General features: G+C 37.0%; 59 protein-coding genes, 2 tRNA genes and 2 pseudogenes. 24 read left to right on the top strand and 39 right to left on the bottom strand.

The window, feature by feature from the left end; genetic code table 11:
* Positions 1-120: 120 nt before the first annotated feature.
* The 3 genes from J3U42_RS10485 to J3U42_RS10475 form a co-directional block, all read right to left on the bottom strand.
* Positions 121-969, bottom strand: coding sequence for a tetratricopeptide repeat protein (locus J3U42_RS10485; RefSeq protein ID WP_267336419.1), 849 nt, complete (start codon positions 967-969; stop codon positions 121-123).
* Positions 970-1,301: 332 nt separating this feature from the next.
* On the bottom strand, positions 1,302-1,865 hold the full coding sequence (locus J3U42_RS10480; RefSeq protein WP_267336418.1) for a tetratricopeptide repeat protein: 564 nt from the start codon (positions 1,863-1,865) through the stop codon (positions 1,302-1,304).
* 26 nt (positions 1,866-1,891) lie between these two features.
* On the bottom strand, positions 1,892-2,494 hold the full coding sequence (locus tag J3U42_RS10475) for a tetratricopeptide repeat protein (RefSeq protein ID WP_267336417.1): 603 nt from the start codon (positions 2,492-2,494) through the stop codon (positions 1,892-1,894).
* A gap of 547 nt (positions 2,495-3,041) precedes the next feature.
* Here J3U42_RS10475 and J3U42_RS10470 point away from each other — a divergent pair.
* On the top strand, positions 3,042-4,403 hold the full coding sequence (locus tag J3U42_RS10470) for an APC family permease (RefSeq protein ID WP_267336416.1): 1,362 nt from the start codon (positions 3,042-3,044) through the stop codon (positions 4,401-4,403).
* Between the two features lie 108 nt (positions 4,404-4,511).
* Here J3U42_RS10470 and J3U42_RS10465 read toward each other — a convergent pair whose 3' ends face one another.
* The 9 genes from J3U42_RS10465 to J3U42_RS10425 form a co-directional block, all read right to left on the bottom strand.
* Positions 4,512-4,775 (bottom strand): HPr family phosphocarrier protein, encoded by a 264-nt coding sequence (locus J3U42_RS10465; protein WP_220219483.1) that lies wholly within the window; start codon positions 4,773-4,775, stop codon positions 4,512-4,514.
* A gap of 146 nt (positions 4,776-4,921) precedes the next feature.
* Positions 4,922-5,860, bottom strand: coding sequence for a phosphatidate cytidylyltransferase (locus tag J3U42_RS10460; RefSeq protein ID WP_220219482.1), 939 nt, complete (start codon positions 5,858-5,860; stop codon positions 4,922-4,924).
* A 65-nt stretch (positions 5,861-5,925) separates the two neighbouring features.
* On the bottom strand, positions 5,926-6,384 hold the full coding sequence (locus J3U42_RS10455) for a hypothetical protein (protein WP_267336415.1): 459 nt from the start codon (positions 6,382-6,384) through the stop codon (positions 5,926-5,928).
* 7 nt (positions 6,385-6,391) lie between these two features.
* Positions 6,392-7,720 (bottom strand): phosphatase PAP2/dual specificity phosphatase family protein, encoded by a 1,329-nt coding sequence (locus J3U42_RS10450; protein ID WP_267336414.1) that lies wholly within the window; start codon positions 7,718-7,720, stop codon positions 6,392-6,394.
* Positions 7,721-7,723: 3 nt separating this feature from the next.
* Positions 7,724-9,475 (bottom strand): bifunctional alpha/beta hydrolase/class I SAM-dependent methyltransferase, encoded by a 1,752-nt coding sequence (locus J3U42_RS10445; protein WP_267336413.1) that lies wholly within the window; start codon positions 9,473-9,475, stop codon positions 7,724-7,726.
* Positions 9,445-10,095 (bottom strand): CDP-alcohol phosphatidyltransferase family protein, encoded by a 651-nt coding sequence (locus J3U42_RS10440; protein WP_267336412.1) that lies wholly within the window; start codon positions 10,093-10,095, stop codon positions 9,445-9,447. Before J3U42_RS10440 ends, J3U42_RS10445 begins: the two co-directional genes overlap by 31 nt.
* Before the next feature lie 73 nt (positions 10,096-10,168).
* Entirely contained in the window at positions 10,169-14,443 is a 4,275-nt protein-coding gene (locus tag J3U42_RS10435) for an acyl-CoA dehydratase activase-related protein (protein ID WP_267336411.1), read from the bottom strand.
* A 214-nt stretch (positions 14,444-14,657) separates the two neighbouring features.
* Entirely contained in the window at positions 14,658-15,383 is a 726-nt protein-coding gene (locus J3U42_RS10430) for an epoxyqueuosine reductase QueH (protein WP_220219476.1), read from the bottom strand.
* A gap of 271 nt (positions 15,384-15,654) precedes the next feature.
* Positions 15,655-16,146 (bottom strand): hypothetical protein, encoded by a 492-nt coding sequence (locus tag J3U42_RS10425; protein WP_267336410.1) that lies wholly within the window; start codon positions 16,144-16,146, stop codon positions 15,655-15,657.
* 254 nt (positions 16,147-16,400) lie between these two features.
* Here J3U42_RS10425 and J3U42_RS10420 point away from each other — a divergent pair, with 254 nt between their 5' ends.
* The 3 genes from J3U42_RS10420 to J3U42_RS10410 all read left to right on the top strand — a co-directional run bounded on the left by J3U42_RS10420 (position 16,401) and on the right by J3U42_RS10410 (position 22,194).
* On the top strand, positions 16,401-17,813 hold the full coding sequence (locus J3U42_RS10420) for an EmmdR/YeeO family multidrug/toxin efflux MATE transporter (protein WP_255556214.1): 1,413 nt from the start codon (positions 16,401-16,403) through the stop codon (positions 17,811-17,813).
* Between the two features lie 1,424 nt (positions 17,814-19,237).
* Positions 19,238-20,620, top strand: coding sequence for a glycoside-pentoside-hexuronide (GPH):cation symporter (locus J3U42_RS10415; protein WP_267336409.1), 1,383 nt, complete (start codon positions 19,238-19,240; stop codon positions 20,618-20,620).
* Positions 20,621-20,664: 44 nt separating this feature from the next.
* Positions 20,665-22,194, top strand: a complete 1,530-nt coding sequence (locus J3U42_RS10410) for a glycoside hydrolase 43 family protein (RefSeq protein ID WP_267336408.1) — start codon at positions 20,665-20,667, stop codon at positions 22,192-22,194.
* A gap of 265 nt (positions 22,195-22,459) precedes the next feature.
* On the opposite strand, the gene J3U42_RS10405 is transcribed toward J3U42_RS10410, so the two are convergent.
* The 7 genes from J3U42_RS10405 to J3U42_RS10375 all read right to left on the bottom strand — a co-directional run bounded on the left by J3U42_RS10405 (position 22,460) and on the right by J3U42_RS10375 (position 32,655).
* Positions 22,460-25,318: a valine--tRNA ligase gene (locus J3U42_RS10405; RefSeq protein WP_267336407.1), complete on the bottom strand. Its 2,859-nt coding sequence runs from the start codon at positions 25,316-25,318 to the stop codon at positions 22,460-22,462.
* A gap of 198 nt (positions 25,319-25,516) precedes the next feature.
* Positions 25,517-26,365: a pantoate--beta-alanine ligase gene (panC, locus tag J3U42_RS10400; RefSeq protein WP_267336406.1), complete on the bottom strand. Its 849-nt coding sequence runs from the start codon at positions 26,363-26,365 to the stop codon at positions 25,517-25,519.
* 4 nt (positions 26,366-26,369) lie between these two features.
* Positions 26,370-27,224: a 3-methyl-2-oxobutanoate hydroxymethyltransferase gene (gene panB, locus J3U42_RS10395; protein ID WP_267336405.1), complete on the bottom strand. Its 855-nt coding sequence runs from the start codon at positions 27,222-27,224 to the stop codon at positions 26,370-26,372.
* Positions 27,225-27,226: 2 nt separating this feature from the next.
* On the bottom strand, positions 27,227-28,066 hold the full coding sequence (locus J3U42_RS10390) for a Rossmann-like and DUF2520 domain-containing protein (RefSeq protein ID WP_267336404.1): 840 nt from the start codon (positions 28,064-28,066) through the stop codon (positions 27,227-27,229).
* Between the two features lie 891 nt (positions 28,067-28,957).
* The gene (locus J3U42_RS10385) at positions 28,958-30,409 is read right to left on the bottom strand and encodes a hypothetical protein (protein WP_267328516.1); all 1,452 of its coding nucleotides are present in this window, start codon (positions 30,407-30,409) and stop codon (positions 28,958-28,960) included.
* A gap of 291 nt (positions 30,410-30,700) precedes the next feature.
* Positions 30,701-31,156 (bottom strand): DNA polymerase III subunit chi, encoded by a 456-nt coding sequence (locus J3U42_RS10380; protein WP_267336403.1) that lies wholly within the window; start codon positions 31,154-31,156, stop codon positions 30,701-30,703.
* 17 nt (positions 31,157-31,173) lie between these two features.
* Positions 31,174-32,655 carry a leucyl aminopeptidase gene (locus J3U42_RS10375; protein WP_267336402.1) on the bottom strand — a complete coding sequence of 494 codons (1,482 nt, stop codon included), beginning with the start codon at positions 32,653-32,655 and terminating at the stop codon, positions 31,174-31,176.
* A 140-nt stretch (positions 32,656-32,795) separates the two neighbouring features.
* Between J3U42_RS10375 and lptF the strand changes: the two genes are divergently transcribed.
* On the top strand, positions 32,796-33,899 hold the full coding sequence (gene lptF, locus J3U42_RS10370; protein ID WP_220219465.1) for an LPS export ABC transporter permease LptF: 1,104 nt from the start codon (positions 32,796-32,798) through the stop codon (positions 33,897-33,899).
* A 12-nt stretch (positions 33,900-33,911) separates the two neighbouring features.
* On the top strand, positions 33,912-34,976 hold the full coding sequence (gene lptG / locus J3U42_RS10365) for an LPS export ABC transporter permease LptG (protein WP_220219464.1): 1,065 nt from the start codon (positions 33,912-33,914) through the stop codon (positions 34,974-34,976).
* Positions 34,977-35,087: 111 nt separating this feature from the next.
* Here the strand turns inward: lptG and msrB are convergent, their stop codons facing one another.
* The 3 genes from msrB to msrA are packed head-to-tail and all read right to left on the bottom strand — an operon-like array spanning position 35,088 to position 36,654.
* Positions 35,088-35,525 carry a peptide-methionine (R)-S-oxide reductase MsrB gene (msrB, locus tag J3U42_RS10360; RefSeq protein ID WP_294833120.1) on the bottom strand — a complete coding sequence of 146 codons (438 nt, stop codon included), beginning with the start codon at positions 35,523-35,525 and terminating at the stop codon, positions 35,088-35,090.
* Between the two features lie 58 nt (positions 35,526-35,583).
* Positions 35,584-36,102, bottom strand: a complete 519-nt coding sequence (locus J3U42_RS10355; protein ID WP_220219462.1) for a cytochrome b — start codon at positions 36,100-36,102, stop codon at positions 35,584-35,586.
* 15 nt (positions 36,103-36,117) lie between these two features.
* Positions 36,118-36,654: a peptide-methionine (S)-S-oxide reductase MsrA gene (gene msrA, locus J3U42_RS10350; protein ID WP_267336401.1), complete on the bottom strand. Its 537-nt coding sequence runs from the start codon at positions 36,652-36,654 to the stop codon at positions 36,118-36,120.
* Between the two features lie 156 nt (positions 36,655-36,810).
* Between msrA and J3U42_RS10345 the strand changes: the two genes are divergently transcribed.
* A complete protein-coding gene (locus tag J3U42_RS10345; RefSeq protein WP_220219460.1) occupies positions 36,811-37,083 on the top strand; it encodes a DksA/TraR family C4-type zinc finger protein in 273 nt (90 codons plus the stop codon).
* A 69-nt stretch (positions 37,084-37,152) separates the two neighbouring features.
* Here J3U42_RS10345 and J3U42_RS10340 read toward each other — a convergent pair whose 3' ends face one another.
* The gene (locus tag J3U42_RS10340; protein WP_220219459.1) at positions 37,153-37,809 is read right to left on the bottom strand and encodes a DUF421 domain-containing protein; all 657 of its coding nucleotides are present in this window, start codon (positions 37,807-37,809) and stop codon (positions 37,153-37,155) included.
* Between the two features lie 602 nt (positions 37,810-38,411).
* Between J3U42_RS10340 and J3U42_RS10335 the strand changes: the two genes are divergently transcribed.
* Entirely contained in the window at positions 38,412-38,777 is a 366-nt protein-coding gene (locus J3U42_RS10335) for an ester cyclase (protein ID WP_220219458.1), read from the top strand.
* 401 nt (positions 38,778-39,178) lie between these two features.
* Here the strand turns inward: J3U42_RS10335 and J3U42_RS10330 are convergent, their stop codons facing one another.
* The 5 genes from J3U42_RS10330 to erpA form a co-directional block, all read right to left on the bottom strand.
* On the bottom strand, positions 39,179-40,348 hold the full coding sequence (locus J3U42_RS10330) for a DUF3829 domain-containing protein (protein WP_220219457.1): 1,170 nt from the start codon (positions 40,346-40,348) through the stop codon (positions 39,179-39,181).
* A 237-nt stretch (positions 40,349-40,585) separates the two neighbouring features.
* Positions 40,586-40,661: transfer RNA gene (locus J3U42_RS10325), tRNA-Gly, on the bottom strand.
* Positions 40,662-40,679: 18 nt separating this feature from the next.
* Positions 40,680-40,767 (bottom strand) — tRNA-Leu (locus J3U42_RS10320).
* A gap of 142 nt (positions 40,768-40,909) precedes the next feature.
* Complete coding sequence (locus J3U42_RS10315) at positions 40,910-41,809, bottom strand: AraC family transcriptional regulator (protein WP_267336400.1); 900 nt, start codon at positions 41,807-41,809, stop codon at positions 40,910-40,912.
* Between the two features lie 413 nt (positions 41,810-42,222).
* Positions 42,223-42,561 carry an iron-sulfur cluster insertion protein ErpA gene (gene erpA / locus J3U42_RS10310; RefSeq protein WP_220219455.1) on the bottom strand — a complete coding sequence of 113 codons (339 nt, stop codon included), beginning with the start codon at positions 42,559-42,561 and terminating at the stop codon, positions 42,223-42,225.
* 158 nt (positions 42,562-42,719) lie between these two features.
* Between erpA and hemL the strand changes: the two genes are divergently transcribed.
* A complete protein-coding gene (hemL, locus tag J3U42_RS10305) occupies positions 42,720-44,012 on the top strand; it encodes a glutamate-1-semialdehyde 2,1-aminomutase (protein WP_267336399.1) in 1,293 nt (430 codons plus the stop codon).
* Positions 44,013-44,082: 70 nt separating this feature from the next.
* Complete coding sequence (gene bcp / locus J3U42_RS10300) at positions 44,083-44,559, top strand: thioredoxin-dependent thiol peroxidase (protein WP_220219453.1); 477 nt, start codon at positions 44,083-44,085, stop codon at positions 44,557-44,559.
* Positions 44,560-44,598: 39 nt separating this feature from the next.
* Here the strand turns inward: bcp and J3U42_RS10295 are convergent, their stop codons facing one another.
* Positions 44,599-45,684 (bottom strand): AI-2E family transporter, encoded by a 1,086-nt coding sequence (locus tag J3U42_RS10295; protein WP_220219452.1) that lies wholly within the window; start codon positions 45,682-45,684, stop codon positions 44,599-44,601.
* Positions 45,685-45,732: 48 nt separating this feature from the next.
* Positions 45,733-47,259, bottom strand: a complete 1,527-nt coding sequence (locus J3U42_RS10290; RefSeq protein ID WP_267336398.1) for a helicase HerA-like C-terminal domain-containing protein — start codon at positions 47,257-47,259, stop codon at positions 45,733-45,735.
* Positions 47,260-47,368: 109 nt separating this feature from the next.
* Here J3U42_RS10290 and J3U42_RS10285 point away from each other — a divergent pair, with 109 nt between their 5' ends.
* Positions 47,369-47,584: a YdcH family protein gene (locus J3U42_RS10285; RefSeq protein ID WP_220219450.1), complete on the top strand. Its 216-nt coding sequence runs from the start codon at positions 47,369-47,371 to the stop codon at positions 47,582-47,584.
* Between the two features lie 453 nt (positions 47,585-48,037).
* Here J3U42_RS10285 and mgtA read toward each other — a convergent pair whose 3' ends face one another.
* Positions 48,038-50,746, bottom strand: coding sequence for a magnesium-translocating P-type ATPase (gene mgtA, locus J3U42_RS10280; RefSeq protein WP_267336397.1), 2,709 nt, complete (start codon positions 50,744-50,746; stop codon positions 48,038-48,040).
* Positions 50,747-51,446: 700 nt separating this feature from the next.
* On the opposite strand from mgtA, the gene J3U42_RS10275 reads away from it, so the two are divergent.
* A complete protein-coding gene (locus J3U42_RS10275; RefSeq protein WP_267336396.1) occupies positions 51,447-52,202 on the top strand; it encodes a hypothetical protein in 756 nt (251 codons plus the stop codon).
* Between the two features lie 105 nt (positions 52,203-52,307).
* Here J3U42_RS10275 and J3U42_RS10270 read toward each other — a convergent pair whose 3' ends face one another.
* The 7 genes and pseudogenes from J3U42_RS10270 to hutW all read right to left on the bottom strand — a co-directional run.
* Positions 52,308-54,200 carry a DNA topoisomerase III gene (locus J3U42_RS10270; RefSeq protein WP_267336395.1) on the bottom strand — a complete coding sequence of 631 codons (1,893 nt, stop codon included), beginning with the start codon at positions 54,198-54,200 and terminating at the stop codon, positions 52,308-52,310.
* Positions 54,201-54,824: 624 nt separating this feature from the next.
* Complete coding sequence (gene zntB / locus J3U42_RS10265) at positions 54,825-55,826, bottom strand: zinc transporter ZntB (RefSeq protein ID WP_267328530.1); 1,002 nt, start codon at positions 55,824-55,826, stop codon at positions 54,825-54,827.
* A 90-nt stretch (positions 55,827-55,916) separates the two neighbouring features.
* Positions 55,917-56,702, bottom strand: a complete 786-nt coding sequence (locus J3U42_RS10260; RefSeq protein WP_220219445.1) for a heme ABC transporter ATP-binding protein — start codon at positions 56,700-56,702, stop codon at positions 55,917-55,919.
* Positions 56,703-56,705: 3 nt separating this feature from the next.
* Positions 56,706-57,668 (bottom strand): FecCD family ABC transporter permease, encoded by a 963-nt coding sequence (locus J3U42_RS10255; RefSeq protein WP_220219631.1) that lies wholly within the window; start codon positions 57,666-57,668, stop codon positions 56,706-56,708.
* A 65-nt stretch (positions 57,669-57,733) separates the two neighbouring features.
* Positions 57,734-58,372, bottom strand: a complete 639-nt coding sequence (locus J3U42_RS10250; RefSeq protein ID WP_267336394.1) for an NAD(P)H-binding protein — start codon at positions 58,370-58,372, stop codon at positions 57,734-57,736.
* Between the two features lie 14 nt (positions 58,373-58,386).
* A complete protein-coding gene (gene hutX, locus J3U42_RS10245; RefSeq protein WP_220219443.1) occupies positions 58,387-58,887 on the bottom strand; it encodes a heme utilization cystosolic carrier protein HutX in 501 nt (166 codons plus the stop codon).
* A gap of 125 nt (positions 58,888-59,012) precedes the next feature.
* Positions 59,013-60,317, bottom strand: a pseudogene (hutW, locus tag J3U42_RS10240) (heme anaerobic degradation radical SAM methyltransferase ChuW/HutW); the annotation flags it as partial.
* Between the two features lie 259 nt (positions 60,318-60,576).
* Here hutW and J3U42_RS10235 point away from each other — a divergent pair.
* The 11 genes from J3U42_RS10235 (at position 60,577) to J3U42_RS10185 (ending at position 80,537) form a co-directional block, all read left to right on the top strand.
* Positions 60,577-61,434 carry a heme/hemin ABC transporter substrate-binding protein gene (locus tag J3U42_RS10235; RefSeq protein ID WP_267336392.1) on the top strand — a complete coding sequence of 286 codons (858 nt, stop codon included), beginning with the start codon at positions 60,577-60,579 and terminating at the stop codon, positions 61,432-61,434.
* Between the two features lie 92 nt (positions 61,435-61,526).
* Positions 61,527-63,830 carry a TonB-dependent receptor domain-containing protein gene (locus J3U42_RS10230; RefSeq protein ID WP_220219440.1) on the top strand — a complete coding sequence of 768 codons (2,304 nt, stop codon included), beginning with the start codon at positions 61,527-61,529 and terminating at the stop codon, positions 63,828-63,830.
* Between the two features lie 330 nt (positions 63,831-64,160).
* Entirely contained in the window at positions 64,161-64,799 is a 639-nt protein-coding gene (locus tag J3U42_RS10225; protein ID WP_220219439.1) for a YjfI family protein, read from the top strand.
* 35 nt (positions 64,800-64,834) lie between these two features.
* Positions 64,835-65,527: a PspA/IM30 family protein gene (locus J3U42_RS10220; RefSeq protein WP_267336391.1), complete on the top strand. Its 693-nt coding sequence runs from the start codon at positions 64,835-64,837 to the stop codon at positions 65,525-65,527.
* Positions 65,528-65,636: 109 nt separating this feature from the next.
* Positions 65,637-66,299, top strand: coding sequence for a hypothetical protein (locus J3U42_RS10215; protein ID WP_267336390.1), 663 nt, complete (start codon positions 65,637-65,639; stop codon positions 66,297-66,299).
* Positions 66,300-66,334: 35 nt separating this feature from the next.
* Positions 66,335-68,443 (top strand): hypothetical protein, encoded by a 2,109-nt coding sequence (locus J3U42_RS10210; protein ID WP_366518692.1) that lies wholly within the window; start codon positions 66,335-66,337, stop codon positions 68,441-68,443.
* A 98-nt stretch (positions 68,444-68,541) separates the two neighbouring features.
* A complete protein-coding gene (locus J3U42_RS10205; protein ID WP_267336388.1) occupies positions 68,542-73,533 on the top strand; it encodes a DNA repair ATPase in 4,992 nt (1,663 codons plus the stop codon).
* Positions 73,534-74,546: 1,013 nt separating this feature from the next.
* Positions 74,547-75,890 carry a tetratricopeptide repeat protein gene (locus J3U42_RS10200; protein WP_267336387.1) on the top strand — a complete coding sequence of 448 codons (1,344 nt, stop codon included), beginning with the start codon at positions 74,547-74,549 and terminating at the stop codon, positions 75,888-75,890.
* A gap of 141 nt (positions 75,891-76,031) precedes the next feature.
* Positions 76,032-77,408 (top strand): tetratricopeptide repeat protein, encoded by a 1,377-nt coding sequence (locus tag J3U42_RS10195; protein ID WP_267336386.1) that lies wholly within the window; start codon positions 76,032-76,034, stop codon positions 77,406-77,408.
* A 188-nt stretch (positions 77,409-77,596) separates the two neighbouring features.
* Positions 77,597-78,973 carry a tetratricopeptide repeat protein gene (locus tag J3U42_RS10190; protein WP_267336385.1) on the top strand — a complete coding sequence of 459 codons (1,377 nt, stop codon included), beginning with the start codon at positions 77,597-77,599 and terminating at the stop codon, positions 78,971-78,973.
* A 187-nt stretch (positions 78,974-79,160) separates the two neighbouring features.
* Entirely contained in the window at positions 79,161-80,537 is a 1,377-nt protein-coding gene (locus J3U42_RS10185) for a tetratricopeptide repeat protein (RefSeq protein WP_267336384.1), read from the top strand.
* On the opposite strand, the gene J3U42_RS10180 is transcribed toward J3U42_RS10185, so the two are convergent.
* On the bottom strand, positions 80,538-80,735 hold the full coding sequence (locus tag J3U42_RS10180) for a hypothetical protein (RefSeq protein WP_267336383.1): 198 nt from the start codon (positions 80,733-80,735) through the stop codon (positions 80,538-80,540).
* Positions 80,736-81,573: 838 nt separating this feature from the next.
* On the opposite strand from J3U42_RS10180, the pseudogene J3U42_RS10175 reads away from it, so the two are divergent.
* Positions 81,574-82,515: pseudogene (locus J3U42_RS10175) on the top strand (IS256 family transposase).
* The last annotated feature ends 467 nt before the right edge of the window (positions 82,516-82,982 follow it).

Below are 82,982 nucleotides of genomic sequence, written 5' to 3'. Positions count from 1 at the left end.
TTTTTTCGTCCATTTATATCTACCCATTTTTTACTCGTTAGAGTAGTTCAAAAATAGGCAAATACACAAATTTATTTATAGGGTCACAGATTCCAAATTTGCCTGACTTATGAATAATGTTTATTTGATTCCTTTATGAAGGATATCGCAACTTTCTTTAAATTTTAGCTCACAAGCTTGTTCAAAATACTTTTTAGCTAAATCACTATTTTTTTCAATTCCATCACCTTTATAATACATAACACCTAAATTATGCATTGCTTGAGTGTCACCATTATCTGCTGCTTTTGTGAACCAATATAATGCTTTTCTTTTATCAACTTTGACGCCATCACCTTCAGCATACCTCTTTGCCAAATAATATTGCGCTCCAACAAACCTTTCTTCCACTTCTTGAGCTTGAGAAAACCAATATAACGCTTTTTCCTGATTGGCTTCGACACCATCTCCTTGGTCATACATATATGCTAACTCTAATTCCGAAAAAATATCTCCTTCTTCTGCTGCTTTTGTATACCAATATAATGCTTTCCCGATATCAACTTTGACCCTATTACCTTGGGCATACATACGTGCCAAATCAGATTGTAATTCAACAACCCCTAATTCTTGTCTTTCTCTTTTAGCTTGAGCTCGGGAGTTCCAATATAGTGCTTTCTCTTTATCGACTTCGACTCCCTCACCTTCTTCATACATGCGTGATAAACCATATTGCGCAACAGAAACCCCTTGTTCCGCTGCCTGAGTAAGCCAATATAGCGCTTTTTCAGTATTTTCTTCGACACCGTCGCCGTTGTAATACATAAATGCTAAATTAAACTGAGCATTTTTATCTCCCTGCTCTGCCTCAGTGTTACAAGCAATAAAAGCTTGATCAAAAGCTTTTTGTTCGAAATAGGTCGCGCAATTATTAGCGTAAGCCGTCGTCGATAATAATGCTGTTAATACAACAAATAGTACTTTTTTCATTAGTTTTCCTTAAATTCCTTAAATATAATAATTTTTTTTATTTTGCCTGCTGGCAAGAAAAGATCAAAAATGGGCTTACTATCTATTACTTCTTGACAATGCACTTTTAAATCGCTTATCGGTATCGGGTTATAGAGTTGATAAAATGACTAACACGCTAACCAAATATATTGAGCCGTATTAAAATGTCACTGTTAAGCTAATTTATATCAAAAAAGTGATTGTGTTAATAGAATAAATGACATTTTGTGGCTATATAAAAAAAGAACTGCCTTAATATGTAAGACAGTTCTTTGAACAGATTTTCAATTTGCGTGGCTTATGAATAATGTTTATTTGATTCCTTTATGAAGAATATCGCAACTTTCTTTAAGTTTTTGCTCACAAGCTTGTTCAAAATACTTTTTAGCTAACTCGCTATTTTTTTCAATACCATCACCTTTATAATACATAATGCCTAAATCATGCATTGCTTGAGTGTCACCATAATCTGCTGCTTTTGTGTACCAATATAATGCTTTCCTTTTATCAACTTTGAGCCCCCTATAACCTCCGGCATACTTTCTTGCCAAATCATATTGCTCCAAAGCAAACCCCCTTTCTCCTCCCCTATCTTTTACCCTTTCTTCTCGAGCTAGAGCGTACCAATATGCTGCTTTTTCTTTATTGACTTCGACATCCTCACCTTGATCATACCTATATGCTAACTCTAATAGCTCATCAATACACCCATATGGTTCTTGAGCTATAGAGTACCAATGTCGTGCTTTTTCTTTATTGACTTCGACACCCTCACCTTGGTCATACCTATATGCTAACTCTAATTGCGCATAAATATTCCCTTCTTGCGCTGCTTGAGTGTACAAATAGAGGGCTTTTTCTTTATCCACTTCCACACCCTCTCCTACTTGATACATAACTGCTAAATTATATCGCGCCTCACTAGACCCCTGTTCCATTGCTTTAGTAAACCAATATAGCGCTTTTCTGTATTTTTTTCGACACCGTCACCTCTGTAATAAACAAGTCCTAAATCATTTTCCGCCTTATCAAACCCTTGTTCTGCTGCTTGAGTGAGCCAATATAGCGATTTTTCTTTATTGACTTCAAAACCGGTATCGTCAACATACATAAGTGCTAACTTATATTGCGCCTCAAGAAATCCTTGTTCCGCTGCTTTTGTGAACCAATAGAGTGCTTTATCGTTATCAATGCCGACAAGATGACTGTTGACAACGTACCCCATGTTATACATCAGTGCTAAATAATATTGCGCCTCAACAAGCCCTTGTTCCGCTGCTTTTGTGTACCAATATATCGCTTTTTCTTTATTGCCGACACCTATACGTTGGTAATATATATGTGCTAAATTAAACTGAGCTTCCCTATCTCCATGCTTAGCCTCAGTTTTACAAGCAGTAAAAGCTTGACGAAAATCGTTATGTTCATAATAGGTCGCGCAATTATTAGCGTAAGCCGTCGTCGATAATAATGCTGCTAATACAACAAATAGTGTTTTTTTCATGGTTTTCCTTAGATTCCTAAAATATAGTATTTTTTACTTTGCCTACTAATAATAAAAGAACAAAATAGGCTTGCTTTCTTTTACTCGTTAACAATGTACTTTTAAAGGTTTATGGATATATAGAGTTGAAAAAAATGTTAACACACCACTTATTGGGTCACATAAAAATGTCTCTGTTATTAGAAAAGTATTTAACCACACTATTCCCTTTCCTTCAGCAATTAAAAAAGGAATTTATTTTATGAGTAAATAACCTTAGCATATTCTATTTTCATCCTTTTATACTTATTCATCACTGAACGCTTACCTAAATATCAGTCACTTTCAATGCATTTAAACCATCTATTTTGATTAAGATTTGTTTAGAAATAATTCATCCTAAATGGTCAAATTCGCCGTTTGCATAATTTAATGTCAATATAATAAAAATTAGCTTGCATAATTATAATAATGTGGGAGAATTCCCTGCCGCTTTTAGCGGGTAAAAAGGCAAAACTATACTTAGTAGTTTTTTATTGTTTTTTGGGACAGAGGAGCAAAGTTAGTCATGTCCGCAATAAAAATGAAACGAGTTTTAACCACACCTGCATTGATTGCATTTGGTTTAGCTTATATGGTTCCTTTAGGGATCTTTACCACTTATGGGGAAGTTACCGTTGCCAGTAATGGGCACTTACCTGTAGCTTACATTATCACCTTAGCCATGATCTTTTTTACAGCACTGAGCTATTGCCGTATGGCAAATAAGCTACCGATTGCTGGATCTGCCTACTCTTATGTACAACATACCTTTGGAGGCAAAATTGGATTTTTGGTTGGTTGGGCGCAAATCCTTGATTACCTGTTTTTACCGATATTAAATTATTTGGTTTTGGGTATCTATCTTAATGAAGCATTTCCTGATATTCCGGCATGGGTTTTTGTGTTAGGTTCTTTAATTAGCGTAAGCTTTTTAAATTACTTAGGTATTAAGTTAATTAATTCGGTTAATTTTACTTTGATTATTGTTCAAATGATTTTTATCGGGTTATTTATCTTTTTAACACTGACCAATGTTAATTTAACGCCTGAAGCAATGATGAAACCGTTGTTAGTGAATGCGGGCGATTTTAGCGGGCTACTTTCCGGGGCAGCAATATTATGCTTAGCATTTTTAGGGTTTGATGCTATTGCAACGTTAGCTGAAGAGTCAAATGATGCGCAAAAATCGTTACCTAGAGCGATTATATGTACAGTGCTTATTGCCGGTTGTATCTTTTTGGTGGTCTCTTATTGTGCCCATTTAGCTTATCCTAACTGGATCGATTTTGCTAATAACAAAGATACTGCAAGTTTAGAAGTTGTGCGCCGTGTAGGTGATATTAGCCATTTAGGTGGTGATTTTATGCATAACTTTTTCCAAGCTGCATATTTAACCGGTGTGTTTGCCTCTGCAATGACTGCACAAACCAGTGTTTCACGCATTTTTTATGCTATGGGGCGTGAAGGTGTGTTACCGAAGCAGATCTTCTATAAAATTCATCCACGCTTTAGAACGCCTTATTTATCGATTATCTTTGTAGCTTGTTTTTCATTGCTATCATTAGTATTAGATCTTAGTCTGGTCGTTTCGATGATAAGCTTTGGCGCCTTAGTTGCTTTTACTTTTGTTAACTTATGTGTTATCAAAAGTTATCTTAGCGGTAAAAACACTAAAACGTTAGCAATCCTGTTTAAATATGGATTATTGCCGGCGATTGGCGTGCTACTTTCTTTGTGGTTGTGGACAAGTTTGGATGAAACAGCGATGGTTGTTGGATTGGTCTGGTTAGCAATTGGCTTTTTATATTTGGTCTATTTAACCAAAGGCTTTAGATCTGCATTACCTTCGATCGATCATAAAGAATTAAGTTCGATTATTAAAGATTAAATTATCTGGTCTACTTACAAGTTTTAGTTACTGTCCTTTTAAAACAATTCCGTCGACATGATGTCGACGGAATAATGAAATTTTTTGGTAATGAATAAGTATCGTTAATTACTCACCAAAACCAGTAGCAAATAATTCACGGATTTCATCCATCGCTGCTTGCTCGTCTTCACCGTCACAAATAATTTCGACAGTTGAACCACCTTTAATACCAGCACCAAGCAAACCCATCATACTTTTTAATTTGATCGTTTTATCATTATAAACAAGCTCAATAGATGATTTATAACGACCCGCTAATTTTACCAGTGTCGTTACAGGGCGTGCATGTAAACCAGTTGAATTTTTTACTACCATTTGCTCTTTTAACATATTACAGTCCTTATTTATATCTTAACGTTAATACAATGGCAGTATTTATATCATAAATTGAATAATATTGCTCTTTTTTTGCATGCAAATTTTTGCAAAATAATACGCATCAATGATTTGAAGGATTTTTCAATCTCAGTTTACTTTTATCCCCAGAAATATCGTACAACATGGAAAAAAACCGGCGCAGCAAAACAGATTGAATCAAACCGATCAAGCACACCGCCATGCCCCCCGATTAGTCGCCCCCAATCTTTTACGCCCCGATCTCGCTTAATGGCAGACATAACCAATCCACCAAAAAAACCAAGCAAGGTGATCATTAACGAAATCAGCCCGGCTTGCACAAAGCTAAATGGCGTTATCCAAAACAGGCAAGCACCAATAAAGCTTGCCGATAATACCCCACCGACAAAACCTTCAATGGTTTTTGACGGGGATAAATTTGGACTGATTTTATGCTTGCCCCATAATTTTCCAAACACATATTGTAAAACATCGGATAACTGCACAACCAAGACTAAAAAAGCAATAAGCAGTAAGTTTCGGCCTTGATAATTATCGATTTGTAACGCTAATAATGCCGGCACACAAGAGATGCTGTAAACGGTGATTGTCAGCCCCCATTGTACTTCGGCAGTGCGTTCAAGAAAATTTTGGCTTGAACCGGTAATTGACGACAAAATAGCTAACAATAAAAAACCATAAATCGGTATAAAGATACTGAACATTCCATACCACGAAATGGCAACGAAAATATATTGCAGTGGTAAGGCAACGCCAAAGGCAAAAATTAGCGCATAAAAGTCATAGCGGTTAACGGGGGTTAAGACCAAAAATTCACGCAATGCTAAGCCGGATATAACAAAAAATAGAAAAATGACCGCCAGTTTTCCGATGAAAAATGCCAAACCTATAATTAGCACCATAATCCACCAAGCATTAATGCGGGTGTTTAAATTATCAATCACCGGATTAGGACTTTGCACTCGTCGTTTTAATAACAGACCAATAGTCGATGCGATGACTAAAAACAGACCGATACCTAAAAATAAAAGCAGTGTATCACGTTGGTAATCTGTCATGTCTTTCTCCTGATTGTCTGTTATTGCTCAATGTAGCATTAAGCATTAATGCAGGGTGTGCTTAATTAAAAAAATAACACACCTAACGCCAGAGCTATTAGTAATCCAAGTTGTAAAATAATACAAGCGATCTGTTTTTTGAATAACTTCATTGTGCCGTTTTCACGTTCATGGATTGATCGCACGTTTTGTTGATTCGCTTTAATCAGATTTAATTGCCCTAAAGCATCGTCTAATTCCGTGATTGCTTCGGGCAGACGGTCGCTTTGGCTGGCAAGATATTCAAATAACTTTCTATCAAAGGCGATACGTAGCGCATAATATTTACTGATTAATCCGATAAAAAAAGTGATCAAACACAATATGATTACATATAGATTGCCGATTGACCAACTTGCCAGTAGCCAGAAAAACAGTGCCATTAAGCTCAATGATAACGACAAAATATCTAATCGCTGGCTGATAAGTAAAAAGCTACTGAATGTCACTAACCTCGTTTTCGTTATATTATCGGTTTGAGTCATCTAATCTTTACCCCTTTTTTAATTGTAAAAACCACTCAGTTAAAATTACACGTTGAGCTTTAGAGATCACAATACTGCTACGACAAGCTTTTACTTTGGCAATGGCGTCATCAAGATTTTGCGCTCGATGCGTCCATAATAACCAAGCAATAACCGCCGTTGCGCTACGGGAATAACCTAATGCACAACACACCAGTAATTTGCCTTTTTGATAATACTGATTAATCACTTCTGCGCTCTGCTGGCACTGCGCCGCGGTTAGCGGGGTCATATCTAAGACCGGTATTAAAGTATAATTGCCCTTAAAAGGCGCTATGGGTAATTCAGCGCATAAGTCCAGCACCGAAACAAACTGATAGGCTTTGAGCGTTTTAGTTTCCGCTATGCGACCAAGATAAAGCTTATCTTCGATCATATCGGGGGATGCATGGTTAATGGTCCATAAACGGGAATTGAGCCACATAACAACCCAATAAGGTAAATAAAGTATGGCGATAGCCAACTTAAACCGTCCATTAGGCTGTTTTTGAAAACCTTTAGCACCTAATAGCAAATAATTAATGGCAACTAATACCAGTGCGCCGGCTAACCATAATAACCAAAGTGCCTCATGCTTAAAGTAAACAGCCAAACCATAGGTTATAAGCGCAAAAACACTATAGAGCGTCACCCATTTGCCGTTTTTCAAGCGTGAAGCATTTTTGAATAGTGATTGCCCATTATCCGGCCATAACCAGATACATAAGCAACCAACCCATAATCCGGTCGGTATATCAAAAAAGTGGTGTTGCCATGTGGTTAATACGGAAAGCGCAATCAATAAACACCAAATATTAAGCAGATACTTTGTTGCCACAGATTTAAAATAGCCGGCATAAAATTGCCACAAAATAACCAGTAAGGTGATATGCAGTGACGGGGCTTGATTAAATGGCTTATCAAAGCCCATTAATACCTCAAACAGCCATCCAAAAAAGCCGTCTAAAGCCGGACGTTCATAGCTGAACTTAAGCGGGAAAAGCAAAAAACAGCCGATACAAATTATTTGAGCGGTCAGTAGTCGTAAACAAAGTATTTTAACCGATTGCTTACTGGTTGCTAATAAGATTGCCAAACCATACATCAAATCGATTGACCAATATGGCACAATAGTCCAAGACCAAAGCGGAATTAAGCTTTCCCAGCTAAAAACAATGCTTGTGACATCAGCACGGCTTGCGGTAAATGAGTTGGTTATATTGTAACTGCTAAAGAAAAACAGGCACAATCCAACTAACCATAAGCATTTATAAATGCTTAAATGAGTTGAAGGTGCGGTTGCTGATGTTTTCATCATCGATTAGTGAATGCGCTGTGCTAATGAAACGGTAAAGATGCCCCACTGATCAATGCGCATGGTAATTTTTTTGAAGCCGGCTTGAGCGACAAGCTGATCCATTTCAAGTTGTGTTCGTCTACGCATTATCCAGGGTTGACCGTCTCGATGAGAGGTTAACGCTCTGGCAATAAAGGTTAACTGAGGATGCCAAGGCTGGTTGGTATAAATCAAATAACCGCCAACCGGTATCGCATCGGCTAATCCGGCTAACGAGTTATGGATTAATTGATTATCGCCAAACAGCTCGTAAAGCCCTGAGACAATGGCAAGATTAGGTTTTGGTGATAATTGCGCTAATTGTTGTCGATCAAACGCATCACCCTTTTCAAAACGAACGATATCACTTAAGCCTTTTTGTTCAATTAATGTTTGCCCGTCACGAACATTAATATCGCTATAATCCCTCAATAGCACGTAATCGGGTTTGTGAGCGATTTGAGTAATGGTATCTAAAATATAGCGTCCATGGCCGGCTGCAATATCGACAATATTGACCTTGTCATTTTGTTGCTGTAAACGACTAATCGCCTCTTTTAATAGCTCTTCAAGATTGAGCTTACGTTGTCTAATGCCACGCCAACCAATAGATTGTAAATAGAGATAATCAAAAAATTGCCCTAATTTAGAATTTCCCGCAGGTTCATTCCGATAGACATAATCAAGGGTACTGCCGGAATCAAAGCCAGTTTCTAAACCGAGTTTAATGCCATGAGATATTTTGCCTGCGTACTTTAAGCTTGCCTTAATAAATTTCCAATATAACGGCTTAACTAAACCGGAAGGCGGTAAGGTTAAATTATCGGTTTCTAATCGAGTATAACCTACCCGATCGGCGTTAAGTCGTGACGGCGTATAAGCTGGGCTGGCAAAGCAGCCGAGAATAAAACGCCTTGCTCGTTCAAGAGCGATATGGCGATTTTTTTCACCCAACGTATCATGAAAAAAGCCCGGCAAAATATGACACTCTTTTTGCGGCGTGCCTAGATTGTCATAAAACTGTTGTTGGGGTTTACGCCTAACCACATAATCCGATCCGGAAACCAGTAATTGAGTCGGTACGGTAATTGCGTTAGCATCTTTTATAATTCTGTCTGATACCGAATAGAGATCAAGCAGTAAACGCACTGAAATCGGTCGGGTAATGAGTGGGTCTTGCGTGAATGAGCGGGCACGTTCAGCATCATGAGTTAATAAATTGGGTTTGACATAACTATTAACAAAGAAATTGCCTTTAAAGTTATACAGCAATTTTAGTCCGGGAACGGCAAGCGGCACATAGAGTTTAACGCTAAAAGCGGGTGATGCTAAGACTAAAGCACGAATATTGGGCACATAATCATGCACCCAAGCGCTGGCAATAACTGCGCCTACACTTTGGGCGATAATAGCGATATCTTGTTGGTTGAGTCCGTACTCTTGGGTGATATGTTCAATAAAACATTGCGCATCTTTGACTAAAGTGGCAAAGTTTGGGGCATCTCCTCGCTCCCCTTCTGATTGTCCGTTTCCTCTTGCATCCCATGCAAAGATTTGGAAATCGGGCAGCGCAAGTTCATCAGCCAGATGCGCAACACGTCCGGAATGTTCATGCCCTCGATGAAACAGCACCAACGCTTGATTTGATTGTTGGTCGCTATCCACAGCCGGCCAATAGCGATAAAAAATTTGGCAGCCATCATGACTTATAAAAGATTTTTCTTGTTGTTGTCGCATAAACTGATCCTTAATTCTTTGGACTCATTCAATCCCTTTTTGATCCGATTTACAATGGTATAGATTAGTAAAGCACTTATCAGCCACAGTAAAGGATTAATCCAATCCAATGGGAGTAAATAGCTTGCAATACCTAAACTGATAACACTGAAAACAAATGCGCGATCACTTTTGCCCATAGGTCCGTCATAACGGCGAGTAGCGCCAATCATCAGTCCCAACACGCCACTATATTCAGTCAGAAACGAAAGCAATACCACAAACATAACTAAACTATAGCTAACAGTAGCAACTTGCGTAAATACAGCGATCAGTGCGCAATCAGATATCACATCACAAATTTCATTTAAGTAAGCGCCTAGATTAGATTTTTGGTTAAACTCTCTTGCCAACATACCGTCAATGGCATTGAGCGCCATACGAATAAACATCCATAGCGGGATAAGATAAAAAATCCATTGATATTGCGCTAACAGCCCAACAATTAATGACACAAAAATCGATCCTATACAGGCGGCGATCGTGACCTGATTAGCCGTAATATCGGCATGATAAATTTTATTCGCATAAGGGCGAAGTAGAGATTGGAACCGTGATTTTAGTTGATATATTGACAACACTTGCAATCCTTTTTAGCCATAAATGAAGGGGTTAACCAACAGATTAAGCAACCATTATAGCGCTTTACATATATTAAACAATGCGTTGTAACTGGCTATACTTTAAAGCACTTATCATAAAATGCAAACGATTAAGTACATTTACTTCCCCTGCTCCGTCATCAAAATCAAGATATAATAGATTAAGTTTAGGATTCAGATCTCGCATCCGCTTTTCAACGCCTTTTGATACCACATGATTGGCGATACAACTAAATGGCTGTAAGCTGATAACATTATCTATCCCTTGCTGGGCAAAGGTCATAATACCGGCTGGAATTAACCAACCTTCACCAAATTGGTTGGCTAAATTTAAGATCTCTTGCGCTTTTTGCGCCATATTGCGCAGGTTATGGAAAGGTTGATAGTATTTAAAGTCCGCTAATATCTGGTTGGTTTTATCGATATAAACCTGCGCTATTTTTTCTAGGAATTTAAGTACATAAGACAGGTAACTATTAGCAATCAGATGATTTTTGATATTGCTGTCATAGTTAACAAAACATTGCGCAAAAAATTCAATCATCGGTGGCATCACCGGCTCAATGCCTTGTTCTATCAGCCACTCTACACTATGCTGATTACCAAAATTATTATATTTGACATAGATTTCACCCACAATACCGATCTGCGGGCAGGCTCTATTGTGCGTTTCAATCTGATTAAACTGCGCCACGGCTTGACTTAATAAAGTAAAAATCGCTTTTTTACCCTTGTGTTGGCTAATAAGCTGTTTTAGTTTGTCGGTGTAAAACCGTTTAAGCTCATCAGCTTGCTGTTTCACTTTTGCCCTCGGCGCAATGGCGTAATACATTTTAGCCAGCGAATCGGCAAACAGCATGGCAAAGAAAGTCGTCGGTAGAGTTTTAAGCCAGTTAATTTTAAAGCCCGGTTGCTCAATTTCATTGATATTACCGGTACTAAGCGAAATAATCGGTACATCGGCAAAACCATTACTTATCATCGCTTTTTTAATTAATGATAGATAGCTACTGGCACGACATTGCCCACCGGTTTGGGTAATGCCAATAGCGACTTGATCACGCTGATATTTCCCCGAACGCAGTGCTTTAATAATGTCGCCGACAATGATTGTTGCCGGATAACAGATCTCGTTATTACAATATTTTAAGCCCCACTCAACCGAACGCTTATCCGGCTTAGGCAAAATTTCCAGTTTATAACCGGATAAAGCAAAAATCGGCGGTAACAAAGGCGAATAAAAGTCAGAAATAAACGGCGCTAATATCGTTTTTCGCTGTTTATCGGGTAGCGTAAAAATCGCTGTTTTTTGGCGCTTTTGCAATGTTAATGGTTGGTGATGATTCATCCGGATTGATTCAATAATTGAGCGTAACCGTAATCTAACTGAGCCGGTAGCAGTGATCTCATCAACCCGAATCACGGTGCAGGTTTTACCATGCGACGCTAAGATCGCTTTACACTCATCAGTGACAATCGCATCGGGTCCACAACCAAAAGAGTTTAACTGAACAAATTGAATATTATTTGGCTGCTGAGCTACAAACGACGCAGCGGCGTACAGGCGGTTTGGGTAACTCCACTGCGAGCAGATTTGCAGTTCCGGCGAAAGCGCATCAGTGGCGCCTAATACTGAATCTTCGCAAATCACATCACAACCTAAAGCGTTTAAAATCTCAGGGGTTTTATGGTTGATTAAGCTGTCGCTATGATAAGGACGACCAGCTAAAATAAAGACATAACGCCCAGTTTGCTTCGCCTTATCCAACACGTCAACCGCTTTATCATAGAGCGCTTTTTTGTAGTCACTTTGCGCAATCAAGGCTTGTTTAAACGCCTTATTGGCAACTTGTTTAGTAATGCCTAATGATGTTAGATATGCTATGCAGCCTTTTTTAAGCAATTTAATATCGCTAAAATTGATGACCGGATAATCAAGCGCAATACCATATTTGCTAGCCGGATTGATAGCGCTATTTATCACTTCGGCATAACTACTGACAATCGGACAGTTATAGCTATTGACCGCATTATTAAACTGTGCCGATTCAAATATCACCATAGGCATAAAAATACGATCAACATTGGCGTTAATCAGCGCCATAATATGCCCGTGCACCAGTTTAGCGGGAAAGCAGATGCTATCTGACATTACAGTGCCGGCGCCTTTTTCATAAATTTCATGGGTCGAAAATGGCGAAAGGGTCACATTGATACCGCTGGCGGTGAGCAGTGTATGCCAAAACGGGAAATTTTCATACTGACCTAAAACACGTGGAATACCAATATTGATTGTGGCATTTGGCACTTCACCGTTACAGCGATCAAATAAAAGCGAGTTTTTGAAATCAAACATGTTAAATGCATGTTTATCTTGATAAGGATTATTGCTTAAAAAGCGTTCGCATTTATTGCCCGAATAATAGCGCTGCCCATTGGCAAAACGGTAAATCATAATATCACAATGATTTTCGCATCCTTTACAGCGTGAAGGCTTAGCTTTGTTATCTAGCGCCTTATCCAAATTATCTAAACCGATAAAGGTTGATAAGCTCGGATGCTCAGTGTAATGATGTTTAGCAAACAGCGCTGAGCCATAAGCGCCCATTAGTTCCGGAATATTGGAGCTGGCGATCTGTGCCCCGGTTAACTGTTCCAGCGCCCGAAATACCGCCGGATTTTTAAACGTTCCCCCTTGCACCACAATATGATCGCCTAGTTTTTTTATATCATGCAACTTCAGCACTTTATGAATGGCATTTTTAATTACCGAAAACGCAAGCCCGGCGGATATATCGCCCATGGTGGCGTTTTCACGCAGTGCTTGTTTCACTTTAGAGTTCATAAATACCGTACAACGAGTCCCTAAATCGCAGGGGCTGGTGGATTGACAAGCGGCATTGGCAAACTCGATCGTATTGGAATTAAGCGATTTTGCAAAGGTTTCAATAAATGAACCACAACCCGATGAACACGCTTCATTTAACTCGATATGATTCACCACACCATTAGCAATAAAAATGGCTTTCATATCTTGCCCGCCAATATCCATAATAAAACTGACTTTGGGATCAATATGTTTGGCTGCGGCAAAATGCGCCATGGTTTCAACTAACCCATCATCAATAGCAAATGCCGCCTTTAACAGCTCTTCCCCATAACCGGTCACACCGGTGCGAGCAATATTGATGGTTTTGCCGGATGCGGTAATCTCTTGTTTTAACTGGGTTAAGCCTTTAATTAAGGCACTAATGGAGTGTCCATTGTTGGGGGCATAATAGCTAAAAAGTAGCTGGTTATCTTCACCAATTAAAGTAATTTTGGTGGTGGTTGAACCACTATCAATACCTAAAAAAGCATTTTGCTTTGAATAATCCGATAAGCTTACGCTGGGGATTTGAATATAGTGACGCTGCTTTTGCCAATCTGCAAAAGATAACGACTGACTAAATAGCGGTTTTAAGCGAGTGGGAGAAGCGAGCTGAATTTTATTTGAAGCAGTTAATCTTTGGGTAAAATCATCAATCGAAAGCACTGTTCGGCAACAGCTATCAATAGCGGCGCCCCATGCCGATAATAGCGTCGGGTGCGCCGTTTGCACAACCTCATCAGCGTTCAACTTTAAAATATCGCAAGCAGCTTGTTTTAAGCTTGGAATAAACGAAAACGGCCCGCCAATAAACATCACCTTTGGCACAATATCATAGCCTCGAGCAAGGCTGTTTACCAACTGGATACAAACGGCATGTAATACTGAATAAGCGATATTTTCTTTCGATACATTACGGCTGATAAGATTTTGCACATCGGTTTTGGCAAAAACACCACAGCGGGAGGCAATTGGAAAAATGTTGTCATGATGCTTAGCGAGTTGATCGAATTGTTGTACGGGGGTATTGAGCAAAGTAGCCATTTGATCAATAAAGGCACCTGTTCCACCGGCACAACTGCCATTCATTCGAATATCTGGCGGACGGTCGGGAAAAAAGAAGATCATCTTACTATCTTCACCGCCGATATCAATTAAAGTGCTAACTTGCGGATATTGGCGCTGAACCACTTCAGAAGCCGCAACCACTTCTTGAATAAAGGCAATATTAGCTTTTTCGCATATTCCCATACCGGCCGATCCGGTCACTTTTACCGACAGCTCGATATCATTGTCAATTTTTTGTTTGATTTCGCTTAAAAGGTCAAGCACGGTGGCGATGATATGGGTATTATGACGAACATAATTGCTATAGACAAAATGGTCTTGCTCATCTAACAAGACACATTTCGCAGTAGTCGAACCGACATCCAATCCAAGCCTATATATTTTTGACATAACAAACTCACATTTTGCAAAAAAGGACTTAAAGTATTTAAAGATGCTTATCACAAACTTAGTTTTATCATAATATTTTTAAATAACTTAAGATAGTGTAATTTTTGCAGTTTTTATTTGATGTGTTCAAAATGCACACACTTTATAAGGTGTGTGCTAGCGAAAATATTCAGATATCACTTCACTTTGTGTGGGTTTATCCTTCCCCCCAAAATTAATCTTTTTGGTGTTCAGCTAACCCTTGTTTTGCAGTTGCAATGACATTTTTTAAATCGATGCCCTGCGCTTTGGCGGCAAAAATACAGCCGCAATAACATTGACGATAGACATCGTACTCTTTGCAAATTTCAATCGATCGTTTATAGCCATTATTCTTCTTAAAATCGGAAGGAAGATAGTTAACAGAGAAGATCTCTTGAATTTCAAAACCTAATTGATTGATCTTCTGACTGTTCTTTTTCGGGCTTAAGGTCAAGGCGCTGGCAAAATAGTCATAGCCCAGCTCTTGCGCTTTAATTGCCGCTAAATCTAAACGCATTTTATAGCACAGATGACAACGTTCCCCCCCTTCCGGTGCATCACGCAGATGTTCAACTTGTTTAATAAATTCAGCCGGTTGATATGGCGCTTGTAAAAATTGCACATGGTGACCGGTTTTTTGATTAAAATCGGCAATAAATTTTTGCTGAACAACGCTACGATACTCATATTCAACCCGAGGATGAATATTAGAATTAGCAAAATATATGGTGATATCAGCATATTGCGCTAAATACTCTAGAACATAAGTACTACAAGGAGCGCAACAACTATGGATCAGTAATTTAGGGCGAATCGATTCGCTTTGCCAATCAGCAATGACCTCTTTTAGCACTGAATCGTAATTGACTTTATTATGGGGATTTAATTTATCAAGAATATCTTTGGCATTAATTAACATGTGAGCTCTTTTATTTTTGTTATTTTGCTAACTGAAATTTTTAAGCCGACTATGATATAGCGATAATCGGCACCCTTCAAGTTATCGCTATAAATTTTATGGCCAAAAAGGCCGACTTAAAAAGTCAGTTAAGCTTTTAATATTTAACTTAGCTCAAAGCGCTATATTAATATCACACCCTATTAACAAAAACCTTGTTAACAAAACACCGTGTTAATAATAAACCATGTTAATAAAACATGATATTAACTAAACGATTAACCTTATTCACTTAGATTAATAACCCAACCGCACCGATAATCAGGCATATAACCGGCAGGATAATAAAAATATTGCTGATAATTTTCTTGATACGATCATTGACTAAAAATGTGATAGTGCCAACGGTCATCAGCGTTAAACTCGGATCCATGGCTAACATATCATCAATCGCAACGGCACTAATGCCAATCGTTGCTAAAATGATGCTAAAAAACTCTCGATGTCGGTTTTGAGTGGCAAAGAGAAATAGCATCAAACCCACGCAGATCAAAACAACGCAATAAATGGTATAGTTAGGATTTAACAGCGGATCATGATGTTTGATTGAATACGTTGTTCGAATTAACAAGCCAATCATCACCATAAAAACACTGATGCTTTTGACAACATTATCACTCGCAAAACGCAGAGTGATGCCCAAAATAAATAAACCTAAATAGACCCACCAACAGGTAGTGAGCGTCAATAAAAGTAAGTTCATTGGGGTATTTTCTAAAACCATTTGTCGTTGCCTTACATTTTAACGATAAGCTTAATAGGATTAACTTTAATCGATTATCTTGTGTCAGACAAATTAATATTGTCATTTAAATGAAAAATAATATTATCAATAAGATAATAGCCAACTCATCCGCTAAATCATCGTCCAATTTTTTTGACTATTTTTGATCGCTTTTTTAAAACAGCCATTCATTTTTATTTCATAATGGAGTTATAATTGTGTTTATCTTTTCCTGATGTCAATTAGGCCTGAAATTGGATGTTCAACTCCTTAAACGATTAAAGAATCTGCAATTATATAAAAAACGACACTCGAATAATGTCTTATTGTGGAAAGAGATCTACCCGCTAGCCATTCCAATTTTCATCGAAAATCTATCGGTTATATTAATGGGCATTTTCAGCACTTTTCTGGTCAGTTGGATCGGTAAAGCTGAAATGGCAGCGGTTGGGCTTGCTGAAAGTTTTAATATGATCGTAATGTCCTTTTTTATGGCGGTCGCCCTGGGTACGTCGGTGGTGGTGGCGTTTAGCTTAGGTCGCCATAATCGCAAAAAAGCAGTGGTTGCTGCCCGGCAATCGATTACGCTGTTAGTGATTATATCAATCTTACTATTTCTATTTGTCGAGTTTTCCGGTTATTGGATAGTTGAGATTATTGCCGGAAAAGCCGAAGCAGACGTAAAAGAACTCACGTTAACTTTTCTGCGATTAACGGTGTTAGGCTACCCTGCTTTAGCCTTTATATTGGTTGGTTGTGGGGCATTGCGAGGCGCCGGTAACACTAAATTGCCGATGTACTTAAATATTATTATGAATATCCTCAACTTATCGATAAGTTATATCTTAATTTATGGTATTTTTGGTTGGGGCGGTTTAGGTTTTATTGGTGCCGGAATTGGCTTAACCATTTCACGTTATTGTGGAATGTTCTTTATTTTACTGGTGCTGACCATAAAACCCAGTCGAGCGCTATTTATTCCTTTTCGAAGTTATTTCCATTCATTTAACAGTAAAATCTTGATTGATATTCTTAGCATTGGTATTCCCGCCAGTGTGGAATCGGTGATGTTTAATATCGGTAAACTGCTTACTCAAACATTTGTTGCCGGAATGGGCACATCGACTATTGCCGCAAACTTTATTGCCTTTTCAATAGCTGGCTTGCTCAACTTACCCGGTGGCACACTTGGCGCAACCTCAACGATCATTGTCGGTAAACGTATCGGCATGGGGCAGATCTATCAACCGACCAGACAACTGAAATTTATCTTTCACTTAACTAACTTTTTACTCTGCTTTTTAGCATTTTTATCCATACCTTTTGCCGGCTTTTTAAGTTCGTTATATACCAACGATCAGGAAGTGATCGACATTGCTAAACATCTCCTGTGGTTTAATGCCCTATTTACGCCATTTTGGGCTTCATCATTTGTTCTACCTTATGGCTTTAAAGGTGCTAAAGATGCCAGTTACACCATGTGGGTCGCTATTGGCAGTATGTGGATGTGCCGAATTGTTGTCGGTTATATCTTTGGCGTATACTTTGGCTTTGGCGTGATTGGTGTCTGGTTTGGTATGTTCCTAGATTGGGTGATAAGAAGCCTGTTTTTCTACCACCGATTAGTCAGTGGCAAATGGTTATGGCGACATCGAAAGCGAAACTAATATTTTCTAACGTTTATAATAGCGCAATATTAAATGTTCCATACAACATAGCCGGTAAACTCTTGTCAAGAACTTTCAGAAAACACCTATGTTTTAGTAAAATCAGATTATCTTCAAGATATAAAAAATATTAATCCTAAATATTATTTAGTTACTATTAGCCAACTTAAATCGCTAGTCGCTTGTTAAATAAACATCGTTAGTCATTCTTACGTAAATCAAACCAGTAAAATCATCTCAAGAAGTTTCAGAAAATACCTATGTTTTAGTATAAAACAGATTATCTTTAAGATATTAAAAAAATATTAATCCTGAATGTTCTTTAGCTAATATTAACCAATCTAGACCGCCGGTCGTTTATTAAATAGAAAATCATTGGTTATCTTTACATAAATCAAAGCCGGTAAATTCTTGTCAAGAACTTTCAGAAACCACCTATGTTTTAGTAAAATCAGATTATCTTCAAGATATAAAAAATATTAATCCTAAATATTATATAGTTACTATTAGCCAACTTAAATCGCCAGTCGCTTGTTAAATAAACATCGTTAGTAATTCTTACGTAAATCAAACTAGTAAAATCATGTCAAAAAGTTTCAGAAAATACCTATGTTAAAGTAAAAACATCAGATTATCTTTAAGATATTAAAAAAATATTAATCCTGAATGTTCTTTAGCTAATATTAACCAATCTAAACCACCAGTCGTTTATTAAATAAAAAATCATTAGTAATCCTTACGTAAATCAAAGCCGGTAAGATCTTGTCAAGAAGTTTCAGAAAATACCTGTGTTTAAGCAAAAAAATCAGATTATCTTTAAGATGTTAAAAAGATATTAATCCTAAATATTATTTAGCTAATATTAACCAATCTAAATCGCCAGTCGCTTATTAAATAGAAAATCATTACTAACCCTTACGTGAATCAAACTAGTAAATTATGTCAAGAAGTTTCAGAAAATACCTATGTTTTAGTAAAAACATTAGATTATCTTTAATATATTAAAAAATATTAATCCTAAATATTATTTAGCTAATATTAATCAATCTAAACCGCAGTCGCTTGTTAAATAAACATCGTTGATAATTATTACTCAAATCAAAACTAGTAAACTCTTGCCAAGAAGTTTCAGAAAATACCCATTTTTAAGTATAAAAGCCGAATTTTAACTTTTAAATCGCTTTTCTCTGCAAAACCAAACAGCAAATCTAACCAAATCCCCTTAGTCTTTGCACGATAAAACTGTGATATCAATCACATTAACCATATAACGTAATTACGCTACGTAAAATCGTAATACTGTTTTGAAAACTTATTTTATAAACTCAACTTATGGTTATTGTTTAGCAATAAGTTATCAGCAGTAAACCGTTAATTTATAACGGCTTAATATCGATTGTCATTAGGGTTATAAGGAGATTGTAATGGATAACAAGAAATTATCAGTCATGGAAAAAATAGGATTTGGCATGGGGGATGCGGCATGCGGCATTGTTTACTCGTCGGTCACGATGTTTTTAACCTATTTTTATACTGACATTTATGGTCTTTCAGCTGCGGCGGTTGGGATCATGTTTTTAGCGACACGCATTTTTGATGCGATTATCGACCCAATAACCGGTATGGTGGCTGATCGTACCAAAACCCGTTTTGGTCGATTTCGGCCTTGGCTTGTCTGGTTTGCGATTCCCTATGCCGTGCTTGCCGTGATGACCTATACCACGCCGGATTTTGGTTATTCCGGTAAATTGTTATACGCCTATATCACCTATGCGCTATTAATGCTTTGTTATACTTTTATAAACATTCCTTATTGTGCACTTGGTGGGGTGATTACTCGGGATGAGAAAGATCGTCTGAGCGCCCAATCCTATCGTTTTACCATTTCATCAGCGTCGGGGTTAATGGTATCAGTCGGCACATTATTTTTAGTCGATTGGCTGGGCAAGGAAGATAAGCAACTGGGCTTTCAACTGACCATGGCGATTATGGGCATTATCGCTATTGGCATGTTACTGCTCTGTTTTTTTACCACCAAAGAGCGTGTGACGCCGATTAAAGATGAGCATGTCAGCGTTAAAAAAGATCTTAAATGCCTACTCGCCAATGATCAGTGGTGCATTGTTGCTATTATTACTTTTTTCTCGAGTATGGCGGGCGTGATGCGAAGTTCCGCTACGCTTTATTATGCCACCTATTTAATGTTGGGTGGCATCAGTTCAACAGCCGGCACGGCGATGAAATCGGCCTTTGTTTCTACCTCAGTTGTTGGCACCATACTCGGTGCCATGGCAGCAGGATATTTTGCTAAGCGCTTTAGTGCGATTTCACTGTTTAAAAATATTAACTTAATTCTGTTTGCCATTGGTGTGTTGATGTTTTTTGTGCCGCCGGTTTGGTTACCTGTTGTATTTCCTCTGTACTTTTTAATTGGATTTTTTCATCAAATGTATCAACCGTTTAAATGGAATATGATGGCAAACGCCGCTGACTATGGCGAATGGAAATTTGGCCGACGTGCAACCGGGCTATCATTTTCCGGCAATCTGTTTGCATTAAAATTAGGTATGGCGGTAGCTGGTGCTTTGGTTGGGGTCTGTTTAGGTCTGTTAGGCTATCAAGCTGGCGTCGATGAGCAAACACCACTAGCCACCATGGGCATCATCGGGCTGTTAACCATTGGACCGGCATTTTCCTATCTGTTACTTTGGTGGTTAATGCGCTTTTATAAATTAGATGACAACATGATGAAAAAAATTCAAGATGATCTGCTTGCCAGACAAAAGCAAGCTGATAATCATCAGTAAGATAGTGTTTCGGTGATAAATGGACAAACCAGAAAGGTATTAATATGAGCAGTAACTATTATCATAATCCGATTATTTGCGCCGACTATTCTGATCCGGATATTATCCGAGTTGGCGATGACTTTTTTATGGTCGCATCAAGTTTTAATCATTTACCTGCGCTACCTGTTTTACATTCTAAGGATTTAATCAACTGGCAGATTATTAATCATGTTTTTTCGTCGTTTGAGTTTGGTGATTATGATCAGGTGCAGCCGGGTAAAGGCGTTTGGGCGCCGTCTATCACTTATCATGATGATAAGTTTTGGGTCTTTTTCAGCACTCCCGATGAAGGTATCTTTATGTGTCATAGCACCGATCCTTGGGGCGAATGGAGCAAACCGCATTGTGTTCAGCCAGCGCTAGGTTGGATTGACCCTTGCCCGTTTTGGGATGATGACGGGCGAGCATGGTTAGTACATGCCTTTGCCCAGAGCCGTTGTGGGCTAAAGCATCAATTACAACTGTTTGAGATGAAAACTGACGGTAGCGCATTAATCGGTGAAGGCAAAATCATTTATGACGGCACCGCCGATTTGCCTACGCTTGAAGGTCCCAAACTGTATAAAAGAAACGGTTGGTACTATATTTTTGCGCCAGCCGGCGGCGTCGAAACCGGTTGGCAAACGGTTTTACGATCCGATAAGCTAACCGGCAATTGGACAGCGCGAAATGTGCTTTTTCAAGGTAACACCCCCATTAATGGCCCACATCAAGGCGGTTGGGTGGAGTTAGCCAATTCGCAGTGCTGGTTTGTACACTTTCAAGATGCCAATGTATATGGGCGAATTGTGCACTTACAGCCAATGTATTGGGACGATGATAACTGGCCAAGGATCGGCCAAACGTTAGATGATCATGGTGCCGGACAACCAGTTTTATCTTACCCGAAACCGCTTGTTAATGGTGAGTCTACAGGCGATAAAATACAAACCAGTGATGATTTTGAGCAGGGAAAATTTGGCTTACAGTGGCAATGGCCAGCCAATCCACAACCACACTGGCTGGCTGATAGTGAGGCGGGATTGGTGTTAAATTGTTGCCCGTTACCGATACGTAATGGGCAAGAGACACTCTATTTTGCGCCAAATTTACTGTTACAAAAATTTGCGGCATTTCAGTTTTCAGCGCAAACAGAAATGACCTTTAACCCAACCCAATCGGGCGATTTTGCCGGAATGATTATTTATGGTGAACGCTATGCAGCTTTAGTTGTTTGTTATGATAACGGCGAATATCGTCTTATGTATCGTTATGGTTGGGTTAAAGATTCGGGTGTTGTTGATGAGTATCATCAGCCGATTGCAAAACTCGACTCCGCCTCCTGTCAACTTAAGGTAGAAGTCGGATTAAATGGTATCTGCCAATTTTACTATCGCCAATCGCAAGATAGTTGGATTGCACTGCCCCGTCAATTTGCCGCCGGTAAAGGTAAATGGGTTGGTGCTAAAATCGGTATGGTGGCAGCAACTGACGCTGGACAAAATATGGGCGGCAATTGCCATTTTAAATATTTCAGCGTGGTCGCTAAGTGATAAAAAAAACGCCCACGGTTGTCGTGGGCGGTTTAGATTGTTTGTTATAGGCTTTTAATCGCTAGGTATTGCGCTTGCAAATAAGATTGCACTACCCCGTCAATTTGCCTCGGTAAAGGGAAATGGGGTGGTGCTAAAATCGATATGGTAGCAGCAACTGACGCTGGGCAAACCACAGGCGGTAATTGTCATTTTAAATATTTTAGCGTGGTCGCTAAGTGATAAAAAAACGCCCACGGTTATCGTGGGCGGTTTAGATTGTTTGTTATAGGCTTTTAATCGCTTGGTATTGCTCTTGCAATTTAGCTTTATCATTAATATAGCCTTGTTGTTTTTCTTTCTCTTTCGCCACAACAGCCGCTGGCGCTTTATCGACAAAACTGCTATTGCTAAGTTTTCCGTCGATACGAGCAATTTCGTTATCGATGCGTGCCATCTCTTTTTCCAGTCGAGCTAATTCATCTTCTTTGTTAATTAACCCAGCCATTGGAATAAGTAGTTCAGCACCGTCAACTAACTTAGTGACCGATAATGGCCCGGTTTCACCTTCATCTAACAGCACAATTTCTGCTAATCTTGCCAGCGATTCAATAAAGGTTATATTATCACTGATAATACGATGAACAGCAGGTGAAGCTTGGCGAATCAATAATTGTAATGGTTTGCTCGGTGCAATATTCATTTCAGCTCGAATATTACGCACGGCAATCACCGCCTCTTTGATCCAGTTAATATCGGCAACAGCTTGATCGTCAATATGTTTACTATCAAAAGTCGGCATCGGTTGTAACATAATAGTATCAGCCTTGATACGCATTAGTGGTTTAACACTTTGCCAAATTGCTTCAGTAATAAATGGAATAATTGGATGTGCTAAGCGTAACAATGCTTCCAGTACCGTCACTAAAGTATGACGAGCGGCACGTTGTTCAGATTGTTCACCATTTGCCAGTACTGATTTGGTTAACTCTAGATACCAGTCACAGAACTGATTCCAAGTAAATTCATATAAAATATTAGCGGCTAAATCAAATCGATAATTATCGAACGCTTCTCGATAGGTTTTCACGGTATGATTAAATTCAGCTAATATCCATTTATCGGCTAATGAATAGCCTAAATCACCACCAGTAAAGCCACAATCGTGATCTTGCGTGTTCATAAGTACATAACGGCTGGCATTCCAAAGTTTATTACAGAAGTTGCGGTAACCTTCCAAACGTTTGAGATCCCAATTGATATCACGTCCGGTTGAGGCAAGTGCCGCTAAGGTGAAGCGTAATGCATCGGTACCGTGCGCTTCAATGCCGTTAGGGAACTGTTTTTCAGTACGTTTGGCAATTTTTTCCGCCAGTTGTGGTTGCATCATATTGCCGGTACGTTTTTCCAGTAAATCAGCAAGTGAGATGCCGTCAATCATGTCTAAAGGATCGATAACATTCCCTTTAGATTTCGACATTTTTTGCCCTTCTTCATCACGAATTAAGCCAGTAACATAGACTGTTTTAAACGGAATCTGCGGCTTACCGTCTTTATCTTTGATAAAGTGCATGGTCATCATAATCATTCTAGCGACCCAGAAGAAGATGATATCAAAACCGGTTACCAGTACATTGGTTGGGTGGAAAGTTGCCAAATCATCGGTATTTTCCGGCCAACCCAATGTAGAGAAAGTCCAAAGTGCAGATGAGAACCAGGTATCAAGCACATCTTCATCTTGTGATAACACCACATCATCGGCGATATTGTTTTCCCGACGGACTTCGGCTTCGTCTCGTCCAACATAGACATTGCCTTGCGCATCATACCACGCCGGAATACGGTGACCCCACCATAATTGGCGTGAAATACACCAATCTTGAATATCATTCATCCACGAGAAGTACATGTTCTCGTACTGTTTTGGCACAAATTGGATATCGCCATTTTTAACGGCATCAATAGCAGGCTCGGCCAATACTTTCGCTCGCACATACCATTGGTCAGTTAACATTGGCTCAATCACCACGCCGCCACGATCACCATACGGTATGGTTAAATCATGTGGTTCAATCTTTTCTAAAATGCCTTGCGCTTCACAGGCGGCAACAACCGCTTTACGGGCAGCAAATCGTTCTAAATTTTGCAATTCAGTCGGAATATCTCCCCCATAAACATCACTCGGTTCGCCGTTTGTGTCAAACACTTCGGCTTGTGAGCGGATCTCACCGTCAAAGGTGAAGATGTTGATCATCGGTAATTGATGACGGCGACCAACTTCGTAATCATTAAAGTCATGTGCCGGAGTAATTTTTACGCAACCGGTGCCTTTTGTCATGTCGGCATGTTCATCACCAATAATCGGAATACGACGATTAACCAAAGGTAAAATAACAAATTTGCCGATCAGATCTTGATAGCGAGGATCAGCCGGATTGACCGCTACCCCGGTATCACCTAATAATGTTTCCGGACGCGTTGTGGCGACAACTAAATAATCTTTACCGTCAGCCGTTTTGGCGCCGTCAGCAAGTGGATAACGTAAATGCCACATTGAGCCTTTTACTTCACGATTTTCAACTTCTAAATCAGAAATCGCGGTGCGTAATTTTGGATCCCAGTTGACCAAACGTTTACCACGGTAGATCAAATCTTCCTGATAAAGTCTAACAAATACCTCTTTTACCGCATTTGATAGCCCTTCGTCCATAGTGAAGCGCTCACGATCCCAATCCACCGAATCGCCTAAACGACGCATCTGTTTGGTAATGCTACCGCCTGATTGCGCTTTCCACTCCCAGATTTTTTCGATAAACATTTCACGACCATAATCGTGACGGGTTTTGCCCTCTTCGGCAGCAATTTTACGTTCAACCACCATTTGCGTTGCAATACCGGCATGGTCGGTACCCGATTGCCATAACGTATTGTTACCTTGCATACGATGATAACGTATTAATGCATCCATAATGGTTTGTTGGAATGCGTGCCCCATGTGTAAACTTCCGGTCACATTCGGCGGTGGGATAGCGATGCAGTAGCTTGGCTGTGATTTGTCGCCATTAGGCTTAAAATAGCCACTTTGTTCCCAATGTTGATAAATTGGTTGTTCGATTTCTTGTGGATTATAAGTTGTATTTTTCATAATAAATGCATAAATCCTGATTCAAGGCATAAAAATGCTATCTATTCTACAGTAAAATAGCCAAACAATAAATTGGCTAAGTGAGAAACTCGTTGATTAAATCTCTTGTCAATTTCGCTTTTATTGGAATGATTGACATTAAAAAACCGCTGTGTCATAAGCGGCCTTTTATACAGTTAAGTTTCGATATGTTAGAAGCTAACTGGGTTGATAGATAAAATTATCAATTAATCGTGTTTTACCAATATAAACGGCAAGTGCACATAAGCTATCTTGCTTAAGTGAATCAATTGCATTGAATGATGCCATATCGACAAATTCGATATAATCAATTTTAGCAAGCGGCTCAGCGTTAATTATTGCTTGCATAGCACCGGCAATGACATCAACCGATCTTTCACCCTGTGCAATCATTTCGCCAGCGCATTGAATGGCTCGATAAAGGCAAGTTGCCGCTTCTCTTTCAGTTGCAGATAAATAGCTATTGCGTGAACTTTTTGCCAGTCCGTCTGCTTCTCGCACAATCGGGCAACCAATAATTTCAATATCGACGTTAAGATCGCAAACCATTCGTTTAATCACAGCAAGCTGCTGAGCATCTTTTTGTCCAAAATAGGCTCGATCCGGTTGGGTGATGTTAAATAATTTAGTGACCACCGTGCAGACACCTTTAAAATGTCCCGGTCGCTTTTTACCACATAACGCTTCTGTTAGCCCATTAACATCGACATAACTGTTAAAGTGAGCCTCGTACATTTCGCTGGCTGTTGGGCAAAAGATAAGATCGACTCCCATTTGCTGGCAGGCAATTTTATCTCGCTCAAGATCACGAGGGTAACTTGCCAAATCCTCGTTAGGGGCAAACTGGATGGGATTAACAAAAATGGTCACAATCACTTTTTGATTCTGCTCTTTGGCCGCCGCCATTAAACTTTGGTGCCCTTCATGCAAAAAGCCCATAGTGGGAACTAAACCAATACTTGCGCCGGACTGTCGCCAAGCTTTAACTTGCTGGCGAACTTGATCAATTGAGGTCACAACTTTCACGGTATTATCCTTGATGACTGATGAAAAATTCAGATTTAATTTTTGCCATTACATCGCTATCGATAGCAAATTCATGATTAGCAGACGGAAACTGTTGCTGCTTCACTTCTGCGCAATAATCTTTAAAAGCCTGCTTCATTTGCTCGCCAATTGGCGCAAATGATTTTACAAATTTAGACGATACACCTGCATACATCGACAACATATCTTGATAGACTAAAACCTGTCCGTCACAACCAACACCGGCACCAATGCCAATAGTTGGAATGCTAACCAGTTCAGATATCAGTTTTGCCAACTCCGCCGGCACACATTCGAGTAAAATAGCCGCCGCACCTGCTTGCTCAACCGCCAATGCATCAAGCACTATCTTTTTAGCGTCGTTATAGTCTTTGCCTTGAACTTTATATCCGCCTAATGCCAGTACCGATTGTGGCATCAAGCCAATATGCGCAATGACCGGAATCGATGCTTGTGTAATCAATTGAATATGTTCACAAAACGCCTGCCCGCCTTCAAGCTTGACCGCTTGTGCTTGACCTTCTTGGATTAAACGACCGGCATTATACACCGCATCATAGGCCGAAGTATGGTAGGACATAAAAGGCAGATCAGTCACAACAAAAGCCGTTTTAGCCGCTCTGGCAACCGCTTTGGAGTGGTGAATCATATCTTCCATTGTCACCGATACGGTACTTTGGTAACCCAGCATCACCATTCCCAATGAGTCACCAACCAATAAACAGTCAACGCCACTCTCATCCATTAATCTAGCGGTGGTGTAATCATAGGCGGTTAACATCGTGATTTTTTCTTGATTCAGTTTTCGTTGTTGTAGAGTGAGAATTGTGTTTTTCAAAGTTACAGCTCCAGTTCTAATTGTTTGTAGTCCCTGTTTGGATGTTTTTTTCGACTGATATTAAGCAATATGGTCGATAGTTGCTGGTAAATAGGCTTAAGCTCATCGGGCATGGCCATTATATGTTGTTTAATTGTTTCAACATCGCCACGTTCAACCGGCCCGGTCAACGCATCAATGATACCCGCCCGGCAAGCATTATTGGCATTGCCTAAAAATAGTGGATGCCACGCCTGTTCACTAAACTCTTGATCCAATCCACACTGCTCGTTGAGCAGATCAACACCAATTTGCACCAAAGCCAAAACTTGATTGCTTAGCATGACACAAGCGGCATGGTAAAGCGGCTTTTTAATGGCTGGCAAAATGGCGATAGGGTTGGGGAGTTTTGCAAAAAATTCAGTTAAGGCTGGAATGATATCGGCATTGGCTTCCAGCGTGAAAGACACATTAACCATATCAGAAAAACAATCAAAGCGATCGTAAATTGCATAGAGTGGATGTAATGAAAAAGCGAAAGGATGAACAACTTTATTTTGGCTAAAGATATGAGACGTTAACAGCCCGCTACAATGGCCAATCCATTTATTGCCAATTGGCAGTTGACACAAATCATACCAAACTTCGGCAATTTGACTATCTGAGACGGTGACCAACAAACAATCACACTTAGCAACTATCTCAGCTAGCGTTAAAAATGCATGACTTTGGGTAAATTCGCTTGCTTGTTTTGCATGCTCATACGAGCGGCTATAAAATCCTGCGACTTCGATTCCACAAGAACTAAAATACTTCCCTAAGGTGCAACCAACCTTCCCAGCACCAATAAAACCAACGATCATAACAGATACAAATAGTTAAAAATTAACGCATTATAGCGTAATTTGCTGTTTATTCAATTGAATTAGTTTTATATAAACAATATCACAGCATAACAAAGGCTAGCGTTTAAAAAGTGATAAAGGTGTTTATCAAGAAGTTTCAGAAAATATATACGTTTCAGTATAAAACAGTGTTGATTATAGTAAATCTATTAAAAATTTATCTGATTACCCTACCTTAATGGCAACATATTCTTGTCAAAAACTTTCAGAAAATGCATACGTTTTAGTATAAAACTGTTTTAATTACTGTAAATGTCTAAAAAAATCTATCTCACTACCCTATAGAAACGGCAGCGGATTCTTGCCAAGAAGTTTCAGAAAATATATACGTTTTAGTATAAAACGGTGTTGATTATAATAAATCTATTAAAAATCTATCTGATTACCCTACATTAATGACAACAAATTCTTGTCAAAAACTTTCAGAAAATGCATACGTTTAAGTAGAAAACTCTTTGAATTATAGTAAATCTATTAAAAATCTAGCTTACTTCCTTACATAAACGACAACATATTCTTGTCAAAAACTTTCAGAAAACACATACGTTTCAGTATAAAACTGATTTTTAATTGTGTTTAGAATTCGACTGTTATTTTACAAAATTAAAAATACAACTTTACGCCTTAATAAAGTTTGCATAATTAGGTAGTCAAACATGCTAAAAGCGATGGCGGGATAAGCGTTGGTATATAGACTTTTTACAAAAAGCAAAGCGGGAGAAATACAAATTCAATAAGGCTGAGTTTGTGAGAAGATTAATCGTTATACCAAGAAAACAGACTGTTAAATTATCTATAAAAAAACCTTATAACAAAAATTGCTATAAGGTTTTTTCTCAACAACGATAATTACCAAGCCACACAACTGCTTAAGAAATTACCATAATCATCGTTTCTGAAACCAACAACGCCGGTTCCTGATTCAACTACGTAATGATTTTCGGGACTATGGACGGTCGCAGCCCAATAATAAGCGTCACCATAATCACTATCATAAACTATCCAATCACTATCCGGATAATATTCCCTGGTTACCTTACCCCATTCAGAGAATAAACCACCCATCCATTCGGTAGTCGCACTGTTTCGGTAGCTAATCTTCCTACGGTAAATTTCACCAACCCCTGGTACACCTTCTTCCCAGTTAATTTGGTTACCGGATGAGTCGACGGTACGATTAGAGTTTGTAAAATCCCATACTGCCGGTAGATTGTATGTACCACTTAAGGTGTTACAACGATCAGAACTTTCAGCCCAATTTCTGGAAGGACCATCCGGGAAGGCGATCATCCAGCGCTGGATAAAAAATGAATAAAATGCATTAGTTTTGTTGCGATCGGCGTACAATTTAAAAACTGAAGGTACAAATTTACCGCCATTGGTTGCAGCTGAAGGTCCTTTTAAGGTCACTCGCAATTTTCCGTTATGCTCACTTAAGACTAAATGTACCCCAGTTCCGCCAAGAGATGAAACGTTAGTACCGTTGATATCAATAACTTCAGCAACACTTAAGCCGGCAAGTTTAAGGTCGAAAAATAAGTTGTTAGATCCAATCGTAGGAAAATTGTTTCCCGGATTATTGGTATCATTCATCGTAAAGCCCTTACCTCTAACCCAAGTGTTATCTACATCACCTTCATTGTTAAGATTCGGTTGTGCATAACAAAATTTAACCACAGAAGGGACTTTAGGGTACATATAATAAGCGTGTTGTTCGCCGATAAAAGAACTTTGGTTAGGAATACCATATTGTGTGCTGATCGTGCCATTGTCAGAAGATACCAATAACTTCAAAGGTGCATCACAAGGCTCTAATACAGCATTTTCATTATTTTTAACAAAATTTGTAAGATCGTTACCGTCACCGTCAGTCCAGTTTACCTGTAAATCGCCGGTTATTACCGGGTTATAATCGCCGTCATCATCACCCCAAAAATTGGCATTAAGGATGACATCTTGAATAGGTAGTCGAGGGTAATTCGCGTTTTGTGAAGGCAATGTGACGATAGTTTTTATATCGGAGAACTTGACATTTTCGTTATCAAATTTTATCGGATTTGCTGCCGTTGAGGTATCAGAATGGGCAGTGATTTCTTCGCCATTTGGTAATGTGATTGACAACAAAGGGGATAGATACTCCGTTTTGGTTTGTCCATTATCAAATGTTACATAAGGGGCGTAACCTTCGATACTTCGTAAGGTGGATATCGAGATTGACGTAGCTGGATTGGATAAAGCAAGCAAGCCTAAAGTTAAGAGTAATGTCTTTTTCTTATGAAGAAGACAATTGCATTTCAACATATTTTAGTCCTTTTAGTTATAATTTATTATTATTTGTTATTATTGATTTTTTTTATTGTTTTTTGATCTTTCCTGACCTTTTCGGCAAGTATAAATTAAACATATTCGTTAATCAATAAGTTATACCTATCGTAATAGTCAGGAAAAATTGATCTAAGGTATCTTTCGAACAAAATCTGGAGGATTTGGATTTAACGCAACAGTGATGAAGAGATACTACATAAATATTGCGGGTATAATCGTCTCAACTACTCGAATTCCTAAACTTTTTTACCGATATACTTAGCAATACTAGCTAATTAAGATCGGAATAGTTTTAAGATTAAAACCTGCTTGTTTATAGGTTTTATACCTTTCCCGGGCTAACACTTTCAAGTGTTCATCTACCGGCACAAAGTCAATCACATCTCGGTATACGCCGGAAAATTCCGGGAACTGTTCTTGCAGATTGATCAGTATCTGCCGACTACCGCTACTACGTCTTTGCGGCCAACAAATTTCAACCGGTGAACCGCCTCTCATGCCTTCACCGGCTAAATTGTGCGGCACAAAATGTTGCGTATCTTGTTGCCACAGGTATTCATCTATGCGTTCAGCTTGCGCTTGATCTTGACAGGCTACCAGTATCCGTTGCTTTGTTTGCCAAGCTTCGGTAATTTTTTGACAAGCCAATTTTTCATGAAACAAAACACTCGCCTCATCCGCCGGTACCTTGTTTTCTAAGAGATAAAATATGACTTTTTTCATAAACCCCTAACTTTATATTATTGCGCTAATAGATATTCGATTAACATCGCCACCGGTCTACCGGTTGCACCTTTGTTGGCGCCTGACTGCCAAGCAGTACCGGCGATATCTAAGTGTGCCCATTGATATTTTTCGGTAAAGCGAGATAAAAAACATGCAGCCGTTATTGTGCCACCGTCACGCCCACCGGCATTAACTATATCGGCGCAAGTGGAGTTTATCTGATCTTGAAAATCATCGTCAATAGGTAACGCCCATGCTTTATCTCCTGCGCTGTTTGATGCGGTTATTAATTGTTCAACTAATTTATCATTATTGCCCATTACGCCGGTATAGTGATGACCTAAAGCCACAATACAAGCGCCAGTTAAGGTGGCAATATCAATAACCGTTTTAGGTTGATAACGATCAACGTAGGTTAAGGCATCGCATAACACTAAACGGCCTTCCGCATCGGTATTGATAACTTCAACGGTGATGCCGGACATCGTGGTTAAGATATCACCTGGTCGATAAGCATTGCCGTCCGGCATGTTTTCGCATCCTGCCATAATACCAACCACATTTATCGGTAAGTTTAATTGAGCAACAGCCTGCATAACTCCATAAACGGTTGCCGCACCGCACATGTCATATTTCATCTCATCCATACCGGCTGACGGTTTAATCGAAATGCCGCCCGAATCAAAAGTTAAACCTTTACCGACTAAGACATAAGGCTGTGCTTTTTTATCTTTAGCGCCATGATACTCAATAACGGTCATGATTGATTCGTTTTGTGAACCACGCCCTACCGCTAAATAAGCATTCATATTTAATTTAGCCAGCTCTTTTTCACCTAAACAAGTGACTTTTAACGAAGCATGCTGCTTACCGAGTTTTTTACCTTGTTCTGCTAAGTAGCTGGCATTACAAACATTAGACGGCATATTGGCAATCGTTTTAGTTGCACTAATGGCTTGCGCAATAATGTTACCTTGTGATAAGGCATCGTTTGCCTGTTTAACCAGTTTTTTATCGCCACAAAGTAAAGTGATTTTGGTTAAACTTGCTAATGGTGATTTTTTTGATTTGTAGTCATCAAAGCGATAAGTTAATTGAGCAACAATTTGGGGTAACTGTTTAGCGATCTGTAATGTGATTGATGAATTAATGTTTAAGATATCCCAGCTGATCTCTTTTACTTTTTTCGCTAATAGTTCTTTAACCGCTGCTTGAATAACTTTTTTCGATTGCTTTAAATCAAACGCTTTTAATTTGCCACAACCGACAAAAAGCAGTTTTTGTTTTAATTGAGTTGAGCAGGAATATAAAAAGGTTGTGTGCCCTATTTCGCCACTAATTTCACCTGACTTAATCATTTGGCTAATTAAGCCGTTGGTTGCGAGGTCTAATTCTTTTACTGAATCTATTTGATTTTTATCTAGAAATATTGGCAGCACTAAACATTCGGATTTTTGTTTTGTGATAGTTGCGCTGTTTTTTATTTGAAATTCCATTAGCTTTCTCTTTAGTGTTTGATTTAAAGTGAATGATAACATTTTATCGGTTCATAAAGCGATAGCAACAAAAAGATAACGAAACCTTGCAAATCAGATTATAATAGCCAAATTTGGTTGAACTAGTAGATAGGTAAAATGTGATTATTCGTCGATATTTAGTAAGAGAAACATTGAAAACGCAAGGTGCAATACTCTTTATATTATTGCTGATCTTTTTTTCTCAAAAATTAATCAGAATTTTATCCAGCGCCATTGATGGAAATATTCCACGTGATTTAATCATGCCTTTATTAGTGTTAGGCATTTCCAATATGGCTGATCTTATTTTACCGCTTAGCCTGTTTCTCGGTGTGCTTGTGACTTTCGGCCGATTATATGCAGATAGTGAAATGGTTGCAATGCACGCTTGTGGCGTAAAAAAATCGATCAACTATCAAGTTGTGTTCTTTCTTTGCATTTTAACCTGTGGCTTAACTGCCCTCAATAGTTTGTGCTTTGGTCCTTGGTCGAGTTCAAAGCAAGATCAGTTAGTTGAAAATGCGAAAATTAATCCTAGTTTAGCCGGTTTGTTAGCCGGTCAATTCCAGCAAACCCCGGACGGTAATTCGGTTATCTATATTGGTAATGTGAACAATAATAATTTAGACAATGTCTTTATTGCGCAAATTAATCCTAAAAACAATCAACGTCCGTCAATTATTATTGCCAATAAAGGTAAAACCGGGCAAGATGAGCAAGGCAATCAAATTATTACCCTACAAGATGCTAATCGCTATGAAGGCACCGCTCAATTAAAAGATTTTCGTATTTCAAACTTCCATAACTATTTAGGCATCATCAAACCTAAAGAGTTAGATATGAATAATGAGGATGAAAAGATCGACGTGCAACAGTTGAGTATGACTGAACTGTATCACAGCAATACCGCGAAAGCTAACGCTGAGTTTTATTGGCGATTAACCCTTATTATTTCTGTACCGCTTATGGCCTTCATGGTGATTCCGTTAAGTGTCTCAAGTCCACGGCAAGGGCGATTGGCGCAAATATTGCCGGCATTGTTGCTCTATTTAATCTATTTTCTTTTAGCCAGTTCATTTAAAGCTAACGCCGGCAAAGAGCGGCTCGATCCGGCATTTTGGTTTTATGTTATCAATTTAGGCTATCTGGTTATTGCCTTAATTTTGAATTGTTGGGATAACTTATTTATGCGTAAACTTCGTTTAAAATATATTGCATCGTAAAGGAGAAAAGGGATGTTTTCGATTTTAGATCGCTATATTGGTAAAACTATAATAAGTACAATCGGACTTTGCCTGTTTTTATTAATCAGCCTATCGGGCATTATCCGTTTTATCGATCAGCTTAGAAAAATTAAAGTTGATTATGATGCTTTTTCTGTCGGTATGTATACATTGTTAATGGTGCCTAAAGATTTGGAAATATTTTTTCCAATGGCGGCACTGTTAGGCGCGTTAATCGGCTTAGGTATTTTGGCGTCCCGTAGCGAACTTATCGTTATGGAAACATCGGGATTTAGTCGTTTTAAAATTGCTTTGGCGGTAATGAAAACCGCACTACCCTTAGTTATTTTAACCATGGCTATCGGTGAATGGGTCGCACCCATTAGCGAACAAACCGCACGCAATATGCGTTCAGAAAAGCTTTATGGCAATTCGTTAATGGCTGAACAAGGCAGTTTATGGGCTAAAGACGGTAATGATTATGTGTATATCGGTCATGTTAATAATGACAGTTCGATAGCCAATATTGATATCTATTCAGTGGGTAACAATAAATTGCTCTCGATAACCCATGCGGTTAGCGGTGTGTTTAAAGACGGTGTTTGGACGTTAAATCAACTTGAAAAGAATGATTTAACTAATCCAAATCAGATCACCAATGTCAATATGCTCTCAATGGAGTGGAAAACCAATATTACGCCCGATAAATTGAGCATTGTGGCTTTCGATCCCGATTCTTTGTCTGCTTCCGGTCTTTATCAATATTCCCAATATTTAAAAAGCTCCGGTCAAGACACCAAATATTATGATCTGCTGTTTTGGAAAAAGATGATTAAACCTGTTTCTGTAGCCGTTATGATGCTATTGGCTTTATCGTTTATATTTGGTCCTTTACGTAGTGTATCTATGGGGATTAGGGTGATTATTGGGATTAGCTTTGGATTCTTGTTCTATATTGCCGACAATCTTTTTGCGCAAATTAGTATTGTTTGGGGCGTCTATCCGGTGGTTGGCTCGCTTCTAACCAGTTTGATCTTCCTGATAATCAGTTACATCTTATTTAAGCGAAAAAACTAAGTTAAATTTTACTAGTGGAAGAATTTAAGGTTAGTTTGCTTATTACTCTAATTTTGGTATTTCCCCCCTCCTATCACCCAATGAGAGCATGATAGGAGGCGGGTTGGCTAGCTATTTAAATAGATGCAGATATTCGCCATAACCTTTTGCTTCTAACTCATCTTTCGGAATAAACCGCAACGCAGCAGAGTTAATGCAATAGCGTAAACCACCTAACGTTTTTGGACCGTCGTTAAAGACATGCCCCAGATGCGAATCGGCTTGCTGTGATCTCACCTCTATGCGGCGCATACCGTAGCTGTTATCCTCTTTTTCGATGATACTGTCATTGTTGATTGGCTTAGCAAAACTTGGCCAACCACAGCCAGAATCAAATTTATCTGACGAAGTAAACAGTGGTTCACCCGATACCACATCAACGTAAAGCCCTTCTTGATGATTGTCATTAAACTCGTTTTCAAATGGCGGCTCTGTCCCATTTTGTTGAGTGACATGATATTGCATAGGACTTAGCGCTGAAACGGCTTTTTCTTTCAATAATTTATTCATAACCCACCTATCTTACGCAACTTAATTAATATGAATTAACTTAGGATCGTTAATCGCCTTATAACATCGATTGCAAAGCCTTATCTTTAACCCAAAAATAGTGATATAAAGCCCCGGCAATGTGTAACATCACTAATATGGCTAACAAATACGATCCCACTATATGAACAGAGTGAAAAAATCCATATAACCCATTGGGCATAGGTATAGCCGGTATGGAGATGAGGCCAAACACATTCAAAGCACGGCTACTCATAAGATACCCGGATAAGGGTAATATAAATAATAGAATATAAAGAAATCCTTGAGTTGATTTGGCTAAAATGCGTTGTAATTTCTTATTTTTAGGTAAGACATCCGGCACGCCGTCTTTACTAATGACAATCACACGCCATACGGTAAATAGGAAAACCACGACCCCTAGCGATTTATGCCATAAATAGATATTAGCCATACCACCTAAAATAGGTGACAATGTCACTTTGAAGATTAATAACGCAACGACAATGACCACCAGTAACGCTGATAACCAATGGATCGTTTTTTGTTTACTGCTATATTGTGGATATTTCTGCATTGTTTTTTTTCACTCTCATCTATTTTTATCAGCCCAATTTTTCGAGATAAAGGGTGCTCGACCCGATAACTGGTAATAACGATTATAATGTTCCGGTCGCTTTTTATAGTAATCTTGATGATATTCTTCTGCCGGATAGAATGCAACAGCCGGTTCGATTGCGACATTGATTGGTTGGGAAAAACGTTTGCTGGCAATTAATTTTTGTTTAGACTCTAAAGCCAGTTTATGTTGTGAAGGTGTATGATAAAAGATAACCGGGCGATAAGAGTCACCCCGATCAGCAAACTGCCCATTGGCATCGGTTGGGTCAATTTGTTGCCAAAATATATCAAGCAAGGCTTGATAGGTGATTTTGTTCGGATCAAATGTGATTTCTACCGCTTCAGTATGGCCGGATGTTCCCTGACAAACTTGCTCATAAGTCGGATTAGGCACATGCCCGCCGGTATAACCAGAGACAACACTTATTACCCCCTCATATTTGTCAAACGGCTTAACCATACACCAAAAACAGCCGCCGGCAAATGTTGCTTTTTCATATTTTTGCATAAAGACCTCCGATAAAATAACTCATACCTTTTGAAATTAACGTTATCAGACTACTTTTATCATTCTAACTTTTCTTTTAAGCAATAATCCTCACTTGAAATTGTATAAATTATCACCATATTGATATTCAATATTCCTACACTGGAGGATTTGAATATGGCTAGTGGTTGGGCATCTGATGATGCTGTAAATCAACAAATTGAAGGTACCATTGCTGATGCTATCGAAAACGTTAGACGTCATTTAAACCAAAATACAAAGAGTGCCGATTTTTGTATTGAATGTGGTGAGCCTATTCCCGAAGCACGCAAACAAGCGCTACCGGGTGTTCAATATTGCTTATCTTGTCAGCAAGAAATCGATAAACAAATTAGCAAAACCGCTACATTATATAATCGACGTGGCAGTAAAGATAGCCAATTGCGTTAGTATCTATGGATAGCAAGGTGGTTAACAATCCAAATCACCTTGCTACTTCATCTTATTGTACCAGTGATGTTATTTATTCGCCTCGCCATTACGCACTGAATCATATGGATAAATCAGAAATTTGTTATCAAACCATTCCGCACAAAAGATGTCTTCAATCTTATCATAACCCTGTTTTTTGATTTCACTTTTCACCCAATCTTCAGATTTTTTTAGCTGTTCCAGATTATCATGACTGATTCCACCATTTTCGATAATCAATACCGCTATATCTTTTTCACCTTTCTTGATAATGGTTAATGAGCCATTTAATTCATACCAAACTTGTTTTAGCTGATCAAAAGAGGAGATACCTTGAATATTGACTAAGGTCTCAAAGTCTCTGACCGGTAAATTAGCTTTGATAAAGTTATCACTCAATAGATTGCCGTTTTTCACCAATTGAATTGGCTCACCGTCAATGGCATCACGCAAACGGGAATTTTTTGATTTAATAAAGCGAATCAATATTAATAATCCCGCCCAAATGGCAACTAATCCAGCCGATTCCCATGCAGAAACTGTTGGACTTAATAACGCTCCCCCGACTAACGCACCGATAACCATGCTACCGACCTGATCTAACTGAGACATTGGCGCTATTTGGCTTTTTCCGGATAATTTGACATAGATAAGTAATATTATTAAAGCTAACAAAAATTTTGGCGCCATTGATAATAAATACATGTCCTACCTCCAAGCTAAGATTTTATTATTCATTCCCGATAAATATGTTTTTAGAAAGATATGTACTGATATATGGAACAATAAAAATATGTGCAAATTGGAATATATTTAGTCACGATAAAATCAATCTATTGTTGCTGACGATTTTAAGCGCTGTAAGATCAGTTAGAACAGAAAACTTCTTTATTTTACACGAATTTGGATATTTTAAAATATCCTACTTACAATAGATATTGATTATATTGATGATAAATGCAGGTCAGTCGGAATTTTAATTAGATAAGTAAAATGATTTTATCGACGGTTAAAAATCATCAATTTATCGCTTTAATGGTTAAATAATTCCTGTCACAAGTTTTTTGTCGAAATCAACGTAAAAAATATAGCGAGCGGTCATAACGGGTTAAAAACTAGCTATTACGATTAGAAACAGGCATAATAGCTTTATCCTTATGGTAGTAAATCAGCTACTACATACCCTCAAGGGTGTATAAATAATTATCCTATCAACATCTGTCTTATTGAATTTTAATCTTTTTTTAACACATTTAATTAATCGTTTTTTAATATTCTTTGTATGATTTTAATAAGGGGTACAGATTATGAAAAACAAGCAATTAGTTGAAAACTTCTTTAAAGATGTATTTATCAATGGCGATGTAGAGAAAATTAAACATTACGTCGCTGAAAACTATATTCAACACAATCCTCAAGTTAAAAATGGTTTAGACGGTTTTACTGAATTTTTTAAGTCTTATATTAAAAGTAAACCAAAATTTGATGTGATTAATATTAGTTGTGAAGCCGATATGGTTTATGTTTTTTATAAAACCACCATGCCCGATGGCTCGATTAGTAAAGTTTGTGATATTTACCGTGTTGAAAATAATAAAATTGCGGAACATTGGGATGTGATTGAATCGCATGTCGAAAAAATTAAATCGGTCAATCATAACAGTGTATTTTAGAAACAGGATTGCTAAAACAGATTTTTAAATCTCGCCTTTCGTGGAAGTTTACTTTGACATAAGCTTCCACGAAACCATGCGCAATTAGCTAACTATCAGTAAATATTATCGGTGTTTCTAAAGTACTTTAAGCTTCTGTCAAAACAGAGGTTTAGCAAGCAATAAACCAGATATTTTAATAATACTTGCAGCCTAATAAAGCCAAATACCTCAATCAATTCCTGTATTTTTATTTAACATCTAAACGAATTTGAAGTTTCACTGCTTGTTTAGCAAATCATTTAATTTACTAGCCAATAGATCTTGAACTAAGTGTTAAGGTAAAAAATAGCAATTTATTTCAGGTATTTAACCTAACACATGGTAAACAACACACCTTAAAGGTACTGTTTGAAAACTAATTAAGGTTGATTGATACGGTCGTTATAACATTCGACTGCTTGATTATAATGTTCGACCATATACGTTGTTACCGCACGCGGATTATTTCTGATAGCGCGATAATCACCAATAAAATCTTCTAAATATCTTATCATCGAGCTAAATCCTACAATATTTCTACCGTTTTTTTCAGCAATTTGTAGCTCATTTTGTAGCTTGTCGAGTCTGTCCTCTAACAGCGCTAAATATTCATTGGCTTTAGTGATTTTTTCTTTATCCTGAAAATCTTCAAGATAGTCAAATTGCGCTAAGATTTGTTCGCCATAATTTAAACACTCTTCTGCATAAAGTTCTAAGGTTCGACCCTGCTTTTTAAATAACTCCAGACTTAATTTACTTTGCTCATATGCCAACTGTTGGACAGAGGCAGAAAATTGATTATAAAGTTGGTTTGCTTTTAAATAATCTGGCGTAAAAGTCGCCATTAACTCTTTTCCTTTTGCCCCATTATCATCTTCAAAACGTCTGGTGGAGTTATATTTTTCCAGTTCAGCCCAAATCGGTAAAAGCTCATCTAGCGTTGCGATTAGATTACGAGCATGAGTATCTACCGGTTCAATCGGAATCGGATTTTTAGTTAAAGTGGCAATCAAGCTTTGGCGTAACCTTTCGTAACCTCTGGAGTTTAAAAGCAGTGAGGATTCAATAACGCGATAGTTCTTATTTTCAATCCCCTGCTTTATTTTCTCTACCCTATCAGACCAAACCGATAAACCAGCACTTAGGCGTCTACTGTGCTGGTTTGTCGCATCGATATAGTTAGATACTTTCTGAGTTATTTGATACGCTTTTTGTTCTTCAGTTAAATTAGCTGTTGCTGTTGCCGTTGTTTGAGCTGGCTCCACAATCTTTTGAGTATCAAGTTTAACAATATTAGTAATGTTGTCCTGTTGTTTAGTATTTTCAACGTCTTGTTTAATATTTGCGTCGCTTTGTTTAGTATTTACGACATTTGGTTCGGTGTTTACGACTGCATTATCATCAAAAGAATCATCAGATAAATTGATATCATAAGAATTAATTGAAGTTGACACATTAGATTTTTCCGAAACATCATTATTATCACCTTCATCACAACCAGTCAAAGCCAGCACATTAATCACTAATGCTAATAATAATTTTTTTTCCAAAATCTTATCCTTTCAAGCGAATTAAAACTTAAGTTTTGCGTAAAGCATTTATTGTTTATTAGAATTATTGAAAATTCAAGTAGATTATTTTATAAACACTAATTATTTGTGATCCAGATCAGTAATCGGTGTTTTTTGTCGTGCATAAATTTGGATTTTCTCGAATGTTTTGAGAAAACTAGTACAACTGGCAGTTAGCTCGGTTAACGTTTAGGAGATTAAGTAAGGCTTGTTAATTGGAGCGGGAAACGAGGTTCGAACTCGCGACCTCAACCTTGGCAAGGTTGCGCTCTACCAACTGAGCTATTCCCGCATAAGAGATGATTAATAATGGTGCCCGGGGCGAGACTTGAACTCGCACGGCCAAAAAGGCCGAGGGATTTTAAATCCCTTGTGTCTACCGATTTCACCACCCGGGCTCAAAACTTATTACGTAAGGTAATTCGCTTTGAATGCTGTGCATTTTACCTATCTAAATTTCAACGTCAATAAAAAAATGAAAATAATTGATTAACTGCTCAATGTTTGTCTGATTTGGCCTCTATTCAACCTTGTTTTGATTTAATATCGTTTTTTGAGCATATCATTATTTGGCGAAGCACCAAACTGGCGTTTGTATTCTCGACTAAACTGTGACTGGCTTTCGTAGCCGACTTGAAAGGCGACCGATTTCACATCTTTGCCTTCTTGAAGCATAAGGCGTTCAGCTTCATATAAACGTAACTGTTTTTGAAATTGTAAGGGACTTAGAGTTGTGACTTGACGAAAATGGCGATGAAAGGTTGAGCTCGACATATTCACTAACTTTAATAAGGTATCAACGTCAAGTGGCCGAGTGTAGTTGTTGCGTAGCCAGTTAATCGCTTTGGCTATCTGCTTAAGGTTTGCCCCTTTTAGATTGGAAAATCGTAGACTTTGACCCAATGGACTGTTAAGCAAATAATAATGAAGTTCTTTGATAAGCAGTGGCGCAATAAAGCCTATACTTTGGGGCTGTTCGAGCAACTCAATTAGGCGCAAAAACGTATCAATAATTTGATGTGTTGCTGTAGAGACGACCACCGCTGATGTGGGTTTATTTGTCGCTAAGTCAGGTTTTATTGCCATTTCGCTAAGTAATTGACTGATGATGTGCTTATCAAGTTTTATTGATATTGAAATAAAAGGATCTTTTGGCGTAGCGCGCGAAATATGAAATACTCCCGGCAGATCGACGCCAACAACCATACATTGGCCTTGACCATAATTGAATGTTTGATTTCCTATCATAGACCGCTTATGCCCCTGCACGACCATGGCAATCATTGGATGATAAAAACAGCTTTCAGGTGGTCTGTCATGGTCATAACGAGATATCATTAATCCCGGAATATCTGTGGAGAGTCGAGCTTGTTGCGGTAGTAGTTGCAAAATCTTCTGTTTTAAATAAGCATGCGTTTGTACCAACCGATCGTTATGCATTTCCCCCCCTTTGCCTCTCAGCTTTATGTTTTAGATCTTATTATCAAGCCAATTAAACGTTTAGTTGCCATAATTAATTTATTGATGACGTTAAGCAGCAACTATTTGTTGTTGCCATTGGTTAATCTATTTAATAGCAGGTGGTGAACAAAAGATAACATGATAAAGCATGCATTCGAAGATCTGATCTTTTCAAATCTATGCACAAAACAATCATTCAATTTGAGTATGTCACAGCTTGATTAATTTCAATCGGATAAGATCAACCTATTTAAAGTTACAAATGAATAAACCTAATAGATTAATTTAAATCAATAATAATCTTTCAGCGTTAACTTAATTAATATGGATAAATCAGCTACAGAAACACATGGTTTCTGAGCCTTTGGTAAGATAAGAAGAGAAAAAGAATACTACACGCTAAAAGATGATCCACAGCCACAAGTTGTTGTTGCATTGGGATTATCAACAACAAAACGCGATCCTTGTAGACCTTCAACATAATCAATCGTTCCACCAACTAAGTATTGTAAACTCATTGGGTCAATAACTAGTGAAACGCCATTTTTTTCGATCGATAGATCATCTTCGTTTACTTTTTCATCAAAAGTAAAACCATACTGAAACCCACTACAACCACCGCCAGTGATGTAGACACGTAATTTTAGATTAGGGTTTTCTTCTTCTGTGACTAGTGATTTAACTTTATTTGCAGCAGCATCAGTAAAGTTAATCGGTAAAGCATCGCTCATTTGATTCTCCTAATAGTTATACTGTCACATTATATACTGTTGGCAAATGAAAATACAAAATGAAAACTTCTATCAGATAAATTTATTAAAGCTTGCTTGAATTAAATTCAATTTTATGAATAAATACATCAACCTTTTCTTTAGAGAATGCCAATATCATGCAAAATACTTTAAAATCTGAAAAGCTTTATCATCAAGCATTATCCTTTATGCCGGGCGGTGTAAATTCGCCAGTTCGGGCTTTTAACGGTGTTGGTGGTACGCCAATATTTATTGAGCGGGCTGACGGTGCTTATATTTATGATGTCGATGAAAAAGCCTATATTGATTATGTCGGCTCTTGGGGTCCAATGATTTTAGGTCACAATGATCCGGATGTGGCTAACGCAGTTATTAAGGCTGTTCATCAAGGTCTGAGCTATGGCGCCCCCACGGAAATTGAAACAAAGGTTGCTGATCTTGTCACCCAGTTAATGCCGTCAATTGAGATGTTACGTATGGTCAACTCCGGTACAGAAGCCACCATGAGCGCAATTCGCGTTGCTCGTGGTTTTACCGGTCGAGATAAAATTATCAAATTTGAAGGCTGCTATCATGGTCATGCGGATTATTTATTAGTTAAGGCCGGTTCCGGCGCCCTTACCTTTGGTCATCCAACATCGCCAGGTGTTCCGCATGATTTTGTTAAACATACTTTAGTTTGTGATTATAATGATTTAGCCTCCGTCGAGCGCCAATTTGAACAACATCCGGATGATATTGCAGCCATCATTATTGAGCCAGTAGCCGGTAATATGAACTGCGTACCGGCCAAAAAAGAATTTTTACATGGTTTGCGATCGTTATGTGACAAATATGGCGCTTTGTTAATTATTGATGAAGTGATGACAGGATTTAGAGTTGCATTAGGCGGAGCGCAAGAGTATTACGATATCACCCCGGATTTAACCTGTTTAGGCAAAATTATTGGTGGAGGAATGCCAGTTGGCGCATTTGGCGGTCGAGCGGAAATAATGCAACAATTAGCGCCGACAGGTCCAATCTATCAAGCCGGCACCCTTTCCGGCAATCCGGTAGCAATGGCTGCGGGATATGCAACTTTAAACAAATTGAACGATGTGGGGATTTATCAACAATTAGCGGATAAAACAGCATCACTGGTTAACGGGCTGTCAGATGTCGCCCGGAAACATAATATACCATTAGTAACCAATCATGTGGGCGGTATGTTTGGCTTATTCTTTACAACTGCTTTAGAAGTAACCTGTTATCAAGATGTTATGCAATGTAATGTTGAAATATTCAAAAAATTCTATCATCATATGCTATCTGAGGGTGTTTATTTTGCTCCTTCAGCATTTGAAGCAGGTTTCATGTCACTTATGCATACAGATAGAGAAATTAATCACACCATTGATGCGGCAAGTCGTTTTTTTAGTAATATTAAATGAATTAATGACACAGAGTTTTTAATACCAAATAGAGATTAAAATTTTAAACTATTAACATAGGTAATAATTTATGGTTAATCCACTAAAAGAAGGTGAAAAAGCACCTCAATTTTCTTTACCAGATCAAGATGGGGAGCTAATAAGTTCTAAAGATTTTAAAGGTCAACGTATTTTAATCTATTTTTATCCCAAAGCTATGACGCCTGGTTGTACTATTCAGGCTTGTAATTTACGTGACAGTTCTGATGAATTGAAAAAATATGATGTCGTTGTTATTGGCATTAGTACCGATAAACCGGAAAAGTTGTCACGTTTTGCAGATAAAGAGTTATTAAACTTTACCCTTCTTTCAGATGAAAATCATGAAGTCTGTCAAGCATTTGGTACTTGGGGGGAAAAGGAATTCATGGGGAAAACCTATGACGGTATTCATCGAATCAGTTTTTTAATTGGTAAAGACGGTAAAATAGAAAAAGTCTTCGACAATTTTAAAACCGCTGATCATCATACCGTTGTGTTAGATTATCTTAAATCGCACGCAAAATAGCATCTTATTGCATCACGAATGATAAAGCAGATTAGCCCACTAATCTGCTTTTATTTTTTGATTAATCTTATGGATTTCTTCAGGATTTGGCCAAGCATTAATAATGGCTTTTACTAATGTCGCTAACGGTATTGCGAAAAAGACCCCCCAAAATCCCCACAAACCACCAAAAATAATTACCGCTAAAATGATCACTAATGGGTGCAAATTAAGTTTTTCCGAGAAGAGATAAGGTACTAATAAATTACCGTCTAAAGCTTGAATAAGCACATAGAAGAACATTAAATAGCCAAATTGAGCAGTCAGCCCCCATTGGAACAAGGCGATTAAAACGACCGGAATACTGGAAATAATAATTCCGATATAAGGGATTAAAACTGATAAACCAACGCCCACAGCCAATAACAAGCCATAATCCAGCCCAAAATACCAAAACGGAATATAAACGCTAATGGTTAAAATAAGGATATGTAAAACATTACCGACGATATAATTTGATATTTGCATATCCATTTCAGAAGCAACTTTATTTAAAACTGTTCTATTTTTTGGCAATATCACTGAGCAGTAACCCCAAATTTTAGTTTTATCTTTCAGTAAGAAAAACATAATAATTGGGATTAAAACAGCATTAATCGCGACTGAAACTAAGCTAAACAAAGAAACAATTGAAAATTGTAAAAGCGAATTACCGGTTTGGACAAATTTACTGGTGATACCTTGAATAATTGAATCAAACAATCCTACATCAATCAGTTCCGGATAGTGTTCCGGTAGCGAGGTCAGTAAGTTATTAACAAAATTAAGCATGTTAGGGATATTGGTGATTAAGCTGATACTTTGTTGCCAAATTAAGGGAACTAAAATCATAAATCCAGCTAACACCAGCATCACAAATACTAATAAAACAATGATGACTGCAAACGTGCGTGGTATATTCTTTTTATGTAAATAATTGACCGGTCTATCAAGTAGATATGACAACACGATAGCAATTAGAACGGGCAAAAGAATTTTATGAAAGAAGTAGATTATAAAAAATAAAATCAGGATAACAAACATTAACGATACAACATGGGGATCGCTAAATCGTTTTTTATACCATTGCATAAACATTTTAAACATCTACAAACTCCTATTTTGTAAATAATTTTTATTATTATTTAATTATCTTTATTTTTTTATGCCGCCTAATATACCACGACTAATTTGCCGACCAACATTATTTATTATCTGTCTGGTTGCGCTTTTGGCTACTTGTTGAACAACGCCGTCATGTTGCCCACCTTTTGGGCCATTCCAACCAAAAAATAGCGAACGAAGAAAATCGACCACACCACCATGATTGTTCTGTTGATCGGTGTTAGCCTCATCAGCATTGGTATTTGGTTCATTAGTATTCGCGTTAGCAACTCCGTTAACGTTAAATCCATCCTTAATTTTTTCGTAAGCGGATTGACGATCAATCGTTTGCGAATATTTATTATAAAATGGCGATTGATGAATAATAGCTAATTGGTCATCTAAAGGCATTGGTCCCATTTTTGAGCCCGGGGCAATAATAAATCCACGTTCAACCATATTGGGGCGCCCTTTTTCATCGAGAAACGAGATTAAAGCTTCACCAACACCTAAGTCCATTATGGCTTTTTCGGTATCGAAATTTGGATTAGTCCGCATAGTTTGCGCTGCAACTTTAACTATTTTTTGATCTTTAGGGGTGAAGGCACGTAAGGCGTGTTGTACTCGATTGCCTAACTGCCCAAGTACAGTATCGGGGATATCGGTCGGATTTTGGGTAGCAAAATAGACGCCAACGCCTTTTGAACGAATTAAACGAACAACTTGTTCAATTTTTTCTAATAAAGCCGGTGAAATATCATTAAATAGCAGGTGGGCTTCATCAAAAAAGAATACCAATTTCGGTTTATCCAAATCGCCTACTTCTGGCAGATGTTCAAACAGTTCGGAAAGTAACCATAGTAAGAACACCGAATATAATTTTGGTGAATTATATAACTTGTCAGCTGCCAGTATATTGATAACACCATGACCTTGTGCATCCACTTGCAGCAAATCGGCGATATCTAACATTGGTTCGCCTAAGAAATATTCTGCGCCCTCTTGTTCAAGGGTCAATAAGCCCCGTTGGATAGCACCAATTGATGATGAGGAGATATTACCGTATTGAGTTATGAATTTTTTAGCATTATCGCCGACAAATTGAACGAGTGTGCGTAGATCTTTAAAATCGATCAATAATAAGCCATTATCGTCAGCAATTTTAAATACCAGTTGTAAAACGCCGGATTGTATATCATTAAGATTTAATAATCGAGCCAGTAACACCGGGCCAATATCAGACACCGTACTACGAACAGGTATCCCTTTTTCACCAAAAACATCCCATAATGCAATAGGCGATGCAATAGGAGACCAATCTTTAACGCCAATGTTTTCTAACCGAGATTGCAATTTTTCGGTTAATTCACCTTTTAAGCCAATGCCGGTTAGATCGCCTTTTACATCAGCTAAAAAAACAGGAACGCCAATTTGTGAAAAACTCTCAGCCATTTTTTGCAAAGTCACCGTTTTACCTGTACCAGTTGCACCGGTAATTAAACCATGACGGTTAGCTAATGAAGCAAGAATATAAAGATCTTTGCCATTACTTTTGGCAATAACAATTGATTCACTCATGGGTTAAATCCTCATAAAAATTGCTATTAAAACAATTGAGAATATTGTAAGCTGAAACAGTAATAACTGCTAATGTTATTATTTTCACTCACCTGATTAAGGAGTAGCTATGTTTCCTGAATACCGCGATTTAATTTCTAAATTAAAAAATACTGATTTACGTTTTCAAAAACTGTTTGCTGAACATAATGAACTGGATCAAAAAATTAAAAATATTGAATCTGGCATTGCTGTTGATACATCTGAATCGATTGAGACGCTAAAAAAGCTTAAGCTTAAATTGAAAGATCAGCTCTATGAAATACTGAAAAAAGCCTCATCATAGAAGGTTTGTTTATTGTAATAATGCACCCACCATTATAGTAAAGTTTATTCGTGCATTAAATAGAGTGAAAACTGGTTTATGTTTAATTGACTTTGTTGATATTTAAAAAACCCCACATCAGGGGTTTTTTAATCATTAATATAATAAAATATAAATTTTAACTGATTATTTAATACGTTTCTCTTGCGCTTTTCTTTGTTTGCGATTTTTAATGAGTACGATTAAATTTTTATGTGGTGTTTTCATTTTTGATTCCTTTTATCGTTATTGTTATAGATGAAAATAGTAAGCTACAAAGCAATTAGTTTTGATTTGTGCTTAAAACTTGTCGGGTCGTAATCAAAAATTATCTTTTTGTAAGTTAAGATAACTTTAACATAAAACCTCGTTTTTTGATATATTTAAGTTTATTTAGGTAAGCAACCATGTCACTTACCTAATGTTTCACAGTATTTAGAACCATTGTCCGAAACGTTTAATATAAATTCGTTTCATCAATTGAGCCACAACACAATAACTGAGTAAAGTGGCGATCAACCATGGGAAATAGGACCATGGCAACGGTTCAAGACCAATCAGACTTCCCATTGGTGAGAACGGAATATAGATCCCTACTGCCATAATTAGCATTGTCATCACAATGACCGGGAAAGCAGCGGTACTTTGAATAAATGGAATTTTTTGGGTCCGTAACATATGTACAACTAATGTTTGTGACAATAAACCTTCGATAAACCACCCGGAATGGAATAGCGATTGTGCTTCAACACTATTTGCACCAAATACAAACCACATTAACGCATAAGTAGTAATATCAAAAATAGAGGATGTTGGACCAATCCAAATCATAAATCTTTTGATATTTTGTGCATCCCATTTACGTGGTTTTTGTAAAAACTCATCATCCATTTTGTCCCATGGTAATGATAGTTGTGAAATATCATACAAGAGGTTTTGAATTAATAGATGAATCGCCAACATTGGTAAAAATGGTAAAAAAGCACTGGCAACTAACACTGAGAAAATATTTCCAAAGTTAGAACTTGCCGTCATATTTAAGTACTTCATGATATTACCAAAGGTTTCACGACCACAAACCACGCCTTGTTCTAAAACCATTAAGCTTTTTTCCAGCAGGATAATATCGGCCGATTCTTTGGCGATATCGGTTGCGGTATCGACCGATATTCCCACATCAGCATCTCTTAATGCCGGTGCATCATTAATACCGTCGCCTAAAAAACCTACTGTATGACCATTTTCTTGTAATAAACGTATAATGCGTGATTTTTGTAACGGTGTTAATTTAGCAAAAATCGTGCGCTGTTCAATTTGCTCTTTAAGTTGAGCATCATCCATTTTCTCAATTTCAGCGCCTAACAGTGGTACGCCTGGTTCAAGTCCTACTTCACGGCATACTTTAATTGTGATAATTTCATTATCACCTGTTAACACTTTTACCCCAACACCATGTTCATTTAATGCAGATATAGCCTCGTAAGCACTCTCTTTCGGTGGATCGAGGAAAGTAAGGAAACCACGAATTGCTAACGCTTTTTCATCTTGAACACTGTATTGGTCTTTAGCATCATGACCATCGATATCTTTCACACCAACGGCTAACACTCTAAAACCATCTCGATTGTAATTATGCGCAAGTTCAATTAACGCTTGTTTACGTTCTTCGTTTAATGGTAGATATTGACCATTTTCATAAACGTAACTGGATATTGAAAGCATCTCTTCAACGGCGCCTTTACAGATCATTAAATGGTTGTCCCCGCCATTTTGTACAACGACAGACAAGCGACGTCGAACAAAGTCAAACGGTAACTCGTCGATTTTTTTGTATAGTCCAACACCTACTTTTTTGACGTTGGTCTTTTCGTTAGCAAAACGGATGATAGCTTTATCCATTAAGTTTTTCATGCCGCTTTGATAATAGCTATTTAACCATGCAAGCTCTAATACGCTTGGATCTAATTGTCCGTTGATATCTAGATGATGTTCTAAGATAATTTTATCTTGTGTTAATGTACCGGTTTTATCAGTACATAAAATGTCCATGGCGCCAAAGTTTTGTATCGCATTTAAACGTTTAACAACGACTTTACGTTTTGCCATTCCAACTGCACCTTTAGCTAGATTGGCACTGACAATCATTGGTAACATTTCAGGTGTTAAACCAACCGCAACAGCAAGTGCAAATAGCGCAGCTTCGCCCCAGTCACCTTTGGTAAATCCATTAATTAAAAGCACAATCGGTACCATAACGAGCATAAAACGGATAAGTAACCAACTTACACTATTTACCCCTCGATCGAATGAGGTCTCAGCGCGAGAGCCAACAATCGATTTAGCTAATGATCCAAAATGGGTATCAGAGCCGGTTGCCACAACAATAGCCGTTGCTGTACCACTCACCACATTTGTGCCCATAAAACAGACATTATTGACATCAAGTATATTATCTTTTGATATTTCAGATGAATTAACTTCATCAGATGTTTTTTGTGTCACCGCTCCCAATGTGTCATATTTTTCAACGGGTATAGATTCACCTGTTAATACTGCTTGGCTAACAAATAGATCGCGTGACTCGATTAATCGAATATCAGCCGGTATCATATCTCCGGCAGATAAATAGACAATATCACCCGGTACTATCTCATTAAGTGGTACTTCATAGCGTTCAGGGTTCATATCTTTATGCGGTCGTCTTAACACAGTTGCCGTTGTACGAATCATAGATTTCAATGCTTCAGCCGCTTTGTTTGATCTGAACTCCTGCCAAAATCTTAATAATCCACTAAGGGTAACCATTATTAAAATAATAAAAATACCTGTAACATCGGTTTCTTCACCTTTTTGTAGTGGTAACCAATAATCCGTCACAAAGCTTACGATAGCTAATACAAGTAAAACAAATATAAAGGGATTATTAAATGCCATAAGTAACTGCATAAAAGCACTTGGGACTTTTTCTCTGGCAACTTCATTTTTGCCATATGTTTCAATGCGAGCTTGAGCATTTTCTTGCGTCAATCCGGACAGGCTTGACTGAAATTTAGCTAAAATAGTTTCTAAGCTATTTTGAGCTTCATCGAGTGCTTTAACCCCTAAATTGTTTTCTGCTTTAACTTTTGATGTGTTTTTAATCATCTTGCGTACCTATATCTAATCTTATTTTTAGATAAAAAAATCCTGCTCATCGTTGAGGTGACAACAATGAGTAATCGAAATGGGTAATTAATCTAAATTAAATGCAAAGCAAAACTAGCGATGTACGCTATTGCTGCACATACAATTAATTTAATGAAATAATTAATTAAGAATTAGATACAACTCGGCGGTTCTAATTGTTTTTGTGATAGATGTAAAATACACAGCATTAAAGTTTGTGCGCATTTAAGTTTTGAGTTTGTGTGATAGCGTGTACAAAATTGCATATCGTTCACCGTTACCGTTTTTATCAATCTCGGCTTGTGAACTGAAAAAATGATTATTTAGACAGGTTCATTAACCGACAATGATTTGATTGAATTTATCGCCCCCGCAAATGGGGTGACCCGAATGAGTGTCCATATTTCTCCTGTAAATTGAACTCTACGCCTTGGATTTCAACTTTTCTTAACCCTCATTTTTAACCACCGTCATCGTTAAAAAAGTAAGAAAAGCTCGAAGGCGTGCAAGTTATACGCCTTTGAACGTAAGAAGTCAACCAATTAAATAAAAATGTAGAAGCATTTGCTTAAAAACAGCACTTATAGTTAGATAATACAAGCTTTCATGACAGAATCATTACAAGTTTTACTTAATTTCAGTTACAATTGTCATATAACGATTTATTTGGGAATTAACAATGGAACTAAACGAATTACTTACAGATAATTGGTTCAACTTATTTATCATTTTTGTACTTTCGCTAATCGCTTTTATTTTTAGTAAACGCCGTACGATCAACTACTTTGATAACCTTATTAAGTACACAGATATTTTAGAAAAAGCCCCTCAACCCAAATATCAAAAAGATTACTTAAATAATATTAAAAGGAAACTACTTTGGGAAAAAGTCTGTTTTTTTGATGTGGGTAACATTAATAAAGAGCGTATTGCTATCTCGCTAGTCAATGCTGATATCAATAATATTATTGAACTTACTCAGCTCAATTTGCTAACCCAATACTTTAGCATTAAAAACAACAAAATTAATCCCATTAATCCATTGTTGATAAAAGAGATAATCCTAATTCTAGTTGCATCATTCTTTGGTGTTTTTGTGATCATCTCTAACCTTTTTACTATTTTTGGTTCACATAAGATTGTTAATGTCATTATTGCTATTTTAGCTATCTTTATCATCATGATTATATTAGCACAGTTTGCATCCGGACCTTTCAAACGACTTAATATCTATCGATTGATTCTTAAAGATCGTTCTTTTTTAACACGTGCCAATAACGTGTTATCCGAAATGCTTCCAAAATCAAATCAAACTGTCACAATAAATTTAGATAAGTTAAAAGTGAAAGGCGAAGAAAACAAAGAAAAAGACAATAAACAAGAACAAGACACAAAACAAGAGCACGAACAAGAACAAGAACAAGACAATCAATAAATTTATTATTTTTTGCAAAATAAGATTAATACAAAAACTAGTTAAATAAACAAGGATAACGGAGTTAAAGATAAGCTACTTTGTTATCCTTTTTTAATATGGGGATCAGTTACCAATTTTCAATCTTGAGTTTTTTAACTGCCCAATCAGTGACAAAAGTGAAATATTGAGTTGATGCATAAACTGTTGATAAGAGAACTCTTTTTTGCTGATCTCATCAAGTTGCATCTCCCAATGGGCAGTCATATCCGGCATAGACATCATCTCTGGCAATGACAAAATAAGATTGCGACCAACGGGTGTTGATCGAATTGTTTTACCTTGTCTGGTTAAAAATTGCCTTTTAAATAGCAGTTCAATTATTCCCGCTCTGGTCGCTTCGGTGCCTAAGCCGTCTGTTTCACGTAATATTTTCTTTATTTCGGGATCTTTAACAAAGCGCGCAATCCCTGTCATTGCAGAAAGTAAGGTAGCATCGGTAAATGGTTTTGGTGGTTGGGTTTCTTTGCTTAACAGTTCGGTATCAACACACTGCACTGACTCGCCTTTTTTTACCAGTTTAGTTAACACTCCGCTCGATTCATTATTTGGATTATCATTGTCGTTTTGATAGTTTTTGCTACGAAACAAGACTTTCCAACCTTCATCAAGCATTTGGTTAGTTTTGGAGATAAATTTTCCACCGACAATATCAACATCAATTTGTAATTCAGCATATTTATAAGCCGGATAAAACTGTGCCAGATATTGGGTGGCGATAACTTGATAAACCGCCTTTTCATTTTCAGTGAGGTTTTCCATTCTTGCTTTGCGCAAGGTAGGGATAATTGCATGGTGCGCCTCAACTTTTTTATCATTCCATGTTTTAGTACGTAAGGTAAAATCAGCATTATCAATAGCCGTTTTTAGCTCAGGACAATTGTTTTCAATCGCAGATTTTACCCCATTAATTTGATCAATATGTTCTTGCGGTAAAAACCGGCAATCCGATCTGGGATAGGTGATTAATTTATGTTTTTCATATAACGCTTGGCAAATATCGAGCACATCTTGTGCACTTAAGCCATTTTTTTTCGCCATTTCGATCTGTAAGGCAGAAAGGTTAAATGGCAAAGGTGGTGCAAGCTCTTTCTTTTTGTTACTCACTTTTTCAACAGTGCCTGTTTGATTGATAATTCTTTGACAGACATTTTCTGCTAATGCTTTAACCAGAACTCGCCCTTCTTCATCTTGATAAGGTGCACAAGCTTCGCTAGGTTGCCATTTTGCCTTGAACTTTTCATTATGCTCAGTTTCTAAAACAGCATAAACTTCATAAAATGGTTTTGGGACAAATTGTTCAATATCGATATCACGCCGAACAACTAAACCCAAAATAGGAGTTTGAACACGTCCAATTGATAATACGCCTCGATACCCACTTTTTTGCCCTACAATTGTACAAACACGGCTCATATTTATACCATAAAGCCAATCGGCTCTCGCTCTCGCTAAAGCCGAAGTGGACAGTGGAATAAACTCTTGATTACTTCGTAACTGTTGTAATGATTTTTCAACCGCACTAGCATTTAAATCACTGATAAGACAGCGCTGGATTGATTTACGTTTCGTATCGGGTAGCTTACAGTAATTTAGTACCTCATCCACCAGTAGTTGCCCTTCTCTATCCGGGTCACCCGCGTGAACAATCTGATCAGCTGATTTGATCAGATCAACTAAAATATTAAACTGTTTTGCAGTGTTGCTTTTTGGCATTAATATCCATTTTTCAGGGACAATTGGTAGATCATTAACTTGCCACTTTTTATAACGTTGGTCATAAACCTCTGGCGTCGCTTGTTCAAGTAAATGCCCAATACACCAACTGACAATATCACCATTGCCGGCTTTGATAAAGCCATTCCCTTTTTGATGAGGTTTTGGCAATACATCCGCAATAGCCCTTGCCAGACTAGGTTTTTCAGCAATAAAAAGACGATAGGATTGATTTGATTGCATAATTATTAGTATAAATCATTAATGTTAGACAGTTTAAGCACGTTAGGATTTAGCAAAGCTATCACCTTATTTGTTCTATAAAAAACCGGATAATACCTATCCCGGCAAGCTGATATTTGACCTAGCAGACCAAATAATGCGCTGAGTGAAACCAATTAAAGCAAGTTTATATCGTATTTGAAACTTTATGGCGTTAATTTTATGGTCGATACAACGGTTATAGGCGAAATAAAATAATGCACCAGTAGCAATAATATTATCCTTCAAAATAGTCAATCCTTTCCCAATATTGCAAATTCTGCCTAAGACGGTGAATTGTTACATAACTCTTTCGCCTATTCAAGCCCGATAATTTGTTGATAATCATTTTTAATCATTGATTTAATCGATGACATCAGGCTTTTTTGAGTTTCTATTTTGGGCTTTAAATAAAAATAATCAGTCACTGTCTAAAAGAGTGAGTATGTCGATATTCATTTAAACAATGTTACTGTTTTTTAAGGCTTCCTTGCCAATTAGTTTGAATTAAAAATTAATGCCTATTGGTGAATAAAATTTTATAAAGGGATTTTTCAAAACTTCATAAAATTACAATCTAATTTGGTTAAAGAAAAATAACAATGATTACCACCATTTTTTAAATTTGAGCCAAATCGCCGATACAATACTAATGATTAACAGGAGCAATATTAGTCCTATAAATGACCATTGGTGTTCACTAAATGGAATACCGGCCAAATTTACCCCAAGCAGGCTTGTGATAAAAGTTATCGGTGTAAAAATAATGGTAAAGAGCGACATTAAATAGATGCGTTTATTAGTCGATTCAGCCAAAAAGCTATTAATTTGTTCCATAATAGATGCTAAACGCAATAAACAGCTGTCGATATCTGAGACATAGTGGCTTTGTTGATTAGAGATATCATGCAACCGTTGCCGATCATTATCGTCGATCCAAGATATTCGTTCGGTTGAGATTTTAACGAAAATGTCTCGCTGGGGCGATAACAATCTTCGTAATACAATTAACTGTTTTCGCACCCGACCAATTTCTTTATGCGAAAAGATACGCTGATTTAATACTAAATCCTCAAGTTTAATAATTTTATTATGGACACTGTCGAATGATAAATTTACTTGATCACTAATTAGTTCTGAAATCTGTATTAACCAGTCTGCAACATCAACCGGTCCGATACCTTTTTCTAAATTATCTTTTAATTGGAAAATAGCTTCGATTTGCTGATGTCTGGTTGATATGATTAAGTTATCAGTAATAAAGAAGCGAAAAGTTACGATAGGATCAGGTAATTCGTTCGGGGTAAAATTCACCCCTTTTAACACCACCAAAATACCCGAATCAAAGCGTATTTCTTTTGGGATTTGATTCGGTTTGATTAATTCGTTTTTGACAATATTTGGAATTAAATTTGTGCTGTTTATCCATTTAATGGTTTGTGGTTTAGCAAAATCTAAATGGATCCAGCAAGGCTGTTGGGTCGTTGCTTTACTGTTCGCGGTTAACGCTAAAGCTTTACCTTTTCCATCTAATTGACAACAAAAAACAGGCTCCGCTGCTAGCAATTTTGAAACTAAAACTGAACTTTCATCGTTATCGTTAGTCATCATTAGCCCCATTTTTTAAGTTTTTATTATTATATACTGATTTTGAACGAAAATGGAGCTAGCAATCAATGCCAATAATTTTTGATCTCATTAGGGGTTTAAATACACTTGTGGTACAGCAGAATTATTCGGATGTGAAAAAATCCCTAATTCTACCCCATACCAATGATTAATATTTTTCTCTGTTAGCACTTCTGCCGGTGTGCCTTGTTCTACAATTTTACCTTGATTGAGCAATATAATTTTATCGGCATACAAAGCCGCTAAATTAAGATCATGTAAAATACAACATACTGCTAATTTTTGTTCCTTAGCAAGCCGTTTTAATAAGCGCAATGTGTGTTGTTGATGATATAAATCCAGTGCTGAAGTCGGCTCATCTAAAAAGAGAATTTTTTCGCTAGGTTCGGGTTGCCACAACTGTACTAATACTCTTGCTAGCTGTACCCGTTGTTGTTCTCCGCCGGATAAACCGCGATAATCCCGATCGGCTAATGATATGCAATCGGTTTGGCGCATGGCATCTTCAATTGCTTCATTAAAATTGGCTTTTCCGTATGGCGCTCGGCCCATTGCAATCACCTCCCTTACTTTAAATGGAAAGGTTAATTGGCTTTGTTGAAGCATGACAGTTCTTATTTTTGCTAACGCTTTGGTTGACCATTGTGATAATGGTTTATTTTGTAAATAGCATTGACCAGATGAAGGCTTTTGATATCCGGTTAACAGACGTAATAACGTTGATTTTCCTGCGCCATTAGGGCCAATTATAATGACAATTTCACCTGCCTTGATATCTAAAGACACATCATTAATTATCATTCGTTCGCCATAACCAAATGTTAGGTTTTTAGCGCATAATATATCATAGTTCATCGGTTATTTATGCCTCAAGATAAGCCAAAGGAAATAAGGACCACCAATTAAACTGGTAAATAATCCAACCGGTATCTCAATTGGGGCAACCAGTGTTCTTGCTAACGTATCGGCAAGTAATAATAAACAGGCACCGCCCAAGGCTGAACCGGGCAGTAACCATTGATGATTTGCGCCAATTCGCAAACGGATCATGTGTGGCACAACTAATCCAACAAAGGCAATAATGCCACTTACTGCAACCGCCGTACCAATTAGTACTGCGCATAGCAATAGTAAATAACGTTTTATACGCTGGACATTAATTCCTAAATAGTGAGCATCTTCATCACCCAGCTGCAATATATTGAGTTGATGAGATAGCTTAAAAATACAGATTAGCGCAGGAACAATTAATGACATGGCAACTAATACCAAATCCCAAGAACCTTTACCTAAATGCCCCATTGACCATAATGAAAGTTGTCGCAATTGAGATTCGTCACTGATATAACTCAAGCATCCCATTACAGCGCCAATAATGGCATTAATGGCAACGCCTAATAACACCATTTTGGCTAAGTTACATTGCTCTTGTAGGCTATAAAGATAAATTAAAAGACAAATAAATAGGCTACCTAAAAATGCGGCAACCATTTTGCCATATAGCATCATGATCGGTGGAAAAATTGTCGGAAACAGTATTGATAATCCAACCATTAAGCTGGCACCACTACTAATACCTAACAAACCTGAATCAGCCAATGGGTTTCTAAATAACCCTTGCATGACCGCACCAGACGTTGCTAATGCCATGCCGACAATTACTGCTAAAATAATTCTTGGTAGCCGAATATTACACCAAATATTCCATAATGGATCATCAAATGACAGACTAGCCAATTGAAACACAGGTAACTTTAATGCACCTGAATTTGCAGAATAAATAATTAAAATCAAAAGTATGGCAGATAAACCCCATAACATTGATCGATGACTAGAATTGCGCACAGATGAACTCCATTTGTAATATTTCAGGCTTTTTATAAATACTAAGAACTAACTGTTAAAGTGGGATCTACAACACTATAAGCGCAATTATCAAGTTGTTGATTAGCAATTTTATCAATAATTATTCTTGCTAGCTCTTTACGGTATACAAATCCATGAACTTCTTGTTGAAAATAACATTGCCCTTGCCCTGTTATTTCACCGTCACGGAGTCCACCTGGTCTTAAAATTAAGAAATTAAGCGCACTGGTTTGTAACCAAACTTCAGCTAGTGATTTTTCCCGAACGGCATTACCAAATGCTTGTTTTGCACGTGAAGATAAGGTTGACCATGAATCGCCACAACCAAGCGAAGTGACTAAAACCATCTGTTTTATGCCTGCTTGTTGAGCGCAATCAATAATGACTCGCTGAGCAATATAATTACCGGTTTCACCCCCTAAGGTTGAGACAATTGTAGAATCGGTACCTGCTTTTTGACAAAGGTCGCTAACCAGTTCAACATCGGTTGCATCACCAACATAAGTTTCGATTCCTTGTTGAGACAATTGTTCTGCAAAAGCCGCATCTCTCACTAACGCAATACAACGCCATTTGTCATAGCGTTGTTTAACTAATTGAGAAACTTGATAACCTGTTCCATGCTTTGGGCTAACGCCAAATATTAGTAATGTTTTCATGTGATTTTTAATAATTAGTTAATGTTTTTAGCTAAAGCTCTGAATTTTTCTAATTGGTCAGCTTTCAATTGATGTTTTTCATCTCGACCAACAAAAATTTTAAACATTGCTTGTCCATAATGATTAAGGAAAATCATTGATGCGGTAGACATTTTCATAAAGCTGCGTTCAATAAAAGCAATATGCTGACAATGTTCGGCTTTAATATGGCCACTTAATCCTTTTTGGTGACGTAAATTGAAATATTTTTGACTGTGTGTTCCCGGTGGTAATTCGCCGGAGATTTCAGCAATAATATCGCCATTATGGATTAAAAATAGCACATCGCCCCATGTGGCAACCTCAGCCCAAATTGTATCAAAGTGGCTACCATCAACAATTTTAGCATCTGGTAGAGCTTGAATTACTTGTGCTAACGGAACTTGAAAATCTTGTGCAATTTTTTCTAATAACTCTTCAGGATTTGATTGCATATAAGTTGCAAGATTATCTAAATGCGTTTTTTTATCGACCATTGTAATATCCTTTAATTGTGTGATGTTGTTTCGATGTTCTGTTTATGCGAATGAAACTTAGGCATACCCTGCCCCGCTTGCATTGATTGTTTGGCCTGCGCCATTTTTTGTTGCAATTCGATATGTTCCGGATTATTCAGTTGTAATAACAATTGCTGTAAAGCCTGTAACAGGTTACTTGACCAAAAACGACCGGATAACGTTAGCCGTAAGCAGTGATCTTCATTTTGTAACAGACCATTTTGATGCCACTGTTTGATTAATGGATCGAATAATTCCACTTTATCGGTTAACTGGGTTAAATCAACCCGACCTTTTTCAATTCCTGCTTGTAATTGATATAACCATGAGCCGATTAAGGGTTTACCGGTTAACATCATCAGCGGCTTTTTACCTTGATCGAGCTGTGCATAATACTGGTTTAAATCACGCTGAATCATAAATGATTGTCCTGCTAATTTTCCACCTGCACATGATCCAAAAGCAAAAAAATGTGAGCCTTGTTTTATCAGAAAATTATATAAATTTCTTTCGCGACTGGTTTTAGCCCAATGGGCATTGGTTAAATGTGTCCATCCCTGTTTAGCCAGATAATTAGCGCCTTGCAAATAAAAATCACATTTATCCGTAATAGAAGGCAACACGATTCGGTTATTTTCTACCCCTTTAGCCAGTGGTGTGGTAGGTAAAAGGTTTAGAGAGTAAAGATCAACGCCGTCAAGTGGTAGACTATCTGCAATCTCTAAATCACGTTGCCAGCTCTCTGTTGTTTGATTTGGTAAACCAAACATTAAATCACAGACTAAGGCCACGCTATCACGTGAAGCAATGCGTTTAAACCCTTCAATAATTTGTTGTTCAGACGATTGGCGACCTAATCTTTGTCTTATTTCAGTATTAAATGTTTGAATGCCAATTGAGAATCGATTGGCACCAGCCTCAATATAACTATCAATTCGTTCATCATCAAAATCTGAAATCCGCCCTTCAACCGTTATCTCACAATCGGGGGCTAATGGCGCATTCTGTTTTAAATAACCAATCACCCGCGCTAGTTGCCCGGCAGCTAATGCAGATGGTGTACCACCACCAAAATAAACAGCATGGATCGGAGCTGATTGTATTGCGGGATTATTAATTTCAAGTGCAATTTCTTTTAATAAATAATCGACATATGTTTCAGTATTGAATTTACGCAATGGGTTTTGATAAAAACCACAAAATTGGCAATGGATATCACAAAAAGGGATATGTATATAAATCAGACGTTTTCGGCCTGCAAGATTGGATTTTTGAAGGTTATTCCATGTATTTTCTATCTCATGAGGTGGTACTGGTAAACTTGCTTGAAGAGGCATTACAGCCCAACGATTTTTAAACGGTAAAACAGAATTTGAAGCGTAATACGCACTTACATCTAATGATTTCATAACAGCCATTCTTATAAATAATCTTTGCAAATTAAATAATAATTATTATCATTTATCAATATTTTTTATTAGTGAATTTCATAATATATTGATAATTAATTTATTATTTTTTGTAAGAAAAGCAAATCTGTTAACTTTTTAATGACTTTTTTGAAAAATAATTAACATTAGGATATCATTATAATTGTGTTGATAATAGTTATCATTTTCACTATATTATGGATTCTATCTGAAGTCATAACTACATGGAAAACAAGTAATGAAGAATAAAATAATGGCAAAAATTAGTCTATTTTTGTTAATTTTAAGCTTCAACAGTTTAATCAACCATAGCTTTGCTAATGAAAGAATTGTTGTTGCAGGAGGATCCCTCACAGAGATAGTATTTGCTTTAGGTGCGGGAGATCAAGTTGTTGGGGTGGATAAAACCAGTAGCTACCCCGAAAAAGCGAAGCAACTTCCGCAAATCGGATATTGGAAATTATTGAATATTGAAGGTATCTTGTCATTAAATCCTACCCTTTTTATTACTTTAGAGGATGCCGAGCCTGATAACATTATCAGCCAAGTAAGCCAAGCTAAGGTTGATGTTTTGCCATTGAAGCGAGTTCCGGGCACTATTGAGTTGTTATATGAAAATATTGAAAAAATTTCGGCAAAGCTCAATAAACAAACCGAAGGACAACAATTAACCAATAAGATAAAAACCAACTTAGCACAAATCCAAGGCAAAATTACAACTCATCCTCAAAAAGCCAAAGTACTGTTCCTAATGAGCATGGGAGGCACCAATTCTGTCGCAGGTAAAAATACAACAGCAGATGCGTTAATTGAAATTGCGGGTGGTGAAAATCTGGCAAAACATAATAGCTTTAAAAGTTATACCGCTGAATCATTAATTGCTATGAATCCCGAAGTTATTTTGTTAAACAGTCATTCAATTAGCCAGTTAGGTGGACTTGATAAAGTTAACACCATTCCCGGTATTACCGAAACATCGGCTTTTAAAAATCATCGCATAGTGACGATAGATGATAGCTATTTATTCGGTATCGGCCCCCGTATTGATGAGGTGACCAAAATACTTTATGCAAGTTTTTACTCTGAAAATAAATAACCACAATCGGATTTTAAAAAATAATTATATCAATTAGTTAAAGAAGCAATTGAAGTACATTATTCGTATTTATCATTTTTGAAAGGAATAAAATGTTTGACTTAATTAATCTAAAGAAAACCGGCACGCTAGCAATAGGGTTAACCTTAGCGTTACCTACCGTCGCCGCTCAAACTCAAGATGAAGAAAACAATATTGATACCATTACAGTAACGGCTCATGAAGCCACCAAAACAGCTGGTACTAATACAGAAATTTCGGAATCAGATATTAGACGTGATGGCGGTACGAACTTTGGTAGTATCATGCGTTATCAACCGCTTATTTCAGCGCCGGGCAATATTTCCGGTTCCGGCAGTGGTAAAAGCAGTTGGGATCGTGGTGGATTTACCGGTTACAATATTCGTGGTTTAGATGCTAATCGTGTATCGATTGATATTGACGGAATGCCATTACCGATTGCTCAAGGGCGTGTTAATTCTGTTGGTAGAGCGGGATTTGGTTCATACGGTATTGGACGTGATTACATTGATACTTATATGTATAACAAGGTTGATATTCAATCTGGCGCAACATCTGTCAGTAATGCAAATAATGCCTTAGGTGGCTCTGTTTCATTCCAAACTAAAACAGCCAGTTATTATTTGTATCCGGGCAAAACCAGCTATTTTGGATTTCAAAATAATTACGACAGCGCCGATAGAAGCTATCATCAAGGTATAACTATCGCCGGAGGTGATGAGTACCTTAATGGAATTCTTGTATTAAGCCGTCGTGACGGACAGCAAGGCCGCAATTACGGAGATTCGATCAATAGCTATCCTGAAAATTGGCACTCAAATTCAATTTTAGCGGGAATTGGATGGCAAATGACGGACGAGCATTTGGTCAACGCAACGATTGATTTCAACAGTAAAACCAAAAACTCTCATTATGATACTTGGGATCGGTATGGTAAAAAAATTGAATCGTATGATCATCAGCGTAGTAAAAATAATCGCTTTAACTTAGCGATTAAAGATCAATGGAAACCAACCAACATTAGTTGGATTGATAGTTTAACCACTCAGATAAATTATCAACGCACAAATGTATTTGATGATACCTATTTGCGCCATAGTTCTAAAGGTAACTTCAATACTCAAACAAATTACAATACAAAATCTTATAACTTTATCACAACACTATTAAAAAGTTTTGATAATCAAAAAATTACTGCTGGTTTAAATGCTAAGTGGAGTGAAGATGAATCGCCATTTTATACTTCTGCAAAATCACAAAATGGTCGAATTTTCCCTGACGGAGATTATACCAAACCGCAAGCAGATAGCCGTAGCTATCAAATAGGTGGATTCTTTGAGGATCGCATTAGTTTTAATATTAACGATAGCAACAATTTTTATATCGTTCCGGGAGTAAGAGCTATCTATCAAAACACCAAACCACGTAATCTTGAAAATATGGCGGTATCGAATATCAATTCGAGCCAATTAGGTAAACAGTACAATAGTAATAGTGACTTTAAAATCCTACCGTCTCTGGCGTTTATGTACGATCTTAATCCTAATTTAACCGCCTATTTACAATATAAACGTGGCGCACAAATGCCAAACCAAAACCAGTTATACGGTTCATATTTGGCGCATAGTCAAATGTATGTTTTGGTTGGTGATTCAAATCTTAAAACTGAAACCAGCGATAATTTTGAATTGGGTCTGAAAGGTCAGCCTGTATCTGGTATGACGCTATCTTCAGCGGTATTTTATAATAAATACAAGAATTTTATTGCGTATTCTCGTTATAAGAAAAATTTTGTTGGAACAGGCAACCGTATAGTTTACCAATCGGAAAACCGGGATAAAGCCTATATTTACGGGGCAGAATTAAGCAGTGAATTTAATTTTGGCTCATGGTTTGAATCTGTCAATGGCTTAAGCGCTAGATTCGCCATTGGTTATAACCAAGGTAAATCTAAATCAAGCTATTTAGGCGATAAATATGTTGAAATGGATACCATCGCACCATTAAAAAGTACTATTGGTTTAGCATGGGATGATCCAAACAAACTCTACGGAGTTGCTGTGACGGCGACTTTCCAAAAAGGGAAGAAAACAGAATCGACAACACGTGAAACACATAGTAATGACGGAACACCAATTAAAGACTCAACGGACGAATACTTTAGAATCGCCGGACATGGTACCGTTGATTTAACTGGTTATGTCAATATTACTAAAAATGTAAAACTAAGTGGCGGTATTTATAACTTAACTGACCAGAAATACTGGGATTATTTAAGCAATAATAAACTATATCGCTCATCAGATCACAAATACCTAGATATGTTTACCGCTCCGGGTAGAACATTCCAATTAGGTTTAGATATCGATTTTTAATTTAATAGAAAGTTAACATTTACTGATCATAACCCGCTTTAGCGGGTTATTTATTTTCAAAAACCGATCTAAAAGTTTTGTATATTTGATGTAAGATTAATTCTAAAAATAAAATTTAACCTAATCCCCTTCGATAATTTTTTATAAAAACTTTTATTTCAGCCAATTCAAAATGCTTTATTTTAAAGAATATCATTATAAAATATAGAGTTATTAAAATTAAATCCTTTCATTATGTATTTAATAAAATATTACATGTAATATTTACATGTAATATTTTTGTGTTAATATTACTGACATTAAATTCTAATTAAATCCAAAATAAATTTTATGAAAAAAACAAAAGAGATCAAAAACTCAGCCTTTTATCAAAAACAATATCGACAACGATTACGTGAACAAGGTTTAGTAAAAAAAGAAGTTTGGATTTTACCGGAAAATACCTCAAAGCTAGTTGAAATTGAAAAACAGTTTCGCAAACCTTTGATATCAAGTAACGTAATTTATAATCATCAACAGGAAAACAATGAAATGAAAAAAAATGAAGTTTGGTTAATTACAGATCTTTATGAACAATTAAATAATTCTGAATTAGTTAAACAAGGTTATGCAAGTATTGAAATTATCGATGGTGTAGATGCATGTTTGTTTATCATTATGCATGAATATGGCGATTTACCGTTGTATTTAAGTGTTTCAAATCAACAAATTATTGTTGAAGCTCTGCTTTGGCCTGTTGATATGATTAAAGATTTAACCCAATTTAACGAAGAAGTCTTATGTTCACGTAAATTATTTCCTTTATCAACCATAGCGATAGAAAAAAGTGGCGACGGTTCAATAAATTATATAATGTATGGTGCTTTAAGTGCTTCATCAATACTTAACAATATTATTTATGAATTAGAAACTTTATCTGATAATGTGATTAAAGCCACTGAAGCTTTTGAAAATTACATCAATGATTAACCAATTGAATTATGCTAGAAAAAAGGAGATTAAAAATGGCTATCTTCAAAAAACTTGTTACGGCACTCCGTGGTGGTATCAATGAGGTTGGAGAATCAATTATTGATACTCAAGCTTTACGTATCTTGGATCAAGAAATTCGTGACGCAGATATGGAGTTAAAACAAGCTAAAGAGTCATTAGCAAATATACTTGCTCAACAAAAATTAGCTGATAAAGAAGTAAAACTTACCGCAGAAAAAATCGCTGAGTATGAAAGCTACGCGATAAAAGCGTTAGAAGCAAATAATGAAGAGTTGGCGTTAGAAGTCGCGGAAAAGTTAGCTCAGCTTGAAACGGAGCATGATAACTATTTAAAACAAGCTAAGTGTTTCACTGAAAGTTGTAAAAATTTACGCCAAACCATTTCCCAAACAGAAATTAATATTCGTAATTTAAAACAACAGGTAGATATTGTTAAAGCAACAGAAAGTGTACAAAAAGCTCAATCAGCTGTTGCACAACGTTACGGTGGTTCAACAACCAAATTGCAAACAGCTTTAGATTCATTAGATCGAATCAAGAAACGTCAGGAACAAACGGCGGCAGTATTGGATGCGAAAAATGAACTAGCTAAAAGTGACAGTGCTAATTCGCTTGATAGTAAGCTCGAAGAAGCCGGCATAAAATCAAGTAATAAAAATGCCATTGCCATTTTAGCTCGATTGAAAGAAAAACAAGCTTCCTAGAATTTTATATTATGTAACTATTTTGTTTCTGGTATAAACTAATAAACATTATAACTATTTATCTAACTAAAAATAAAAATGCATATAAAAATGCAATTAAGGAAATATAATGGAGCTTTTTTGGGGAATATTTTTTTCTTTTCCTGTGGTAATTTTCAGTGGATTACTTACGCTTTGTGTGTTGTATTGGTTAACAGCTGCAATTGGTATCTTAACTGTTGATTGTTTAGATGTCGATCTGGACATCGATATGGGCGATTTATCAACAGATATTCCGGGTAATGCATCTGGATTTGCCGGATTATTATTGAAATTAGGCTTCAATCAAGTCCCCATGACACTTGTCATAACCTTAATTTCTTTGCTAGGCTGGTTGATAAGTTATTTTTCCTTTCGTTTTTTTATCTTACCGTTTAGTAACCTTACCTTTGTTTATTACATCGTAGGATTACTCGTTTTATTCATTACCTTTATTGTTGCGGTTTATCTAACTGCATACATCATTAAACCACTCAGACCATTATTTAATAAATTGAATATAACTCAAGATCATAAAGTTTTACTTGGCCAATCAGTAATCATTCGGTCAAGTACCGTTAATGAAATTAAAGGTGAAGCAATTTATGAAGATGGCGGAGCTAGTTTAATATTGCAAGTAAGATGTAAAGAGCCTAATCAATTTAAGCGTCACGATAAGGCTATCTTGCTACGTTATGATGAAACCGACAATAGCTATGAAATAGTTAGTTTAGAAGAGTTTAATGGATTATAAAAATTAATTTTTTTGGAGAAAAGTAAATTATGTCAATGAATTTCGATACCATCATTTTATTTGCTACAGTTATAGGCGTTATCTTTCTTGTTATTTTAGGATTTTTCTTATTATTTAAAGCATTCTATATCAAAGTTCCTCAAGGTACTGCGCTTATTGTCAATGATATGAGCTCAAAACCGAAAGTCTACTTTACCGGTGCTTTAGTTTATCCGGTTATACATAAAAAAGAGTTTATGAAAATCTCATTAATTACTTTTGATGTAGAACGTCGTGGTAAAGATGGATTAATTTGTAAAGACAACCTACGTGCTGATATCTGTGTTGCATTTTATTTGCGTGTTAATGAAACCACCGAAGATGTATTAAAAGTTGCAAAATCAATTGGTGTTGACAGAGCATCTGATCAAAAAGCAGTTAGTTCATTATTTAGCGCTAAGTTTTCTGAAGCATTGAAAACCGTGGGTAAACAATTTGAATTAGCCAAATTATTTGAAGATCGCTTAAATTTTCGTGAACGTATTATCGATGTTATCGGTAAAGATCTTAACGGTTATGCGCTTGAAGATGTGGCAATTGACTATTTAGAACAAACACCTATTAAAGCATTAGACCCGGATAATATTTTTGATGCAGAAGGGATTAATAAAATTACCTCAATTACTGCAATTCACAAAGATGAAACCAATAAGCGAGAAAGAGATCTTGAACTGGCTTTAAAGAAAAAAGACACCGAAACTATCGAAGCCAAACTAGAACTTGAACGTCAACAAGCCGATGCAGAAGCACGACAAAAACGTGAAATTGAGACAATCCGTGCTCGTGAAATGGCTGAAACCTTAAAAGTGCAGGAAGAAGAACGATTAAAAGCTGAACAAGCACGCATTCAATCGCAACAGGAAATTGAAGTACGTGAAGAGAATCGTTTACGTGAAGTCGAAGTTGCACAACAAAATCGCTTAAGAGCCATTGCGATTGAAGAAGAACGGGTACAACGTGCACGCTCGCTTGAAATCGTGGCACGGGAACGAGAAGTTGAATTACAACGTATCGAAAAAGATAAAGTTCTTGAAGAAGAAAAGAAAACGATTGCCAATGTAATTCGTGAAAGAGTCGCAGTTGAAAAAACTGTTGCAGTTGAAGAAGAAAACATTAAAGAAGTGCGTGAAGTTTCAAGAGCAGATCGAGAAAAACAAACTACAATCATTGAAGCAGAAGCTCGAGCTGAACAAGAACTGGTAAAACAAGTTAAACAAGCTGAAGCTGATGAAAAAGCATCTAAATATCGTGCAGTTGAAATTAGTACAATGGCACAAGCTGAACTTGAAGCAGCCGCAAAACAATCTGAAGCCAAAAAACAATTAGCACAAGGAATTGAAGCTGAAGAAGCGGCAATTGGCTTAGCTGAAGCGAAAGTCCGTAAAGCTCGTGCAGAAGCAGAAGAAAAAGAAGGATTAGTTAAAGCCAATATCAAAGCTGAAACTTTATTAGCAGAAGCAAAAGGTTGCCAAGAAGTCGGATTATCTGAAGCGAAAGTTATTGAAGCGAAAGCGATTGCAACTGAAAAACAAGGTTTAACAGAAGCTAAAATTCTTGAAGAAAAACTCTCTGCACAAGCACGTGGTGATGAACGCATCGGCCTTGCTAAAGCAACGGCAACCAAAGAACAAGGTTTAGCAGAAGCATTAGTTATTCGTGAGCGTTTAACTGCTGAAGCAAGCGGTTTAGTTGAGAAATTCCAAGCAATGGCAACGATGAGTGAACAGTCACAAAGCCATGAAGAGTTCCGTTTAGCATTGGAAAAAAGTTTCGAACAAGCCATTGCTGCAATTGCTGCTAATAAAGAAATTGCTAAAGAACAAGCCGAAGTACTTGCAGCCGCATTTAGTAAAGCTAATATCGAAATTGTTGGTGGCAATGATAACTTCTTTAACAGCTTCTCTAAAGCGATTAGTGTTGGTAAAGCTATTGAAGGAACAGTTAACCAAAGCCCTGTTTTACAATCTGCATTACAATCAGTGCTATCACGCTTATCCGGCAATAAGAATGTGAATTTAAAAGAGACGTTAGAAAATACTGATCTAAAGGCACTCGCTAAACAATTTTTATCATCTGATAGTAAAGATAGTGAACAAGACCACTAGACAGATAATTCGTAATTGAATTGTCACACTATCATCTGTTTTCGGTAGCTAGCTACCGAAAACAGTAGCCCTTCTACATAATGATCAATGAGTTTAAAATGGCAGAAATAGAACAAGATAACGAACAACAAACAACACTTGATAAAGCTGTTGCTGAAGGTGGTGCTTATGAAATCCTTCGAAAACGTCTCACCGCTTTAGGAATAGAGCTTAACCAAAAAACAGAAACTTTAAATCAACAAAGGCTGTCCGAATTTGGTAAAAGTGATATGTCAATTATAGGACGAATTCGTATCCGAACGGAAAACAATTGTGTCGCACGAGACATTGTCCGTTTTGGTGATTGGTTACTATTTGGATATAACGTTTTTTTAGGCTTAAAAAAAGAAGCAAAAATTGAAGATGTCTTTTCACTTTATCAACTGGTTGAACGTGACGGTAATTATGAAGCCGATCCAGTAAATCTTTCCGGTACATTTTTAAATATTGATCGTTTTGTTCAAGACTTCAGTGAGTTATATACCTACTACAAAAATGCCCAATTGCTGCAACTGGTTGAACGTGACGGTAAATTACTGGCAAGCTTTCAAATTGGTGAACGATTAAGCGATATCCGTGTATTTCGTTGGTCAATCTCAAGTGATAAGAAAACCATTAACTATATCGATAATCGTGGAGAACGTGATATAGCGCTTCCACCAGCTTATGATTTTGAATGGATTGAAACAACAAGAGAAAATATTGTTAATGGTCGATTTCCACACGTCAATATCTTAGATACTGTGTTTGTCGAAACCATTGGTGGAGATTTGACAATCAAATGTGAAAATAATACCAATGATGGGCTGGGTATTTATCGTGAAGATGTGTTAGATAAAAACCAATCAATAAATGATGCAAAAATTGAATATGCCAAAGTAGGTTCGCTGATACTTTTAAAAGTATTACCATACCGTGAAGAAAATTGGCGCTATTTGATTTATAACACCTTGACCCAAACAGCGCAACGAATTGATTTTATTGGTCAAGCTTGTATTCAACTACCGGAAGATCATGGTGTTATATTTCCTGGTGGATATTACTTGCAAAATGGTGAATATAAAACATTCGACCAATCAATGTCAGGAATGCGTTTTAGACGGATTAGACGTTCCCCAAATGGCGAAGATGTGTTATATATTTTTTACGATCCATATACTGGTCGCCTGGCATTATTCAACTACAACATGATTGAACGAAAACTGGATAATCCTATTTTAGGTCATGGTTATGCAGTTTTTGAAGACGGAAGAATGGTTGTTTTTGAAGGTGAAAATGATGAACCAACTCGAGTCCATCCAATGCAAATTTGGCAAACTCCTTTTTATAGCGATGAATTTGCCGCTCAACAACCAACAAACAATAGCTTTTTAGGTAAAATCGGAAACGCTGAACTTGTTCGTGGTATTTCAGATCTTTACTTTATTTCACGTGAAATTGATAACCAATCTATTTCTTCACAGCTCTATAGTAAATTAAGTGAAGACACAAAACGATTATTCGATAGTTATTTTTGGTTAAATGATGAAGTAAATCTTTCATTTTCACCAATATTACGCAATATCACCCAAACCAGTGAATTAGTGCTGGATGAATATGAAAAAGTCGAAAGCATACGCCGCCAGTCCGAAAGTGCGATGCGTGAAGCAATCACAAATCAACAAGATTTATTATCAAAGTTATACCCTGATAGCTGGCAAGAAACACAAGAGTTTGTCGATGCTTTAAATGCAATAAAAATGCAATTAGGCAGCCTAGTTACTTTAAGAAGTTATCGCTATATCGATTTAAATCAGATCGATATAATGGAAAATGAACTTAAAGAGCGACAATCAGTTGTTTCATTAGCGACAGCAAACTTTCTCGACAGTGATAAAGCATTAGAACCTTATGCCTTAAAAATAGAAGAAATTGATAAATCTCTTGAAAAAGCCGATACCGTTGCCAAGTTGATTGAACCAATAGCAATAGCCGATCAAATGTCTAATGATCTTGATATGCTTTCGCAATTAATGGCGACATTAAAATTTGATGATGTCACTTTACAAACAAGAATTATTGAAGCTATTGCTGAAGTTTATGCAAAACTCAATCAAACAAAAGCCAAAATCAACCAAAAACGAAAAAACCTATCAAGTACTGAAATGGTTGCTCAATTTGGCGCACAATTCAAACTGTTTGGACAAAGTGTTGCCAGTGCTTTAAGTTTAGCTACCACGCCAGAAAAATGTGACGATGAATTATCAAGGCTTTTAGTACAACTCGAAGAGCTTGAAAATCAATTCAGTGAAAGTGAAGAGTTCCTTAATGATATTCTGGCTAAACGGGAAGAAATATTAGAATCATTTGAAACCCATAAACAATCACTACTTGAAGATAGAACAAGACGAACAGAAGCGTTACTTACGGCTGCCAATCGAATTTTAGATAGTATACCAAGAAGAACGGCTAAATTTTCTGATCAAAATGAGTTAAATGCTTTTTTTGTTGCCGACGCTTTAGCTTTAAAAATTCGTGAAATAGTCGAAAAATTAAGAGCACTTTTTGATAATGTCAAAGCGGATGATATTGAATCTCGTTTCCAAAGTGCCAGAGATCAATCAATACGTGCCTTACGAGATAAATCAGAAATATTTGAATCTGGCGGAAATGTAATCAAACTGGGACCAAGACATAAGTTTAGTGTCAACACCCAAGAACTTGATTTAACCATTGTACCAAAAGAAGATCATCTTTATTTGCAATTAACGGGTACTGATTATCAGGAAAGAATTAATGACCCTAAATTAGAAAGTTATAAACCTTTCTGGTCAATTTCATTAGAATCCGAATCGCCAAGTGTTTACCGTGGTGAATATTTAGCATATTCAATAATTAATTCAGCGCTTAAAAAAGAGCATGATTTAAGTTATGACGATTTAAAAAATCAATTAAACCAACCTGAGGTATTAGCTAAAACAGTAAGAGATTATGCGTCAATGCGATATCGTGAGGGCTATGAAAAAGGGATTCACGATCACGATGCATTAAAAATATTAGCCAAACTGATTCCGCTAGGTGAAGCGGCCGGTCTATTACGCTATAACCCTTTAGCCCGAAGCTTAGCTATCCTTTTTTGGCATCATAATCAAAAAAGTGATATTGCCAAATTATGGCCAGAGCGAGCCAAAACTTGTAAAGATATACAGGCGTTATTTGGTCATGATGAAGGTATAAGAAATCTTCAAACAGAGATGTCTTTTGAATTAACCCAATTTTTAGAAAAGTATCCTATTCAACATGAACAGTATCATGTAAAACAAGCAACTGAATATTTAAGCTATATATTAGCCGAAACACCACAAGAATTTACGTTAAGTAAATATGGCCACTATCTATTTGAAGGTTTAAAAGCCCGCCTCGAGGAATCTCATATGTGGGGTGATTTTAACCAATCACAAAGCAATCTTCAAAAACGACTTGCCGATCGCTGGATTCTAATCGAAAGTTGGTTTAAAGGTCTTTGTACCCTACCCCAATATCAAAAACTATCAGACTATATTGCTGAAGCTTTAGTATTGTGTATGTTAGATAAAGAAAGTAGCATTACGCTGGGAATTAGCGAGCTTGAGCTTGATATTTCCGTCAACGATTTACTTGGCGATCATCCAAGTATAATTCAGGGAGTGTTGAATATCAATCTTGATGATTTCTTTAGTCGCATGCGTAAACAGTCCAGAATTATTATTCCGGAGTTTCAGCATTATCAAAGTCTTCGTCAGGAAGTACTCGATGAACAACGTGATCTTCTACATCTAGAGGAATTTAAGGCTAAACCATTAAGTTCGTTTGTGCGAAACAAACTCATTAATCAAGTTTACTTACCTATCATTGGTGATAACTTAGCTAAACAAATGGGAACGGTTGGTGAAACTAGACGTACCGATTTAATGGGGTTATTACTGCTTATATCTCCACCGGGTTATGGTAAAACGACATTAATGGAATATGTTGCTAATCGTCTTGGATTAATCTTTATGAAGATTAACGGACCGGCTTTAGGCCATAGTGTGTTATCTTTCGATCCAAATCAAGCACCGAATGCAACTGCCAAACAAGAGCTAGTAAAACTTAATCTAGCGCTTGAAATGGGAAATAACGTCATGCTTTATATTGATGATATACAGCACACCAATCCGGAATTCTTACAAAAATTCATCTCCCTTTGTGATGGTTCACGCCGAATAGAAGGTGTTTGGAAAGAAAAAACTAAGACCTATGATCTCCGAGGTAAAAAATTCTGCGTTATTATGTCAGGTAACCCGTATACTGAATCAGGAGAAGTATTCAAAATACCAGATATGTTGGCTAACCGTGCAGATATTTATAATTTAGGTGAAGTTCTTGGTGGTATGGATGAAGTTTTTGCTTCAAGTTATATTGAAAACTGCTTAACTTCAAATCCAATTCTAGCACCACTTGCGTTACGTGACTTAAATGATCTTTATCAACTCATTGACCATGCACAAGGCAAGCCACTTAATAGCAATGAATTAAGTTACGCTTACAGCCAAGCAGAAATCAGTGAAATTGTTGCAGTACTTAGTCACCTATTGAAAATTAGAGAAGTGGTATTCAAAGTTAACCAACAATACATTGTTAGTGCTGCTCAATCAGATAAATACCGTACAGAACCACCTTTCAAACTTCAAGGTAGTTATCGAAACATGAATAAACTTGCTGAGAAGGTTTCTTCTGTTATGAATGATGATGAACTTAATCAAATCATCAACGATCACTATTTAGGTGAAGCTCAACTATTAACTAATGGTGCTGAAGAAAATCTTCTTAAACTCGCTGAAATTCGTGGCGTATTAACTGATACACAAACTAAACGTTGGCAACAAATCAAAGCTGATTTTATACGCAATAAAACACTAGGTGGTGATGAAAGTGATACCGGAAACCAAATTGTTACGCAATTGGCTGACTTAGTGCAAAGTGTACAGGCTTTGCAGTTATCATCAAATAAAAAACCGAAAAAAGAGAAAAGAAATACAAAAGGTAAATAGCGAAATTTAATTATATTTTATTGTTAATAAAAAAGGCGGAAATAGACTTCCGCTTTTTTATTATTTAGGAAAAAAGGTAATTAAAATAGGTCAAATCCACATTAATGATAAAAATCCGTATAATAAAAAGGCAAAAATATAACAACTTATTGGTGTGATTATCAATAAAATACCTAATCTTCGCATAATTTTGGTTTTAGCGAAGCATAAAATTATTATACCAATTACGAAAACTAATAAATAAACCCACCAAAACATAAATAGTGACAATAAAAAAAAACCTACTCCATTTAAATAAATCATTTAATTAACTCCATTAATTATTGTTTTTCAAAATTATAACACTAATTAATTTTTAAAAACCATACACGCAAATCTTGATTCAATTATGGCTTAACTATCATAATAGAAATCAATACAGCAGATAACGAATATAAAATAGAAAATGGGGGGCTACTAAAGGATGAAGGAAGAAATTATGAAAATAGATTTACTGCTTTATTGAAACCTTATCAATTACAACAATTGTTTTATTAATTTCCTCATTTCGTTTCTTTGAGTCAGCAATATTTTTTGTCGTTCTTTTGCTCTGCCCTATTGATACAATATCTAAGGATCCTTAATCTAAATGAACATTTTATACAAATAAAGCTATATCTTCTTTTAGCTAACACCATAGTCCAAAAAATTTTTGTATAGTCCTTATTATTAGAATCACAAGTTTCAAAATATACATAGATTATAAATAAAGTAATACATGCACTAATGAGAAGCAAAATCGATATATATGGTAAACTATCTTGATTGGAAAAATAATCATATATAATTTTATATACTCTGAAACTCTAAAAATCTTCGGTGTTATTTCTCTTACCCGTTATTTATGCTAAGCCCTAACAAAGATTTGTAGTGATTATCACGGTGGCATGCTATTTTTTATTATCTTTTCTATACAATTGCGAATATTAACAATATAATTATTTTGAATAAATTTATCTACAAATGGAATGAAGATGAAAGAGATTTCCCAATTAGTACTTTTGCTCTGTTTTGCGTCGTCTTATGCTTATGCGCATCATGATAACAAGCAAACAACTATAACTTCTCAAAACCCGATCACGCCTGAATCCACAACCTGCATCTTTTCACACAAGAAAGAAAATATTGAAATTTGCACACGTCTAGCCAATAGTGGTGATGCCGTTGCTCAAAATACCTTAGGAGAAATCTTCTACAATATTGAATATTCTTATAAATTTGGCAATCATACTAAAGCCCGATTACTATTCGAAAAAGCCGCAGCGCAAGGGCTTGCCAAAGCCCAATATAATTTAGGTTCCATGTATCGTGACGAATTTAACAATTTTCCTGTTGCCTTAAAATGGTTTGAAAAAGCCGCTGCACAAGGTAATGCAGATGCGCAAAATAGTATTGGCTATATATACGAAAATGCATCGGGCGGTAAACCACCACGCCTATATACGTTTGATGAAAAAGGTAAAAGCACCGATCGCAATTTAGCTAAAATCAAAGCGCAATTTGCCAAATTTGATAAAAGTATACCTGTCAATTATTTCAGCCGCACTGTTTACCCACTCAGTGAGTACGGGCAAGGGGTAGAGCCCGATATACAAAAAGCGTTCGAGTGGTACCAAAAAGCGGCAAACCAAGGGCACGCATTGGCACAAGCTAATTTAGCCTATTTTTATCTATTAGGGATTGTGGTTGAAAAAGATGAAAAAAAAGCTTTTGAACTGTATGAACGGGCGGCAAATCAGCAGTTGCCTGCTGCAATAAAATCATTAGCATTTATGCATATGCAAGGGCTGGGTGGCAACAAGGTGGATGTAAATAAAGCTATTGCACTGCTTGAACAAGCCTATCAGTTAACCCCTGATGAAAGTTTATGGCGGATGATTTATACACAAATGTATCTACGTTATAAATACCTAACCAAATTAGAAGAAAATTCTGACAGATACCCTTTTCCTTACAACACAAAAAGTGATGAAGATTACATCTTTGCAAGTTTATTTTTTCTGAATGACTATTACAATTTAAATATGAATATGGGATCACACATACTCACTTTTTCACAACCACGCAGAAAAACCTTAGATGTTTGGCTAGGTAAAAGTCACGATGAACTATCAACCTTAAAAGAGCGTTATCTTATAAAAAAAGCGATTCAAGGCTATTATAACACCATGACTTTATTAAGTTATTACTATAAAGACGAAGTAAAAGATATCCAAAAGGCAATGCTATGGCGTCAATATGCTATTCAAATGGGACAATCTGATCACCCCGACTTTTGGCTAGACTATCCCATTGATGAGGATGATAAAACCCAATAATGTATAGTCATTTAGCACAATTTATTGGTTAATAAAAACAGATAAGTTAAATAAATTGATTGAAAACCCAAAAAATTGTAATGCGTCAACTAACTTTCGGTTTGTATTCAATTGTTTAGTTTATTGACAAATGGAATAAAGATGAAAAAAATCTCTCACCTTATATTTTGGCTCTGTTTTGCTACGTTTTCGGTGTCAGCAAAAGGTAATAATAAACAGCCTTCTGCACCACCACCTAATGTTATCAAGTCTGACGCTTCAACTTGCCTACATTCACGAGATGTTGATAATCTTAAAATCTGCACAGCACTTGCTGACGGTGGTGATGCTATTGCACAAAATACGCTGGGCGAAATTTTTTACGGCGATAATTTGCTGTATCAAAAAGGCGACCATACTAAAGCCAGGCTACTGTTTGAAAAGGCTGCTGCGCAAGGGCTTGCCAAAGCACAATATAATTTAGGTGCCATGTATCGGGATGAATTGAATAATTTTCCCATTGCCTTAAGCTGGTTTGAAAAAGCCGCCGCACAAGGCGATCTTGATGCGCAAAACAGCATTGGCTATATTTATGAAAACGCATCGGGTGGTAAACCGCCACGCTTGTATATATTCGATGAGAACGGTAAAAATATCGACCCTGAACTGCCCAATATCGAAGCACAATTTGCACGGTTTGATAAAATGAGCTTACCGCTTGAAGATTATCCTCGTAGTGTTTATCCGCTCAGTGAGTACGGTCAAGGAGTCGAGCCTGATATACAAAAAGCAATTGAATGGTACCAAAAAGCCGCCAGCCAAGGGCATGCTTTGGCACAGACCAACTTAGCCTATTTTTACTTGTTGGGGATTGGGGTTGACAAAGACGAACAAAAAGCCTTTACACTTTATCAACAAGCCGCCAATAAGCAGTTGCCTGCCGCAATAAAAACTTTAGGCTTCTTGTATATGCAAGGACTGGGAACTGAAGTCGATGAATATAAAGCCTTTACCCTGTTTGAACAAGCTTATCAGTTACAACCCGATGATAACCTGATAGAATTAATCAGAATATACTTTGGCAATACGTATAACTTTCGAACACCACTGGAATGGCAGGATATAAATTATCGCTTGCAATATGATTCTCATACAGAAATCAGTGATGAAGATTTTATTTATGATCGGTTTCACTCTTTTAATGCCTTTTATGATCTAGACATGGCGAATAGTTGGATTATGCTTGATTTTTCAAAATGGCCTCGCAACACCATGGATATTTTATTGGGCAATACCATTGGGGAACGTTCGGAATTAAAAGAGCGATTATATATAAAAAGAGCTATCCAAGGCTATCCTAAAACACTGGCATCATTAAGCTATTACTATAAAGGTGAAGAGCGGGATATTATTCGGGCGCAGTTATGGCGAAAATATGCTTTAAAAATGGGGGTATCTAATCATCCGTCAAACTGGCCCGGCTACCCGCCTATTTTAGAAGATGAAATCACATGGCGGATAATGCCTTGGTTCGATTAGTAAAATCAATTATTAATCATCCAACCAATTTAAAATATATTGTTCGGTATAAACAGGTCAGCTTAATATAGGAATTTTAACTCATCGTTTTTTCTAACGTTTTTTAGTTTTTTGTCCTATTTATGCGATACAATCATGTTGGCTAATGGAAGTGTTTTTTAAGTAAAAGATCGACAAATGGAATAAAGATGAAAAAAATCCCTCACCTTGCATTTTGGCTCTGTTTTGCTACGTTTTCGGTGTCAGCTGGTGGTAATCTTAAACCGCCTGAGGTCAACACGCCCACCACTACCCCGTCTGCCCTGTCAACTTGTCTGCATTCACGTGATGCGGACAATCTTAAAATCTGCACTGCACTTGCTGACGGTGGTGATGCTATTGCACAAAACACGCTGGGCGAAATCTTTTATGGCGATAATTTGCTGTATCAAAAAGGCGACCACACTAAAGCCAGGCTACTGTTTGAAAAGGCTGCTGCGCAAGGGCTTGCCAAAGCCCAATATAATTTAGGTGCCATGTACCGTGATGAATTAAATAATTTTCCGATTGCCTTAAGCTGGTTTGAAAAAGCCGCTGCACAAGGCGATCTTGATGCGCAAAACAGCATTGGCTATATTTATGAAAACGCATCGGGCGGTAAACCGCCACGCCTCTATATTTTTGATGAGCAGGGTAAAAATATCGACCCTGAACTGCCCAATATTGAAGCACAATTTGCACGGTTTGATAAAATGAGCTTACCGCTTGAAGATTATCCTCGTAGTGTTTATCCGCTCAGTGAGTACGGTCAAGGAGTCGAGCCTGATATACAAAAAGCAATTGAATGGTACCAAAAAGCCGCCAGCCAAGGGCATGCTTTGGCACAGACCAACTTAGCCTATTTTTACTTGTTGGGGATTGGGGTTGACAAAGACGAACAAAAAGCCTTTACACTTTATCAACAAGCCGCCAATCAGCAGTTGCCTGCCGCAATAAAAACTTTAGGCTTCTTGTATATGCAAGGGCTGGGGCCTGAAGTCGATGAATATAAAGCCTTTACCCTGTTTGAACAAGCTTATCAGTTACAACCCGATGATAACCTGATAGAATTAATTGATTTGAATCTCGGGAATAGATATAAATTTCGAACACAATTAAAACGCCAAAATATCAAATATCGACGGCAATATGATTCTCATACAGAAGTGAGTGATGAAGATTTTATTTATGATCGTTTTCATTTTTTGAATGCCTTTTATAATTTAGATTTCAACAAAGGATGGCAAATACTCATTTTTTCAAAATGGCCTCGCAATACCATGGATATTTTATTGGGCAATACCATTGGAGAGCGTTCAGAATTAAAAGAACGCTTTTATCTTAAAAAAGCTATCCAAGGCTATCCTAACACACTGGTATCATTAAGTTATTACTATAAAGGCGAAGAGCGGAATATTATTCGGGCGCAGTTATGGCGAAAATATGCCATAAAAATGGGGGCATCTAAACATCCGTCAAACTGGTCAAACTACCCGCCGATTCTAGAGGACGAAATGCCACGGCGGGTAATGCCTACGTTCGATTAATCATATCGACGGTTTATCTTCCAACCATTTTAAAATATATTGTTCGGCATAAACAGGGCAGCTTAATATAGGAATTTTAACTCATCGTTTTTTTTACGTTTTTAGTTTTTTTGTCCTATTTATGCGATACAATCATGCTGGCTAATGGAACTGTTTTTTAAGTAAAAGATCGACAAATGGAATAAAGATGAAAAAAATCCCTCACCTTGTATTTTGGCTCTGTTTTGCTACGTTTTCGGTGTCAGCAAAAGGTAATAATAAACAGCCTTCTGCACCACCACCTAATGTTATCAAGTCTGACGCTTCAACTTGCCTACATTCACGAGATGTTGATAATCTCAAAATCTGCACAGCACTTGCTGACGGTGGTGATGCTAGGGCACAAAACACGCTGGGCGAAATCTTTTATGGCGATAATTTGCTGTATCAAAAAGGCGACCACACTAAAGCAAGGCTACTGTTTGAAAAGGCCGCCGCACAGGGGCTTGCCAAAGCACAATATAATTTAGGTGCCATGTATCGGGATGAATTAAATAATTTTCCCATTGCTTTAAGCTGGTTTGAAAAAGCCGCTGCACAAGGCGATCTTGATGCGCAAAACAGCATTGGTTATATTTATGAAAACGCATCGGGAGGGAAACCGCCACGCCTGTATATTTTTGATGAGAACGGTAAAAATATTGACCCTGAACTGCCCAATATCGAGGCACAATTTGCACGGTTTGATAAAATGAGCTTACCGCTTGAAGATTATCCTCGTAGTGTTTATCCGCTCAGTGAGTACGGTCAAGGAGTCGAGCCTGATATACAAAAAGCAATTGAATGGTACCAAAAAGCCGCCAGCCAAGGGCATGCTTTGGCACAGACCAACTTAGCCTATTTTTATTTGTTGGGAATAGGAGTTGAAAAAGACGAACAAAAAGCCTTTACACTTTATCAACAAGCCGCCAATCAGCAGTTGCCTGCCGCAATAAAAACTTTAGGCTTTTTGTATATGCAAGGGCTGGGGACTGAAGTCGATGAATATAAAGCCTTTACCCTGTTTGAACAGGCTTATCAGTTACAACCCGATGATAACCTGATAGAATTAATCAGAATATACTTTGGCAATACGTATCACTTTCATACACAATTAAAACGTCAAAATATCAAATATCGCTCTCCATATCATTCTCATACCGAAGTGAGTGATGAAGATTTTATTTATGACCGGTTTCATTTTTTGAATGCCTCTTATAATTTAGATTTCTCCAAAGGATCGCAAATACTCATTTTTTCAAAATGGCCACGCAATACCAAGGATATATTATTGGGCAATACCATTGGGGAGCGTTCGGAATTAAAAGAGCGCATTTACATCAAAGAAGCTATCCAAGGCTATCCTAAAACACTATCTTGGTTAAGCTATTATTATAAAGGCGAAGAGCGAGATATTATTCGGGCGCAGTTATGGCGAAAATATGCCATAAAAATGGGGGCATCTAAACATCCGTCAAACTGGTCAAACTACCCGCCGATTCTAGAGGACGAAATGCCACGGCGGGTAATGCCTACGTTCGATTAATCATATCGGCGGTTTATCATCCAACCATTTTAAAATAAACTGTTCGGTTTTAAACATAATGGTGTGATGCTGATCTTGTTGTTGATTGGCATCTTGATTGGTTGATTCCTCTTTTTTAGGTTGAGAATTAGCCTGTTGACTAGGAAACTGGCCTTCATCAAAAAAACCTTTTAATTCTTCAACATTTTTAAATCCCAAAATTTGCTCAAAGGCATTATTGAACTTATATTTATCGCGTTTTTTCCAAGTACCGAAAATTTAAGAAACACTTCAATATCGTTATCTTTTATTAAATCAAAAATTAAATTTAAATCAGCATCAAGATATCATTAATATTTATAGTCAAAATGTATTTTTTAAAAATACGACACTTTGTAATAAAGATAAAAATGAAAAAAATGCATTTGGATGTGAAGTTAACAATACTCAATTATCGTTATGTTATGATTATATTAATTCTAAGTTATTCTATAGGCTTGGTAGCCAGTCAAAATTAGAATTGCAATTAGTAAAAATAATCGATGATAAAGATAAGGAAAAATCTGTAATAACCTTTACCAATATAGACACTGATTATTTAGTGGATACAAATCCAGGAAAAGAAGGTCTTAAAATAAAAAGAAAAGAGATGCACCTTAAGAAGTTTGAATGTAATCCGAATACTATTGAACCAATGATTTTGAATAGTTTCAATTAAATAAGTTACTTCAAATGATAATCAATTAAGATTTGAATAGTATTGAATTTTAGATGTTCAAGTGAATCAGATTTTAAGGTACTTTTTAGTTCTGAAAACCAGTATTACTTGATAAAATCGAAAAACGTGTTTCATCAGCATGAGCGAAACGAATAGATAAATAGAAAATTAATTGTCAGTAAAACGCTTAAGAATGAACGAGAAATATTTGAAAAAGGTATATATGCGACAGAGATTTATTAGGAGAAAAAGTATGCTTCGTAATTCGACCCTGTAAAGAAATTTTTGTATTTGCCTATATTAGAACTACTCTAACGAGAAAAAAATAGGTAGATATAAATGGACGAAAAAAGACTAAGAAAAATGGCCACAGAGCGCACCAAAGGCATGACCACAAGGGAAATTACCAACACATTCAAAGAGATGTATGATGTTGATATCTCTCCGACTCTGATTTCTAAAGTGACAGATTCAGTAAAAGAGCAAGTGGTCGAATGGCAAAATCGTCCGCTTGAGAATCGGTATCCAATTATTTATTTGGCTGCATTGTGGTCAAAGTGAAACAAGATGGAAGTATCATCAATAAATCTGTTTTTCTTGCTCTAGCCATAAATTTGAAAGGTAAAAAAGGAACGCCTTGGCTTAAGGATGACAAAAAATGAAAGTGCCAAATTCTGGTTGTCAGTACTCAGAGAGCTTAAAAATCGAGGTGTCGAAGATATCTTAATTGCTTGTGTGGATAGATTAAAGGGAATTGCTGATGCGATTAATGCATTGTATCCAGATACTAAAATTCAACTCTGTATCATCCATATGGTACGCAATAGTCTAAAATTGGTGAGTTGGAAAGATTACAAAGAACTAACCAAAGATTTAAAGATGATTTATTAGGCTTCAACCGAAGAACAGGCATTACAGGCACTCGCTCATTTTGAGGAGATTTGGGATGATAAGTACCTGTATATTGGTCAATCCTGGCGCAGACATTGGGAAAATCTCAGCACCTTCTTTGTTTATCCTCAGGATATTCGCAAAGCGATTTATACCACCAATGCGATAGAGTCTTTAAATAGTGTTATCCGTCATGCTATCAAGAAAAGAAAGGTATTCCCGACCGATGACTCAGTTAAAAAGGTCATCTATTTAGCGATACAACAAGCTTCTAAAAAATGGACAATGCCAATTCAAAACTGGAAGAGTGCGATGAATCGATTAATTATAGAATTTGGTGACAGAATGACTCGTCACCTCTTACTGGCAAATACACAAAATTTAGGATAGGGTCTTTGAGTGTCATTATGATAGTAGTCTTGGTAAAAATATATGCAACTAATTTACAACAAACATTTTGGTCTTAGCTTTATTGTTAATAACTTCATCATATAATAATCAATTTGATCTACTTATGGTGGAAAGGCGTTACAGACAAACAATCCTCTTAATCAACCAATACTAACAACAATGCACCGACACTAACTAAACTATCAAAAGACGGTAAAGCCTGGTTTATTCACCTCGTCGCAATGGTGGATTATTTTTCTTAAGCGGGAATTGTGACTTATCATATCTATCATGATGGGAAGATAGAAAACATAAACAAAAACAGTTGCAAAATATATCGAAACCACGTAAATTATTAGTTATACTTCGATAATATTATTCTTTGTTTTAAACACTTAGGACAGACATAGCATCAAGGATAGTTTGCTAATCGTTTTTACACACTTAATATCAAGTGTGCTTTTCCC

Origin of the sequence: Gilliamella sp. B2923 (assembly GCF_026536565.1) — a bacterium.
In the GTDB taxonomy this organism is placed as follows: Bacteria; Pseudomonadota; Gammaproteobacteria; order Enterobacterales; family Orbaceae; genus Gilliamella.
The sequence above is the reverse complement of the archived record's forward strand: the minus strand, read 5'-3'. Positions and strand labels throughout refer to the sequence as shown.

Excerpts from the sequence above, each read along its gene's own strand:
- J3U42_RS10285 (WP_220219450.1), top strand. The coding sequence starts at position 47,369 with ATGTTTCCTGAATACCGCGATTTAATTTCTAAATTAAAAAATACTGAT.
- J3U42_RS10275 (WP_267336396.1), top strand. The coding sequence starts at position 51,447 with ATGGAACTAAACGAATTACTTACAGATAATTGGTTCAACTTATTTATC.
- J3U42_RS10195 (WP_267336386.1), top strand. The coding sequence starts at position 76,032 with ATGAAAAAAATCTCTCACCTTATATTTTGGCTCTGTTTTGCTACGTTT.
- J3U42_RS10465 (WP_220219483.1), bottom strand. The coding sequence starts at position 4,775 with ATGTTAAAAGAGCAAATGGTAGTAAAAAATTCAACTGGTTTACATGCA.
- J3U42_RS10235 (WP_267336392.1), top strand. The coding sequence starts at position 60,577 with ATGAAGAATAAAATAATGGCAAAAATTAGTCTATTTTTGTTAATTTTA.
- J3U42_RS10200 (WP_267336387.1), top strand. The coding sequence starts at position 74,547 with ATGAAAGAGATTTCCCAATTAGTACTTTTGCTCTGTTTTGCGTCGTCT.
- bcp (WP_220219453.1), top strand. The coding sequence starts at position 44,083 with ATGGTTAATCCACTAAAAGAAGGTGAAAAAGCACCTCAATTTTCTTTA.
- J3U42_RS10315 (WP_267336400.1), bottom strand. The coding sequence starts at position 41,809 with ATGCATAACGATCGGTTGGTACAAACGCATGCTTATTTAAAACAGAAG.
- J3U42_RS10485 (WP_267336419.1), bottom strand. The coding sequence starts at position 969 with ATGAAAAAAGTACTATTTGTTGTATTAACAGCATTATTATCGACGACG.
- J3U42_RS10210 (WP_366518692.1), top strand. The coding sequence starts at position 66,335 with ATGAATTTCGATACCATCATTTTATTTGCTACAGTTATAGGCGTTATC.
- J3U42_RS10450 (WP_267336414.1), bottom strand. The coding sequence starts at position 7,720 with ATGATGAAAACATCAGCAACCGCACCTTCAACTCATTTAAGCATTTAT.
- J3U42_RS10260 (WP_220219445.1), bottom strand. The coding sequence starts at position 56,702 with ATGAACTATGATATATTATGCGCTAAAAACCTAACATTTGGTTATGGC.
- J3U42_RS10190 (WP_267336385.1), top strand. The coding sequence starts at position 77,597 with ATGAAAAAAATCCCTCACCTTGCATTTTGGCTCTGTTTTGCTACGTTT.
- hemL (WP_267336399.1), top strand. The coding sequence starts at position 42,720 with ATGCAAAATACTTTAAAATCTGAAAAGCTTTATCATCAAGCATTATCC.
- msrB (WP_294833120.1), bottom strand. The coding sequence starts at position 35,525 with ATGAATAAATTATTGAAAGAAAAAGCCGTTTCAGCGCTAAGTCCTATG.
- J3U42_RS10225 (WP_220219439.1), top strand. The coding sequence starts at position 64,161 with ATGAAAAAAACAAAAGAGATCAAAAACTCAGCCTTTTATCAAAAACAA.
- J3U42_RS10340 (WP_220219459.1), bottom strand. The coding sequence starts at position 37,809 with ATGTATTTATTATCAATGGCGCCAAAATTTTTGTTAGCTTTAATAATA.
- J3U42_RS10290 (WP_267336398.1), bottom strand. The coding sequence starts at position 47,259 with ATGAGTGAATCAATTGTTATTGCCAAAAGTAATGGCAAAGATCTTTAT.
- J3U42_RS10425 (WP_267336410.1), bottom strand. The coding sequence starts at position 16,146 with ATGGTTTTAGAAAATACCCCAATGAACTTACTTTTATTGACGCTCACT.
- J3U42_RS10460 (WP_220219482.1), bottom strand. The coding sequence starts at position 5,860 with ATGACAGATTACCAACGTGATACACTGCTTTTATTTTTAGGTATCGGT.
- J3U42_RS10345 (WP_220219460.1), top strand. The coding sequence starts at position 36,811 with ATGGCTAGTGGTTGGGCATCTGATGATGCTGTAAATCAACAAATTGAA.
- J3U42_RS10380 (WP_267336403.1), bottom strand. The coding sequence starts at position 31,156 with ATGAAAAAAGTCATATTTTATCTCTTAGAAAACAAGGTACCGGCGGAT.
- mgtA (WP_267336397.1), bottom strand. The coding sequence starts at position 50,746 with ATGATTAAAAACACATCAAAAGTTAAAGCAGAAAACAATTTAGGGGTT.
- J3U42_RS10405 (WP_267336407.1), bottom strand. The coding sequence starts at position 25,318 with ATGAAAAATACAACTTATAATCCACAAGAAATCGAACAACCAATTTAT.
- J3U42_RS10445 (WP_267336413.1), bottom strand. The coding sequence starts at position 9,475 with ATGCGACAACAACAAGAAAAATCTTTTATAAGTCATGATGGCTGCCAA.
- J3U42_RS10385 (WP_267328516.1), bottom strand. The coding sequence starts at position 30,409 with ATGTTGAAATGCAATTGTCTTCTTCATAAGAAAAAGACATTACTCTTA.
- J3U42_RS10205 (WP_267336388.1), top strand. The coding sequence starts at position 68,542 with ATGGCAGAAATAGAACAAGATAACGAACAACAAACAACACTTGATAAA.
- J3U42_RS10415 (WP_267336409.1), top strand. The coding sequence starts at position 19,238 with ATGGATAACAAGAAATTATCAGTCATGGAAAAAATAGGATTTGGCATG.
- J3U42_RS10230 (WP_220219440.1), top strand. The coding sequence starts at position 61,527 with ATGTTTGACTTAATTAATCTAAAGAAAACCGGCACGCTAGCAATAGGG.
- J3U42_RS10470 (WP_267336416.1), top strand. The coding sequence starts at position 3,042 with ATGTCCGCAATAAAAATGAAACGAGTTTTAACCACACCTGCATTGATT.
- hutX (WP_220219443.1), bottom strand. The coding sequence starts at position 58,887 with ATGGTCGATAAAAAAACGCATTTAGATAATCTTGCAACTTATATGCAA.
- J3U42_RS10375 (WP_267336402.1), bottom strand. The coding sequence starts at position 32,655 with ATGGAATTTCAAATAAAAAACAGCGCAACTATCACAAAACAAAAATCC.
- J3U42_RS10220 (WP_267336391.1), top strand. The coding sequence starts at position 64,835 with ATGGCTATCTTCAAAAAACTTGTTACGGCACTCCGTGGTGGTATCAAT.
- J3U42_RS10435 (WP_267336411.1), bottom strand. The coding sequence starts at position 14,443 with ATGTCAAAAATATATAGGCTTGGATTGGATGTCGGTTCGACTACTGCG.
- J3U42_RS10295 (WP_220219452.1), bottom strand. The coding sequence starts at position 45,684 with ATGTTTAAAATGTTTATGCAATGGTATAAAAAACGATTTAGCGATCCC.
- lptG (WP_220219464.1), top strand. The coding sequence starts at position 33,912 with ATGTTTTCGATTTTAGATCGCTATATTGGTAAAACTATAATAAGTACA.
- J3U42_RS10410 (WP_267336408.1), top strand. The coding sequence starts at position 20,665 with ATGAGCAGTAACTATTATCATAATCCGATTATTTGCGCCGACTATTCT.
- erpA (WP_220219455.1), bottom strand. The coding sequence starts at position 42,561 with ATGAGCGATGCTTTACCGATTAACTTTACTGATGCTGCTGCAAATAAA.
- J3U42_RS10185 (WP_267336384.1), top strand. The coding sequence starts at position 79,161 with ATGAAAAAAATCCCTCACCTTGTATTTTGGCTCTGTTTTGCTACGTTT.
- J3U42_RS10255 (WP_220219631.1), bottom strand. The coding sequence starts at position 57,668 with ATGTTATGGGGTTTATCTGCCATACTTTTGATTTTAATTATTTATTCT.
- J3U42_RS10270 (WP_267336395.1), bottom strand. The coding sequence starts at position 54,200 with ATGCAATCAAATCAATCCTATCGTCTTTTTATTGCTGAAAAACCTAGT.
- J3U42_RS10390 (WP_267336404.1), bottom strand. The coding sequence starts at position 28,066 with ATGATCGTTGGTTTTATTGGTGCTGGGAAGGTTGGTTGCACCTTAGGG.
- J3U42_RS10215 (WP_267336390.1), top strand. The coding sequence starts at position 65,637 with ATGGAGCTTTTTTGGGGAATATTTTTTTCTTTTCCTGTGGTAATTTTC.
- zntB (WP_267328530.1), bottom strand. The coding sequence starts at position 55,826 with ATGACTAACGATAACGATGAAAGTTCAGTTTTAGTTTCAAAATTGCTA.
- msrA (WP_267336401.1), bottom strand. The coding sequence starts at position 36,654 with ATGCAAAAATATGAAAAAGCAACATTTGCCGGCGGCTGTTTTTGGTGT.
- J3U42_RS10455 (WP_267336415.1), bottom strand. The coding sequence starts at position 6,384 with ATGACTCAAACCGATAATATAACGAAAACGAGGTTAGTGACATTCAGT.
- J3U42_RS10475 (WP_267336417.1), bottom strand. The coding sequence starts at position 2,494 with ATGAAAAAAACACTATTTGTTGTATTAGCAGCATTATTATCGACGACG.
- J3U42_RS10355 (WP_220219462.1), bottom strand. The coding sequence starts at position 36,102 with ATGCAGAAATATCCACAATATAGCAGTAAACAAAAAACGATCCATTGG.
- J3U42_RS10335 (WP_220219458.1), top strand. The coding sequence starts at position 38,412 with ATGAAAAACAAGCAATTAGTTGAAAACTTCTTTAAAGATGTATTTATC.
- J3U42_RS10430 (WP_220219476.1), bottom strand. The coding sequence starts at position 15,383 with ATGTTAATTAATGCCAAAGATATTCTTGATAAATTAAATCCCCATAAT.
- J3U42_RS10250 (WP_267336394.1), bottom strand. The coding sequence starts at position 58,372 with ATGAAAACATTACTAATATTTGGCGTTAGCCCAAAGCATGGAACAGGT.